The following is a 104611-nucleotide window of genomic DNA, read 5'->3' as shown; positions in this document are numbered from 1 at the left end:
AACGCCGTTGGCGTAGAGATGAGATTGAGTGCATGCGACTCTCCCAATGGGTGGCACGCGAAGCTGCACGACCTCCCCGCGGGAGAGTAAAGAGATCGAAGTGGCAATTTGCCGAGTCATTTGAGTTGAACAAGCTGTTTAGCGCTGGCTTCAAAATGCGTTTGCGATAAAAACGCAGACTCCCAACACGTGCGGGAGGATTTACACGACCAGCCAGCATTCTTTGAAAACACGCACCGGTCGACTAAAGTCTGCACACCAACCTGCTCCGTCCGGGGCCTGTTGCTCTGACGCTCCACTTTCACGACTTTAGGTTGCCCCATGCTTCGTCGTCATTTCACCCTCGCTCTGTGCGCCCTGTCTTTGGCCTGTGCCCTGTCGGCGTCCACCCACGCGGCCGACCCGGAACCCAAACCGCTGAACATCCTGCTGATCACCAGTGGATGCTGCCACGACTACGACTTTCAAACCAAATCGTTGCAATTGGCGTTTGAAAAGGCAGGCGTGCCGGCCAACTGGACGGTGGTCAACGAAGGCGGAACGGGGACCGACGCCGAAATCGATTTCTACGGCGAAACCGACTGGGCCAAAGGGTTTGACGTTTGCATTCACAACGAATGTTTCGCATCCACAACCGACGCGGAATACATCCGCAGTATCACCGGCCCACACTTCAATGGCCTGCCGGCGGTCGTGATCCACTGTGCCATGCACACCTACCGGGACGCAAAGATCGATGACTGGCGAAAACTGTTGGGCGTGACCAGCAAAAGGCATGACCACCAGAGTTCTTACAAAGTCGACGTGGTCGCCACCGACCATCCGATCATGAAGTCCTTTCCGGATGGACATGTGATCGAACTGGACGAACTCTACGTGATCGAAAAACTTTGGCCGAGCGCCACGTCGCTGGCAACCAGCACCAGCGAGAAAACGAACAAGAAGCACCCGGTGATTTGGACCAACCAATTCGGCAAGGCGCGCGTGTTCGGCACGACCTACGGACACTCCAACAAAACCTTCGAAGACCCAGTTTTTCTGAACCTGATCGTCAACGGAACCGTCTGGGCGACCAGCAAGTAGCCGGCATCGATTGCCCTGCGCAACAGGAAAGCCGGACCGCGGTCGATCAACCGCGGTCCGGCTTTTTTTAATTGACCCGACGTCGAACCCGAGGGACTAAATTTCCTGGTCGATCGTCTCGCGAAGTGCTCGGGTGCCCAAGGCGCCCCACAGACCGTAGGGACTGGGGTTGCCGGGAGCACGCACTCCGGTGCCATTCCACCAAATATTACCCGCGGTTTGGTCACCCGACTCAATTGAATCGGTGATGAATCGCACCGCACCATCACCCATCAAAATATGCACGCCGCCTTGATGCCGACTGCTGGGACCGTAAATGCCAGGCTGCCACGTGCTGGCGCCGGTGCTACAAAGCGGCGAGTTGGGAGGTGTGATCGTGGTGATCGTCGAAAACACCGGGAATCCGCAGGCCCATTTCAATCCACGCTGAATCTCCGCTCCACCCGCAAACGCCGATGAAGATGCCAACCAGAACGAGGGTCGCGTCGGATCAATTTCCGCCGCGTTGGTGCAACCCGACGGATCATTGATGATGGTATTGGCAAAGGAAGCGTCATCGATGACCTGGGTCGTCACATTTCGATCCCCCAGGTCGGTATTCATCTCGCCGGCCATGATGGTGTTGGACAGCCCGTCCAAAACGTCACGGAACGCCATCTTCACGCGAGATCGAAACATGCCACGACAAGCACTCGTAGCACGCGGATATTCCGTTGCATTGGGCAGTCCGTTCTCTTGAACTCCACCAGTGTTCTGCTGCCCCAACGCATCGCCAATGCAAACGCCATAGTTGGTTCGCCCTTGCGCTGGAAGTCCCACGCCAGGGTCACTCGGGCAACGCAACATCGGCACGTCTGTCATCCAGGGATCATAACGGGCAGTGGCATGAGCCGCCAAACCCATCTCAGGATTGGGACCCATCGCGCTGTAGAACAGCCCTGTACCCGCCGGGTCAGTCACTGCCAACGGATTGCTGACCTGCTCCCAAAGCCCCTGCTGCTCGACAAACGGCAACATCGGCACCAAGGCACTCAAGTTGTGTCGATTGTTGCCTCCGTAGGGGCCGTTCTGCGGCCGCGGTTGACCGGCCTGAGCAATGCTGCCGTAAACTCGCGATGTTCCCCCACGACTTTTCGGCAATTGCTTGTAGGCCGAATGATAGTTGTGCATTCCTAGCCCCAATTGCTTGAAATTATTGCTGCAACTCATTCGGCGGGCTGCTTCGCGTGCCGCTTGCACGGCGGGGAGTAATAACCCCACCAAAATTCCAATGATGGCAATCACAACGAGTAATTCCACCAATGTGAAACCTCGCTTCGGCGTGTCTAATTTCATTCCTGCTGCTCACTTATGAATTAAAAGAAATCTATAGGAAGATGATTTGATTCAGATTGATGCGTTTGCATCACGCAATGAATCAAAATCATGCTAAACGTCCACATCAGTCCGCCGTGATGGGACTGAATGTTGATCGTGATCAACGTGCCAAGGAGGGAAGCCGACTCACTTCAATGGAGATCGGCGCGAAGGCACTGTCGGCCCGAAGGCATTGGGGGGGGTGGGGGTCAACAACCGTTCGTCAAAACACTTTGCAAATGGCACAACGGCCAGATGGCACCATGAAATCAACACGTGCAGTTGGAACCGAAGGATGGGTTCAATGCCCCGGTTTGTTAACACCACTGACGACAAATGAGTGCCGTTATTGCACGCCTCGATCTGAAACTATCATTTGCAGATCAACCGTCTCCCGCGGCAAATTCACTGGCTTCATCCACAGGGCTACTGTCGGGCCCATCGACCTTGTCCGGATTGGCGTCGATGTACGATTGAATGTCATTGGTATCGGCCGTTGGTTTTGCTGATTCGCTACCACAACCGACCAGTAAACCCGCAACCAAAACAATAGCCGCGCTCGCAACCGGCAGACGCTGACAAAAATGCATTGCACTTATCCCATAAGATTCAAAACGGTTAATTGCCCCTCACAAAGTCGGGGAAGCTTATCGTGAACATTGCTCATGATCAGTACTTAAAAACCTTATGGCATCGGATCCAACATCAGGCAAGCGTTTAGGGTGACGGCCACCGCCTCCGATTTCAGCGACATCGATTGACTCCACTTGCGTCTTGCAGCGCATCCTCTCGGGGGGCATCAGCTGTGGGGCAATGGGTGCCTAATTGCGATTTAATGGTGCTGCCTGGCTTGCGTGATTTCTTGCCTGGCGCGCCAACGTTGGAACTCGCTGAAGTCGCGTGGCGAAAGTTGCTCCCAACTCTGCTCAGCGACCTCGGTGCCGGGAACATAGGTCGCGTAGGGCAACTGCCGCATCGCCACAACCGCTGTGGCGATCAACAGCCCCAACACCAACGTCAGCGGCAAGCCGACTCGGTAGGTCAGTGGTTTGACAAAGGGTTTGAACACCGCAGCAAACACCGATGGGACACCCCAGTGGAACGCCAGCAAGACGAGCCAGCAGAGCGACGTCACGATCACGATCACGGAACTGATTTGCACCCAATCCCGCAGCCATCCCACACGTCCGATGTCGCGGGGGTCACCATAGACTTCGAGCCAGCCGGCAAAGGCAGCCAACATCGGTCCGATCAACAATGGCGCAGCAATCAGCAAGCACAAACAGGCCAGTACAAACCGAGTGATGAAAAGAGGTTCGTGATCACCGGGCTCCTGCTCGCGCTGCAGCGCCACGCGAGCGAGCACAAAGGCCGTCACACACGTGATTAGAAATCCCATCAGGCCCGCCGCCTCGCCCTGAGGCTGATTGGCGATCAACAGCGAAAACATCGAGCCGCACAACAAAATGGCGAGTGACAAATACGAGGGGATTTCAACACGTGAATCATGCAACCAGCGGTTGCGCGCACCGGCCAAGAATTCTTCGCCTGCCTCAAATCCGGACGCGGCAATTCCACTCGCTGTCTCACCCACGCGGTGAATCGTCTCGCGAAATTGGCGGCGTTGTTTTTCAGGAAAGATCCTGACTGCTGCCGACGTTGGTGTGTCTTTCTCGATCGAATCGATATCGTCCATCAACTCGGATGCCGACGCGTACCGCTTTTCCGGTTGTTTCTCCAATGCCCGCAGCACCACTTCGTCCAACCGCACATCGATCAGTAGTTTGGTCAGCCCGTCGGATGTCGGTTGGCCCATTCGCTGACTCGGCGCGTCGAAACGTCCGATCGGCAATTCACCGGTCAACATCTCGTAGAACACCACACCCAACGCATAGATGTCCGCACGATGATCCACCGATTTTGGATTCTCCAGTTGTTCCGGAGCCATGTAGTGCACCGTTCCGACAACGCCTTGGGTGGGATCCGGTATCGGGGACGACTGTTCGTTATCCTGCGGATCGGCGTTGCCATCTGATTTCGGCAGCAACAATTTCGCCAGCCCAAAATCGGTGATTTTTAATCGCCCGCGGCTATCGAACAACAGGTTTTCGGGTTTGATGTCCCGATGCACCACACCTTCTTCGTGCGCATAGGACAGCGCGTCACACAACTGAGGAATGATCTCCAAGGCTTCGGTCGGTGATAACCTGCCTTGCGCCAACACCTCGCGCAAGTTGGCCCCTTCAACCAACTCCATCACTAACATGGCATACGGACCGGCTTGGCCGAAATCATGTACCGAAACGATATTGGGATGGTTTAGTTTCGCCAGTGCCCGCCCCTCTTGAGCAAACCGTTCTCGAAACCCTTTGCGTTCGGCAATTTGAGGTGGCAGAATTTTAATGGCGACCGGTCGGTCGAGTGATTTCTGACGTCCCAAGTAGACCGCGCCCATGCCGCCTTGGCCGATCAGGGCTTCGACATCATAGCCGACAATGTGCGGCGCAAGTTCTTCGATCGATGGCGGTAAAAAACTTTGCCCGGGGCCCAACGTAATCGCCACCGGAATGGGCTTGTCCCAGGGCGGGCGCAACAGACATCGCGGACATTGCAGTTCCAATTCGCTATCCGACGTCTGCGTCGGAATCGGCGTTTTGCAGCGGGGACATAAATTTTCTGACATCACTGAATCGGTGGCAGGAGGGACTCGGCAGATTTGGGCTCTGTCATCTCCTACACATGTTTTCGAGCTCGGTTACATCGTTTCGAAAAAAGTTTTTGAAATGGAGCTTTGCGAGGAGCCCATCCCCCAAGAAATCCACAACCCGAAATGTGAGTATTGAAGCCAGCGTTTTTCATCACAACCCGACGCGTGAGCGAGAGATTTAGGGCGTTAACGGGATCCCTCGCTGACGCGTCGGGTTTCCAAAAACAATGCCCCACGCAAAAGCGCTGGCTTCAAAACTAACGCGTCGAGTTACCAAACACCAATCCCTGATGCGAAAACGTAACTTCAAACACCTGAGCAGCCTTTTAGTATCTTCCAAATCAATACCCGGACAACCGAGTCTCAGATTGGTTCGGGGCCGCACCGGCGCCAATAATGATGGTGGACACAGCCCGATCATGCGGCGATGATGATCGGGAACATGCCCATTGATGGTGGGAATCAGGGAATTGGGAATCTGTGCCATGATCAGCTTGCTGAAATCAATGCTGCAACGATGGAATGATTGGTGCGGCGATCGCGAGATGGAGTTGGAAATCCGTAAGCACTTGTCGGCCAATGGGTACTATGGCAACACCGCACAGCTGAAGAATGTGCGTTTGATCGCGGTCCAACGTCCGGGGTGGTTGCAAGTGTTTCGATTCGAAGTGGTCGCTCGCGTCCAAGCCGCCGAAACCGAGGGTCCCGAACCGGAAGCGGTCTATGAACAATTGTTCGGATTGGTGCGCGAAGACATCCGACACAAAATGACTCGGGTCAGAGTGTTTCGTGACCCGAGGGAACGAAAACAGCTGTTTTCGCGCTGGGGCGACGGCTTGATCCAACTGCGCGGCGCCCACGGATTGGGGTAAACTGGATTGCCGACAGCCTGCCGTTTCTTTCCCACCTTTGAGAGTCCCATGAGACAGTTTGTATTTGCTTGGATGTTCACCGCCGCGACGTTCTGCGTAGCGACTGGCTCGATTGCACAGGAGGCTGCAGACTCCGTGGCGGTTGCGACCGAATTTTCGCCTGAGAAAGAACAGGAGTTCATTACCAATCCGCGGCAAATCACATTCGAAGGCTTGCGTGGCGGCGAAGGTTATTTCAGCAGCGACGCGTCGCAAATGGTGTTTCAAAGCGAACGGGATCCGGTCAATCCGTTCTATCAAATCTATTTGATGGACATGAACACGGGGGACATTGAAAAAGTTTCTCCCGGGTCAGGCAAAACGACCTGTGCATGGATCCACCCCGATGGTAGTCGAGTGTTGTTCTCCAGCACCCATCACGACGATCAATCGGTTGCCAAGCAGAACGAATTGCTGGAACTGCGGCGGACCGGCAAACAGCCTCGCTATGCCTGGGACTATGACCCTGAATTCGAGATCTACCAGCGAATGGAAGGCGGCGACTATCAGCGGTTGACCGACGCTCGTGGCTACGACGCGGAAGCCAGCTACAGCCCCGACGGCAGCCAGATCGTGTTCGCGTCGAACCGCGCCGCCTATTCGCGTGAACTGTCGGAAAAGGAAGCGGAACTGCTAAAGATCGACAAGTCGTACTTCATTGATCTGTACATCATGAACGCAGACGGCTCCAACATTCGCCAGCTGACGGACGTGGCCGGCTATGACGGCGGACCGTTTTTTTCACATGACGGCAAACGAATTTGTTGGCGACGTTTTTCCGAGGACGGCACGACGGCGGAAATCTACACGATGAATGTCGATGGAGACGACGTCAAACGATTGACCGAAATCGGAGCAATGAGCTGGGCGCCGTACTTTCATCCCAGTGGCGACTACCTGGTCTTCACGACCAACAAACACGGATTCAGCAATTTCGAATTGTATTGCGTCCGCGCCGATGGCCAGGGTGAACCGGTTCGAGTGACCTACACCGATGGGTTTGATGGGCTGCCGGTCTTTCTGCCAGACGGCGATCGATTGTCATGGACCAGCAATCGAACTCCACAGAAACGTTCGCAGATTTTTCTGGGCGACTGGAATGACAATGCGATTCGCCAACGGCTGGGATTAACCGGACCGGCGAGCGTTGACCGTGAAGCTGCCTTGCGCGCTGCGGAGGATTCGACACCGGAATTCACTCCTGCAGACATCGCCCGGCACGTCGACTATCTGACCCGCCCCGAACTGGAGGGTCGCTTGACCGGAACCGAAGGCGAACGGCGAGCGACGGCCTATGTGGCCGCGTATCTGGAGAGTCTAGGGTTTGTACCGGCCGGCGAATCGGGAACGTTCTTTGATGAGTTTGAGTTTCCGGCGGGCTGTTCCATCACCGACAACAACCAGTTGACCATCGGCGACAAGATCGGCGAGATCAACAAGGATTGGCGTCCGCTCGCGTTTTCCGCTGACGGGCGAATCGATCCCAGCGAAGTCGTGTTTGCCGGTTACGGACTACAGGTGCCTGGTACGGATGACGTGCAGGAATACGATAGTTACGTTCATTTGAATGTCGCCGATCGCTGGGTACTGGTGTTGCGTGACCTGCCACAGGACATCACCCCCGAACGCCGCCAGCAACTTGCCCGTTTCAGTTCCCCACGCCGCAAAGCCAGCTTTGCACGCGACCTGGGCGCCAAAGGAATCATCTTTGCATCCGGCCCCAACAGCCTGTTTCGCAACGAGTTGATCGGGTTCGATTCAGCCGCCTCGGCCAGTGGCGTCAGCATTGCAGCAATCTCGGTCAGCAATGAAATGGCCGCTGCGTTGTTCGCCGAATCGGACGGCGATCTCAAGGAACAGCAAACGCAATTGGACGACGGATCGTTGGCGATGGGATACATTCTGGAAGGATCCAAAGTCGCTACGACGATTGAAATTGAGCGCAAGACAGGCGTCGGACGAAACGTCGTCGCACGGTTGCCGACCGCCCCAGACAAACAACCGGTTTACCCACTGGTCATCGTCGGCGCGCACATCGATCACCTGGGTCGTGGCGCTGGCAGCAATTCACTGGCCAAAGACGATGAACTGGATCAAATCCACCAAGGCGCCGATGATAACGCTTCGGGCGTCGCTGCGATGTTGGAAATCGCGCAGTACCTAGCCGGCCAACAACGGTCGGGAAACTTGAACGCCAAACGTGACCTGGTCGTTGCCGCATGGAGCGGTGAGGAACTGGGCCTGTTCGGATCCCAGGCCTTTGTCGAATCGTTTGCGACGCTGTTCCCCGATGCGCCACAGGCCACCGTGGATCCTGAAGCCCAGCGGATGGCACTGGCGCATGGAATGGCCACTGACGCCGCACCGTTGACGCCGGCAATCGCCGCCTACCTGAACTTGGACATGGTCGGTCGCTTGCGAGAGAAACTGGTGATTCAGGGCATCGGATCATCGCCGAACTTTGAAACCGTGGTCAATCGCCGCAACGTGCCCATCGGGTTGCCATTGGCGCTCGACAAAACCAGCACTCGATTGCCCACCGACGCGTCGGCGTTCGTCGCCCGTGACGTGCCCATTTTGTCGGCCTTCACCGGCGCGCACGAGGACTACCACACGCCACGTGACACCAAGGAGAAATTGAATTACGAGGGCGCGTCAAAGACCGCGAACCTGCTGGCCTTGATCGCGCGGGGGATACTGACCGACGATGCGGTGCCGGAGTTCAAATTGGACGAAGGCGAGCAGCAACAGAAAGATGCCCCGCGAGCTCAATTGCGTGCATTCCTGGGGACCGTTCCCGATTATGCCGCTGGGAAAATCAAAGGATTGAAACTAAGTGGTGTTGCCGGCGATGGCCCGGCGGCCAAAGCAGGCGTGCAAGGCGGCGATGTCATCATCGAACTGGCCGGTCGCAAGATCGAGGACATCTATGACTACACCTACGCCATCGAAGCACTCAAGATCGGCCAAGAAACCGACATCACGGTGCGTCGCAACGACAAGGAAGTGAAACTGAAGATCACGCCCACGTCGCGAGATTAACGATCGGCTTCCAGAGCCGTCGTGGCTTGATCGATCACATCCAACGCGGATGCAAGGACCTGCTGTCGCCACTGGGGCGACCGCGGGCAAAAGCATTCCAGTAGTTCGCCCTGAATCGCTTGTTTTTGCGAATCGGATTTGTATCCATAGTGATAGCCACGGTTTTCCGCCCGCAGGGCCTTGAGCACTCGAAACGGAGAATACGTGCCGAATTCGGCGACCATGAATCGATAGTCCCGATCGTGGAAATGATGCTGCATCCAACTGCCGAATTGCCCCAGTATTTCAAAGGCCACCCGATCGGCATCTAGATCCGATCCTGCAGCCGGTTCAATCGAATCGGCACCGAATGTGGTTTCATACCAATCCAATGCATCGGCATCGGTGGCGTCACATAGTAGTAACTTGTAGGTCGCAAACGGCCCCAAAGCGGTGTGCAGATCCAGGTGCACGATGGTGTCGGTTTTGCCGATCCATTGGTCGCAGTGTCGCTGCACGATTTGTGCGGACTCGGCGGGGCCACTGCCGCCATAAAACAATCCCTGCGGGTACTCGAATTGGCCGCAGGAAATCGCATGTTGCACGGCGGTCGGCGTCAGTCGCCATCGATACCAAAGGGCTTTAGGAACAAACAGATCGATGCCGCCGGGCGGTGACAGGGGATTAATCAATGAATCCAGTTGCCGATACGCCGAATGCACGCCGCGGTAGGGATCCGGCGGGGTTTTGAAATTGCGATTCAAATCCACATTGTCTTCGGTGAATCGCCGGAGCTGATCGAAACCAAACGGATTGATGCCGTGAACCAAAACGTATCTCAGGCCCTCGATAGGCGGCGACGACGTAAACCGTTCGAGCAAGGCAAGCTGGACCGCCGATCCGAAAAATCCTTCGATGCCATGCACGGCTGACGTGAGAACCAGCGCGGGCGCATCATCAGGACCAAGCGTTGCCACATCAATCGCCAATGACGACGGAGACCGCTGGGAATCGATCGCATAGGAAGTGATTGTGGCATCCAGTGCACCAGCAGCGTTCAAAAACCGCTTCCGTGCATCAGAGTACGTCGGTGAAAAACAGCTCTGGAGCTCGTTCATGTACCTTTCCCGATGCTCCCTTGGAGAATTTCTGTTGTACCGCCGACCCGTTGAATCGCCAGCATGTTAGGCTGTCATTGATCCCTGATAACCCTTCACCGTAATAGTCCCCATGCAACACAACTATTTGCGCGCCATGATTCTAATCGTCTTCGCGATTGGTTCGGCGGTGATGAGCAGCGAGGCTGATTCTGCAGCAAAAACACAGCCCAACGTGCTACTGTTGGTGACCGACGAGCATAACTTTAGGACGCTAGGATGTTATCGCGATCTGTTACCGCAGGAACAGGCCGAAATGTGGGGACCCGGGGCCGTGGTGCCGACGCCACACTTGGATAGCCTGGCCAAACAGGGCGTGATTTGTACACGTGCCTATGCCACTGCACCGGTCTGTTCACCTTGTCGCGCGGCGATGATCACCGGTCGCTATCCACACAACACCGGCGTACCGACCAACAACAAAGTCCTGGACGGCAAGATTCCGACGCTGGCCGATCGCTTGAACGACGCCGGCTATCGGACCGCTTTTATTGGCAAGTGGCATTTGGGCGGTTCCGGCAAACCGGAATGGGCTCCCAAAGTCGACGGTGGGTTTCAATTTACGAAATTCATGTTCAATCGCGGTCACTGGAAAAAGTTCGTGTTGGAAAACGGCACACCGGCAGTCGGATCGACACGTAATGGCGAACCGACTTATGACGTTGGCGATGCCGATGAAAAAACATTTGCAACCGACTGGTTGACGGATCGTGCGATTGACTACATCACCGATCCCGTTCAAACGAAACCCTTTTTCACGGTGGTCAGTTACCCGGACCCGCACGGTCCGAATTCCGTTCGTGCACCCTACGATCATCGCTTTGACGATTTGCGATTCATCGCTCCTCGCACCTACGAAAGCGGTGTTCCGGCACCCAAGTGGTTGGGTGGTGGCAAGAACCATCCCATCTTTCGTGGCCAAGACATGTCACGCTATTTTGGAATGGTGCAGTGCATCGATGACAACATCGGGCGGTTGATTGAACAAATGAAATCGGTTGGATGTTTGGACAACACGCTGATCATCATGACCAGTGACCATGGTGATTTGTGCTACGAACATGATCGCCAAAACAAAGGCAATCCCTATGAAGGTTCCGCGCGGGTGCCGATGATTTGGCGACTGCCCGGCCAGATCGCTGCCGAACAGGTTTATACCGATCCGGTTGGCACCGTCGATGTGACACCCACGGTCATCGGAATGTTGGGGCTGGCGGCCGATCCAGACGACCAAGGAAGAGACCTGTCGAGCGTTTTGTCAGACGTCGCCAGTGCAGCGTCGACACCACAACCGAAACCGCTGACGTTCTTGCGCAATTCGGGAACCACCGCCCAGTGGGTGGCTGCGGTCGATGATCGATACAAGTTGATTTTATCAGTCAACGATGAACCGTGGTTGTTTGACGCCCAGCAAGACCCCGACGAACTATTGAATTTCTACATGCGTCCAGGTTCCCAAGGCGTCGCCGAACGATTGGGACGGGCACTGCGTCAGTACAGCATCGACAATCACGACCCTTATTTTCAAAACCCAAACATCGCGGCGTCACTCGACCAGGTGATCGGTACCGCCGCGGACAAACAATAATCGGAACGGAAGCCTTGCCAAACGAATTGAGAAAACGGTGGAGTCTAGATCCTGAACTTGATTTTCTAAACCATGGGTCATTTGGTGCGACTCCAACCGCTGTGCTGGATGAACAGCGCCGGCTGATCTTGCAACTGGAGGCTGACCCGATTCGTTTTTTGGCGCCCGAACGGGAGCTATTGCCAAAATTGGATCATGTCCGCCAGGTGATTGCGCGATTGGTTGGCGCAGCGGCCCGAGACATTGTTTTTGTTCGCAACACGACCGAAGGTGTCAGCGCGGTGGTGCGATCGTTTCCATTTCGCCGCGGAGACGAAGTCCTAATCACCAATCATGGCTACAACGCCTGCAATAACGCCGTTCGCTATGCGGCCCAGCGCAGCGGTGCCGACGTGGTGGTCGCCGAGGTTCCCTTTCCGATTCAATCAGCCGACCAGGTAATCGAAGCCATCGAGGATCGGTTGACCGATCGGACACGGTTGTTGATGGTCGATCATGTGACCAGCCCGACCGGATTGATCTTTCCAGTGACAGAGATCGTTGCCGCGGCGCGACAGCGCGGTGTGCGTGTGCTGATCGATGGATCACACGCGCCGGGCATGCTGGCGGTTGATTTGAACGAGATTCAACCGGACTATTACGTCGCCAACCATCACAAGTGGTTGTGTGGCCCCAAGACGTCAGCGTTCTTGTTTGCCCGCGGGGAACTTCAACCCGAAGTCCGAGCGACGGCGATCAGTCACGGGCCCAACCGCCCGGATTATGGGGAAACCAAGTTCCAAGCCGACTTCAGTTGGCCCGGAACGTTTGATCCAACGCCCCTTTTGGTGATGCCGTTTACACTGGACTTTTTAGGCAAATTGCATGACGGTGGGATAGATACACTGATGGCCGCCAATCGGCAGCTCGCCCTCGCAGGCCGACGTCGATTGTTGAACCGGTTGGAAATCGACGATCCTGCACCGGAGCAGATGATCGGCAGCTTGGCAACGATTCCGATTTCACAATCGACCGCGATTGGTGCCGACCAAGTTGCCGCGTTGCAACGACAGTTTGCCGAAAAAGATCGTATCGAGGTCCCCTTGTTTGGCTTTGATCAACATTCGGTCTGTGTCCGAATTTCGGCGCAAGCCTACAACCATTTGGACCAATTTGAACGGCTGGGTGACTTACTACAGCGAACGTTCCGATGCGGATCCTGATTCGGATGTTTCAGGAACGGCTGTTGACGTCCAAACGGAACCAGTGGTGTGTTAAATTGATGGCAGATGCTTTCGATGCTGTCGACTGCGCTCAGTGGAACAGCGACAATCGAGGCGAATCCAATCGGGGCATGGAGATCACGACGGTGCTGTCATGAACGATCCGCAAAACAAGACGCATCAAATTCTATCGGGTAGCCATAGTCATGCCGCAGCGTCAGACGAAACGCGCGAGCTGACGCTTGATCAACAGGGTGCATCGGATGCTTTGGAACCCCAGCCGATTCCCGATTCGATTGGGCGTTACCAGATCGAATCGATTCTAGGTCACGGCGGCTATGGCGCAGTGTATCTGGCCAAAGATGACGAATTACAACGCTACGTCACGGTCAAGGTGCCACATCGTCGGCGAATCCAAACACAGTTGGACATCAGCCTGTTTTTGGTCGAAGCACGTACGTTGGCGAAACTGGAGCATCCCAATATTGTTCCGGTGCACGATGTCGGCCATACGCTAGACGGGGTTTGTTACATCGTTTCACGATACATCGACGGTTGCGACCTGCGCGTCAAAGTCAAATCGTCGACGGGTTCGGCGCCCTTTTCGATCGGCGATGCGACGGAATTGATCACCACACTGGCCGAGGCGTTGCACTATGTGCATTCCTGCGGCGTGGTCCACCGCGACATCAAACCGAGCAACATCTTGCTGGACCAGCGAGGCGTGCCCTATCTGGCGGATTTTGGGCTGGCGCTGCTGGAGAATGACGCGGCAAAGTCCCGCATGGTTGTCGGCACGCCGGCCTACATGAGCCCGGAACAGGCGCGGGGTGAAAACCATTTGGTCCGTGGCACCTCAGATATTTTTAGCCTGGGAATCGTATTGTACGAACTGGTCGGCGGCCAGCGAGTTTTCCCCGGCAGTGATCCTCATGCTGTGCTGGAATTGGTGCAACATCAGGAGGTCCGGTCGCTACGTGACATCAATCGCGATGTTCCGGCGGAACTGGATCGTATCTGTATGAAAGCGATTTCCAAACGAGCATCCGATCGGCATCAAACGGCAATCGATTTTGCCGACGACTTAAAACATTTCCTGGCCCAAAACCGTGGACTTCAAGTCACCGCCGGGCCCAACGCCACTGTCCACAGCCCACTCAGTTCTAGTGAATCCGGATCGCTCAGTGCAAACGTGCGCCCGAACGTCATTCCCCGCGGATTGCGTTCATTTGGCGACGAAGACGCTGGATTCTATTTGGAATTGTTGCCAGCGCCTTATGACCGTGATGGGATCCCCGAATCGGTTCTGTTTTGGAAACGCCGTATCGAGCAACTTGATCCGGCCGACAGTTTTCGGGTGGGGCTGATTTACGGGCCCTCGGGTTGCGGAAAAAGCTCGTTTGTTCGAGCCGGTGTGATTCCAATCCTGTCCTCTAACATCATCCCAGTGCTGGTCGAAGCGGCACCCGACGCGACCGAAAACCGCTTGCTCAATCGGTTGCGCCGATGTTGTCCCTATCTCAGCACGGACTTGGGGCTGCGTGAATCGGTCGCCAGTTTCCGCCATGGACAGTTGATGGGCAGTGGCAAGAAAGTGTTGATCGTGATCGATCAGTTTGAACAATGGTTGTATTCGGTCGACCAACCCGAACACAGTGAACTGGCCAATGCCTTGCGGCAATGCGATGGCGAACACGTGCAATGCATCTTACTGGTGCGCGATGATTTTTGGTTGGCTCTCAGCCGGTTCATGGACCATCTGGAGGTCGAGCTGCGACAAGGCCAAAACATGACACTGGTCGATTTGTTTGACACCTCACATGCCAAAGGGGTGTTGACGGCGTTCGGCAGAGCGTTCGGCCAACTACCCGCACGAGCATCGGAAATGTCGCGCGAGCAACGTGGCTTTATTTCGCAGGCAGTCGATGACTTGTCCGAAAACGGCAAAGTCGTACCGGTGCGGTTGGCCCTGTTTGCTGAAATGTTCAAAGGCAAGCCGTGGACGTCGTCGACGTTGAAAAAAATTGGTGGCACCGAAGGCGTTGGCGTCAAATTCCTGAACGAAAACTTTAGCTCGGACAACGCACCGGCTGACTATCGTGTCCACCAAAAGGCTGCTTACGCGATCCTGGTCGCACTGTTGCCACAGCCTGGTGCGGACCTCAAGGGGCACATGAAATCGCGAGATGAATTGTTGGAGGCTTCCGGGTACTCCGATCGACCGAAGATGTTCCAATCGCTGATTCGCACACTTGATTCGGAATTGCACCTGATCACCCGCACCGATCCCGAAGGCCACGGTGACGATGCCACCGCCAGCTACTCGGGCGACCTGCTATCCAAGCATAGTTATTACCAACTGGCACATGACTATTTGGTACCGGCGATTCGGAAGTGGCAGTCCCAGATGCAGCATTCGACGCGTCAGGGGCGCGCGGAAATACGCCTGACCGAACGATCCGAGATTTGGAAGGCGCGGCCCGACACGCGACACCTGCCCAGCGTTTCGGAATGGGCTTCGATTTCAGCCTTGACCCGGCACGCTGACTGGGACGATGGCGAAACGCGGATGATGAAGGCCGCCACCCGGCGCTATTCCAAAAGCTGTCTGATCACGCTGTTTCTAGTCGCCGCATTGGCGTTGACGTCGTATCAGTTTTTGCATTGGAACCGAGCGGTTGCCTATGCGGATCAACTGAGTACGGCAGGCGTCGGCCAGGTCCCTGCGTTGTTGGATCAGATGCAGGGCTATGAGCGATGGACGATTCCACGACTGAACGAAATTCAACAACAACACACACCTGGTAGCCCGCCACACCTGTTCGCTGGTCTGGCGCTGTTGCGAGCCGGACAGGGCCGTGTGCAAGACATCCAGCCCTATCTGTTGACGGCGGATCCAGATCGGCTGTCGCTGTTGTGCGACGAACTGCGCCCCTATCGCAGCCAGATCACGGCAGACCTTTGGCGACGTCTGCGGGATGAATCTCCCGCCGATGACATGGATCCCGATGGACGTCCTTCCAACAGTCGCTTTAATGCCGCATTGGCACTGGCCAGTTTTGAACCACCGGCGGCAGGGGCTGCAGCAGATGACTGGGAAGACCGGGCGGTGACGAATCCATCGCGCTGGTCAGCCCATCAAGACTTCATCGCTGATCGGTTGATCCATTTTGCGATTGTCGATCGACAATTTTATCCCACTCTGGTCAAGCTGATCGCTCCGCTAACCCCAGTCGTGTCGCGTCGGTTGTCAGAGGCGATGGTGGATTTAGACGAAACCGAATCGCGACGCGAGACCGCTCAAACGCTGTTGATGGATCTGTTTCGTGACAACCCGGTCGAATTGACGGATCACTTTTTGATCGCTAGCCCTGCACAACTCGAACCATCATTGAAATTGATCGATAACAATCAAGCGATGATCCGACCGTTGTTGGATCGCGTTGTCTGTCAGCCACTCTCGATTGACGCCCCAAACTGGGAACGCACTGCGGTACGTCAAGCGACAGCAGCCGCGTTATTGTTGCGGCACCACGCATCAAACGAGTCGATTTGGTCGGTGTTTCGGCACCATGGACTGTCCGACGCACGGACTCAATTGATCCAGCGAGTGTCACCGTTGCAGGTCGATGCCGACATGATCGCCCAGCGATTGCAAGGCGAATCCGATGCCCTGGCCCAATGTGGTTTGATCCAGGCGCTCGGTGAATACACACCGGATCAATTATCCGATGATTTGCGGGACCGCACGCTGACCTTGGTCAAAGGCTGGTTCATCCGTGCCCCTCAAGCCAGTTTAAGATCCAATTCGCTGTGGTTATTGCGTCGCTGGGGAATGTCCGATTGGATCCAGCCCCAGCTTTGGGAGGCCGTCGCGCCATCCAACGAACGTGATTGGTATGTCGACGCCCGCGGCAACACGATGGTTCAATTGCCGGCCCGATCCAGTGATGATCACTATCGGATTGAGGCCTGTATTTCAGAAACCACGGTTGCTCAAATGCTGCAATTTGACCCGGATTATCACTGGTCCCCCAAACACTCTCCCAGCCAAGATTGTGCGGTGACCATGCCCACCTTTCATCAGGCGGCCGCCTACTGCAATTCACTGACGCGAGAATTGGGACTGGGCGAATCACAGGTTTGCTATCCCGATCGTACGGACGACGCCGCGCCGGCGGTGCAACTGTATCCTGACTATCGCAGCAGGACGGGGTATCGTTTGCCGACTTCCGACGAATGGTTTTACATTCGCGACATCGGCGTACAGACCAAGTATCCTTTCGGAAACAACAAAGACCTGGTCACAGGATACGCGATCTTCAATGACACCGAGGGATTTGAAGGCGAACGGTGTTGGCCACTTGGCACATCCAAGCCCAACGACAAAGGTTTTTTTGATCTGATCACGGGAACACGTGAATGGGTTTCGGATGTGGATCCCGATAAACCGAACCGCCGCGGATTGTGCGGTAATAGTTTTGTCTACGATCACTTTCGGAACTATGGTGAAGTGAAACCAGAATCGCTGAGTTTCGATGTGCCCAATTTGGCGCACTCGTACATCGGATTTCGTGTCGTCCGCTCGATTCCGATTGAGCTCGCGTCGGCGGATTGATGTCCCTGGCGGTCTTTCGATTTATTCGAGTCGCTTCGTGACACCATGGTGCATCTTCAGCGCACCAAAGGAGCGTGGGTCAAACGGCGTTTGCGCGTACAGTTGACGTCGGCGACGACATTCTGCCATCGCCCGGGCGCGGCTGGGGGAACCAAATCCAGAATCGGTGCGGCGCGTTGCTGCTTGGCGATGAACGCGATATTGCGTGACGACCCGTCGTGAAATGCAGAATCGGACTCCGGCAAAGTAGGCGCGTGTCATCAATTCCGAATCCATCCCATTTCGCGTGCTCGGCCCGTACTGGGCATAGCCACCTAAACTGCGGAACATCGACACGTTAAAGCAGGACGTCGGGTTCATGGCGAAATAGGTTGTTTCCGATCGTCGCGGATAAAATGATTCTCGCTGCTGGCGGTCGCCAAATGCCGCTTGGATCACGTCCTGGTCGCCGAACATCGTCATCGCAGCAGCAAAATAATCGGCTTGTGACAATCGCAACAGATTCACACTGTCGTGCAGTCGATGCGGCATACTGATGTCGTCACCGTCCTGCACCGCAACGGTGTCGGTTTCAAAGTACTCCGAGACGTTGTTGAAGGACGCATACTGGCCGATGTTTTCTTGGTTGCGATACAACCTGATCCGCGGATGCGAGCCCCAATAACGGAATAGTTCATCCGTGGATTGGGGACTTTGGTCATCGATAAGATGGACGACGGTCTCGGCCCCCTGCTGATCGATCACGCTTTCGATCGATGCTTGGGCGTATTCCAATTGCCCATAGATCGGAAGCACGACATCGCAGGCAACTGAATGGAGCGGGAATCCAATCGCGTGATGCGAATACGAACCTTCGCGCGGCTGATACCGGGGCAACGCCCCCAATGCAGGTTTCTCCCAGCGGACATGGCAGTGCACTGACGCTTGGGAGCCGACTACTGTTTGGGCACCGGCACTTGCGGCACGAAAGAGCAACTCTTCGACAACGTCGGTCGAACGATCCGCGAAACCACCCAAATCGACAAAGGTCGATCGGCGAAAGACCAGGGTCGGCCAGGGAAGCGAATGACGATATTTCGATGCGTCTGGTTTCTCGGCCGAGACGCGTTGATTCAACGCGGTCATCGGAGCCCCGGCAAAATCAGCGCCCTCGGACTGCAGCGACTGCACGGCCGAAGCGATGCGACGTGGCCGAGAAATACAATCGGTGGCTTGTAAAGCGATGAATTCTGAAGCCGCCAGAGGTGCAAGTTGCTGAATGGCGCGGGGCAAATCGATCGGTGATTCAAAGCGGTGAATCTGGACGCCAAGTTGATCGGCGAATTCATTGACCAACGATTCCGCCGCTGCCCCCGTGATCACCAGATGCAAGCGGATCTCCGCGTTCTCCTGATTCAACACGCTGCGAATCGCCTGGCGTGTTTGATCCGAATCGTCGCTACAGCAGACGAAAACGTCACAACAGACAATCGCGCTGCGCAGAAAAAATGAATCATCGACGATCGCCCGCTCAGTCGACTCGATCAGTTCTGCGACGCGAACGCGACAGTTGGAATTGTCAACCGACTGGTCGTCGATCTCAATGGCCTGCAACCAGTGGGCGCCAGCCTGGTTCAATAGCGATGGGAAGACATCGTTTTGGAACGTGGTGCCGCTAAACGTCGCCTCCACGCAGGCCTGGCAGGCGTGCCGATCAACGTCACAGTGTTCTGTCGATGTGGTCTGCAGAATTTGCTGGATCAAACCGCAGGTTGCAACCTGCGAACCGGCGACCTGTCGTTCGTTGTAGCGGAAGGGACAGGGGATCGAATGCATCGTATCCGCAGGCATTAAATTCGGGTCAATGGAGGCCTCGGCTGTGAAAAAGAAATGCCGGGCGGGTGCTTTTTGTACACCTGTTTATCGGAGGGTCATGGGACCCTACGCTGGACACAGTGTACGTGAACGAATGCGTACGTAACAACATTCACTTGGCGCAAAGGAAAACAAAGATGTTAGTTGCCCAGCAACCCATCGCGAGGGGCTCACGAGAGCCTGGCAGCAGCGGTTCTCACGCACTCGGTTATACGCTTTGGATGTATGACGGTGAATCGTGGAAATTGAAGAAGGACTGTTCCAGCGAAGGCGCTAGTATCGGCCAACCGCCGGTCAGTCCCGGTAAATTTCGTGGCCAAATTCGCGCGACCTCGTGTGTGGCCGACTGAGTCAGATGTCAGCGGATCCCACAGCGGTGCCGGCCCAGCGGCGAACTGCACAGACGTGTTTGTATCGCGTTGATGTTCGCCCCGATGGGCCCGATGGATCTGACGAAGCAGCGACCTGTGCGTTGCTTCGGCAGATCTCCGGCGTTGTCGATCCTGATTTAGTGACCGTTTGCCGCGCTGCTTGTGATGCATGCTGCGAATCATACGATCCGACCATCGACGATTTGAACCCGATTGTCGCCTCGCAGCTATACAGTTTGACAGAACACGTCATTTCGCTTGGCGGTGTCGACCAGTGTGATGTTGCCAAAGCGCGCCGCTTGCAGAACTGGGCCGAACGTTCGTTGCCCGCGGTGGCACCGGATGAAGACGACGCGATCGATTTGGGTCGCCAGGTTCGGCGTGATTATTCACAGGTAAACATCGATTCGATCGTGGCCCACTTACCACGTCCAAAAGAGGAAGTCGCTCAGCCGGTCAAACAATGGATGGTGGGCATGACCACGGCACCGCGGCGAATGTCGACGTTGCAGCAGAGTCTGGAGAGTGTGATCGGCGGCGGTTGGGAGTCCCCGACATTGTTTGTCGATGGTCCGGTGAATCTTCCCGATTCTGCCGCACCGCTGCAGTCATGTGTTCGCAATCCCGCCGTCGGCGCGTTCCCGAATTACATTCTGTCGCTCAGCGAAATGTTCATGCGTGACCCCAATGCAGATGCCTATCTGTTGGTTCAAGACGATGCGATGCTGTTGTCGAGCCCCGCAACGCGAGCCTATTTAGAAAGCGTGTTGTGGCCGATCGACGGCCCCTGCATTGCATCGCTTTATTGCAGCGCACAATACACCCAAGCAGCGCCTGGTTGGTACCGATTTCAAGGCAACTGGATTTGGGGGGCCGTGGCGTTTGTGTTCTCGCCGGAAGCGTTGAAGCAAGTCCTGAACTCACGCCAGGTCTTGGAACATCGCCAACAGCCAGACGACCAGGGACTGTCTCTGATCGATGTCGTGATCGGACGTATCGCCCAAGAGTGCGAGATCCCGATCTATTACCCCAGTCCCAGCCTGGTGCAGCACATTGGCACCATCAGCACCATTTGGAAAACCGGTCGAGCCGTCAATCAACGCCGCGCCGATCAATTCCTAGGCGACCAGATCGAGTGAATTTTGATCGCGGCTCGTAAAACGTAGCTGGGCCCGCCAGGGCTGGCGATTCCCCACCAATGGTAACCCGACGCGTGAGCGAGGGATTTAGGGTGTTAACGGGATCCCTCGCTCACGCTTCGGGTTACCAAGAAACAATGCCCCACGCGAAAGCGCTGGCTTCTAAACGCGTCAGCGAGGGATTTCACGGGTGATCGAACAAAACTTTTGGGTAATCGCCAGCCCGCCAGGGTTCAGTCGAACTGAAATGCAGGAAATCTGAACCGTGGCCGGTCCAGCTACGTTTCAAACGAAACGGATGTGCCGACGGCCTCGCTGACAGTGCGATACCCGTCTTGGGCCAACAAGGCAGCGAGTTCCCGATTGATCCGCTGCACAACGCGGGGCCCCCGGTAGATCAGCGCCGTGAACAACTGCACCAATGATGCGCCGCTGCGTATTTTCTGATAGGCATCGGCGCCACTACAAACGCCGCCGGCCGCAATGATCCGATACCGAGTCTTGTCCATTTGGCGATACAGATTGGCGATTCGTTGATCCATCCAGTGTCGCGTCGGAACACCTGAAATTGCCCCCGGATAGTCCTGCCACTCTGCCGGCGGTGTCGAAAGTCCATCGCGACGGACTGGGGACAGATTGAACATGAACCCGCCGACGCGATCAAACGAATCGCAAATCGCCAGGATGCGATCGATCGACGCATCATTTGTCTCGGGTGCAATTTTCAAGAACAGCGGCACGGCAATCGGCAGTGCCGAGATCCGTTCGAGCAATCGATTCAGCGAATCGGTGTCACCAAAAAAGTCACGGCCATCGGCGGTGTTGGGACAGCTGAGGTTCAGCATCAGGTAGGCCGCAAATGGGGAGAGCAGTGACGCGGAACGAACATAGTCGTCGATGATTTGATCGGCCGAACTTGGTACGGCGTCAGGTCCAAAATTGGTGTTCACCAAATTGATGCCGACGGGCACGGCAAACGATTGGCCCTGCAATCGCACTGCGATGCGCTGGGCACCCTGATTGGGCAATCCGTAGTGGACACACAGCGCTTCGTCGCGCGGCAAACGCCACAGCCGTGGGCGAGGATTGCCCGCCGATGGTGATGCGGAGATGGAACCGATTTCGATGTGACCGAATCCCAATCCCGACAGGGCGCTGATCGCACGTCCCGATTTGTCATAACCGGCCGCCAGTCCGACGGGGTTTTCAAACTCGATTCCCGCCACGGTGGTCCGCAAACAAGGTTGTTGTGAACGAACTAGTCGTCTGAGAACGGTGGTCGCACCGGGGACACGCCCGAACAGTTCCGCCACCGCGATGGATCGATCGTGCGTCCATTCGGGATCGCAGCGAAACAGCAGTGGTCGGATCAGCCGTTGATACACCGGTGGTTCAACCGAAGGGTTTTCTAGCTTTGGCACGACTGGCGTCGCGATAGCGTCCCGGTGTTTGTTTGACTTCGCGTTTGAACACAACGCTGAAGTACTCGGCGTGTTTGAAACCGGTTAAGCGTGAGATCTGGACCAAACTGAGTTCGGTGTCACGCAATAACTGGCAGGCGCGTTTGATTTGCACACGACGGATTTCGGCTTGTGGCGAACGCCCCAGGTATTGCCGGAACCGGCGTTCCAGCGAACTACGCGCGATCGGGACTTCGGCCAAGATCTCAGTCACGGTCAGTCCTTCACAGGCGCGAAAGCGGATCATTTGAATCGCCGCCGCAACGTCTTCATCGTCGATCGCCATCACGTCGGTCGACAACCGTTCGGCAATTCCCAGCGGCGCAATCTGGACGTGCAACGGGTCGGGTGTTTCGCGATGCATCAATGCATCGAGCATCACCGCGGCTTGATAACCGATCCGTTCCGCAGCCGGGATCACACTGGAGAGCGGCGGGTCACAAAAGTCGCACAGCACATGATCGTTATCAACCCCCAACACCGCGACTTCATCGGGGACCGAAACCTTGGCCGTCTGACACGCCTCCAGTACATGTTGGCCGCGGAAATCGTTGCAGGCAAAAATGCCGATGGGACGTGGCAGTTGTTTGACCCAGGCGACGATCTGGTCCTGTTGCTGTTGCCATCCACTTTGACTGGCCGATGTCCATTCGGATTGATGAACATGCAGATGGTCAGCATCTTCGATCCCCCGATCGCGAAGCCCTGCGACGAAACCATTCAATCGCTGGGAGGACCAGTGATGGTCGCTGAAACCAGCAAATGCAAAATGCTCGATGCCTTTGTCCGCCAAGTGCGTTGCGGCAAGTCGGCCGATCGAGCTGTGATCATTGATCACTGATGGCAACGTCTGGTCGTCGTGGATGTCACCCAGATTGACCGTCGGAATTCCGGTCTCGCGAATGATTTCGATCATTTCCGGGGTCGTGTCGCGGGTGATGATTCCCTCGCCGTCCCAGGATCGAAACCACGCCGGCGGACCAGCCATCAAATCGCGCAGATCCAATTGCACCGACCAGGGCTGTTTCTCAATCCGATAGCGACTGATCCCTTCCAAAACACTGCGTCCGAACGCCATGGTTGTTTCCACCAGCAACAGAACTTTGGGTCTGCGTTGGGGCGCCGCGGAGGAGTGAGTGGTGGGAGTCACAGAAAGATTTAGATCAACGTGGAAGCGGAATCCTGCGCGGCCAACCGACGAATTGGGTTTCGTGTGGGTTGCCGGAAAACTGGAATATCTCTCAATTTAGGATTCATTGCAATCACAGGACCGCTTCTGTTCAACCCGTGGCGCTCGCATTTTGCAGCACCCCATGCGATCGAGAGCGTTTTAACCGTTGGGAACAATTCTTTCGTCGCATGCCGCCGCCGAATCCTGCGGTCGCGTGATGGCTGCGAATTGACGACGGGCGGTTTTTCCAATCCACAGGGTAACCGGATGCTGGCCGCAGTCGCGGTAGCGTTTTTCAAGAACATTGGGGTTCTGTGCAACACCGCGGGTCTTGATCCGAACGGGATACACATCCAACGAACGCAGCGTCTTGCGCAACTTGCGATCGTCACAGGCGCCGTTCCAAATCACCGGTTCACAGATTGCCATGTCGCCGCGGGCCGATTCGGGTCCGGTCAAAAATCCAGCCGGACCGCCAAGTGCGGCGAGCGAGTTTGTCGTGGCAAATTCGGCGGTCAATCCTGCCGCTCTGATGGCAGCATCGGGGTCAACCATCCAAGCCAACGGTTTATCCGCCCACTCGACCGAATCATTTGCTGACCGCCCCCCGAAAGCACCGTTTGCGGAATCGGCGTGGTAGGGATGGTCGCTGGAAAACACCGCGGGCCGACCCTGGTGATCAATCGCGATCGCAGACCGACTGCCCGGTTTGAGTGCCTGGCTGACAACCTCGCCGGCTTGATCGATCGCACGTGCGACCAACAGAGATTGCTCACGAACGCTTCCAGAGAGTGATATCCAAACGCGGTGATGATCCGGATGGTCGTCGATTTCAGCGGCCGGAGCCAATTTGACGAGTCCCGCAAAACAACCTTCCAGGGACTTCTGGACGATCGGCCAGGGCGGCGCATAGTCCTGGGGGCGTGTCTTGCGACCGCAATCATCGCGGCGATCGGGGTCGATTTGAATCGATGACTGCGACGGGATTCCCAGCGACTCAATCGCCGCGCATTTCAGTTCGCAGCGATTGTCAATTGAATGATCACTCTCCAAATTCAGCCGCAAATTCTCGGTGGCCATCGCAACCATCATCGGATCCAGATCGACACCCACGACCGGCGTTGCGGACGAGGCCGTCGCGCGAGCGATCGAAACGGTATCGCCGCCGATACCACAACACAGATCATAGACCGGTGCACCGGCGATCCATTCGGCTTTCAGATCAGCGACCTGGCGGGCGGTGGACTGTTGCAACGATCGCTCGGTGCACCACCAGATGCCCGGCCCGAGTTTTTGCTGGGCTTTGGGGTGCAGTTTCGCGGTCGCCAGCACCAGTGCGGCCGCAGTTTCGCCCACCATCGAACGCAGTTTCGCCGTGATCGCCGTGTCCCAAACGCCATACTCAATGGCCAGACGCAATGCGTCTTCACAACGGGCAAGATCGGCAGAATCGAATCCGGATGACATGGATCGCTTGGCTAGGAAAGCACACGTTGAAGGAATTGTCGCAGCGCCGGCTTGGCGGCTTGGCCGAGACGATTGATGGCCAGCGTGGTCGATTCCTCACCGCCTGAGACCAGAATTTTTGCATCCCCCAACGCATCGACTTCCCCCGGATCAATCGGTTCAGAGGTGACGATTTTGACCGCGTCCAGATCACGCGTGCGAATGGAGAGTTTGACATCGCCATTGGAGTTCACCACATCGACACGATTCGACGCTGACATCCGCAAACAATCCTCGCCGGCAATCTTTTCGATTTGATCGAACAATCGACCAGGCAATTTCAGCGGCCACTGCGGCGCCGCATTTCCCTCGAAACCTTTGGGCATTGAATGCCATTTTCGACCGAGCACCTTCCAGACTTCATCGTTAGCATGCCCATTGGATTTGACCGTCGCCGGCTCGGCTGTCAACGATTCATCGGTTGATTCAGCGACCGATGCCGCTTTGGCTTCGGTTGGCTCCTCCGGTGGCAGTTGCTCGGGCGGTTGGTTCGGAATGAAATCCGCGTCGGTTTCCCGCAACGCATCGGCAACAAACGATGCGGTAACACTGACGATGGGATCCCCCTTTTTTCGTCGCTTGGTTGCGGTCGCTGCCAGTTGTTCCGGGGTGCCTTCGAACACGATCGTGCCTCCATCGACACCAGCCCCCGGTCCCATGTCGATCACCCAGTCGGCGCATTTAACGACGTCCAGATTGTGCTCGATCACGACACAGGTATTCCCCAGATCGACCAACCGCTGAATCACATCCAATAGTTTGGCGATGTCTTCGAAATGCAGACCCGTTGTCGGTTCGTCCAACAGATACAGTGTTTGACCGGTCCCCGGGCGAGCCAGTTCCGATGCCAGTTTCACCCGTTGCGCTTCGCCGCCGGAGAGTGTGGGCGCGGATTGCCCCAACGTGACATAGTCCAGTCCGACGTCACAGAGCGTTTGCAACACGCGCACGATTCGTGGTTCACTGGCAAACAACTCCACCGCTTCGCCGCAGGGCATTGCCAACACATCGGCGATCGATCGGCTGTGGTATTGAATCTCCAACACATCATCGTTGTATCGTTTGCCATGACACTCTTCACACTCGACCCAGACGTCTGGCAAAAAATGCATTTCGATCCGCCGCTGACCGCTGCCTTCACAGGTCTCGCAGCGACCACCGGGCACGTTGAAGCTAAATGTTCGAGCGGTGAACTTGCGTTCGGCGGCTTCGGGGATCAAGGCAAATAACTGGCGAATCAAATCGAACACGCCGGTGTAGGTCGCAGGGTTGCTGCTGGGGGTGTTCCCCAGCGGCGACTGATCGACACGAATCACTTTGTCGATATGACGCAGACCTTCGATCTTTTCGTGCCGTCCAGGTTTCGTACCCAATCGGTGCAGTCGCTTGCCCAAAATGGGATACAGCGTGCCTTCGATCAGTGTGCTCTTGCCGCTGCCGCTCGGCCCGGTCACAACCGTCATCACGCCCAGCGGCAACTTCAAGTCGACGTTTTGAAGATTGTGTTCCGAGGCACCGATCAGTGTGATGAACTCGACCAGCGGCTGGCCGGCGTCGGTGAACACCGGGCGGCGCACGGCCGGCAAGGGGATGTGTTGGGTGCCATTGATGTAGCCGGCGGTCACCGATTGGTCGACCGGCACGACCTGGGTGGGAGGCCCCTGGGCGACGATGCGGCCGCCGTACCGACCGGCTTGAGGCCCAAAATCACACAGGTAGTCGCTGCCGGCGATCACGTCACGATCATGCTCAACGACCAGCAACGTGTTGCCAAGATCACGCAGGCGATGCAGTGCCGATAGCAATCGCAGGTTATCGCGGGGGTGCAGCCCGATCGTCGGTTCGTCCAGAACATACAATACGCCACACAACCCACTGCCCAATTGTGCGGCCAACCGAATCCGCTGGGCTTCACCGCCGGAGAGTGTCGCGGCGCCGCGGTGCAATGTCAGATAATTCAGACCGACATCCAACAAGAAACGAACACGCGATTTGATCTCGCGGATCAGTTCGCCAGCGATTTTCTTTTCCCGACGATCCAAACTCCAATCGGCGATCAATCTGTCCAATCGGTCCAATGGCATGTGGACCAGATCGGCGATCGTGGCGCCACGAAATTGACAGGCCGCAGCTTCCTCGCGCAACCGTGATCCGTCGCAGGCGCTGCAATTGATTTCGTCAACAAACAGTTCCAACTTGCCTCGCAAACCAGGCGTCAACTTCGAAGCCTGCTCCAGTGCCGGATAGAACCCTTTGAACTGGTAGCGAAACAAACGGCCGGTTGATTTCGAGTCCGGTTTGGCATCGTTTTGTCGGACTTCGATCCATCGTTCTCCCAGACCGTGAAACAACATTCGGCGGTGTGCCGCGCTGAGTTCTTCGAACGGTGCTTCGATCGGGATCCCTGTTTGTCGTGCGAGCGCACGCAACATCCACCGCGAGACCTCTTGGTCGACACTGGGCCACAACAACGCCACTCCGTCAGCCAGCGTTTGTCGTGGCGGTCCCAGCAAGGCGGCGGGGTTGGTTCCGGTCTGTTTCCCCAGACCTTCGCATTGTGGACACCAACCGACCGCACTGTTGAATGAAAAATGGTGCGGCGAAAGCGTGGGGAACGAACGGCCACAATCGCCACACACCAAATGCTGGCTGTGGGTGGTCGTTTCCCAGTGTTTTTCGTCGCGGTCCGGATCCGCGATGGCGACTTCAATTACACCAATGCCCAACGACAGCCCCTGTTCGACGCTATCGCTGATCCGCGTCCGATCGGCAGGGTCGATCGCGACTCGGTCGACCACGACCTGGACCGTTTGTCGTTTCCGCGGATCCAGCGCCGGGGCCTCGTCCAAGGACGTGGTGTGACCGTCGATCCGCACCCGTTGATAGCCTTGGCTGCGCAGCGACTGCCATGTGTCTTTGGATGCTTCGCCGGCGACGACTTCGATCGGCGCCAATAGCAATGCACGCGTCCCCTCCGGCAAAGCCAACACTTTCTCTGCAATTTGTTCCGGGGTTTGCGTTCCCACCTCGACGCCACAATCGGGACAGTGCCGGATCCCCAATCGAGCCATCAAGATTCGCAGGTAGTCAAACACTTCGGTGACCGTTCCGACCGTGCTGCGGGGCGAATGGCCCAAGTTCTTTTGCTCCAGCGCGACGGCCGGCGACAGACCTTCGATGCGCTCGACTTTTGGCTTTTGCACCTGGCCGATGAATTGCCGCGCATAGGATGACAGAGATTCGACGTAACGACGTTGTCCTTCGGCGTAGATGGTGTCCATCGCCAGCGAGCTTTTGCCGCTGCCGCTGGGGCCGCAAAACACCGTCATCGCGTCGCGAGGGATTTCAGCCGAGACTGATTTCAGGTTGTGTTCGCTGGCCGCCTCGACGATCAAATGGGTGCGAGATCGTTCGGAGGGGGGTGCCAGTGAAGCCTTGCGGGCATCATCCTTTTTGGCCAGTGCCGATTCATTGCGTTTGACACCCATCGCTTTCGCAAGCGCCACACCGGTGTAGCTATTGAGATTGTTGGCGACGTCAATCGGGCGACCGGCGGCTACGATTTGACCGCCGCCCGCGCCCCCTTCAGGCCCTAGATCGATGGCATAATCGGCGGTCTTGATCACATCCATGTTGTGTTCCACGATCACTACGGTATTGCCTCGGTCGGCCAACCCTTGGATCACGCGCAACAATAATTCGATGTCGGCAAAGTGTAATCCGGTGGTCGGTTCATCCAGCACATACAGCGTGCGGCCGGTTTCTCGCTTGCTCAGTTCCCGCGACAGTTTGATCCGCTGGGCTTCACCGCCGGAGAGTGTCGGTGAGGGTTGTCCTAGTTTCAGATACTCTAAACCGACGTCGACCAGGGTTTGCAGTTTCTCGGCGACTTTGGGAACGTTTTCAAACAGTTTCAACGCCTGTGAAATATCCATTTCCAAAACGTCTGCGATCGAAGCACCTTTGAACTGAACCGACAGCGTTTCGCGGTTGTAGCGTTTGCCGGCACAGACCGGGCAGGTGACCCAGATGTCGGCCAAGAAATCCATTTCCAATTTCGATGCGCCATTGCCATCACAGGCGGCGCAGCGTCCGCCGTCGACATTAAAACTGAACCGACTGGCGGTGTAGCCGCGCGTTTTGGCCTCGGTCAATTTGGCATACAGATTCCGGATCTCGTCAAACACCTTGATGTAGGTCGCCGGGTTGCTGCGTGGCGTACGCCCGATCGGTGATTGATCAATCGCGATGGTCTTGTCCAGAAACTCCAGACCGCTGATCGAATCGTGATCGCCGGGTTCTGTTTCGGCGCCATTGAGATCTCTGCGCAACGCGGGTTCCAAGATCCCACCGATCAATGAACTTTTGCCGCTGCCGGAGACCCCGGTCACACAAATCACGGTGCCCAGTGGTAGGGTCGCATCGACATTTTTCAGGTTGTGAAAACGTGCGCCGTGGATCGTCAATTGGGCTTCGCCGTCGATCGGTCGCAGTTTGTCTGGAATGGCGATTTCGCGTGTACCGGACAGAAACTGACCGGTCACACTTTTCGCGTTGGCGCCCAATTCGCTGGCGTCGCCGATACCGACGATTTTGCCACCACGAACACCCGGCCCGGGACCGAAATCCACGATCCGGTCGGCCGCCCGCATCGTGTCTTCATCGTGTTCAACGACGATCAGTGTGTTGCCGGCATCACGCAGCCGCACCAGTGTTTCGATCAACCGATCGTTATCGCGAGCGTGCAGCCCGATCGACGGTTCGTCCAAGATATACAGAACGCCGACCAATCCGCTGCCGATCTGGCCGGCCAATCGAATCCGTTGTGATTCACCACCGGACAACGTCGGGGCGGTCCGTCCGAGTGTTAAATAGTCCAGTCCCACGCCCAGCAAAAATCCCAAGCGTGTGCGGATCTCTTTGAGCGCTTCGGCGGCGATTTTGGTATCGGTCGGACCGAGTTGCAGGTCGGTGAAAAACTCGCTCAGCCGCTCGATCGACAGTTCGCATAACTGGGGCAGCGACAATGCCGCCGGCGCGGTGGCGGATTCGCCAAATCCCGGTGCGAGTGTGGTCACGGTCGATGCGCTGGCCTGGCGATTGAGCCGCTTGCCGTTGCAATCAACGCAGCCAATCGTGTTCATGAATTTTTCCAGATGCCGCAACTGCATCTTGTTTTTCGTCGTCCGATAACGCTCCAGTAGTTCAGGAATAAAACCACCAAACGAACCGCTGTACTTTCGGCTCGTGCGGCCACCCCGCCATGTCATTTGGTAGGTCGACTCGCTGCCCCACAACCAGATCTCGCGTGCTTGTTCGCTCAGGTCACTCCACTTGGTTTCCAGCATCGTGCCGGGTTCCAGTTCCAGCATCTTGTCCATCGCATCGGCGAACCCTTTGTAGATGTGTCGTCGATAGCGTCCGATGTCGCCCCATTTTCCCAACAGTGTGATCGCGCCTTTGCGGATCGATTTGGAAGTGTCGGGGATGATCAAATCAGGGACGAAGGTGAACAACTGACCCAATCCGTCACAGGCTTGGCACATCCCTTGGGGGCTATTGAATGAAAACAACTGTGGTGTCGGTGGCCGAAAACTTTCCCCACAGGACGCGCAAGAATAGCGAGATGAAAACAGGATGTCCGCTTTGGCGTGGTCGGCGGTTTCGCTGTTGGGGTCTGAGAGTGAAACGATGACAGAGGAATCACCTAGTTTGAGTGCCAGCGCGACGGCTTCGTTGATACGCCCGCGATCTCGATCATCGATGCCGATGCGATCGACCACGACTTCCACATCATGGCGGTGTTGGCGGTCCAGCGGTGGTGGATCCGCCAGGCGAACGGTTTCATTGTCGACGCGGGCTCGTGTGAAGCCCTGTTTGCGCAGATCTTCAAACAGATCTTTGAATTCACCTTTCTGGGCACGCACCAAAGGCGCCAACACCCAGATCGTTTGCTCGGGATCCAGGTCAATGATTCGCGAGGTGATTGCATCGGCGGGTTGGGCCGCGATGGGGAGTTGGCAATTGGGGCAATTTGGCGTACCCACGCGGGCATACAGCACTCGCAGAAAGTCGTAGATCTCGGTGATCGTGCCGACGGTGCTGCGGGGATTATTGCCGGTGGATTTTTGCGCGATCGAAATCGATGGGCTTAGGCCGCTGACCAGATCGACATCTGGTTTGGGCATCTGCCCCATGAACTGGCGGGCATAGTTGGACAGCGATTCGACATACCGCCGTTGGCCTTCGGCGTACAGCGTGTCGAAGGCCAGCGAGGATTTTCCGCTTCCTGAAACGCCCGAGAAACAGACAAGCTCGCCGCGAGGCAGGGTCAAATTGACATCTCGGAGGTTGTGCTCGCGGGCACCCTTGACCTTGATTTCGGTCGTCGACATTCAGACTCAATTTGGGGCAGGAGAGAACAATTGTTGGCCGGCGAGTGCTTTGTCTGCAATTTGGGACGCCGGGCGTCCTAGTTTACCGGTCATGTCCAGTCCACGGAATGAGAGTCGATTCAACAGAGGGGAGCATCAACCGTCGCCGATGATGTAGGATATTGGCAATGTGTCGTGTTGCCTCGCACGTGCAAAATCAGCTCCTTCGCTTCCGCCGAAATCGTGTCGCAACCCGGCACCGGCGGCAACATTTCCCTCACAGGCACCGCATTATGTTGGCGCGACCCGCGCGGTCTAACCGCTCTCTGGCACTTCTGTTTCGATCCACTTCGCCACGCATTGCAATCATTCAAAAATGTTTTTTTAACAGTCTGCTTGTTTGCGGCATGATCTTCAGCGTGGTAGGGCCGGTGGGGACACCGGTCCACGGCCAGGGGGCCGGATTAGGGGGTAGTTTGGGACGCGAACCGACCGGGGTCAGTTACCCCTCGCCGGCCTATTATGCCGCGCTGGAAGTGTATCGCACGGCCGAATTGGATCGCGCGATGGACGCGTTCGAGATAGCGATCAGCCGTACACGCCGTGACGCCAATGGACATTGGATCGACGCGATTCCGGTGTTTGCGATGATGGCCGAGTGCCAATATCGCCAAGGCGACCTGGAAGGCGCGATGCAGAGTCTGGACATGGTGCTGAAAATTGCGATCCGGCGTGCGCGCTGGCTGTCGCGCCCGGTTTGGGCGGAGGTGATGAAGACGCCATTTCAGTACTCGCCCAAACAGTATTTGTGGGACGAAGCCAATGCGGTCAATCGTTTACCGCTCTCGCGCGCCATCAAATTCTACTCTGGCGAACAGATCACCGAAGCTCGATTGGCCCAAGGCGGCACCATGGAAGAGCTAAACATCAAGACGGTCGACGTCGTCGAAATCATGCGTGGACTGGCGATCGCCAGCTACCGGCGGCGGATCATTTTGGGACCGTTGGCCGAAGCCGATCCGTTGGCGGTGCAGGCTCTGGACAGTACCAAATATCCGGCCGGATTGGATTTGCCGTTGGCTCGAAATCTGATCGGCGCCATGCGCGCCGCTGAGCGGTTTGGTGCGATGCAGGATGAGCGTGCGATTGCCGATGCCAATTCAAACACGACATTCAATCAGGGTGTGCACCCGTTGTCACCGATCACGGCGTTGTGTGCCGCATCAGCACTGGCCGGAACCGACAAATCCCCTGCCGCGGTTGGCGTGTGTTTGGCAGCCGCCAATCAAGCCGCTTCGATGGATCAATTCGAATGGATCGGCGAATCATTGCAGTTGGCTGCTGGGTGCGCCGACGCAAAACAGGCTGCCGTTGTCCAACAGGCCGGACGGGTCGCCGCGTCGAAGTTGTTGCGTCAATCCAGGTTGGCTGCGCTGCACTGCTTAATTGCGGCGGCCGATGCGTCGGTCACCGCGGGCGATTTGCAATCTGCCACCACGCTTTTGGCCGAGGCCAAATCGTTGTCGATGCGGCGCGATGTGCTGCAACCACGATTGCAGGCCTATGGCGCTTATGTGGCGGCACGACTGGCAACACGGTCGTCGACCACCAGCAATGACAATCATCCAGCCGCCGCGACGCCTTGGAGCGATGCCATGTCGCAGATGGTTGGATTCGCGACCGACAGCAAAATGCGCAAGCGAAACCTGATCTCGATGCCTCGCCTGTACCAATTGCAGCGAGTGCGATTGGCATTGGGACGCGATTTAGATGGTCAATCCGCCGACGCCCTGTTGTCGCTCTACACAGACGATCCGACGATCGACGTTTGGCGGCGTGATCCCGTGGATGCGATCTCGGGATGTATCGCGGATCGAGATTCGTTGCGACTGGCCCGGTTGCGCACCGCCGCGGCACGAGAAAGCGCACAGGACGTGTTGTTGCGGATCGAAGACATCCAATCCGGTCGGGTGCGACATCAATTGGCGCTGGGCGGGCGGGTGATGCAAACCCGATCGCTGGCGCGGATCCCCGATGAATTGACCGATCCCAAAGTCGTCGGATTTCGCAACGCGGCGGCCAAGCCGATTCGCGACTTGCGCGCCGCCGTGGTCGCTGCGGCGGGGGCTGGTCCGGCCGCCGATCCGAACTTGGAACAAGCCAAAATCAATCGCCTCGAGGCCGACGCCTGGTCGATCGCGCTGGACCGCTACGATTTGCCCTTCGTCATGCCCCACGAACTGGATTCCAAACAACCCACCGCTGAACTCCCAGGCGGAGTCGGATTGTTGGCATTTTTTCAAGATGAAAACCTGATCCACGTCGTTTTGTGCACGAAACAAAAATCAACCTACTGGTCGATCAAGGGTGCCAACCGCGTTGGCGGTGAAATTGCCAAAGTGATGCGTGGAATCGGCGCATCCGCCTCGCGTGGAATGCGATTGCCCGAAGACGACAGTTGGCGCTCCGACGCGGTCGCGCTGCGAGACCGGTTGGTGATGCCCGGGACGGGGCCATTGCTAGAGGGGCGTCTGGCCGAAATCGAACAGTTGGTCGTGATCCCTGATTCGCTGTTGTGGTATTTGCCGTTCGAAATTTTGCCGATCGGTGATCCAGATTCGGCATTGCTGGGCGATTCGATCAAATTGTCCTACGCCGCCACCCCGGCTCTGGCGATGTATCCCACCGCGTTGGCGGCAACCAATCCCGTCACCGCATTGGCCGCGGGCCCATTCTTTGCGCCACGGGAGATGGAGACCAACGCAGCGATGATTCAATCGATCGTCGATTCGATCGCCGGCGGTGCCGTGGTGCGATTACCTGAACAGGCCCTGATCTCCACCAGTCGCAGTGGTGAATTGGCCGGGCATTTGCTGATCGCCCAGCCCACGACTCCCAACCCCAAGTCCACCCTGGATAGCGCATTGGCCAGCTACGAAAGTTCGCTGCCAAACGGCCGATTGCGGTTCTGGGTGGGATTTCCAGGTGTGAAACCGGCCAGTGTGTTCCTGGCCGGATTTCGATCTCATTTGGACACCGGGCAAACGGTTTTGGGCAGCGAGATCATGCTGACCATTGCGGCACTGCAATATGGCGGCGTCCGTGATGTGGTGCTCAGCCGGTGGGCGGTGGGCGGACAGTCGACCGCAATCCTGATGCGTGAATACGTTCAAGAGCTTCCGTTTCTGGGACCCGTCGATGCACTGGCCCGAGCCGAGAGTGTGCTCCGTCGCAGCGAGCTGTCGCCGCTGGGTGAACCCACACTGACCGCGCGAGATCAAGACCGCGAAACGTTGACCGGCGACGAGCCCTTTTTCTGGTCGACGTATCTGCACGCGGCGCCGATCGAAAAGAAGTAGAATACGCGTCCCTCTGATTCAGCCCCACTTCCCTCCATCAAGTCGCATTGCATCGTGATTCATCGTCTGGCATTTCTACTCGGCATCGGACTGATGCCACTGGTTCCATCGATCTGTTCGGCCCAGCAGTCCGACTCGGCTAGTTGGAGTGTGATCGCGGGGACCGGACAAACCGATTCCCAGGTCGCAAACGAACCGTCTGATCCTCAAACGGTCGCACTGCGAAATGTGTACGGCATTGAGGTGACCGACGATGCGATCTATTTCAGCACCGTGGATGATCATTCGATTTGGAAATGTGATCGCCAGCTGACCAAGATGCAGCGATTCGCAGGGACCGGCCAGCAAGGTTACAGCGGTGACGGTGGGCCCGCGATCAAGGCCACGTTCAACGCGCCGCATGAGATTCGCGCCGACGCCGCCGGCAATTTGTTTGTCGCCGATACACGCAATCATTGCATCCGTCGTATCGATCACGCCACGGGCCAGATCGAAACTCTGGGTGGTGACGGGGTAGCCGGATTCCGCGGTGACGGTGGACCGGGCAAACAAGCAAGGTTTGATCAGCCGCACAGTATCGTGCTCGATGGTGATGGCGGAGTGCTGGTCGCGGACACCAAAAATCACCGCCTGCGGCGGATCGATCTGCAATCTGGAATCGTTTCAACGATTGCCGGTGATGGACGTCCTCAATTACCGACCGCAGGCAACACCGCTGACCAGGTTTCGGTTTTCGGCCCCCGGTCGCTGGCGATCGACGACAACGCGGTGTGGTTGGTGTTGCGTGAAGGGAACAGTGTGTGGCGGATCGATCGAGCGACGAACAAAATTCGCCGTGTCGCCGGTACCGGCGGCAAAGGCTACTCCGGCGATGGCGGTGATCCGTTGCTAGCGACCTTCCGCGGCCCCAAAGGCATTGCCGTTGATTCGGCCGGTAATCTGTTGGTGGTGGATACCGAAAACCAAGCCCTGCGGTACGTTGATCTAGAACAGAACCGGATCAGCACCCTGCCGATCGAGTTCGAGTTGAAACGACCGCACGGCGCGGCGGTGATCAAGCGCCACCGCGATGTCGATGTGTATTTGCTGTCTGATTCGGAAAACCATCGCGTATTGGCAAACCGTGTGTTGGCGACACAACAATGACGCTTGCCGGACGTCTGCCGACGACGCGTTGGAGTTTGGTGATTCGTGCCGGCGAGGCGTCGATCCCGGCGGTGGATCGACAATTGGCCCGCCAGTCGCTCGAGGAGCTCTGTCAGATGTATTGGCCGGCGTTATACGGCTATCTGCGCCGCCGTGGAAAGACCTGCCAAGACGCCGAGGATTTAATTCAAGGATTCTTTGCTGATCTATTGGAACGTGAATCGATCGGGGCGGCCGATGCTTCACGAGGCCGATTTCGAGCCTTTCTCTACGCGTCGCTTGATCACTTTGTCGCCAATCAACAGCGTCGTGAGAATGCCTTGGCACGCGGTGGCAACCAGGCGGTGATCTCGTTGGATCGCAGTTTGGTTGCCGGCGGAGAGCAAGCGTTTTCAGCGGAGGAACTTGCCGACGCCCAACAGGATCCGTCGGCAACATTTGATCGCGAGTGGGCGCGTTGCTTGATTCGCCAAACCCTGCGCACGCTTTCGCAAGAATACACCGCCAAAGGCAAAGGTGAATGGTTCAATCAACTCGCACCCATGTTGACTTCGACCGAAATCACCAGCAAACAGCGAGAAAAAATTGCAAAGCAACTGGGGTTATCAGCCACGGCGCTGAAGGTTGCGATCCACCGACTGCGAACAGCCTATCGCCAACGTTTGATCGATGCCGTCGCCCAAACGGTCGATCACCCGACCGACTGTGGGAAAGAGCGCCAATGGTTGTTCGAGGCACTGGGCAAACCGCAGTGATTGGAGCCCCATTTCAGGGGAACGCTTGCCGGGCGAATGGGTCTTGCGATTACAGCAGACTGGCCATGGACGCCTTCAGTCGTATCGGTTCCTACGACATTGCCGCTAGAAGCGTGGGGAGTTCGATCGTGGCGAACGTGGTGGCGTAGTCCGACATGGCATAGGGTATGACCAAGTGGTTTTGGTGCACAATCGCTCCGCAGGTGTAGACGACGTTGGGGACGTAACCTTCGCGTTCGACTTCGTTGGGGGTGATCAATGGTTCATGCAAACGGGCGAGGATGATCGAGGGATCGTTGATGTCCAACAGCATCGCCCCGATACAGTACTTTCGCATTGCGCCAACGCCATGGGTCAGCACCAGCCAACCGGCATCCGTTTCGATGGGCGAACCGCAATTGCCCATTTGCACGTATTCCCACGGGTTAGCGGGTTTCGTCAGCAGTTCGTAGGTGTGCCAGAAATAGATCATGTCGGAATACATGAGATACAAATGCTCGCCGTCTTGTCGCCCCAACATCGCGTAGTGGCCGTTGATCTTTCGCGGGAACAACGCCATCCCTTTGTTGGAAACGGCCGGTCCATTGAGAGTGTGCATTTTGAAACGAAGAAAATCCTTTGTTTCTAGCAACTGTGGCAACACCATCTGACCGTCATAGGCGCTATAGGTGGCATAGTAGCGACTGCTGCCGTCATCGTCGAAAAAGTGAACGAATCGCGCGTCTTCAATACCGTTGGTTTCGGTCGGGCTGAAGGGAAAGATCAGGCGTTCGGAAAGTTCGTGTTCCGGCGTGTATTGGATCTCGTAATTTGATTTCGCCAGCATGATGACTTTGTCCACCAGCGGCGCCAGTTCGTTGTGGTGGGATCGGCGTTCCCGCAGCGACGCCCGCAGACGCGTTTCGAGCCGCTCGAGTGTGAATTCTTCGGGCAGTTCCGCCAGCACTTCATAGGTAAACGGTGTTCCAAGATTCAACTCAATCAGTTTGCGCCGAAACAGATCATTTTCGTAGCAGGCGTCAAGCACGAATCGTGGTGTCGTGACGAAACGACTGGGTTCATCAATGGTGATCTGTAAGTCGCTGTGAATGGTTCCGCTGCGAAAAACGATCGATGAAATGTGTCCCTCACCGACCGACCGCAGACTCATCGCAAATCGCCGTGCCCCCTGCGGTAAATTGCGTTGGTCGGGATGCCACACCAGCGAAGGATTGAACAGAGCAGCGGATTCCAAGGCGTATTCTTGGGTGAAGTAGGCTCCCAGCAGCAGTCGACGGTTTTCGCTCAGTGGATTATCAGTGAACAGGTGGTGCCGAATGTCACGGTATCGCTGCTCGAAGAACGCCTTGGGTTTTTGATGACGCCCATGAAATTCTTCTAACACGTGAGCAAGCTGGTGGTCGACTTCTTGTTCCGAGAGCGTGCAGACGCGGCCGATCACTCGCATCACACGGTCATCTCCCGGCGGCTGAAACGGTCGCAATACGACACGTTGTTTATTGGGCGAAAGAACGATTCCGGTTCGTTGAATTTGCACGTGATGTCTAACTAGGGAGAGAATGAAATGACTCGCATGGCTGCGCTGAATCCGCGCATTTCCACAAGCGAGAGCAAGAAAGCGAGCGTCGACTCGGCACCCTGGTTTTCGTTGACTTGATTCTCCATCAAACCATCAAAACAACCACCTGTGGATGCGTCGTAGATCGGTTGGCCGAGATCATTTCGGCCAAGAAACCAATCGAATGCCAAGTGGGCTTGTTCGTTCCAAAACCGATCTTTGCTGGCGGCGAAGGCTTCGATCGCGGCTGACACCATTGCGTGAGCCTCGATCGCTTGTTGATCAAACTTTGCTGCCACACCGCCTTCGCGGCTGAAACCGTTGGAACCAATCGGACGAAATCGCCCCTGTGGTGAAAGCTGTATCTCACATAGCCATCGCAACGATTTCAAACCGATGTCCACCGCCCGCTGATCATCACACCAGCGGCCATGGGTGATCAGCGAATGGGATAGTTTTGCGTTGTTGTAAGTCGCGATATTCTCGAACCAGGGCCAATCGTCGGTCGCCGTTGCGACGTACATGTCGACCAACCGGTCGGCAAGTTGCTGGCTCATCAACGCGGCATCTCGATCACCACTGTAACGCCGCAAATACTCTTGGATTCCCATGATTCCCAGTGCCCACGTTCTTGGCGAGGTCGTTTTCTCACAGGCTGGCAATGCCCGATGGAATAACTCGCGAGCCCATGCAGCCAGACCTGCGCGTCGTGACCGACCGATACACGTCCCCAATGCCCACAGGGCTCGGCCCTGTGAATCGTCCGAACCATCCGCTTCCAACCACTTTCGATCAAAGCTCATGAAGTTGCGGAAGCGTCCTGTGTCGCGGTCAAATGCAAGGTTCAAGAACGCTGCATAGCGCGACGCGAGCGAGTGTACCTCCGGTGAATCCTTGCCTTGCTCTTCAAGCAAGACGGTCAAGATCAGCGCCCTGGCGTTGTCATCGGTGCAATAACCGTGCGTATGATCCGGAATCGTATAAATCGCATGCTGCACAACGCCTGTCGAATCACTGATGTGTTGCAGATGATCGAGTTGCATCTGGGGCAGCGCCAGCGGTTGTTCATCCAGAGTCCGAACCGCCAACGGTTTCAGCGGCGTGCTACGTTGCTCGCGTGCCCGATTGAACGAATTGACATACAGCTGGGAAACATGGTCCCAAGTCATGCTGCGCCCCAGCGTGTGGGCCTGAGCTCGCATCGCCAGACGCCGGCCGTCGTCAGCCAGCAGTCCGATGACTTCGCGTGCGATTGCAGACGAATCCGCAAAGGGGACCAACACGCCGCGACCGTCGGCAAGCAATTCTTCGGCGTGCCAATAAGGAGTCGAAATCACTGCCTGACCGCATCCGAACGCATAGGCCAGCGTACCGGACACCGCTTGCTGCACGTTTAGATAGGGCGTGATGTATAGATCAGCGGCGCCGATGAATTCCGTAAGTTCTTCCAGTTCCACGAATCGGTTGTAGAAGCTTACATGTTTGGTGATCCCCAGCTCTTTGGCAATGCGTTCCAAACTGATCCGATAACGTTCGCCTTGATCACGAATCAAACTGGGATGCGTCGCGCCGAGCACGAGATAGATAAAGTCCGGGAAACGGGCGACAATCTCTGGGATGGCTTTTAAAACGTGCTCGATTCCTTTGCCCGGCGACAGCAAGCCAAAGGTCAGCGCGACGGCTTTGTTTTCAACATTGAACTGCTCTTTCAAAACCCTCTGATCGATATCTGGAACATTCGGGATGCCATGCGCGATCACATCCACTTGTTCGCTATCGACCGAGTAAGTGTTCAACAGGGTCTCTCGACACCGCTCGGTCATCACGACCAGCCGCGTCGAAAGTCGAACCAACTGCGCCATCACGGCACGCTGGGTTTGATCGGGCTCGGACAACACGGTGTGCAGAGTGGTGACGACCGGCATTCGCAAGTCTTGCAAGAGTGCCAGGACGTGACTGCCACAGGGGCCGCCGAAGATGCCAAACTCGTGTTGCAGTGAAACAACATCGACATTGCTGAAATTCAGGAAGTCTGCCGCGGCGCGATACTCTTCCAGTTCTTGCTCTGCGACCTGAAATTTGACGTCATCGTCGTATGCATATCCATGGTCGATGTCATCCATGGCGACCACGATACACTCCGCGCCGGATGATCCAGCGACGGCGCCTCGCAAATCGTGGGTGAAGGTCGCGATACCACATTTGCGCGGCAAATAGTCACCGACAAAAGCGATTTTCAGTAGATCGGGAAGAGTCATGGTTTGAGGTCGCCTAATCGTTTTGTATCGAGCGAATCCAAGACAGATCGCTTTGAGAACCGTGTCACGGCGGCACAGGTGTCGGCAGCTCCGTAGAACACATGCAAATCATCACCGAAATCCAACATTGCGGTCGGGAAAATGACGTTGGGTACAAAACCGCTTGTCTCATAGTCGATCGTTGGCTGCATGATCGGCTCGCTCGACCGTGCGAGCACGCGACTGGGGTCATCGCGATCGAGCAAAACGGCCCCCGCAACGTAGCGGCCCACCGTGCCAGCAGTGGTCGATGACGCGCTGCCGTGGTAGAGCGTCAGCCAGCCATCGTCGATCAAAATCGGCGGTGTCCCACTTCCCACCCGGTCGCCTTCCCATGCGCACCTGCCACCCAACACCACCTCATGGCCGCCCCAGTGAATCAGGTCAGGCGAGCGAGCGATCCAAATTTGTGGCGAGCTAAATTGCGAATTCGGATTCGGACGATGCAGCGCGACATAGGCACCCGCGATGCGCTGGGGAAACAAGACGACGTCTTTATTTTCGCTCGCGAAAATGATTCCGTGCCGATGAAACGTGACGAAGTCTGTCGACGACATCAATGCGGTCGCCACGCCCGATCGGGAAACTGCGACATAAGTGATCCAGTAGGTGTCGTCGATTTTGGTAATGCGGGGATCTTCAATGCCGTATTCCTCCGCAGAACCTTCCGGTAACAACGCAGCGACGAATTCCCACGCGGCGTCGTCCAATTTCGATTTGCGAAACAGTTGAAAATGGGAAATCGACGTCAAACGGCGATCGCCGCTTTTTTTGAGCGCAACCACACGAGCATCGATTAGGTGTAAATCGTCATTACAAACCCAATCCACCGTTGTTTCTTGATTGGTGGTCCAACGAGGAAGTGGCGTCGATCCGAGACGTTTTTCGAGCGGGCGTTCGGCCACTCTCGCCAGCATGAACAAATCGTTGTTGACAGACGCAGCGGCAGGATTGAACACGCCGATGACTTCCGATTCGGTCTGGGAAGATTGGATCGCGTGAGGTTGCAGTAACAGGTCGCTGGACAATCGAGCAATCATAAACTGGCCCCCGGCACAGGCGGCGACGAGTGCTGCCCTTGGTTTAAAAAGGGGGACCGGTCGGCGGCAGCCAACAATTGGCGAACCTCCTGTGGACTTCGACAAGCCAGAGCTCGCCTTGCCAACTCGCCGACAACCGCTAAATCGATCTTCCCAATCGCCGCGCGCAGTGCGATTGCTCGAGGTGGGCTGATACTCAGCTCGCGAATTCCCAGACCGATCAACAGCTCAGCAAACTCAGTTTCACTCGCTTCTTCCCCACAAACACAGACCGGACGATCCCACCGCTCGGCCGTCACGACAATTTGACGGATGGCTCGCAAGACGGCCGGATGCATTGCTGTGACAGGGTCTTTTTCAGCCGCCAACTCTCGGTCTGCCGCCAGCAGATACTGCGTAAGATCGTTTGTACCAATGGTGACAAAGTCGGCGAGTTCGAGAATCTCGTCCAAACAAAACAGAGCCGCGGGGGTCTCAATCATTGCACCAATCTGCGGCCGCCTGAATCCATCGCACTCCTTGACGGCTTCCTCGACCATCGCGATGGCTTGAGCGAAATCGTGTCCGCCAATCACCATCGGAAACAGAATCCTGACATCGGCCGATTGAGCGACTTGAACGATTGCCATCAATTGCTCGCGAAGCAGGTCGCGCTCGACGAGCGAAAATCGCAAACCGCGTAAATGCAGACTCGAGGGAGTGATGTGCGGGTCAAGCGATAAAAACGGTGGCAGCTTTTCTCCGCCAAGGTCGAACGTGCGGATGGTTAGCGGCCGATCGCCGATCGCATCCGCCATTTGAGAGTAAACGATTCGTTGCGCGGTTGCGTCCGGACGGACATGTGATTGCAAGTAAAGAAACTCGGTTCGAACGAGCCCCACGCCTGAGAGTCCACGGCGCAGCACTTGGTCGATATCGCTCAGCAATCCAACGTTGCCCAGCAGCGAAATCGCGGTGCCATCGGTTGTCTTACAGGGGCCAATGTCGATCACGTTTTTTTCATCCGCCTGGTCGATCAAGCGATTCATTCGGCCGGTGAATTCATCGAACTGGATCTCAGTTGGATCGGCGATGACCGTTCCGGATTCTCCGTCCACCAATAACGTCACACCACTCGCGATCCGCTCGGTGACATTGGAGATCCCGGAAACAGCAGGGATACCGAGTGACCGTGCGATGATTGCGGTGTGCCCGAGCGTGCCTCCGAATTCCGTTACGATCCCAACAGCGCCCGATTCAGCCAACGCGATAGCGTCCGATGGAATCAGTTCGCGTGCGACAACAATGGCCCCCACCGGAACGTCAACATCACTGTTTGGCGACACACCCAATAGATGTCGCATCATGCGTTGTCCGACGTCGCGAACATCCATTTCGTGTTCGCGAAGATACTCGCTGTCAATCTGCTGCAAGCGACTGGCCCATTGACTGATCACCGAAACCAATGCGTTTTCGACGCCGACAAGATCACTCGAAACGCGCTGTTTGACCGAAGCGGCAATCTCGCTAGCCATCGTCATGTGGGCCGAAAGCATCTCCACTGCCGCGGTGAGCGATGGTTTATCGCTAGCGATCGTGGCGAAAGCGTCTAAGTCTCGCTTCGAACGTTCCAACGCGAGATCCATTCGCTCACATTCGGCCTGGACATCGGTTTTCGTGATTAAGTCGGCTTCACCTGCGTTCGACGAAGAAAAAGTTCGCTGTAGCTCGTAGCTCAACTTGACTGCGACGCCACTGACCAACCCCGTCGAAAGCGCCATTCCTTCCATGCGTTCCATTCCATTCTCCTAATGCCAATGTCCGTCGAGCGGTCCGCCGACAAACTCGATCCACCGTTCAGCGTTAGAAGCGACGTGAAACATCGATCGCCTCCTTCGGCGAACGCAAGACCTGCTGCGATTTGTCTGACGAAGAGAGTCTTCGATGAATTCAAACAGCGAATTTCGAAACGTGGGGGTTTCATCGTAAGAAAGTTTCGACGAATCCCAGGCAATTGTTTCGAACAGGCCAACATTGCAAGTTACCACAAGTTCGATTCAACGCAATCACAAAGTCACCGAATCGGCACACACACCATCACTGTTCGGCCTTTCCCTAGGAGATTGGAGCTTTCACCAGATTCACAGTCAATGAAACGCTGTTGCGCCGATGTGGACAGGCCGATGGGTCAAAGAACTGTTCGGCGTCACAGCCGCTCCACTCATTTTGCAGTGGCAAATCGATTCGGCGGCAAAGGCTGTGCATGAATCACAACGGCCGATCGTCGCGGTTTCGATCGCCCCGGGAGACAGCGATCAAAGTGAGTTCACGCATCAATTTCATAAGACGTTCGAAATGACACCGGGTGATTTTCGTCTCCGCCCTAGCCGTCAAGATTGAATCGCCACATCGGCGGTTGATCGCGAGAGATCGGTTCGTCGAACAGTCGTGACTGCAACAACGCGATGGGCATCTGCCCCAGCCGCAGCACCGCATCATGAAACTGTTTTTTGGTCCCCCGTCCTTCTGCCGTCCAACGTTCTGCGAGTTGCCGAAACTGCATGGCGCCAAGCATGTAGGCGGCTTGATAGAGCGGTGGATAGTCGGGGCCAATGCTGCGGCGAACCTCAGCCGTTGCATTGCGACGATCAAACCCGACGTTGTCAATCAGGAACGCAACACACTGATCGGGTGTCAGTTTCCCCAAATGAAATTTCAGCGAGAACAAGATTCTTGCGTAGCGATGTGCCCGCCATACCAAGAATCCAAGTCGCTCTTCTGGCGTCCTGGCGAAACCTCCTTCATACAACACGAATTCCCAATACACCGCCCAACCCTCCAACCAAAACGGGGTTCCGAACGATCTTCGATGGGGCTGAAATCGAGAGCACTGGTAGTTTTGATAATGATGGCCTGGGATCAATTCGTGATGGACCGTGGCGCGCGCGAAAGCCGGATTGTTGCCTCGCAGACTTTGGCGTTTGTCGTCTTGCGTCATCTGACGTGTGGGAAATGAAACGCTGATGACTTCGCCACCGGTAAAGAATGGATTGACCCGTTGTCGCTGGGGGCTCATCATCTTCATCCGCCAAGTGAATTCGGCGAGTCGGTCGATCGAAAGGAGGTCGTGGTCGCGAATCCATTGGATGGATTGTTCGGCCGTCGTGCGGATCAGTTGTGGCTGCTCACCCGGCGCCACTGATTGATTCTTGATCTGTTCGACGGCAGATTGCCAGTCGTCTCCAAACCCCATCTGTTGTGCGGCCGCAATCATTTCTGCGCGACAGATCAGGTACTCCTGTTCCGCCAACTGGATCAGTTCTTGGGGTGTGTGATCGATAAACTCGCCACGCAATAGCGTTGCAAGTCGCTCGGGGCCGACAATCGTCCCGTCCAAATCGTCATCCTCGCGACTGATCGCGATCGCCGGTTCCGATTTGTCATCCAGAATCGACAGCCGCATTGCAATGTCTTGCTGCAATCGATGGAAATCAATTTGGTCATCACGACACCAGTCGGCAAACGGGTTACCAGCGATCTGGATTTCTCGCACAGCTTGCTGCCATGATCGCAAGACGGGTTCTGGGTCCTTGCGAGCAGCTCGGATGTCATCGCGAAACCGCAGCATCACCGCAGGCATCGCGGCTCCGGTCAAAAGCTCCGATACCGGTGGGTAGTCCGAATCCAAGATCACGGGAAACGACGATTCATCATGATCGACCAGCTGCTCGTCGGAACCTTCCGTAGCGGGCAGCTCTTGAGGGACGGTTTGGGCCCAGTTCGTTAAATGGTCGGCCAACTGATTCGACGAATCGCCCAGCCACCAATCGAAACGAGGGTTGTAGTCGGCATAAAATTGCATCCAGCTCTGGTAGGCATTGATCAATTCAACTGCGATCGGATTCAGTTCTGACTTCGGCAGCGGATTGTCAGCATCGGGTTTACAATCCAGTGAATCGGTTTGTTCCTGCAGGGATTGATCGATTTCGTCGATCTGCCGTGCCGCCTGGGCAAAGTCGATCGGCCGGCCTCGTTGATCCACGTCAACCAGTTTGATCAGTGGCTGGGCAAACGAATAAGTGGACAAAAAACCAATGCGTCGGTTCTGGTCGTCGCCCAGTTGTTTTTGATGTTCGTCGATCTGTGATCGCAGTTCGGCGATGGCGGTTTCGTCTTCCTCACCGCTGGGCTGCGCGACCACGAGCGCCGACTGCCAGGCGTCCAAGTAGCGATCCATTTGGATCAATCGCGCGGCTGAAATTCGAATCGGAAACCGTCGCATCAGCCGGTTGCGATCGACGTTGTAAAGGTCCTTGGCCAGCTGCCAACGCACCGTCCTTGGAAGCTGCTCTAACTCGGTCAGATCAAGTGGAGCCGGGGGAATCGCGTCCGGCGTGCTTTGCTTTGCCTCTGACGGTTCTGCAAGGCATGGTGTCTGGATCAGAGGGCAGGTGAGAGCAATCAGTCCGAGCAATCCAGACAAACAGGCTGGGCGATACATCGTGGATTCCGTCATTCAAAAAAGTACTGAAACAGCGAACCGTCGCAGTATGCCTAGGATTGTTCGACAAGCGGCGCCCCCAGAACGAAAATTGACCAAAACTAAAGCCAGCAGTGAGCAATTGGACAAACACGGGGTCAGTGGCGAGTGTTACATTGAATTTCAGTTTGCCGTGTTTTGACCCGTTTTGTACTTGTGAAACACGTCACTGTTGCCCATTTATTTTTGCATTAGGATCGCGTGTACGATGCGTTCGCACTCTCTGTGTCGGCTTGTTTGCCTCGTCGGTTTGATTGCCTCGTGTGGTGTCTTTTCTGGTTGTGATTCGTCATCGGAACCGAAAGGTCCGGAGCGAGGAGCGATTGAACAGTACCTGGAGGATCATCCGGAAGAGCGGTTGGAAAACGAAGACGCGGCGCAAAATGAGAGCGAAGAATTTGACGCGTCGGCGTCTTGATTTTGATGTGAGATAAATTGCAACAGCGAACAAGTGATCGCGGTCGAATCGCAAGCAAACACAATTCTTCAGTTCTTTTCTTATTGCGGAGATTGTGATGAAAACCAATCCGACAAGGAGTGGTTTCACTTTGGTGGAGTTGCTCGTGGTGATTGCGATTATTGGAATTCTGGTTGGCTTGCTACTGCCGGCGGTCCAGGCGGCTCGTGAGGCCGCTCGGCGAATGAGTTGCAGTAATAATTTCAAACAAATCGGACTAGCCGTCCACAACTATCATGCGACCTACAAGGCGTTGCCGACGATCCGCGGTGGTACGGCATTGGTTCACGGCAACAACAACCCACAGTCACGAGAACCCCGGACGATCGGAGGATCTTATGGCGGCAACAATCTGCACAACCTAAGTTCGCTAGTTCAGCTGACGCCATTTATCGAACAGCAGGCGCTCTGGGAATTGATCAGTCGGCCGTTTCGAGTTCGTGAACCGGCATCCGCCGCAGGCATGTATGAATTCAGTGCGATGGGCCCCAACGCTGACATTAGTTTGGCCCAACACGGTCAATTCCAATATGACCCCTGGCTGACTCAGGTCCCGATGTTGCGCTGTCCAAGTGATCCCGGTGAAGGTCTGCCCGCACAGGGGCGAACCAACTATGGCGTCTGTATCGGCGATGCCATTCAATTCCAAAACACCGGTTTTCGTCGCCAAGACGGTTCCGTCAACAACACCGCCGCGCCGCGTGCACGGTCGACTTGTCGAGGCATGTTTTTCCCACGCAATAACATGCGATTCCGTGACACGCTGGATGGTCTGTCCAACACGATCATGGCGGGTGAGATGAGTACGAATCTCGGTGACCGCAATGTGACGACGCAATCGGTCAATGCGGGCAACTTGGGCCAACTGCAGTCAAATCCAATGAAATGTGGCGACGAATCAGATCCTGAAAGACCACAGTTTTGGATCGCCGGCGCCGCGACCACCGGCGGCAACCAAAACCAACGTGGTTTCAAGTGGTCCAGCGGATACGCTGTGCACACCGGTATGACCACGATTCTGCCACCCAACAGTCCGATCTGCAGCAGTGGCGCCGGGACCTGGCGTCCAGGAATCTATGGTGCCAGCAGTCGGCACCAAGGCGGCGCGCACGTGCTGATGGGAGACGGGGCGGTGATCTTTCTGACGGATTCAATCGAAGCCGGCAGCCAATCGTCGGGCATGATCATCTGGAACGGATCTGACGAACGTGCCCCAGGCCGTGAAAGCCCCTTTGGACTATGGGGTGCGTTGGGCACACGGGCCAACGGCGAAGTGATCCAAGAGCAGCTGAATCAATAGCTGACAAACTTCGACTACAGTTCGTCACGAAGTCCTGGTAATTCCACTGTCGGAAATTTGCATAACAAACTTTCCGCTGTGATCGGTTGCAGCGGCTCGAAACCACGGGCCGCTAAGTCTTCGCGGCCCATCGCGCATGACTTTTCCAACAGGTAATAGTCGTTGAAGTCCCGGATGATCTGATTGATCGACGATCGATCAAGATGGTTCAGGTAACGGCACCAGTCCGAATTGAATCGCTGCACGCTTTGGTAGAACTGACGGAGGGACTTGGCAGGCTGCCCGCTCCACCTGTTGTAGCTGGCCCATGCGGGCGGCGGAGAGTCCGAGTCAAAGGTTTGGTGCAGCTGGCGCAGTCGTTTCCAGCTGTCGTCTGCAACCAGATGGGGTGATAGTCTGCGCCAGTCGCCGCCGATCGCGGATTCAAGTTGACGTAGCTGTAGACGCGGACCATACAGCATCTCGACTTGCTGCCGATGACACTCTTCAAAAAAGCAACTGACCGCGGAATCTGTTTTTCGCCGCCGGATCACAAAGGCCGGTTCCTCGCCGTTTTCAGCGAGTAGCCGCAAGAATTCTGCTCTCGAGCCTTCGTGATCTTCGTACAGCATGCTTCGACCTGCGATGCCTGGTTTGACCGAGTCCCTCTACTGCGCCGTTTCCAGTTCTGCAGCAGTCTCTGTCGGTTGATCTGACTCGACCGGGTCCCCTGAACCGGCAGCGTCATCGGCCTCGGCAGGGGGCGTCGACTGGGGTGTGCTGGCAGGCGCATCCTGGTCGTTCGGATCCTGGTCCCGTTTGACCCGCAACACAAATCGATTGTCTTCAATTCGAATGTCTTCGAACTGTCGCATGAATTTGGCATTCTCGGGTTTCGAATAAACATCCTTGGCCAAGTTTTCTTTGCGGAAACTTTCCAGGATGGCTTCAGGAATCGGTTCACCGTTCAGAGTCGCCTGGTCGACGGTCACAATCAAGACACCGCCATCCATCGAGACATCGAAGCTGGCCGCACCATTGAAGAAGCGTCCTTTGCCGCCCGGCAGCTTATCGATCGGGATACTGACGTCACCCTTGACCTGGTCGTCTTCGATCTTGACGAACACTTTGCCTTTCAAGTCCTTGTTCTTGCTGATCATCGCGTTGATGTCGTCCGCGGTCAGCACCAAGTCCTGTTCGGGGGTTTCGCCTTCGTTTAGTTTTTCGCGAAACGATTCGACACGAGAATCAAGTTCAGCCAATTGTTCGGCGCTGTATTCCACCGTCGGTAAATCGATTGGTGTTTCCGAGGTGTACTTGGTGATCTGGCTGGACAGGAACCAATAGCCACCCACGCCGGCACAAATTGCTGCACAAACGATGAATCCGCCGGCGAGCAGACAACCGATCAGGCAACCCTTGCCCGAACCGGATTGTTGTGGGATAGGATCAGTGCCGGGATGCTGAGGCTCGAACGCGTTCGTCATTGGAGTTTTTTTCGGAGTGTAGAATCAGATCGATCGTTACCATTGTTGCCCATAATTGGGTCGGCCGGGGCGCAAAAAGATTTGATTGACCCAGTAGACACCATGTCTTATGTTGGTGTTTGTTCATTGGACCGGTCGCATCGGCACAGCGGTTTGCCGCGCCGGACTGGTCCAGTTCCTGGAAATCATTTCGACGAGTGACCGATGCGAATTCTCTTGTTAATGTTGCTGGCGTTGCTTCCCTGCTGGAGTGCCGCGCAGGAGGCGGAGAAAGAGCAGACCGCACAAGCGATTCGCCTGGCTAAGATCGAAGCGGGGTTGTTGAAGATCCAGTTGGATTCAAAGCCGCTGACGTTAGTGGAAGAACCGGTCTTGCGCTGGTCCAACCCAATTTCCGGCCAGATTTTTGGCGATGTGTATGTTTGGACACTTGATGGACGACCGGAAGCGATCGCATCGATTTACAAATGGTTTTCGCCTCACACGCACCTGGGGACCGAACTGCAATCGCTAAGCGAATCGGGACTGCAGATGACGCGAGAGGGTGTGACGGCCTGGGATACCGGTCCGGGGATGGAGATGAAACCACTGACGGAAGTTTCCGACCCACATGCACAAGCGTTTCAACGGACGCGGCAGATGCGATCGATCGCCGAGCAGTTCAAAGCCAAGGCGGAGGACCGCAAAGATGCAGGATCCAGTTGGTTTCTACGGCCGCTGCCCAAACCCATTTTTCGCTACCAATCCCAGAATCGTGGAATCGTCGACGGTGCCATGTATGCCTACTGCCAAGGCAATACCAATAACCCCGAGGTGTTGCTGTTACTGGAGGCGCAACAACAGCCAGACGGCAAGACCAAGTGGTACTACGGATTGGGACGACAAAACAGTCTGCGTTTCACTGTCTATCGCAATGACCAATTGATCTGGGACGTTCCGAAACTGGCGCCGCCATGGCCGGCAGTGACATTGCCGGGAAACCCCTATCTGGTGATCAAAACCGAGCCCACCGGCTAGTGGTGATCGGCCAACAGGATCGTTTTCTTAGGCGTCTTGGGGCACGCTTGAGGGAGCGGTTGAAATCAGTTGCTGCAGGGCTTGCTGTCCGGTTGGCGGATCGGATTGCCAACTGACCAGGGCCAATCGGCTTGCCAGTTCCGAGGCGACTTCTTCGATAAACGGCAGCTCGCGTTGCCGTCGGCGTTGCAGCACCGGATCGCTGATTTCCAACGGCAGCAGGCTTTGGTTGATCACCCAGCCGAACGGTTCAATTTCGGCCCGCCGCAGGTCCGCTTGCAACGTGGCGGCTTCATGCACCGGCGTTGCCTCGGGCAAGGTGACCACCAAGATTCGGGTGAAGTCGGGGTCACGCAATCGCGGCAACAAATTGACGACCGACGCGGGGATCTCGCTGGTTTGCCGAGTCACCTCGCGATGGTAGGCCAGCGCCGAATCAAGCAATAGGATGGTGTGGCCGGTCGGTGCGGTGTCGAGCACCACAAATCCGTCCTTTCCCTGGTCGACCGCTTTGGCAAAGGCACGGAACACCGCGATTTCTTCGGTGCATGGCGATCGCAAATCCTCTTCCAACAGCGCCTTGCCCTGGGCGTCCAATTCGCTGCCGGCCGATTGCAAGACTTCTGCCTTGTAGTTTTCAGCCTCCTCGGCCGGATCAATACGACCGATACTTAGCCCCGGCAATTCCGCTCTGGTCAAGGTGCCAGCCAGATGCGCCGCCGGATCGGTGGTCGACAAGTGAACCGGAAAGCCACGCTGGGCCAGCGCGACGGCGACCGCAGCTGCAATCGTCGTCTTGCCCACACCGCCTTTGCCCATCGTCAGGATCACACCGTGACCGGTTTTCGCCAGATCATCGATCAGATCACTCAGGTTCTCGGTTTCGATCTCCAGCAAAGTCGAAGGCGAGTCCAGGCCTGATAAAACTGTGTCTTCCGAACTCTGCCGGCCGAGGCCGCGCAGTGAGTCCACGCCCATCAATCCTTCGGTCGCCAAGGGAATGATCGATCGTGGCAATTGAGCGATCGTCGCTGGCATGCCATCCAATGCGTCGCTGCCGCGTTGCTGCATGGCTGCAGCGATTAAATCGTCTGGGGTTTGGTTTTGAAACACGGCATTGACGATCAACTGCTGGTTGTTCACGCCCAGGGCCAGGAGTTCACCGCTGGTCCGCGCCGCTTCGTTCAACGTCGACGGTTCTGGACGTGTGACAAGAATCAGCGTCGTAGATTCACTGTCGGCCAGTGCTTGGACAGTTTGCTTGTAGATCAATTGCTGATCCTTCAATCCGGCCAGCGGTCCCAGACAGGAGGTGCCGGTGGAATTCATGTCGACAAATTGTGACCAAGCCGATGGCAATGTCAGCAGACGCAACGTGTGGCCAGTCGGCGCGGTGTCAAACACCACGTGATCAAACTCGCGCGTGGTCTCGGGATCGCCCAACAATTTTGCAAACTCGTCAAAGGCTGCGATCTCCATGGTGCAGGAACCCGAAAACTGTTCTTCCATGCTGGCGACAGCGGCATCCGGCAAAACGCCGCGGTAAGGGCCGACCATCCGTTCGCGGTACTCAGCTGCAGCGGCACCGGGATCGATGTTCATCGCCATCAAACCGGGCACCGATTCGACCGCCGTAGGCCGATTGGAAAGCTCGGTCCCCAAGACTTCATCCAAGTTAGATGCCGGGTCGGTGGAAACGAGCAGCACGCTGCGCCCGCGATCGGCCAATTGGATCGCTGATGCGCAGGCCATCGATGTTTTGCCCACACCTCCCTTGCCGGTGAAGAACAGGTTTCGCGTCGGCGTGTCTAGGAATTTCATCTCAGGGTGTGTCTCAGTTAATGGAAAGTGAAATAGCGCAGCGTCGGAACATTCACCGGTGCTGTTTGCCGTCGCTGGATCAGCCACGGATTTGGCCGGCTGATCCCTGGCGGGCCCAGTGTCCACCGGCGACGTTTCGCATAGTTCCTTAGCAACAACCGCTGCCGCCACAGCAGTCGCCTGAACTGGTGGTTGGTAACAAGGTCTTTGGCTTGACCCGGGTCTGGGTCCACAGGGCGAGGTTGTCGCGCGACGGGTATTCGCTGCGACTGACGACGCGTCCGTCCACGATCACCAAGGGCAAACATTCAACGCCTTCGTCAGCAAGCATTTGTTTGACGACCTCGTTGCTGGCGAACTCGACCGGGTCTTGGGCCAAATTCATTCGCCGCACCGTGTGCCCTTGCTCAGCCAGCCAATCCAGATCGGCGGCGAATCGGGGCAACACCGGATCGACTTGGGGGCCACAGACACCGGTCGAGCAGCACATCGCTTTGTCGTAAATTTGCACGTCAGACATGGCAGGGTTTCCTAAGCAAGGGAGTGTGATTCGCAACTTCCAGATTCGTTTATCGGCGATAAACGATTGAACGGTTAAAAAAAAAGTGTTACAGACCAGCGACCAGCGATTTGAGTTGTTTCAAGCGGACCGGATTGATGCAGTAACAAACTTTCGGCCCGTCCACTTCGCCTTGGATCAGGCCGGATTCTTTCAGTATTTTCAAGTGCTGCGAGACCGTCGACTGAGCCAGTGGCAATTGCTGGACGATTTCACCACACACACAGGCGTGGCGGCCGATCAAAAACCGCACAATTTGCACCCGTGCCGGATGGGCGATTGCCCACGCCAGTTTGGCGAAATCATCCGCCGTCGGATCCGGGTTTAATTTCACCGGCGACGGATCGCAGCGTTTAAGGGTTGGCGTCTTCTTTGCCATCGGTCTTTCTCATCGGCCATTCAGTTAATCGGCAATCTACGATAAACGATAGAGCCGCACTTGCGAAAAGTCAATGATTATTGGTTGAGTTCTTTGACGCGAACGTTTTTCCACAACACCGTGCCTTTGGCGCCCTTGTGGATCTGCAGCCCAAAGAAGCCTTTGGCGTAGGTCCCGTCGTCGACAAAGTGAGCGGCGGGGACACCATTGACCCACGTCTTAAACACGTTTCCGGTGGCTTGGATCGTCAATCGGTTCCAATCGTCTCGCTTCAGCGCCTCGCGAGCTGCTTGGTGTTCTTTCAGCCACAGTGGGTAGAAGTATCCGCCACAGCTTTGCCCATAAATACCACCGGACCAATACCGGTCGCCGGTGATGCCTTCCATTTCCGCTTGGGGGCCGAACACCAATTCGGATTTCCCTTTCGGTTTGGATTGGGCTCGAAACATCACACCGGAGTTTCCGTCGACTTCCCATTTCATATCACAGGTGAAGATGAAATCTTTGTAATCGTCTTTGTCGGTACACAGATAGGTGCTGTCGGAACCTTTTACACAGGTGCCGACCAGCAGGTCGTCTTTGATTTCGAAGGTGCAAGTGCCGCCTTTGGGAGTCCAACCCGTCAGATCCGAACCGCTGATCAAAGGGCGGAACCCCTCGTTGAGATCTGGTTCCGCATCGGTGTTCAGCAGCATCGCTGCCGGGTCGGGGGCATTTTCTTGCTTGTGATATTTTTCAAACCATTTCAGTTGCGCCGGATCGATCTCGCCGGCAAAGGCTGTGGCGCCGGTCGTTAGCGCGAGCGCAGCCAGGGTCAGCGCCCCGGTAACGCAGATGGAATAGATTGGGTGTCGAAACATTTGTATTCTCCGGTGGATTTGTTCGTTGTCCGTTTTGTCGTGACAGTTTGATCATCGTCGTCAGACGATTTCGGAGAGTGTATCACAACGCGTGCAGGGAATGATTCATGATAGGACGACTCTCTCTATGGCTGGTGATCTGGATGACTGCTTCAATTGTGCCCGTATCGAGTCAGGAATGGGCGATCGCGATCCACGGCGGTGCCGGCGGTCCCCCGGAAAAACTGACGCCGCCGCGGCGGCAGGCGCGGCGTGCCGGATTGGAGACGGCGCTTGGCATCGGACGCGACATCTTGGCCGCCGGCGGGACTTCGATGGACGCCGTCGAAGCGGTGATTCGCAGCATGGAGGATGATGCGAGTTTCAACGCCGGCCGGGGTGCGGTTCTGACCGGCGACGGCAAGGCGGAACTGGATGCGTCAATCATGGACGGCCGCGACCACCAATGCGGCGCGGTTGCCGGCGTCACAACGGTCAAGAATCCGATTTCGCTGGCTCGGATGGTCATGACCGAGACCAAGCATGTATTGTTGGCTGGGCCTGGTGCCGATGCCTTTGCCACATCGATGAAGCTGCCGCTGGTTGACCCCAGCTATTTCCTCAGTTCACGGACAGCCGAATCCACAGGCGACGAAGCGTCGGAACTACATCTGGGCACCGTGGGTTGCGTGGCGCGCGATCAAGCGGGCAATCTGGCGGCGGGCACCAGCACCGGCGGCACCACCCAAAAGTTACCGGGGCGCGTGGGGGATTCACCGATCATCGGCGCGGGCACTTTCGCGGACAATCAGACCTGTGCGGTGTCTGGAACCGGGATCGGTGAAGAGTACATTCGCTACGCCGTGGCCTATGACATTGCCGCTCAAATCCGCTATGCCGACCGTTCGCTGGAATCGGCAGTCACTGAAATCATGACCCAACGCCTCAAGCCCGGCGACGGTGGCGTGATTGCGATTTCCCATGACGGCACGCTGGTTCTGCAACACAACACGCCGGGAATGAATTGTGGGGCAGCCGATGCGAGGGGGCGATTCGAGATCTTTTTGGAACTCGAAAATGGCGGGCGTCGGCCCACGACCGCCCCTGACGCGACTGCGACTGTCCCGACATCCCGCCCTGATCCATCCCGCCCTGATCAGTGAGTCGTGCAGCGTCCCGTGCCACCCATTGGGAGAGAACCCCGGGTGAAAATGAAACCGTTTCCCCCCGCGGGAAAGTGAAAGATCGAAGCGGTAATTTGCCGAGTCATTTGAGTGAAAAAGGCTGTTTCACGCTGGCTTCAAAAGCCGTATCTGGAGGGGCGATTTGCAGTTGACCGGCCGACCAGAATGGCCAATAACGGCGGTGATTGCTTAGGATTTCTCAGTCAATGCCATCGATGTCAAAACCGGATCGACCGGATCTCTGGCGGGTCGGAAACGCAGAAACCGGTCGATTTCTGCGTTTTTTTCGGTCAGAACCGAAGCCGATCGGACGATCCAAGAAACTGGAGTCGAGCCGATTCGACGAGCTTGCGATTGGCCGATACACTAACACTCGCGCCCAAAGGGGTGGCTCAATCGATCGAATTTCGCGAAAATGAACGTCGACCCCACCCAATACTTATCTAACTCAATGCAAGAGTCCCGCTGGTGATATTTCGATCGCAAACACAAAACAACGAAGATTTGTGTTCAAGCATCGATCTGAATCGGGTCGTCGAGATGGGTGCTGGATCAGACACGATCCTCTTCCTGCATGGTTTGTTCGGAACGCCGGAACATTGGCAGGTGGTGATGGAACGTCTGTCGGACCGCTACCGCGTGATTGCGCCTCAATTGCCGATCGATCCCCAGCCGGGACGCCGTCGCGACGGAATGAAAACGATCGCCGATCTGAGCGATGTCGTGGCTCGGTTTATCGAAGACCGAAAGTTGGATTCAGTGGTGCTATGCGGCAACTCGCTGGGAGGTTTGGTTGCAATCGATCTGTGTGTGAAGCAACCCGGATTGGCCAAAGGATTGGTACTAGCTGGCAGTGCGGGATTGTTCGAGCGCAGCCCGATTCGTGGCTTACGTGCCAAACCCAGTCGCGAATTTGTCCGCACCACGGTCGCCGGCATCCTGCATGACCAAAGTCTGATCAGCGAAGATCTCGTTGACAATTGGCACGGTTCGCTGATGGATCGTGATTACGTGCGATTTCTGCTGCGTGTTTCTCGCGCCACGCGGGACCGTAGTGTCGAAAATGAACTGGCACAATTGGATCTGCCGACAATGATCATCTGGGGACGCAACGACGAAATCACTCCGCCCTCAACAGGCGAAGAATTTCAGCGTCGGATCAAGGGATCGCAACTGGAGTTCATTGAGGAATGCGGGCATGCCCCCAACTGGGAACGCCCCGAGAAGTTTGCCGAGTTGCTGACAGGTTTTCTGCCCGGATGCTTTGAGGGATGAATCGGATTCGCGGCCCCATGAATCCAAGATTCAGACTTTCTCCTGTCCAACGGACTCGCTATGCACGCGTCATCCTCGTGGTGATGGTGCTGGCAATCCCCTTGATCATCTGGGGAGCGCTGATGGCACTCCGCAGCACGTCCAACGATCCGCGGCAGTGGCTACCGCGATCGTTTGCCGCGACCGATACCTATGACTGGTTTCAACTGCATTTTGGTAGCGACGAAATAGCGGTGGTCAGCTGGCCCGGATGCACTTTGGATGACCCTCGCGTTGATCAGTTAGCGGCGGCATTGACCGCGACACCATTCTACGATCGTGCGCTCAGCGGCCCCGACGTCGTGCACGAGTTGATGCAACCGCCGCTGGAGTTCAGTCGCAATGCTGCGATCAGCCGATTGCGCGGCACCCTGGTCGACCCGGACACCGAAACCACCTGCCTGGTGCTGTCAACGTCAGCCGAAGGACGATCCGATCGCGTGCAAGCGGTCCAACAGATCAATGACTCGGCTAAACAAGAATGTGGTTTGGATGAAAGCGAACTGCGATTGGCCGGTCCGACGGTCGACGCCGCGGCAATTGATTTAGAAAGCCGGCGATTGCTGTTTCAATTGGCCGGGCTGTCGGCGTTGGTTTCATTCCTGATCGCTTCGATCCGCTTGCGCAGCGTTCGCTTGGCGACGATGGTTTTTGTGGTGGCGGTCTACAGCACTGCTGTGGCGTTGGCGGTGATGCATTTCACCGGCGGCACAATGAATTTGCTAATGACGATGTTGCCACCCCTGTTGTATGTGTTGAGCATTTCATCGGCGGTACACCTGGCCAATTACTACCGTGACGCAGTCGCCGATTCGGCATCGTCCGGATCGATGGGACCGTTGGCAACAACCGTCTCGCACGGCTGGTTGCCCTGTTCTTTGGCCGCGTTCACCACCGCGATCGGTTTAGCATCACTGCTGATGAGCAAGATCGAACCGATTCGAATGTTCGGTCTCTATTCGGCGATCGGAGTCGTCGTCAGCGTCGGGGTGCTGTTCTTGTTTTTGCCGGCCGCATTACACCTGTTTCCCCCCCGGCCCAAACCGGATGCGACCGAATCAGTTACCGGGCAAACCAGGGCGGCCGACCAGAGAGCAGACCAGGCCGCTGGGTTGAGCGGCACAATGATTCGTTGGATCTCGCGCCACCATCTGTTGCTGACCCTGGTCTGCGTGGCGGTCATGGTTTTTTGTGCTTGGGGACTGCCCCACATCAAATCGACCGTCCGCTTGCAGGATCGTTTCCTGCCGTCCAGTGATGCGATTCAAGACTACAAATGGCTGGAAGAAAACCTCGGCCCGATGGTGCCGCTGGAGGTCGTGGTTCACTTCGACCGCCAGGACCCTCGAGACACCATGCAGCGAATGCATGTGGTCGCGGAAGTCCAGAATCAAATTCATTCGATGGACGAAGCGGTGGCGACCATGTCGGCGGTCAATCTATCGCCCGGCCTGACGCGCGGACGCAGCGTCCGTGACGTCGTTCAGCGAACATTGGTCAACAGCGACCGTACGCACCAGCGGTTGGTCGGCGCCCATTTCTTGGCCGATACCGACGACGAACAATTGTGGCGAATCACGGTTCGAGCCAAGGCGATTGGCGACTTGGACTACGGCCAGTTTGCCGAATCATTGCGGCAGACGATTCGTCCCTTGCTGGAACAAAACAAGGTACGTGGGACCTACACCGGTGTGATCCCATTGATCTACAAAGCACAACGCCAGTTGTTACAGGACTTGTTCCGCAGTTTTCTGGCCGCGTTTGGTGTGATTGCGTTGGTCTTGATGGTCGTGCTTCGCAGCATCACGGCGGCATTGTTAGCGATGATCCCCAATCTGTTTCCCGCCATCGTGATTTTTGGTGGGCTGGAATGGATCAATATTCCAATTCAAATCGGGTCCGTGATGACCGCCAGTGCTGCGTTGGGAATCGCGGTCGACGACACCGTTCACTTTCTGACCTGGTTTCGCCGCGGCATCAGTAACGGCCTCTCACGCCGCGAAGCGTTGCAAGATGCCTTCGGTCGCTGCAGCGGAGCGATGGTTCACACGACGCTGATCTGCGCCGGTGGGTTGATCGTGTTCGCCGCCAGCTCGTTTGTTCCGATCCTGCACTTCGCCTGGCTGATGGTGTTTCTATTGCTCGCGGCGCTGGTCGGTGACCTGGTCCTGCTGCCGGCGATCCTGGCTGGACCGCTGGGACGCGGGTTTGTGCGGAAACGCGGAAGGGATTAGGCCGCGGCCCGTCGACTGGGGCTGAGCGCCGCCAAGCATTCGTAACAGGCATTGCGGACGGCGCGCTCACGAGGATCATCAAAGATCCGGAAGCCCATCTTGTTGGTCAGATAGGCAAATCCCATTTGGGCACTCGGATCGCCGATGCCAAGTGACCCGCCGGCGCCGGGGCAACCAAAGGATCCGCTGTCACTGCCGAATTGAAAATCGCGGCTGGGGCGTGAGAAACCGAAACCATAGTTGGTGTCGAGTTTCAGAATGGCGTCATAGGTCTGGCCGTGAGGGGCCACGGCCGGTGCAACGATCTCATGCCAGGTGTTCGCGGTAATGCCCAGTTCAGCGCCGCCACGTGCCAACACGTCATAAATCTTGGCGATCGCAACGGATTGTCCGATCCCGTTTGCCGATGGGATCTCGACTTCGCGGTAGGGTGATTCACCAATCTCTGCAGGGTTATTGACCGGCAGGGCTCGAATCGATTTGGAAACCAATGATCGCGGCCAGATTCCCGCCAGCACCATCATCGGTGGCAATTCGTTCAAATGCCCCAGCATCGCGACTCGGTGGAACCCTTGGATCGTACTGACGCGACTGGGGTCCACCGACGGGGGCAAACCGATATAAAATTCCACCTCCAACGGAGTGGCGATTTCGTCTTGGAAGAACGCCCCCAGGCTGCGGTGCTGGGGATCGACACGGCGGATCAATTCGTTTTGATACCAGCCCAGTGTGACCGTGTGATAGCCGTGTTTGCTGCCGGGGGACCACTGCGGTGTTTGCCGAGCCAGGATAGCGGACAGCCGATCATGATCGGCTAAGATCTCGGCATCCAGCGCCTGGTCGATCGTGATCAGTCCGGCCTGGTGGTCCAGCAATTGCCGAACGGTGATTTGATCTTTCCCGCGACAGCCAAATTCGGGCCAGTAGTCCGCGACGGCGCCATCCAAATGAAAGAGCCCGCGGCTATGGGCAACCGCCATCGCCGCTGCGGCCATGCCTTTGGTCACCGAAAACGACAGCGACAGTGTCTGCTGGTTCCAAGGTGTTCGGGTTTTCAGGCACTGGTAACCGCCCCACAGATCCACGACTTTTTCGCCGCGGTGAAATACGGTGACAGCCGCGCCTGTTTCACCGCGCTGTTGAAAATTTCGTTCGAACTCGCGACGGACATTTTCGAACGCTGGTGCTACCTGACCAGTGATCATCTGTCGGTCTATCAGGTCTGTATGTGCCATTGAATTTCCTACGACCAGCGACGAAGCCAGTGAATCCTGATTGGCCAAGCCGATAAACGTCATTTCCGGGGATTTCTCGTCCGATAAATGCTAGGAGGCCGGCAATGTGAAAGCAAGCTCAATGCAGGGCAGGCTCGGGCTGACGATTCGAAAATGGGTGAAGTTTTCGTGTCTTCGGGGGGGGCTCCGGGTGAAACGATTGAACTGAAATCGACATGGCAACCGTCGTGAAACTTTGCTAATGCCGCAACTCTATTCCCCTCTTTTCGCGATGAATGATGCCCGACCATCGCCCCCACACACATGCTGAGTGAGAAACTATGAACGCCTTGCAACGAACGTCTTTCTCATGGTTTGCGGTGATCGCGGCAATGGCTCCTGCGATGGCGTTGGCCCAACCGACCTCGCCAGCAGCCATGGTTCCGGTTTCATTCAAGCATCAAACCCCGCATCCGATTGATCCGGCACTCGAATTGGCAAAGGAATGCTTAGAGCATTCGCAAACGAACGTGGATGACTACAACGCCCTGTTCGTCAAGCGCTGTCGCGTGGAAGGTGTGATGCCAGAGCTGCAGTTCGCCAAACTAAAAATCCGCAATCGCAAGTTCGAAAGCGATGGCAGTCTTCGCGCGCCGATGTCGGTGTATCTGAACTACTTGAAGCCGTCCTCGTTGACCGGACGCGAAGTGATCTGGGTGGAAAATGCCAATGACGGAAACCTGATCGTACACGAATCCGGGTTCAAGGGTTTGGTCAACGTGACCTTGGATCCGCACGGTTATCTGGCCATGCGGAACCAACGTTATCCGATTACCGAAATCGGCATCGAACGATTGCTTGAGAAACTGATCGCGACGGCGCACCGAGATCGCCAACATGGCGAGTGTGAATTGAAATTTTTCGAGAGCGTCAAAGTCGGAAAGACGGATTGCAGAATGTTCGAAGTCAAGCATCCGGTCAAACGCGATCATTTCGATTTTTATCGCGCCCGAGTGTATTTTGACAAAGAACTGAATTTACCGATTCGTTACGAGTCATCGACCTGGCCGGAGACCCCCGGTGGCGAACCGGTACTGCAGGAGGAGTATGCGTATCTCATGCTGAAAACGAACGTCGGCATGAGCGACAACGATTTTGATATCGCCAACCCCGATTACGATTTTCGCTAGGCCACTTGCGCTAGACTGGTCTGGATCGTGTTAGACTTCAGGGGTGTAATCGATCGTTAGGACGGATTCTGATTTCGTTTTGACAAGCTCTCCCCCAGTGCCAATTGCGATGCAGCGTTTCCTTTTCCGATGGGCCACCGTTCATACGATCGTTTTCGCCGTCGGCTGTTTCATTGTCGGCTGTGACCGCGATCGGACGGTGGAAACTCCAGACGCCGAATTGTCGGTCGTCGGTGACAAGCCTGTCAACGCGCCACTTGACGACCTGGCGCTGGTCAAGCAACTGCAGCAGCAAGCGGATTACAAGTCCGCTACCGAAGTCGTCTACCGGGTCCTGTTGCAGGATCCGGAAAACTTAGAAGCCAAGCTGCTGGCGGCTCAAGTGGAAGCGGCACAAGAACGTCTGGAACCCGCCCTGGAGATTGTTTCCTCGATCCCCGCCGATTCCGCAATGGGATTGGCCGCCGTCGATCTACAGGTCAAAGCCTTGGTTCGGTTGGATCGAAAATCAGAGGCCGCCGATGTGTTGTTGGCCGCGATCAAGTTGCGACGTGATGTTCCGCCCTGGCGTCATGATGCCTGGCGACTGCTGAACCACATCGGCCGCCGCGACGAAGCCTGTGCTCAAGCCGGCATGTTGTGCCGGATGGGGCTGGCAACCGAGCAAGAACTGTTGTCACTGATCAGCCACTCGCTCAGCTACCCGACGCCGGAGATGTTGAAACACGCTGCGGTGGACAGCCCTACGGTGGACAACCCTGCTGCGGACACTCAATCCGAATACGATGCGGAAACCGTGGAAGAATTGTTCGCCGCGGGACTCGGTCGAGCCAGGTGGTACTTCAGTCTAGGCGACCACCAAGGTGGACTGGATGAATTAGCCGATCAAGCCAAGGGCGGCTTTGAAAACCCAGCCACGGACGCCTTCTATGGACGGCTGCTTGCTGAAAGCCAGCGTTGGGACGAACTGCGTCAATGGAACGTTCAATCGAGCGAATCGGCTAAACAGTTCAGCGACTACTGGGCCGCGGTGGGAACGTTCTTTATTGATAGTCGCCGCTATGAGGCCGCTGCGCGAGCGTTGCTAGAAGCGGTTCGCCGCAATCCCACCGACAGGGTCAGCTGCCAACGGCTGTCCAAAGTCTTTTTCTCGTTGGGACGCGCCGACGATGGGGAACAATTTCGCTATCGAGGCGTGGACATTGCCAACACCGAACGCGTCGCGCAAGAGCTGCACGACGCTCCGGGCGATGTGGAGAAAAGGAAACAGCTGGCACGCTATGTGATGGAGCTGGGACGGCCCTTTGAAACGCTTGCCTGGACACTCACGATCCTGCCGCCGGGGGCGCACCAAGCCCGCCAGGCCGTCGCGCATCAACGCGAAGATTTGTTGCGTGACAAGAGTGTCGCCGCGATGGCGACCGAGACGTCGCTGCTTTCGATCGATCCCGATCAGTTTGACTTGCGTCCGGCGTGGAGGGAACTGTTGGCGGGCAAAACAGATCCCGGATCGAAAACACCAAAATCAGCCGACGCGCGACCGATTGCCACCACGCCGCGGTTGGTCAACCGAGCCGACGAAGTTGGACTGCATTTCCAGTGGTACAAAGACGTCGAGATTGATCTGTCGACAATCCCGATCCATGAATCTTTGGGCGGCGGCATCGCGGTCCTGGACTACGACCTGGATGGTTGGCCAGACGTTTATCTCGCACAGGGATCGGGTGATCCGCCGACCGACCGTTGCACGCGATCCAACGAGTTGTTCCGCAATGTCACCGCAAAATTCATATCCGTGACCCAGCCGTCCAACAGTGCGGATCAGAATTATTCATCCGGTTTAACCGTTGGCGATGTCAACCAGGACGGCTTTCCTGATTTGTACCTGGGAGCGCTGGGACACAATCGCCTCCTGATCAACAACGGTGACGGAACGTTTCGAGATTCGACCGCAGGTCTGGGCGACGTTCTCGATCGTTTCAGCACATCACTGGCGGTGGCCGACATCAATGGCGATGCGCTACCGGATCTGTTCGAATCCAATTACATCGAAATGGAAGGCGGGTTCGCGTTGCCCAAAACCGGGCCGGATGGGCGATTGATTTCACCGACACCGTTGTCGCACTATGCCGATTCCGATCGCTGGTTTGAAAACCTGGGTGACGGTCGTTTTCAAGTCCATGAAATCACTCGTCAAATTGCCAAGCCCGGCACCGGTCTGGGAGTGGTGGTCACGGATTTCGAATCGGATGGCAAGAACGAAGTGTTTGTCGGCAATGATGTACGGCCCAATCATCTGTTGGTTCAGTCCGGCAACAACGAGTTCGCCAACGTGGCAGATTCCAAAGGGCTGGCCAATGGATTCAACGGTGTGGCCAACGGATGCATGGGCATTGCGACCGGTGATTTTAATCGCGATGGAAAGCTGGACTTCCAAATCGCCAACTATTCACAAGAACCCGCGAACTTGTTTCTACAGTCTTCGCTGGGCGACTTCACGGACTACTCCGTGCGCTACGGGTTGGCACCACCGACGCACGCCAACGTCGGATTTGGTACCAAGGCAGTCGACATTGATCGCAACGGGTTTCTGGATTTCATTGTCACCAATGGCCATATCTTTGACCTGCGTCATGAGGGCGAGGCGTATCAGATGCCACCTCAATTGTTGATGTCCGATGGTCGTGGCTTGCAACAGGTCAACGTCGAAGACGAATCCGGATATTGGATGCAAACGTATTTGGGCCGCTCGATTGCAACGCTGGATTACGACCGCGATGGTGCCTTGGATTTTTTAGTCGGACACCTTGATCAGCCGCTTGCCCTGTTGCACGACGAAACGAATGCCGCGGGCGGGTGGTTGCAGGTCGAACTGGTCGGCACCGTCAGTGAACGCGATGCAATCGGCGCCAAGTTGGTGCTGACCGTCGGACAATCCCAATACAGCCAATGGGTGACCGCTGGCGATGGCTACTTTTGCAACGACGAGTCCATGATTTCGTTCGCGTTGGATCAACCGCAAGCGACAGGGAATCTTCAAGTCCACTGGCCGTCGGGGGGGCAGCAAGTTTTTCCTGCGGTACCACTGGGACAGCGCTGCCTGGTCGTGGAAGGTGAGTCCGATGTCCAACCCCGCCCATCTCCCTGACCGCCTTTGATTTTGGGTCCCTAGGATTGCCACTGCTCCCGGCGCATTGCAGTCCTGCTATAATTTCCTGTTACATGATCGCGATGTGGCGTTGGGGCAGATCATTGTGCAATGTTCCCTGTTTTCCTTTTTAGATCGATACCGATGAAAAAACTCCTGATTCTGACCGTCCTGTTTGGTTTTTCGGCTGCTGTGTTGCCTGGCTGCGGAAGCGAACCCACCGTGATCGAACCAGCAACTCAAGACGACAGCGGAATGACCGCAGAACAACAAGCGAAATACGAAGCCGACATGCGATCCGGCGCAGGGTCCTCGAGCAAACGACCTGGTAATTAGGTCCAGTTCGCAGTGCGGGGCCGCCGCTGGGTTCGATTCATTCCGCCTGCGTCTACTTTGGTTTGCTGCCCCGATGGATGCCCCGTTTGATGTCGTTTCAATTTTCTCGCGCCGCCATTGCCGCGGCGTTGGTTTGGTTCGGATGTCTAATTGGCGGATGTGGGGCATCCTCCAAACCAAACGTTGCCGCGGATCCGGAATCCGAATCCACAGCTGAACCGGCGGTGGCGTCCGAACCGCTGAACACGCCGTCTGTGTCACGGCAAGAGTCACTAGACCGAGTCGATCAATTGGTCGATGCAGGTCAAATTGGCCCAGCGGCCGAGCTGCTGTATGAGCGGTTGATCGTAGAGCCCGAAGACGTCGAAGTGGTTTTTCGGTTGGCCAATTTGCGCGCCGCCCAGAACGACTTGGACGCAGCGGTCGAGTTGCTCGATACGATTCCAATCGATCACCCAGAAGCGGGACTCCCCGCTTTGGGCCAAGCCGCCGATTGGTGCTTTGAACTCGGTCGTTACGACCAGGCGGAACAAAAATTCTTAAGTGTCTTGGAACGCGTTCCCGATGCGGTGCGGGCCCGCCGCCAATTGGCGTGGCTGTTGAATCGTCAAGGCCGGCGACACGAAGCGGCGGTGCATGTTCGAGAGCTCTGTCGGCTGGGCAACGTTCGCCAAGATGAATTGCATTCGTTGATTGTGCTCAGCGATGCCATGGTCAGTGAACCGGACGCAGCCGATCCTAGTGCGGTCGTGTACGAACCGATCGGTGCCTCTGGCAAGGCACGCCAATTGTTTACCGAGCGACGTTACGCGGAAGCCGCTGCGCTGCTGCGAGAAACAATCGCCAACGGAGATGCGCCACCGGCTGTTGTCGCGTTTTATGGGCGTGCCGTCGCAGAAGCCCAAGACGACGAGAGTTTCCAATGGTGGATGGGCCGGACGGATGAATCGGTCCGCCAGTTTTCCGAATACTGGGCAGCCGTCACAGCCTATTTGGCTAGTCAACAACAGCATCAAGCCGCCGCCCGAACGGCATTGGAAGCTTTGGATCGCGACCCGACCGATTTCATCTCGATCAATCGATTGTCGCACCTGCTAAAGATCATGGATCAATCGCAGCCCTACGAGGTCTGGGAACAGCGTTGGAAAGACACTCACGAAGTACTGTTGGCGAACAATCGTATTTCGGCCGCCGCCAGCCCCGACGTCGATGCCATGCAAGACCTCGCGGCGCACTTGGTTGCTCTCGATCGAAAACTGGAGGCGATTCTTTGGAAATCGCTGGAGACTCACTATCGAAGTCTGCCTGCCGATGCGATGGAGAAGTGGAATTTAGAGCGAAAGAAACTGGTGGCGGCAGGGCAGGGTTTCCCCGGTCGCCCGCAGCGGCTGTGCGGGATGAAATTGGACGCCTACCCGCTTCCCGAACTGAAATTGGCCGAGTCCTTACCCGCCAGCCAGCCGACTAACCCCGTTTGGTCAGCGGCCGCCGCACAGGCTGCATCGCTACGTAACGTTGCCGAGCAAGTTGGGTTGACGCATCGTTTCCAACCGGCGGCGGAGGATCTGGAATTCGGTTTTTCGATGTATCATCAGGCCGGTGGCGGCGTCGCGGTATTGGATTATGACCACGATGGAAATCCCGATCTGTATTTTGCCCAAGGCGCTGCCGGGCCGGATGGTTTCGTAAGTGAACAAGCCAATCCGTTGTATCGTTCGATTGATGGTCGACTCAGCGAAGTCACCGCTGCCGCGACGGCCGAAGAGTTTCGCTACACGATCGGTTGCACCGCCGGCGATTGGAACCAAGACGGTTTGCCCGATTTGATCGCTGCCAATATCGGACAGAGTACCTTATGGATCAACAACGGTGATGGCACGTTCAACTCCGTTGATTTACCCGGCAGTGAGGATCTGCAGCGAATGCCGTCGTCGATAGCGATCGCAGATCTAGACGGCGACCACCTGCCCGATATTTTTGAGCTCAACTACATTCAAGACCCCGACATCGCCAAACTGCCACCACGTGACACCGACGGCAATGTGACCGAGGCGGTTGGCCCTGGTGATTTTGCGTCCGCGATTGATCGCATCGGAATTGGTGACGGTCGTGGCGGTGTGGATTTCCAACCGATCAGTGATCAGACCGATGCAGCCCACAAAGGCTTGGGTGTGGTGATCGCCGACTTGGATGGCAAACCAGGCAACGAAGTTTTTGTTGGCAACGACAAATCAGCCAATCAGTTTTGGGTGCGCGATGCCGAATCGGGGCGTTGGTCAGACGACGCCGTGATTCATGGATTAGCGTATTCATCGGGCGGCGCCGGAACAGCCAGCATGGGAATCGCGTCGAGTGACTTTGATAAAAACGGCAGCTTGGATCTGCACATTGCAAACTTCCAAAACGAAAGCGTCTGCCTGTATCTGAATCAAGGGGCAATCTTTCGCGATCGGGCGATGCAGTTCCAGTTGGGCGTGCCAAGCCGATCCGTGCTGGGATTTGGTTCCCAAGCCCTCGACTATGACAACGACGGGCTACCCGATCTGGTGGTTAGCAATGGGCACATCGATAAATACAACACCATGAGTGGCCCCTTCGAACAGTTGCCACAATTGTTTGCCAATCTGGGTGGCCGATTCGAATCCGTTGCCGTCGATGATCCCTCGGGTTATTGGCAAACTCCGCACCTCGGACGAGGCCTCGCAAGACTCGATTTTGATCGTGATGGCAGCAGTGACATCGTGATCACTCATTTGGGCGAACGGTCGGCCCTGTTGCTGAACCAGACAAAATCAAACCATCATTGGTTGCAACTGGTTCTGGTCGGTGTGCAAACCGAGCGAGATGCAATCGGATGCGCTGTCACAATTCAATGCGGTGACCGTCGATCGACTGAATGGATGGTCGGCGGCGACGGCTACTTGGTTCGTAATGAAGCGGTCATCAGTTTTGGACTCGGCGAGGCAGCAACGATTGACCAAGTGGAAGTCCGTTGGCCCAGTGGGTCCCGGCAGCAATTTGAAAATTTGGACAGTGACCGCAGATATCTGATTGTCGAAAACCAATCGGAACCTTTTCTAGTCGAGATGCCTGGCGGTGCGACAAAGCGTGAACTTAGGGTACGACCGTAAATTCAGGCTTTGACGCACCACCAGTCTTTAGTATGGCCGTTCGGCCAGGAGTGTTGATCGCGATGGACGATTTCGCAAACGGTCAGATTGCGCTTCGGACGCGGCAGGCTGCGTTGTCGTCCACCATTGGGCTGGTCCTTTTGGCAATCGGCATGCTCGGTTGCGGCAGCCAAGGCATCCACGACGAGACGGAAAACGAGTCGACTGCGCTGCCGCCGGCGGTGCCGACGCCGACCGCGAAACCAATCGATCCGCCAGTGAAGTTGGACCGAGAGACGGAAATCACGGCCGCAGAGCAGCTTCAACAAGAGGAGCGATGGACGGCTGCGGCGGCAAAGCTGCAATCATTGTTGCTGATGGACCCAGATGATGTCGAAGTGGTGTTTCGTTTGGCCAACGTGATTGCGGCCAGTGGCGATTTGCCAGATGCGATCGAATTGTTGCGTTCTATTCCAACGGACCATCCCGAAGCCGGGCTGCCGGCGCTGGGACAAACGGCCGACTGGTTGTTGCAGTTGGAACGCTACGACGAAGCCGAGCAATCCTATCGGATGGTGTTGGAGCATTCGCCGCAGGCAGCGGTAGCCCATCGACAGCTCGCATACCTGCTAAATCGGCAGGGCCGCCGGCATGAGGCCGCCGATCACATCCGCCTGCTTTGTCGCCAGGGAAATGTGCGACAGGACGAACTGCACGCATTGATTCATCTAAGCGATGCGATGTTCGACGCACCGCCTGGCCCGGGGCAACCAGGACCGGTCGATGCGGCCGACTCCCATCCCTACTACCCGATCGGTGCATCGGCGCTGGCGCGAAAGTCATTCATGGACCAGAACTACCAGGACGCCGTCGATCAGCTACAGGAATCGATTGCCGGGGGTCGGCAACCACCATCGATCGTTGCACTCTATGGTCGCGCCGCCGCCGAGGCTCAGGACGATAGGCGATTTCATTGGTGGTTGGCCAATACCGATGACCAGGTCCGACAATACGCGGAGTACTGGGCGGCGATTGGGGCATACCTGTTCATGAAACGCCAACCCGAGCAAGCGATCGGTGCTTTGTTGCAAGCGGTTGATCGTGATCCAACCGATTTTCGCTCGATCGTCCGCCTGCGGTCGGCACTGGAGGGACTGGGGCACACCGACCAGGCCGAGCGTTGGTCGGATCGTTGGCAATTGCTGCGCGACATTAGCAATGACAACAATCAGATTGCTGCGGCGAACACGCCAAACGTTGCCGCAATGACACAGATGGCCGAGCGGCTTGAATCGATGGAACGTAGCTTGGAAAGCCTGCTTTGGACGATGTTGGTCGGTTTCTATCAACAGACGTCCTCCGATCAAATGCGCCGTTGGAATGGTCAGCTACAACAACTGGCAAAACAGGGTGCCGGATTCCCGGATGCTGCCACGCGTCTCTGTGAGATGAATGCCAATGATTTCCCAGTGGCCAACATCGAATCACCACCGTCGGATGATTTCACGGGTTTAGCCGTCAAATCATCGGCAGTGCCACGGCCGGTGACGCCACAGTTTTCCAACGTGGCGAACCAAATTGGATTGCTGCACGGATATCAGGTTGCCAGTGAACCGTTGGAATTTGGTTTCTCGGTCTACCAGTCGGTCGGTGGAGCCGTGGGCGTGGTCGACTATGACCTGGATGGTCATCCGGATTTATATTTCGCTCAGGGCGGAGCTGATCCGCCGTCGTTTGTCGGCCAACAGACCAACGTCTTGTATCGCAATGTCGACGACCGGCTACAGGACCAGTCACAGGCTTCTGGGTCTCAGGAGTATCGCTACTCGACCGGCGTGACGGTGGGTGACTGGAATCAAGATGGTTGGGCCGACATTTTGGTTGGCAACATCGGTCAGAACAGATTGTTGTTGAATGCAGGTGACGGAACGTTTCGTCAGGTTTCAATCGATGATCGAGACGACAAAACGGTGATGACGACGTCACTGGCCATGGGCGATCTCTCCGGCGACTCATTGCCGGACATCGTCGAATTGAATTACCTGGATGACCGGCGAATTGACGTTCGCCCCGTTAAGAATGAACAGGGGCAAGTCATACGTTCACTGATGCCGGCGGAATTCAATCCAGGGATGGATCGATTGATAATCAACGATGGCCGGGGGGCTGCACGGGCCACCAACATCAGCCCTGCCGCTGGCGCCGCACGTGCTGGGCTGGGGGTTGTGATGGGCGACTTTGATGACCAACCGGGCAACGAATTGTTTGTCGCCAACGACACCTACCCAAACCAGTTTTGGATTCAGTCGACGGTATCTGGTGAACTGGTCGACGCGGCGCTGCTACGCGGCTGTGCTTTTGCATTCGATGGCGTGCCGACTGCCTCGATGGGCGTGGCTGCGGGTGACATTGACCGCAACGGCACGCTGGATTTGCACGTCACCAATTTTCAACACGAAAGCGCCAACCTGTACCTGAATCACAAGGGCTACTTCGAAGACCGCAATGTTCAATTTGGACTGGCCAGACCAAGTGCGGCGGTGCTGGGATTTGGGACGCAAGCAATCGATTACCAGAACGATGGCCAATTGGACTTGGTCGTTGCCAATGGGCACGTCGAAAACGCACTTGCATTTCGAGCATCATTCGAGCAACCGATGCAGTTGTTCGCCCATCTAGGCGATCGATTCGCCCCCTTGGATGTCATTGATCCATCGAACTATTGGAGCCAAAAGCACCTCGGTCGTGGATTGGCGCGACTGGATTTCAATCGTGACGGAAAAATGGATTTTGTCGTGACGCATCTGGGCGAAACATCGGCGCTGCTGATCAACCAAACGCAGACGGCAAACCATTGGGTGCAATTTCAATTGGTGGGGGCTGTCAGCGAACGTGATGCGATTGGTGCCAAAGTCACCGTGCGCAGCGGTGGGCGAGAATTGTCCGAATGGGTTCTGGCAGGTGACGGGTTCTATGCGCACAACGAAGCCATGGTGGCGTTCGGACTGGGGGAGTCCGATGTCATTGATGCGATCACCGTGCGCTGGCCCAATGGCGGCACTCAAACATTCTCTGGCGTTGACACCGATCGACGTTGGTTGATCAACGAAGGCCAATCCGAACCCTACCGATTGTGGTGATCGGCCACTGCGTTGAATGGCTTTCTTGTTAGCGATCGTATTGGAAGAGTGGAAATGCTTCGCCACTGCCCTGGACGATCAAATACTGGTGATCGGCAGGGAGTGTATCCAATCGTTCCACTGATCCGTCTTGCCAGCGGACTGTGACATCGGTGATCCGGTCTGCCTGACGTAGGCCGGCGAGCAGCGTGTTTTCGTTGCTGCAAAAATAGCCATTCCCGGACAGCGACCAGAGCGTGCGGCGCTGGCCGTTGCATTGAAATCGAATCACTGCGCCGATTGCGCTGCGACTGCTGTTGACGCCCACCAACTGGAACGCGATTCGGTGGTGGTCCGTTTTAGATTCGTTGATCAACAAGCGGATCTGCTCGTTGGCGTGTGTGATCATGACGTCGTTGCGACCATCTCGATTGACATCGGTCGTCCACAGGGCGCGGCCGACATGAGGTGTGCGGAAATAGTCACCCCATTGATCATCGTCCAGCAATTCGAATGATCCTTGGCCGCCGCGGCGAAAGATCTGCAACGGCAATTCATAGGGTGGCGCATCCGGCGAAGAGAATTCGCCGATGTGGCCATTGGTGACAATGATTTCATCAATCCCATCGTTCTCCAGGTCGATCGCTTGGGTGCCAAATCCGATCATTTCCAATGTTGGTTGGACCAACCCCAGCGTTCCCGTTTCGTCTTTCCACAACCCGGGCGAGACCTGTTCGTAGTAAACGTTGTATTCGCGTGCAAAACCCGTGACATAAAAATCCAGATCGCCGTCACCGTCGAAATCACTGCTGGCGATCCCCATCGAAGCTTGTGCCCGTGTCCGCCCGTCGACTGATACCCCGCGCGCCGAAGCGCTCTCGGTTAATCCCATCTGCGGGCCAGACGACCGTGAGTAGTAGGCGTTTCGCGTCATGTCATTGGCGACGAAGATCCCCAGCTGGTCGTTTGCGATTGTTCCGGCAACCACACCTAATCCGCGACCAAGCAAGGGGTCCTCAGCCCAGTCATGGGTGACGTCGGACAGACCGCCTGATCCGTCGCCGACGAAAAACTGGTCGGTATCAGCGGGGAAGGTCAGCGGGTGGCATTGCTCGGACACACCGTTGGCATCTTGGCAAGGTCGGGCCAAGTCAGCGACGGCTTGGCAGTAGTGTGTGACAACCAAATCAGAAATGCCATCTTGGTTGATGTCGACAAATGCCCCCGATGTTGACCATGCGTTTGCCGCAGCACCCTGCATCTGGTCGGTACAGTCGCTGAAGGATCCGTCGCCATTGTTGCGCAGCAAACGGTTATTGCCCAAGTTGGCTAGGAACAGGTCTGGAAATCCGTCTTCATTGAAATCCCCAACCGCAACGCCTTGCCCATAGCCACGGTCTGCGATTCCCGTAGCGGAAACGACTCGAACAAATCGGTCGCCTAGATTTCGCAGGAGTTCGTTGGGCATTGAATCTTGGGCCAGCATCTGGCCGCCGGCATTCATCACGACCAAGTCGGGTCGACCATCAAGGTCAAAATCGATCGCCCCGCCGCCGACACCGGTCGATCGCACCAACAACATTTGGTCCGCTTTGGTTGGAGTGTTGCCCTGTCCAATTGCATGTAATCCCCAAAGCTCGCTCTGTTCGGATAGCCGCAGATGATTGGTCGACGCCAGGGCGGGGACGATGTTCGAGCGTCGTTTAAGATCCCAGTTGGGATTGAGTTTTGGTTCGGGCAGGAATGACAGGTCGACCGCCAAAGCGGGGTTTTGCCAATCGACCCAACCGGGATGACGCTTGAGTCGACCAAGAATTTCACGCCGTAGCCCGGCGAGTTCCGGGCTGGGGTCCTTGGTCAATGTGGTTGCGATTGCCGACCAAGCCTCGGCCTCCCATAGCCGCCCCAGCCCCATTAGCGTCTGAGCCATTTTTGTCGCCTTCATTTGGCTCTGTTGTCCATCGCCGGCAAAGTCATTGAACGCTTCGCGAAAGGCCAACAGCCCATTGACGCGATCAGTGATGTGCGAGAGTTGCGTTTGGTCAACCGAGTCGTGCAGCGATGAATCGCCGGAGCGCAGCTGGTCGACGGCCACTCGCAGTCGATCCCAGGCAATGGTGGAATTGGGATCGCGACGGGTGGCCTCCCAATAGGCGCGCACCGCTTCGGCCGGTTGGTCGTTTTTTGTCGCAGCATCGCCCAGGGTCAACCAATAGTCCGCAAAATCAGAACTGCCCTCCACCGCGGTTGCCGACCAATTCGCCAATTCCGCCCAACGCCCGCTTGCCGCCAATGCTTGGCCATACATCGCGTGTGCCGGGGCAAATTCTGGATGATGCTTCAGAATGTCAGCCAAGATTTCTGCGGCGGATTGGGCATCACGCCGGTACAGATGCAGGAACGCATCGGACAGCAAGACACGGCGGTCGTCTGGATGACGTTCCAACAAGCGCTGGGATGTCTGGTCGGACAATCTGCGCGACGAGGTTTCGGTGGTTGACGTTAACAGCGGCAGATCAAATTTTCGGTGCTGGATCAGCTGCATCAAATGTTCGCTGACACGATCGGTTCGCTGGACTTCGGTTAGAAATCCAACCAAAATCCGCCGCTGGGCGTCATCGTCTGGGTGCGCGGCCAGTGCCTGTTCCAACAGATCGATCGCGGCGTACACCTGGCCGACTTCGATCAGTGCCTGGACCGCAAAATTCACGCGCGAGGCAGGCTGGTAGTCAGCGAGTTTGGCGGCCTCCACGAGCATCATGGCCGCCTCTGATTTGCGGTCACAGAATGCGGCCACGGTGGCGACTCGAGTCACGACGTCAGGGTCATCCGGATTGGCCATCAAAACACGTTTGCTATAGCGGTCGGCACGCTGCCAATCACCCGCAGCGATCGCGGATTCCATCGCTTTGGCAGGGCTGTCCGCATCGTCTTTCGAGGCCACCACAGCATCTGCTGACGGGGGCGAAACAACGGGCTCTAAAGCCTGATCATGGCAGCCGTTGACCGCTGCTAAGACCAGGCAGGCGAAAACGATTGTTCGTGGTGTTTTATTCACTTTTTGGCGCATGCGTACAGTGGCGGCGATGGCTGAAAACACCCCCTTTTTGGTGCCTATCGGCATCAAAACTGGTGTTTTCTACCCCTGCTGGGTCCAATACGGGGAGTTTTTGTGCCTTCCTGGCCGATATCTGTGAAATTCAGGCGTAGTTTCGAGATACGTTTTGATACCGTATTGCGGAGCTTGGAAGCAATTTTGGGGCAACTTTAACGCGACCAATTCCCTATACCTGTTTTCTTCTATTACCAGCGGAGCACATTCATGAATCGACGCAAGTCGTCGGCAAATGGTTTCACACTTGTGGAATTGCTTGTTGTCATCGCCATTATTGGCATCCTTGTCGGGCTATTGTTGCCAGCGGTCCAAGCGGCCCGCGAAGCGGCCCGGCGAATGAGTTGCAGTAACAACTTTAAACAGCTTGGTCTGGCCCTTCAGAACTACCACTCGACCTACAAACAAAACCCGATCAATGCCGGCGGCACTGGTTTGGGAGTTGGCAAAGGCGGTTGGTGGGAAGGTTGCACCACGACCAATCATGAAGAACTGAGTGTGCTCGTTGGGCTGACTCCGTTTATGGAGCAGCAAGGCCTGTGGCAGCAGATCAGCAACGGTGGCGTTGCCACAGTTGCCAGTCCGACCGGTCCCGCTCCGACCCCGTCCGGTGCTTGGTCACCGATGGGCCCCAACCCCCGCGCTGACCGCGGCGACATGTCGGACCAATTCATTCCTTGGTCAACAGAAATCCCAATGCTTCGCTGCCCCAGTGACCCCGGTGTCGGGCGACCTGGACGCGGACGTACCAACTACGCCGCTTGCCTGGGCGATTCGTTCAACCAGATTTGGGACAATGGGCCCAAAGAAGGTAACTTGGCCCCGGCACCCGATGACTGGCGTCCGTCGGTCTTTGCCGGAACCGACCGTGGCTATTTCTCCAAGCGAAAGGTGACGAAGTTCCGTGACATCCTTGATGGATTGTCCAACACCATCGCGATGGCAGAAATCGTCAGCGACCTCGGTGACCGTGACAAACGAAGTGCGATCTCCGTCGAAAACGGCGCGTGGCTGGTAGAGACCAACCCGATGCTATGCGTCGATGGCAATCAGATCGATCCCGAAGAACCTCAGTTCTGGTGCGACGGCGGGGCGAACTGCACCAACCCGCCTCAAATTTCATCCAATGCGAATCACTCGCGTGGGATGAACTGGGCTTGGGCTGCGTTCCCCTGTACCTCGGTCAACACGATTCGCCCGCCGAACTCGGAAACCTGCATGAACGGTTGGTTCGACAACGTCGGCAGTCTGCCGGCCAGCAGTCGTCACCAAGGCGGTGCTCACATTCTGATGGGCGACGGTGCGGTGATCTTCATGACCGATTCGGTTGAAGCCGGTGATCAGCATGCCCACGTGATTGCTCACGACAACCGTCCGGGCAAGAAAAGTCCCTATGGATTGTGGGGATCACTCGGCAGCCGGAATGGTAAAGAAACGATTGAAGCACAGTTGAACCAGTAAGCACTCGTCCAACTGCGATTGACCGTTCCAACCTCGTCCGCGAAAGCGGGCGAGGTTTTTTATTGGCGCCATCACTCATCTCGCACGAGTCGACAGAGATGTATTTAACGGTCTGTTATCTCACATTGCTGTGACCTGGGAACGCATCGAATCCAACCGTGTTTCGACAGTTGATTTTCGCAAACGGCCGTCGTTAACCTCAGGGAAATCTTAGTTTTGCTGTTCAAAACGGAAGTGATTTAGAACGTAATCTGCCGTGCAAAACCATCGCTGTGATCCGAGCAAACAGGTCAAAAACCCCTCTGCAGAGGATCTCTTGGCAATATTTTGACATTTTTTTGGATGTCGTCGAGAGATTGAAGCGACGCATCCCCCCCCGGTTTGATAGTCTAAATCGGACTGCATTGATCTGCGATTGCGGTGTTTTGATCCCCGTTCGCAGCTGTCATTCTTTTTCTGTCTCTTTTTTGGAGTCTTGTCATGAATCGACGTAAGTCGTCGGCAACTGGTTTCACACTTGTGGAATTGCTTGTCGTCATCGCCATTATTGGCATCCTTGTCGGGCTATTGTTGCCAGCGGTCCAAGCGGCCCGCGAAGCGGCCCGGCGAATGAGCTGCAGCAACAACTTTAAACAGCTCGGTCTGGCCCTTCAGAACTACCACTCGACCTACAAACAAAATCCGGTCAACTGCGGCGGCACCGGTTTGGGAGTTGGCAAAGGCGGTTGGTGGGAAGGTTGCACCACGACCAATCATGAAGAACTGAGTGTGCTCGTCGGGCTGACTCCGTTTATGGAACAACAAGGCCTGTGGCAACAAATCAGCAACGGTGGCGTTGCGACTGTTTCAAGTCCGACTGGTCCCGCTCCGACCCCGTCCGGTGCTTGGTCACCGATGGGCCCCAACCCCCGCGCTGACCGCGGCGACATGTCGGACCAATTCATTCCTTGGTCAACAGAAATCCCAATGCTTCGCTGCCCCAGTGACCCCGGTGTCGGGCGACCTGGACGCGGACGCACCAACTACGCCGCCTGCCTGGGCGATTCGTTCAACCAGATTTGGGACCATGGCCCCAAAGAAGGTAACTTGGCCCCGGCACCCGATGACTGGCGTCCGTCGGTCTTTGCCGGAACCGATCGTGGCTATTTCTCCAAGCGAAAGGCGACGAAGTTTCGTGACATCCTTGATGGATTGTCCAACACCATCGCAATGGCAGAAATCGTCAGCGACCTTGGTGACCGTGACAAACGAAGTGCGATCTCCGTCGAGAACGGTGCTTGGTTGGTCGAAGTCAACCCGATGCTATGCGTCGATGCCAATCAGATTGATCCCGAAGAACCTCAGTTCTGGTGTGACGGCGGTGCGAACTGCACCAACCCGCCCCAAATTTCGTCCAACGCAAACCACTCGCGTGGGATGAACTGGGCTTGGGCAGCGTTTCCGAGTACCTGTGTCAACACGATTCGTCCGCCGAACTCAGAAGGCTGCATGAACGGCTGGTACGACAACGTCGGCAGTTTGCCGGCCAGCAGTCGTCACCAAGGCGGTGCTCACATTCTGATGGGCGACGGTGCGGTGATCTTTATGACCGATTCGGTTGAAGCCGGTGATCAACGCGCCCACGTGATTGCTCACGACAACCGTCCGGGCAAGAAAAGTCCCTACGGGTTGTGGGGATCACTCGGTAGCCGAAATGGTAAAGAAACAATCGAAGAACAATTGAATCAGTAGCCAAGACTGAATTCGATTCGATTGAATTGACCTCGCTCGCCCCCGGCGGGCGAGGTTTTTTTTTGAGGGTCTGTGACCGGCGGCATTTCACTTGCCGCGTTCCCATTAGCGGTCATTGGGTGCGGGGAATCGCATGCCGATGTGGTATGCTTTGGACATGCCGTGCCAGCCGTTGCTGGGTTGGCGGATTGTGATCGGTCGTGAATTTTTTTGACGGGGAATCAAGGTTGAAACGTACCTGGTTGAATGCGGTTTTCGTGATCTTGATCGTGACAGGCATTGCGACCGGCGTATGGCTGGATCCGAATCACCAGCGCTCGAGTGAAGCGTGGAACGAATCGCCGGTGCTGGCACAGCCGATTTTCGCCGCAGCGGCCGAGCCGCATTTCGTCGGACGCGAGGTCTGTCGGGAGTGTCACGCCGAAAACCATCAATTGCACAGCCAACATGGTCATGCGACGACGTTCCGCCGAGCTGACGATCCCGAGGTGGTGAGCAAGTTTGTGGGCAAATCATTTGATGCCGGGGAACCCTACGGAACGTACACCTATCACGCCGATGATCAGGGATTGTTTGTTCGTCTGAGCGAAAAGTACGGCGACCAGAGCTTTCGATTGCAGTACGCGCTCGGTCATCACGCGCTCACCTTGATGACTTTGATTCCCGATCCCGCGCAGGGAACCGTTGGATTGGAGCACCGTGTGTCCTGGTTCGGGACGATCGGTGAATTGGACAAGACGCCAGGACAGCGAAACGATCCACCACAAACCATGGGCGAGATGTTTGGCAACAAGCATCAAGGTTTCGTGTTGGAAAAGTGCATCGATTGTCATGTGACCACCGGAGAAATCGTCGATCAGCAGATCGTGGATTTGGTGCCCAACGTCAATTGTGAAAAATGCCATGGTCCGGCTAGTGAGCATGTCAAACAGGCGCGTCAAATGCCTGATCCGCCACCCTTTTCAGTGGGGCGTGTTGACTGGGACGTCGAGTCCGAGATTCAGCTTTGCGGTGATTGTCATCGGTTGCCCAAGGATGTCTCGCGAGAACAATTGCGAGAGTATCCGACTTCCTTGGCTCGGTTTCAGCCGGTGGGAATGCTGCGGAGCGAGTGCTACTTGCAATCCGATGGAGAATTAAAGTGCACCACCTGTCATAATCCCCATCAATCGATCGAAGCCACCACAACGACTGACCACGAGCAAAACTGCGTCAAATGCCACCTTCCCGATTCCGCTTCGCACGTTGCCTGTCCTGTTTCACCACAAACCGGATGCATCGATTGCCACATGCCGGCGCTCAAAATCGAAGGGCTACACACGCCGTTTCATGATCACTGGATTCGTGTGCGTGAACCTCAATGAATGATCCTCTAATTCGCCATGCAATGTCCCAACGATCCGCCATTGGGCATGAGTCCAGCAATCTAATGGAGCACGCGGCAGGATGTGGCATCCGTCAACAACCGTCGTTCGCGGTGCTGATGTTGATAGTGATGGTGACCTGTTCAACCAGCGGTTGCAATCAACCATCTGCAACGCCGCAGACGCCCGTGCCACGCCACCCCATGGCTGCGGAAAAAAGCCCCAGCAAGACACCAACGTCACGCTCAGTTGACACACCGACGGTCAATACGCAAACCGTCGACAGCCCCATCGCGCCGCAACAACAGAGTCAATCAGCGGTGGCGGATCCGGTCCAGCTACACGACGACGCGTTGCAGGCGCTGGAGTCGGGCGATTCGGCAACAGCGTTCCAGCTCGTTCGCGCAGCTCGCGCTCTAACACCCGAGGATCCACAAACGCTGTTCCTGTTGGCGCGTGTGCTGGCGGAACGCAATCGATTTGCCGAAGCGGTGAAGCTGCTCGATGACCTTGCCGAGACGGTCCCCGATGCACGATTGCCGGTGCTAGGACAAACCGCTGAATGGCTGACATTCCAAGGCCAGTGGCAACAGGCCGAAGATCGCTATCGCTCGCTGTTGCAACAGGTCCCGGACGCAAGTCGCGCGCATCAAATGTTGGCGGATCTATTACTCCGCCAAGGTCGCCGACTGCTCGCCGCCGAGCACCTTCGCACTCTGTGTCGATCCGGTGTCATTCAGGAATCGAATCTGCGAACTCTGTTGATGATCGATCGGCCCTTTGCAGGCGATGCGTCGGCCCAGCGGAGCGATCCGATTGGTCCACTGGGCCAGGCGCGCCAACAGATGGGTCTTGGGCAATGGGAGGTTGCTGCTGAGACACTCGATCGGGCGAATTCGCAACAGCCGGATGTTGTTGCGGCGAGCGGCCGTATCGCGGCTGCACTGGACGATTTCGGGAAACTCGAAAGCTGGACGGTTGGTGTCCCACAGTCGGCCAAAGACACGGCGGACTATTGGCTGGCGATGGCGACCCTGCGGTCACAGCAGGATGATCACCGGTCGGCCGCCATGTGTTGCTGTCGAACCGTCTTGCTCGATCCGACCGCAGCCCCCGCGTACCACTTGTTGAGCAAATCACTTGGACAGCTGGCAATGTCGGATCACGCCGAGCGGGCCCAACAGCGGGCCGGGTTACTGGAGCAAACACAAAAAATCGGACGCGCGTTTGCGGAAACTCAGACCCCGGATTCGACGCAGCTCGCAGAGCTGGTCGATTTGCTGGAGCAATTGCAGCGGCCAATCGAAGCACTGGCGTGGCGTGCGGTTGGCGTTTCCTATGCGAAGACTTCGGGAGCACTCACTGATCAAGAGGCATCTCAAGCGATCGCCGAAATCAACCGCCAACGCATCCAACAATTGACTGCCAATCCGGACGGCCCAAGCGAAGCATTTGTCGTTTGCGAAGTTGATCTTGAGACGTTGTCAGAGGGTGAACAAGACTGACTTGAGCGTCGTCAACTGCCATTTGTTTTCAGCGCTTCTTCGCTTAATTCAGGCGGCAACGGACTATCACGCTGTTCCACGTAGGGATCGGTTGGGGCACGTGGGTTGCGCCAGTAGAACGTCGGTGACCAAACCTGGGTGCCATCGAGTTTGACCTCCATCGGTTGAGAACTCATGCGAGCGAGCGAAAATCGCCATTGCGCTGGATCGTCTCCCGATTGATAGGCTTCGATCAAAATGAGCAGCTCGGGATCGTTAGCTTTGACCATCGCAAACACGGCTCCGTCGATCACCCCTTGCTGCTCGGATGAATAGCGATACAGCGGTGTCGTTAACCGTCGCAGGTCAGTCACCGAAATCCGATCTGCCATGCGTTTCATTTGCAACAAACGCATTCGCGGGTTCACCGCCGGTGAGGCCGCATCGGGAAAATTTTGGCGTGCGAAACCATTTCGGCTGGGCGCCCAAACGACTTGTTCCTCGACCCGGCAAGTCATCGGCGTTTCAGAAAACGAAACCAGCTCTCGATGCAGCATTTGATTGTGGCGAATCGAATAGGACCCTAACACCACCGGTGTACTGTCCTGGCACCACATTAATAACGCACCATCGGACTGACCTTCGTACAGTGGGTTGGTGTAACGCAGCAAGGGCTCGGGGTGCAGTGTGACGGGAACCGATTCTTGATTCGGGTCGGTGCCCGTGATCTGCATCCGCTTGGCTTGTTCCTGCATGTGATCGAGTCTTGGGTCGGCCACCGGTTCGTCCGCGAGAATCAGTCCCGATGCGAACCAAACCAGTCCACAAAAACAGCGGGCGAGTGATTGATTCACGATTGGCTCCAATAATCTGGCAAATCGGTTTTCGTTTCACGTAAAATCGACAGGATGTCGGCCCGCGATTGGGGGCTCAGATGGTCGTATTCAGGGGCCTGGTTTTGCCCCATCAAAATGGCGTGCAATTGTTGATAGACCCGTTGCAGCAGGGCTGGTTCCAGCGAAGAAAACGCTGAGCCGTTGATTAGATAGCTACATGGGTAGCGGAACAGTTGGTGGTCGAGATCAAAATCTCGCAGCGATCGTCCTTGAGAGTCTCGTTGACCACGGCGACTGAAATCGATGGCGAACGAATTTGACCCGCGGACCGGTGATTCCAATTTCGCTTCGTCGACGAACAGCAAATAATCCACCACCAGTTTGGCGGCTTGATTGATCGTCGTTTCAAGCGTTGGGGCGGTTTCCGCCGAGTCCGGTTGGGATTCCGCTGACTGTGTCGCGTGGATTGCGCGACGGACCGCGAAATTGGCTTGCGTGAACCGGTTGTGCATCTGGGTTTGATGCTCCAACACCATCAGCGCGACGATATCGCTGTGCGGCGTCAGCCAATTGGCCGTTTCAAAATCGCCGGTCAGGTCGTCGCGATTCGCAGTCCCGTGGGGGACTAATTTGTCGCCCTCTAAAAAGGAGTTGCCCAAGTGCGTCGATTCACCGGACGATCCGCTGACGTACCATCCGCCCCATCGCTCCGACAAGGGACTGGCATGACCGGTGATATAGGAGTCGAGCAACAAGTTAATTTTCCCGCTGGGACGCGTCATCACACTGCGGATCGTGTGGATCGGAACTTGTCCCTCGGGCGTGTACGTTTCATGACATGCCAAGCAGCGGCCGTTTTCACGACGGGTGATCGCGCGTCGAGGTGTCATCTGGACGGTGTAAAACGCAGCCCCCAACAGCGGATCCGCCGTCGAAATTTCGAGCAGCGAACTGCCTCGCACCCAGCCCACATAGACATCGTCGTTGAAATAGATCGCCCGTGGATTGGCGGGAGAAATCCGCGCCGATTGCAAACTGGTTTGGGAAAAGACCAATGACTGCGACGAAATCGGTATCTGTAATTCATCCAGCAACGATCGCAGTTGGCCAAATCCGGGTTCGTACTGCAGCTGCGTCTCACCGGCATCGATTTTGGCAAACAGATCTGTAACCGGGTTGTTTCCCTTGGTTAGCGGATAGCGAATCGGAGCGTCATCCAGACCGGGTTGGGCGGGGCAGATCGCAGGAGACAGCAACAAAACGCCCAACACAGCCGCGATCGAGCCACGGCAGACCGAGGTCACCTTTCGGAGTTCTTTACGACAAATTCTAGACACGAAACTCATCCGCTAGGCACCTGTGCAAGACAACGGTAGTAGCGATCCGACGCAGCCGACGAATCACCGTCTTTATAGGCCTTTTGCCAACCTGCGGCTACTTTTCTTGGCGTTGCTCTGTCGGAATATTTCCGTTCCCTACAGAATTGCCGTCAGACCGGACGAGGATGCGGTCACGTTTTTGAGCAGCCAACCCATCGCTAACATGATCAATACTATCACCCGCTATCTGCGTGACGGCTGGGGCTACCTCGCAGTGACGGACATCCTGTTTAAACTGCTGGCGTTTGTCTTTCTTGCCCCCGCTGTTGGACTTTTGTTCCGCTTGTTCGTCGCGGTTTCAGGCCGTGACGTGCTGGCCGACACTGACATCGTTCGCTTTTTGATCCATCCGCTCGGCTGGCTGACTGTGTTCGTGGTCGGAGCGGCGGTGGTTTGTCTGTTCGCGATCGAACTGGCATTGCTGATGTCCGTTTGCATGGGGGTTCAACAAAGACAAATTCCGCGGCCGCGCAGTGCACTGGCCTTTGTCGTGTCCAAGTCGACACCGCTGTTACGGGTGGCGGGGCACGTGGTGATGCGATGTATCCTGACCGCCCTACCGTTCGTGGGCCTCGCCGCGTTCCTTTTCTGGTGGTTGTTGACCGATCACGACATCAACTTTTATCTGACTGACAAACCGCCGGTATTTTGGCGAGCCGTGGGGGCGATTGGACTGGTCTTGGGAGCGATGGCGGTGACGCTGTGCATTCAATTGATCGGATGGGTCTATGCCACACCCATCGTGTTGTTCGAAGGGTTGACAGCAAACCAGACCTTGACGGCCAGTCGCCAGCGTGTGGGTGGTCATCGTCAAACCGTCTTCACAGCCCTGGTGACTTGGGGTGGACTTAATCTGGCGGTTCGATTCGTGCTGTCCTTGCTGGTGATTTGGGTGACAAAAACATTGATCTGGTATGCGTCATCGACGTTGTCGCTGTTGGTCATCGCGATGGGTCTGATGATTCTGTTGGTGTCGGGAACCAATCTGATCCTTAGTATTCTTGCCAATGTCACCTTGGCGACGACGCTCACCGGGTTGTACGTGTGTGACCGCGGGGCCGATCGGATCAGCGTTCCGCAATGGCCGGTGCTAGCGTCCGGCATCGCCGAGCACTTCACCCGCGGCCGAGTCCTATCAGCAGTGATTGTCCTGCCGATGGTGTCAGCGTTGTTGGGGATCACATTGCTGCGCGGCGTCGATCTAGAAGACCGAGTCGAAATCACAGCGCACCGCGGTGGTGCATTCAAGGCGCCTGAAAACACAATCGCTGCGATCAATCAAGCGATCGAGGACGAAACGGACTGGGTGGAAATCGATGTTCAAGAATCACTTGACGGTGTGGTGATGGTGATCCACGACAGCGATTTGAAAAAGGTCGGTGGCAACCCAACCAAAATCTGGAATGCAACCGCCGATTCACTTCGCCAGGTCGATATCGGCAGCTTCTTTGATCCGAGTTTTCAAGAGCAGCGTCTGCCGACGCTGGACGAGGTATTGAAGATTTGCCGTGGCCGGGCCCGCGTGAACATCGAACTGAAGTATTACGGTCACACTCAAAACCTGGAGCAAAAGGTGGTCGACATTGTCGAAGCCAATCAAATGCAGGACCAGATCGTCGTGATGTCATTGGAGGCTCAGGGGGTTGCCAAGATCCGCAAGTTGCGTCCCCAATGGACGGTGGGTTTATTGACCGCGGTGGTCGCCGGTGATCTGACACGAACCCCGGTGGACTTTTTAGCCGTCAAAGACACGTTGGCAACGCCAGCCTTTGTCGAACTGGCTCATTCACGTGGTAAAACCGTCTCGGCCTGGACGTTGAACGATCCCTACACGATGTCTTTGATGATCAGTCGTGGTGTAGACAATTTAATCACCGACCGCCCCTCACTGGCCCGTCAAGTGCTGCGACAGCGTCGAGCGATGAGTCCGTTGGAACGGTTGATGTTGGAGATCGCCTACTATTTGGGAATCAACCCGCAACTGGAATGGAACGAATGATGGAATGGATGCAATGGGCCGAACCGATGGGCGCGGTGTTGATCGCCGGACTGCTGGCTATTTCTTGTCTACTTGCTTGGTTGACCAATTTGATTGCCTTGCCGGGCAACTGGATCTGTGTCGCATTGGTCGCCCTGTACGTCTGGGCCGGGCCGCAGCAGGGGCGGATCGCGATCGATTACACAGTGCTACTGGCAACGTTTTTGATCGCGCTGGTGGGCGAGATCGTTGAATTCATCGCCAGCGCGTTCGGGGCCAAACGTGCCGGCGCCAGTCGCCGATCGACGTTGTACTCCATCCTCGGTTCGATGGTCGGAGCGATCGCCGGTGCGATGATTGGCATCCCAGTGCCGGTGATCGGTTCGCTGATCGCGGCACTGCTGTTTGGCGGGCTCGGTGCGGCGGCCGGTGCCATGTATGGCGAGTGGACCGACGGCAGGCGGTGGAGAGAAAATTGGACGATCGGACATGCCACATTCTGGGGACGCACGTTCGGAACGATTGGAAAGTTCCTGGCGGGAATGGCACTCGTCTTCGTCGTCCTGGTCGCGCTGTGCATCTAAGGCTGTGCATCTAACCGCGCCTTCGCCCACTTCTGGTATGTCTTTGATCAAGTTGTTCAATCAAGCACCAATTTCGGTCCTGGCCAGGCACCTCACGACCCTATTTGTGCGGATCAATCACACCGGTCCGCTGTTAGCCACCGACAACGAATGAGTTTGTCAAACGCGATGGTCGGGCACCAAATCGGCCTACACTTCTGACCAACCGATCCATTTTTTGGGGCGAAACTTCCGCAACTTGGCATAGCGATTGCTTCCGCTTTGAAACGTGTCGTTCGATTCTGCTGCCATCCACAGGTACCGTGACATCATGCGGCTGCAGGCATCGACCGAAGTCCTCCTCGACCCCAAAAATGGAAACTAAAATGAAGTCGCTCATCATCTCACCTTGCTTGGCTGTCCTTTTGACCGGCGGAATCTCCACGGCTCAAGGCATTCCCGGTAATCCGATCTCCCGCGCTGGCAATGCAGTCAATCGTGCCGCGGGAGCCGTGCAGGGAACCGTTCAAAATGGAGCCAATGCGGTCCGCGATGGAGTCCGCAACACAGCCGCCCAAGTCGATTCGCGTGTGAATTCCCGACTGAACACTCCGGCCGGACAGGTTGACACGACAGTCAATGGCAACGCAGCGGTCAATGGCACCAATGCCGATGTCAACGCCAACGCCAACGCCAACGTGAACGCAAATACCGGAAGAAACGGCCAGAACTACAACGGCCAGAACTACAACGGCCAGAACTACAACGGCCAGAACTACAACGGCCAGAACTACAACGGCCAGAACTACAACGGCCAGAACTACAACGGCCAGAACTACAACGGCCAGAACTACAGTGGGCAGAACTACAACGGTCAGACCTACAGTGGGCAGAACTATGCTGCGGCGCAGCCGATGGCTCAAGGTCGATCATACATGTTGCGGCATGATGCCAGCGGCCGAGAATTCATCTGTGTCAACGGTAGTCGCGTGTACTTCGACAACGCTCAAACATCTAATCAGCGGTACTCAGCCGGCTACGGTAGTTACGATGAATCGGGGATGACAAATGATGCAACCGGCACATCGCAGAACGCCGCCAGCAATCAACAACAGATGTCCAACCAGGCGACGTCCAACCAAGCATCGGGTAGCACCGACACTCAAACGGGTGCCAACGCCTCGGCGGATGTCTCGACAGATGCTGCCGGGATCAACACTCAGTCCGATGCTGACGCAGCCGTCGACTCTTCGGGTGCAAATGTGAGAGCATCGACCGATGTAAACAGTGAAATCCCCAGCAGTTCGTCGGACGCTCGGATTAATGCGGACGGAAGCACTCAGATCAACTCGGATACGTCCAGCGGTCTGAATGCAGACACGAACGTCGACACGAACTTAAACACGGATGCCGGTTCCGCTGGAGCTGATGCAGCCGTTGAGAGTGCGGTCGACGGAGCCGTCGACTTGAATCAGTAATCTGAACCGAGCTCATCTGGTCTAGCGAGCTTTCTGGGAAGCTTGCAACATGACGACCGTGCAAGCAGGCTGCGAAGCCTTGCGGCACGGTCGTTTTTTGCGCTGAATGAGATCCCATGCTGTTGCATTTCTCGCGGCCACGCCATTGCGACTTTCAAACATCACGCTCTTGCCCGCTTAACACCTGTCAATGCATTGACACAGAAGGCCACTGTCGAGGTCTTGTTTAAAAGGCTCTCAGCGTGCTCGACTGGCGGTTGGATTTGCAACCGGTTTTGATCGCACCGCTCGCGCGGCGCCACCGCGGCGCCAATCGGCGACGGCGGTGGCGATGCCGGAATCGAGATCGACTTCGATGGCGTTGACAGCACCCTGACGCCTTCCTGGCGTTTGGATCACGACATGACCGCGCGACTGGAGTGGCCCGATCATGCCGCTGTAGGCCTGCGGATCGAAGCCTTCCAGATAGATCGCGTCGGGAAACCATTGATGATGAAACCGTGGCGCGTCGACTGCGTCGGCGAGTGATCGATCAAACAACAACGTCTGAACGATCGTCTCGCAGACACTATTGATGATCGTCCGCCCGCCGGGACTGCCCACAATCAACCGCACTTTGCCGTCTTGTTTGACGATCGTCGGCGACATCGAACTGAGCATGCGTTTGCCCGGTGCGACCAGGTTGGCTGAGGTACCGATCGCACCCTCGGTGTTGGTGTAACCAGGGCGCCAATTGAAATCCCCCATTTCGTTATTTAAGAGAAATCCACATCCAGCGACCACAGACAGGCTGCCAAACGATTGTTCCAACGTGGTGGTGTTACTGACGGCCATTCCAGTGGCATCGATGACTGAGTAGTGCGTCGTTTGCTCACTCTCGTAGGGACCATCGGTCAGTGCGATGTCGCCGGCCAGTTCGCCGCTGGGTGTGGCATGCCGATGGTCAATTTCAGCGGCAAGTCTGGCGGCGGCTTGATCGCTGAACCCGTCCAGTTGTAGCGTCGAAAAATCGGGGTCGCCCAAGAACGCAGCGCGTTGACGAAAAGCGCGTCGCATGACCTCGGACATTAGATGCAAGTGGTCGACCGTCCAGGGCACGTCAGCCTGAGGTTGCAAACCAAGTGACTCGATCATCTTCAGCTGCAATCCCACGGTCAGTCCGCCGGAGCTTGGTGGCGGTGCGCCGAAGACTTGATACCCCAGGACCGAACGCTCAATCGCTGTGCGTACGACAGGTTGATAGTCATGTAAGTCTTGTCGTGAGATCAGTCCATCGTCGCTGCGCATTTGACGATCGATCGCGTCGGCCACACGGCCGGTGTAGAAGCCATCGGCGCCGTTTTCGGCAATCGTTTCGAGTGTCTTGGCCAGATCCGGTTGCAGCAGTCGGTCACCGGGCCGCCACAGCGAGTGGCTGGGATGTTGGTAGACGCGGCGAAATTCTGCGTACCGATCGTGGTCTCGAATCAATGGGTCACTGAGCACCGAGTTCAGCGAATAGGCCAAATAGCGGTCGACCAAAAAGCCTTCGCGGGCCAATCGGATCGACGGTTCGATCAACCGTTTCCAAGGCATCGAACCGTAGCGGCGGTGTGCCGATTCAAATCCGCGCACGGTTCCCGGTGTGCCGGCCATTCGCGGGTGACGTCTGTCGGTCCAGTTGACGAAACTGTCTTCCGTGGCAGCCGACGGCGCTGTCTCGCGATAGTCGATACAGCGGACGATTCGATCGGCCGATGGTTCTTCGGAACCGGCAGGTGCGACCAGCATGAATCCTCCGCCCCCCAAGTTTCCGGCTTCCGGCCAAGTCACAGCCAGCGCAAAACCCACCGCGATGGCGGCATCGACCGCATTCCCCCCGTCGGCCAAACAGTCACAGCCAATCGCTGACGCCAATGGCGAGGCACTGGCTACGACGCCCGCCGACCCTTGCGCCAGATCAACCGGTTGCCGCGGTGGCAGCCGCAGCGGTGCCGCGAGCGGCTGAATTTCCTGGGCCAAACCGGGGCCATGCAAGTGGATCAGGATCAGTGCGAGTGACAAAATCGTGTGTCTCATGAGAACAGTCCAAAGGCATCGAAACAGCAGGTCTCGCGATTGACGCGAGCGGGGGGACGATCCATTGTAGGATTGTCAGATACAATGGATGTTAAAGCGTTGAAAATCCAACCCTGTTTGGCGGCCCCAGGTGATCCGTCAAAGCAGTTTCCGATACACCACCGTTGGGCAATTTGTTTATGCGAAACGCAATCGCAATGTTGTTGATAGCTGTCAGTTCGGTTCTCTCAGCCGCTGAGCAGCAGCCCGTACAACATCCCGATCAATGGCCAGAATTTCGTGGCCCCCAGGGTGACGGCCATGCCGCCGATGCGGATTTGCCAATCAGTATCGATCAGTCGGTGGTGAAATGGAAAACCGCGATTCACGGCAAGGGCTGGTCATCGCCGGTGGTCTGGGGCGACCAGATTTGGCTGACCACGGCGACCGAAGACGGCAAGGAAATGTCGGTGATCTGTGTGGACCGAGCCAGCGGGGACATTGTCCACGACAAGGTCTTGGTGACAAACGAATCGCCGGCGTTCTGCCATGCGATGAACAGCTACGCAACGCCCACGCCAGTGATCGAATCAGGACACGTGTATGTTCATTTCGGCAGCTATTTGACCGCCTGCTTGGACACCCGCAGTGCCGATGTGATATGGCAGCGTCAGGATTTGGAATGTGATCACCACCGTGGGCCAGCGTCGTCACCGATTTTGTACGATGGCAAATTGATTGTTGCCTATGACGGGTTCGACGTGCAGTACGTGGTGGCGTTCGATAGCGAGACCGGCAAAACGATTTGGAAACAGTCGCGTCAAATTGATTACGGAACGGACAACGGCGACCAAATGAAGGCCTACTGCACCGGGCATGTGGTCGACGTCGACGGCCAACCACAATTGATCTATCCCAGCGCGGTGGCGACCGAAGCATTTGATCCGGCCACCGGTGAACGGTTGTGGATCGTGTATCACGGCGGAATGAACGCGTCGGCGAGACCGTTGATCGACGACGGGCTGGTGTTTCTGACCAACGGCATGGGATCCATGGTCGCCGTGCGGTTGGGCGGTAAAGGAGATTTGACCGGATCGGGCATCGAGTGGTCGGGACGCAAGAGCGTGGCCAAAAAATCGTCCCCGCTGATGGTTGACGGATTGATGTACATGAACAGTGACGACGGCGTGATTTCCGCGCGAGATCCGAAAACCGGTGACGTGGTTTGGCAAAAACGCGCCGGCGGATCCTTTGCTGCATCACCGATCTACGCCGCCGGACGGATTTACATGTTCAGCATCGAAGGCGAGATTTTGACGCTCCGGCCTGGCGACAGCTACGATGAATTGGCCAAGACACAGCTCGGCGATGGGTTCATGGCGTCGCCGGCGGTGGTCGATGACCAAATGATTCTCCGCAGCAAATCTGATCTGTACTTGATTTCCAAATGAACGTGACGATCCACGTTGCCGCGATGTGTTGGCAAGAATGATTCCGAATCCCAGGCGGATCGGGCGTGTGTTTGACCATTAACAACAAATTGACTGGGATTGTCTCTGTTGCGAACCGACAACGCGGATGACGACCGGCCCAGAGCATCCCGGGCGGGATGTCTCCCATCGAAACTCGTTGCGACAGGCCCACACAATGAAGACACCATTGCTTTGTTTACTGCTGTTGGTTTTCACGATCCATCCGGCAGCTGCAGATTCGACGGTCGATTTTGGACAGTATCAAGATTTGATCCCGCGCAATCTGTTGCGTTTGGTCCATGACCCGCTGGTTCACCAAGAGCTGGACTTGACCGAATCGCAGGTCACTGATTTGGAGGGCGTTTTCGCGGAGATCGACAGCCGTTGGTTTTCGTCTCGGATTCTACCGATGGACCAGCAAACACCGGTCCTGAACGAACTTGAAAGTCGGATTTGGCAGTGGTTTGCCGCCAACACCAAACCGGCACAGCAACAACGGCTTCAACAACTGGAATACTATTCTCAAGCGGGCCGAATCTTGTTGCGTCCCGATGTTGCGAAAAAAATTGGGCTCCAGCCGGATCAGCAAGCATCGCTGGCAAAACTTGCACGCGACGTGCAAGCCGTTGAGAAAAAAATGAGCCGTACCGAGTATGGCGATCCAGCGATCGCGGATCTAAAGGACCAGGCCAAGCAGGTGATCGCAGCCGAACGGGAGGGTTTGACAAAGTTTGTCCAGCCGGCACAGCGCCAGAAACTCAGTGCGCTGTTGGGCGAACGGTTCGACACGACCAAACTGAAACGAATCTATCCGATGGCTCCGGAGTTTGTGGATGTCGAGCACTGGATCAATTCATCGCCGCTGCAAATGAAACAACTGCGCGGCAAAGTGGTCTTGGTGCACTTCTATGCCTTTCAATGTCACAATTGTCATGCAAACTTTGAAATCTACCGACGTTGGCACCGGGAGTTAACTGACAAGGGCGTGGTGGTGATCGGCATTCAAACACCGGAGACCCCGCGTGAGCGCGATATTGACGCTGTCAAATCGGCCGCCCAAGAGCGAGAATTCGAATTTCCAATCGTGGTTGATCTGCAATCCGAGAATTGGAAGGCTTGGGGAAACACGATGTGGCCGACGGTGTATGTGGTCGACAAGAACGGCTACATCCGCCACTGGTGGCAAGGCGAAATGAATTGGAAAGGTGCCACCGAAGACAAAGTCATCGAGGGCGTCGTGAATGAGCTATTGGCCGAAGACGCATGAGATCAGCATCCTGCGGGTGAGATGCTAACGCGACATTTCGAACACGCCGCGATCTTTGCGGCCTTGAAAGGTGGCGTGAAAATGATGTTCACTGACCGTTGCGGTCATCCGGTATTCGCCCATCAGCGGCAAACGTGTCGATGACTGATAGGTGTTGCAGGTCCCGGGAACCCGCTGCAATTTAGCGGGATAGACGAACGGGATGACTTTGGCAAAGCGTCCGGCAAACAGCGCGCGATAGGTATTCGAATCGACCTGGCGGATGCGAGCTCGCAGAGCACCTTGATGGCCCGTCGATTGACTGCTCCAACTGCCACCCCAGCGGCCAACGGGACTTGCGCCCGGTGCGAATTGACAGCACAGGCAAACGGTGACAACACAGGCTGCGAGGGCGCGATACAACACGATCAAATTCCAAGGTGAGTGAATTGTAGAAGCGACGTCGGTGTTCAGTCGCAACGTTAGTTTTGGGTGCTGACAACGGGCCAAACTGGATTGCCAGGCTCGGAGGTGGGGATCTGCCAAAGCGTGCCACCGGCGGTGACGTACAACGTCCGCAGATCGTCGCCGCCAAAGGCACAGTTAGTGGTTTCGTCACGTCCAATGGCAACAAAATCCAACAGCTGACCGTCGACATCAAAAACATAGATCCCAGCTGTGGGTTTGTCGGCTGTTTCGTTCGGCGGATTGGGATGATTCAATCCGGCTGCGACGTACAAGCGGCCAGACGCATCGAGTTTCATCCCATCGGGACCCCGGGTGGTTTTCCAGTCATGCATCAATCGTTGGCTTTCGAAATCGACCGTACCGTCGTCCAACAAACGGAAACGCCACAGTTTTCGAGCTCCGCCGGCAGAGTTATTGTTGTCAGCGACGAACAAATATTGGTCGTCGGCGGTGACCACCAATCCGTTGGGCCGATCCACCTGATGCGTAATGATTCGGCTAACCGTTCCATCCGGATCAATCCGATAGACCCCTTCGATCGGCTGACCGTCGGCATCGATCAATTCCATCCCGCTGCGATCACCATAGCAGGGGTCCGTAAAGTAAATCCGGTTGTGTGAATCGAGGGTCAGATCGTTGGGTTGGTTGAATTTTTTGCCATCGAATTGGTCGACCAGGACAGCGACTGATCCATCGACTTCGATCCGCGTGATCCGTCGTCGAACGTTTTCGCAAACCACCAGTCGACCGCTACGATCAAACATCAACCCGTTTGAACCGGCACCGGCGCGAAAGACAGACGTCTCACCCGATTTGCTGCGGCGATTGATATTGCCATCGCCACTGGTCAATAAACCCAACCGCGGATGCCAGGCAGGTCCTTCGCCGGCCCCTTGTTCTTGCAACAGTTCCGGTGGGCCGCGAAACACCGCCACCGAGTCCGATGCGGTGGCATCGGACTTCACACGCAGGGTGGCAGTGATCGGCAGATGGTCAGACAACATCAACGTCGTTTGATCTTTTAGGATTTCCGCCGACACCACCTCGTCAACCAAATTGGGACTGGCGAACAGGTAATCCAGTCGTCGGTCGGTTCCATGGTTTTGGTCACTGACCAGTGGGGTCGGAAAGGTGCCGACAAACGGTTGCTCCGGCGTTCGAAAGCGGTCGACTAAATCGACATAACCTTGATCTGCGATCGCCTGCAACCCGCCATAGTCCAACTGCCCGGCGTTCAGGTTCTTGGCACCAGCGTCACGCTGGTCAAGCATTTCAAAAAACGGGACCAGTTGCTCGTCGGACTGGTAATGCTGGCGATCCAACGGAGAAAAACCATTGAAGTCGCCGGCCAATAGGATCTTCGGATCGGATTCTGGCAGCGTGGCCACATCGGCCTGCAACAGGCCGGCTTCGTCGATCCGCCGGGCGTAGTTGGAGGGATGAAAATGAATGACGTAGAACCAGATGCCACGGATGCGACAACGCAACAAACCATGGTGCATTCCGTCTTGAATGCGGCGCACGTCGGTGATCGGATAACGGGATGTGATTCCTGTCGAGAAACCCGATTCCTTCAATAGTTCAACATGTTGATGCCCCCAAACCGCCGCGTCACTGGCAAGTGATTCCGGGGTGTAGCCATTAAGTTCTTGCAGCGACACCACATCGGGTTGTTGAGTGTTCATCCACTCAAGCCAATTGCTGTGTCGCGGCTGCGATTTTTTGGTGAATCCGTACCAGACGTTGTGGGAGATGACTTTTAACGTTTCGTCGGCAGTCGCCACTCCGCCCCACAACAGCAACACAATCACCACGCACAGAGACTTTGACGCATTCATTGGAAAACCATGTGAGAATCGAAATGTGACCGCTGTGTAGTTTATCACGACGGCATCCTTTAAATTGTCGTGCAACGATTCTCCCCTTTCTCCCTGCACTCGCCCCAACCACCGCTATGATTTGCAACCTGTTCTGTCGATTGATCCAAATCGCGTGCGCAGTCGGCCTGCTCTCGCTTGGCACCGCCATGAAACCGCTCTGCGCCGCCGATCCGCTAGCGCAAAACACCGCGACCGAAACCCATTCTGCCAACGGGAATGGCGATTTCACAGTCGGACCGGACTACCCGATCGATCCTGATTTGACCGACCAAGGGAATCCGAAGGGGAAACTGTTTGAGTTCACGATGCCACTGGCCGAGAGCAAGATCTTTCGCGGTGATGATTCCACACTCAGCCCGCGTAAAAAGGTTCGCACGCAGCGCAAGATCTCGGTGTATATCCCGGCGGCCTACCAAGACGGCACAGCGGCACCGATTTTGGTCACGCACGACGGGCCGAGCCGGTTAGACCTGGTTCGCAACGCAGTCGACAACCTAAGCATTTCCAAGGACCCCGAACGTCGTCTGCCGGCATTCATCACGATCGCGGTTCAAAACGGTGGCGATGACGGCAAAGGCAGTGAGCGGGGATTGGAGTATGACACGATGTCGGATCGACTGGCCCGATTTATCAATGACGAAGTATTACCGGCGGTATTGAATCGTCCCGAAATCAAAGCGGCCTATCCCAACATCGCCTTCACCGATAACCCCTGGGGACGCGCCGCGATGGGGTGCAGTTCCGGTGGCGCAGCGGCGCTGACAATGGGTTGGTTCCGCCCTGATTTATTCCGTCGGCTGATCACTTATTCGGGAACCTTTGTCGATCAACAAGACGATGATGCGCCCGAAGAAGCCGACTATCCCTTGGGCGCCTGGGAATACCATTCGGGGATGAAGCTGATCGAGAATAGCGACAAGAAGCCGCTGCGAATTTTCACCCATGTTTCTGAAAACGACAATCGAGCCAACGACCCCGAAAGCACCTATCACAACTGGGTGATGGCCAACCGACGCACCGCCGCTGCGCTTCAGGCCAAAGGCTACGACTATCGTTTTGTTTTCAGTCGTGACACCCGTCACTGCGATGGCAAAGTGTTCCAGCACACGCTTGCCGACACCCTGGTTTGGATGTGGCAGGGCTATCCCGAGAGCAACTGAACCCTAATTCAGACGTGGCAGATACAGGTCGATTTGGTCATTGCGGAAAACACGGTACTTCACGCCGTGAGCCCACAATTGAAAGTAACCTCGCAGCGGGTCTGCCAATCCAGTGCTGACGGCGTAGAGCGGCCACATCAAATAGTCGCGTAGCATCGTGTCACAGGCGACGAAGTAATACGCCGGCCGAAGCAGTGCGGCATGGGGATCGACATTCGAAATCTCGGCGGTCAATTCGGCGCCGCGATTTTGAATTAGTTTCAAAAGCGGACTCTGTTCTTCGGGCTGTTTCGGATGTTTCGGGGGAATGCCTTCGAGAACTCGGATTTTCGGCGGTTGATCCAGTCCATCCACCATTTCCTGGTCGCCGACCGCCAGGGCGATTTGCCGCAGGCCGTCGATCCAGGACAGCGCGTGATGCTCGGCCTGTTCGACCGGCAGCGGGGCGGGTTGGCGAACGATGAAGAATGCGTCCCGTCCACCCTGGGGGCGCCGGTCATCGCCGGCGACATCAAACACCAATTGCATGCGGTCCGCCAATTGATCACCCGCCGGCAGCGTTTCCAAAAGATCGCCCAAATGGTCACCGCGGGGGCGAAACAATTGGAAAAAACCAATCAGCGACTCTGATTCCGAACTTTCCGGAGCGGGTTCCCCTTGATCGACCGGCGGCGGCGAAAGCTGAGCCGCCAGTTCCTGGCAGCGTTTCAGAAAGATCGAGGTGGGCATGTTCGGCAGCGCGGGGGGAAAGAAGATTCGCAATCAATAAACCGCAAATAACGCGAGCAGCCAGCGAACCTTGATTGGCCCACTGCTGCCGGCTTCGATTATCACAGTAGGGACCGTTGCGACCTATCCCCCAAGCAGACGGAGCCAGAATCCGTCGCAGTTTGCTCCAGAGGCAAAAGAAACCCGGCCGATGGAAAACTTGGAACTTGTGACCACACCCCGGTTTCGCTACGCTTTGCGACCTTGCGGAACACATTTCGTTTTCTGCTCTTTCACCCCCTTTTTTGTCCACGCTTACGGGATGAAGGGACCCGCTGACGGCGGGGGCGGTGCTTCGGCAACGTTGCTTTTGGCAACACAGAGCCGGCCGCTTGACCCTGGGAACGGAGATTTTGCCGTTTCGTGATGCCCACGTTGACAATGACTCAGGAGATTCTGTCTCGATGTCTAATCCAATCGTCCAAGAAATGATTGAAGCCGGTGTCCACTTTGGCCACCGCACGAGTTTGTGGAACCCGAAGATGGAGCCTTACATCTTCGGCAAGAAAAACCAGATCCACATTCTGGATATCCGTGAAACACTGCGTGGCATGTTGCGTGCCCGCAAATACCTCGGTCAAGTCGCTTCCGGCGGCTCGCTGATCTTGTTCGTCGGCACCAAGCGTCAGGCTGGTGAAGCGATCGAGGAACAAGCGTTGCGTTGTGGCATGCCATTTGTCAGCGAGCGTTGGTTGGGTGGTACGTTGACCAACTTCCGTACCATTCGCAGTCGCCTGACCCGTCTGGAAGAACTGGAATCGATTCGTGGTGGCGACGCCATCAACGCCTACAGCAAGAAAATGCAGTCGGCTTTGAATCGTGAGTATCGCAAGATGTACCGCAACCTGAACGGTTTGCGATCGATGAACCGCTTGCCCGAGTGCTTGTTCATCGTCGACCCCGGCAAAGAGCGCAATGCCGTTCGCGAAGCCAAGCGATTGGGCATCACCACGGTTGGTTTGATCGACACCGACAGCGATCCCTCCCTGATCGATCTGCCGATCCCCGGCAACGATGACGGCATCCGCAGCATCGAATTGATCCTCAAGCAACTCGCCGACGCGGTGATCAGCGGCAAGGGTCAAAACGAGGTTGCAGCACCGGAAGCAGCGCCGGCCAAAGCAGCGGCCCCGGCCGAGGAAGCCGCAGCTGAACCTGCGGCGCAGGAAGCGGCTCCTGATGCCTAGTGCATCAACCAGACAAACGTACCCTTCCCCACACGCAAGATATTCAACGACTGCGACTGAATCAGTCGATTTTAGACTAGCTGGAGTAAATGATGGCGATCTCAGCCAAAGACGTAAGTGAGCTACGCAAGTCCACCGGCGCCGGCATGATGGACTGTAAAAAAGCGCTCGAAGAATCGGGCGGTGACATTGAAGGCGCCTTGGATTACCTGCGCAAGAAAGGCCAAAAAGTTGCGGCCAAGCGTGCCGATCGTGAAGCCAACGAAGGTGTCGTAGCGGCACAAATCGATGGCGGCCGCGGCGTGCTGTTGGCCCTCAGCTGCGAAACAGACTTCGTTGCCAAAAACGAAGACTTCCTGGCACTGGCTGACGATTTGGCAAAACTGGCACTTGAGCAGGGCGCCAAGACCAAAGAAGAAGTTGCCGCATTGGCCTATGACGGCACGACCGTTGGCGAAAAATTGGTCGAACGAACCGGTACGATCGGTGAAAAGATCGAAGTCGCCGACTTTCAAACCGTCGAAGGCGCCAATCTGGCATCGTACATTCACGCCGGAAGCAAAATCGGCGTGCTGGTGTCCTACGTGCACGGTGGCAAAGACGCCGACGCGCCGCAGTTTTTCCGCGGTTTGGCCATGCACATCGCCGCCATGCGACCGTCGATTTTGACGCCCGATGAATTTGATGCCGAATTGGTGATCAAAGAAACCGAGTCGCTGCAAAGCCAGATCAAGATCGAAAACGAAGACCGTGTTCGATTGGGCAAACCAGAAAAGACCGTGCCACAATTCGCCAGCCGTTCACAGTTGACGCCGGAAGTCATGGCCAAGGCCGAGGCCGAGATCAAAGCGGAACTGGAAGCCGAAGGCAAACCGGAAAAGATCTGGGACCGAATCTTGCCGGGCAAGATCGAGCGATTCATCGCCGACAACACATTGCTAGATCAAGAACGCTGCTTGCTCAGCCAGTTCTACGCTCTGGACGACACACAAACCGTGGAAGCCGCGATTAAGCAGTTCAGCCCGGATGCCGAAGTCGTTGCGTTCAAACGTGTCGCCGTCGGCGCCGCATCGTCGTGATTGCTTAGCGACACCACCGACAATCTCAGAAACCTCGTTGTCCCCTCTCGGGAGCAACGAGGTTTTTTCGTATCATTAAAACAACCACCGCGCAACCAACTAGGACCGATCCACTATGCCAGACGCCACACCGAATCCAGATCTCCGTTTTAAACGGGTCGTCCTTAAACTGAGCGGCGAAAGCTTGGCCGATTCCGGTGGTCGCGGCATCAGCAGCAAGGAAATGTCGGACATCGCGCGACAGATCCACCAAGCACACAGCAGCGGCTGCGAGATTGCAATCGTCGTCGGTGGCGGAAACATCTTGCGAGGAGCGCAGTTTTCCGGCAGCAACGCATTGGTCCAAGAAGCCACCGCGCACTACATGGGCATGTTGGCAACGGTGATCAATTCATTGGCCATGCAAGACGCCTTGGAAACGTTTGGCTTGCGCACGCGGGTGATGTCGGCGGTGCCGATGGACAAGATCGCCGAGAACTTTATTCGCCGCCGCGCGCTACACCATTTGAGCAAGGGGCGTGTCATTATCTTGGCCGCCGGAATCGGCAACCCGTTCGTCACCACCGACACCGCCGCGGCACAGCGGGCACTGGAAATCGATGCCGATGTGGTTCTCAAAGCGACACGGGTCGATGGCGTTTATAGTGACGACCCAGAAAAAAACCCTCACGCGGTGCTGTACGACCGCTTGACCTATCGCGATGTCACCGAAAAACAATTGCGGGTGATGGATGCCACCGCAATCGCGCTGTGCCAAGAACACAACACGCCGATCCTGGTGTTTAATTTCAAAAAGGAAGGCAGCATCGTCCAGGCGGTCAACGGGCAAAGCGTCGGGACCTGGATTGGTGCCGAAAAATAGCAAGCGATCCAATTTTTCGCCCCCTGCTCCCGCCTGCGGAACGGAAGCGATCGGATGGACTTGATTTGGCTGGCGCGTGCAACCGCGCCGGTACGACCGTGCCCGTGCAACCGCGACAGCGCAACACACGCGCAAGCCTTCAAAACTAGCTACACTCACATAGTCATCGTTACTCCCCTAACCCAAGGATGCTCAGCATGTCCGTAGAAGAAACCTTGATGGACGCCGAAGAACGCATGGAAAAAGCGATCAGCGTATTGGGTACGCAACTTTCTGGAATTCGCACCGGACGCGCAACCCCGGGCTTGGTCGATTCACTGAAAGTCGAAGCCTATGGTTCGACATCACCTTTGAAGCAATTGGCGTCGATCGGCACGCCCGAACCCCAGCAAATCTTGATTCGGCCTTACGATGCCGCAACGATCAAAGACATCGAGAAAGCGATCGTGGGTAGCGATTTGGGATTGAATCCACAGAATGACGGACGTGTGATCCGGTTGAACGTTCCGGCGCTGTCGACCGATGTCCGCAAGAAGATGGTTTCGCGGATTAAAGAACTGGCCGAAGATTCCAAGATCTCGATCCGCAACATTCGTCGCGACGCCAACAAGACCGCCGATCAACTTGAGAAAGACAAAGCGGTCAGCGAAGATGATCGTGACAAGCTGAAGAACGAAGTCCAAGAGTTGACGAAAAAGTTCGAGGAACAAGTCAACGAACTGGCAAAGAACCGCGAATCCGAAGTGATGGATAGCTAAGGATTGCCCGAACGACGCCCTACAGCGCCGCAGTCTTCTTCGGTGCCAGGTCCTTGATCAATCGCCGGATCAAATCGTCGACCGTGATCCCGTCGGCTTCGGCGGTGAAGGTCGGCACGATACGGTGACGCAAAACCGGAAAAGCAAGTGTTTGCACGTCATCAATCGTGACGTGCGGACGCCCATGCATTAGCGCTCGTGCTTTAGACGCCAGCACCAGTTGCTGGCTGGCCCGAGGCCCCGGTCCCCACTCGATCAATTCTTTTGCCCACGAAGCGCTTTGTGGGTCGCGCGGCCGGACCGAGCGAACGGCATCGAGCACCCATTCTTTGACGTGCGGCGGCAGCGGGACTCGACGCACCGTTTTCTGAAACGCAATGATCTGTTCGCCGCTGACCACTGCCTCGACTGTGGCATCAAATGTCGATGTGGTTCGATCGACAATTTCAGATTCCTCTTCGCGACTGGGGTAGTCGACGACCACATGGAACAAGAATCGATCCCGCTGGGCTTCGGGCAACGGATAAGTGCCCTCTTGCTCGATGGGGTTTTGCGTCGCCAAAACAAAAAACGGCTCTTTCAACTTGTATGTTTTCCCGCCGGCGGTGACTTCGTGCTCCTGCATCGCCTCCAACAACGCCGCTTGGGTCTTGGGCGGCGTGCGGTTGATTTCATCGGCCAGCAACATCTGCGTGAACACCGGGCCACGCTCGAATAGAAACTGGCGGCGGCCGGTTTCCGGATCCTCTTGGATGATGTCGGTCCCCGTGATGTCGCCCGGCATCAAATCGGGCGTGAACTGAATGCGATGGAAATCCAAATGCATCGAATCCGCCAGCGTGCGAATCATCAGTGTCTTGGCCAGTCCCGGCACGCCTTCGAGCAAACAGTGGCCGCGAGATAGGATCGCGATCAGCAACTGTTCAATGACTTCGTCCTGGCCCACCACGATCCGCCCGACCTGGCGACGGATCGCTTGACAGGCTTTGACCAACTGTGCCGTTTGCACGGCATCATCGTCGCTGGAATCGCTAACGCTTGGCTCGATCGGAGGAGGCTGGACCATGAAGAAAATGCTCGAGAATCGGGTGGGAACTGTCAGGTCACCATTTGGAACGCCAGCGATGCAACAGAAGTCACCACAAAATCAATTGCAAATCGGACGCGGTCGGGGCTTCTATTCTACTGCGAAAATGACGGCCCGGGAAAAGCCGACTCGGCCGGTCGAGGCCTCATTTCAGGAACCGGGTTTAATCCGGTTGTGAACCAGCGTATCCTTTGTGGCATGGCATCACTCTACGTTGTGCGAGGACGGGACCAAGGCAAGCACTTTGTGCTCAGCGGGGCAGTCGTGCGCATCGGCCGAGACACGCTGAACGACCTGCAGTTGCTCGACAGCGAGGCATCCCGGAATCATGCGGAAATCCGGATCACCGGCGGCGACTGTGTGTTGGTTGATTTGAAAAGCAGCAACGGCACACAGGTCAATGGCGAGCGGGTTTCCCGGCAACCGCTGGCCAGTGGGGATCGCATTGAAATCGGCACCTCGCTGTTGATCTTCACCGGCACCGGACAACCCACAGCGATCGAAGCGGCGCATGGCGTGGACATTGTTCGCCAAACTAGCGGCGCGGATGCCAGCCGGATCATTTCATCCTTTGTGCGCCCGACCTCGCGCGCCGGTGACATCCGTTTGGACTCCGTGTCCTCCTATGGGAATCCCGCGGATCACGATCAACCGGAACCATCCTCGCCGTTGGAGACATCGCTTTCGCAGCCCAGCGATGCCTCGGTGTCGGTCTCGGATTCCAGCGAATCGGTGATGCACACGATCACCGATAGCGACCGATCGCTGGAGGTGATGTACCTGACCGCGCTGGCGGTGGGCCGCACCGATGATCTGGACGAATTACTCGATCGAATCCTGCGATTGGTGTTTGATTGGGTCGATGCCGATCGCGGTTGCATCATGCTGCGCGATAATGAAACCAACCAATTGCGTCCCGCGGCGCGGTGTGATCGCCAAACCGAATCAGGACAGCGTGAATCGGGATCGCCGATCAGCATCAGCAGTACGATCCTGGACTATGTGCTGGAGCGAGCCGAGGGAGTGCGCACCAGCGATGCCACTGACGATGCCCGGTTTGATGCCGCGGCATCCATCGTACAAGGCGGCGTACGCGAGGCGTTGTGTGTTCCGCTACAAGGTCGATACGACATTGTCGGGGCGCTGTATATCGACACCTACACGTCACCCGGTCAAATTGTCAAAACCGGGATGACGCACCGATTCAGCGACGAACATTTGCGGTTGATCACCGCCATCGGCCACCAAGCGGCTTTGGCAATCGAAGACACGTTCTATTACAGCGCGGTTCTGCAAAGCGAACGACTGGCTGCGATGGGGCAAACCATCGCCACGCTTTCGCATCACGTCAAAAATATCTTGCAGGGAATTCGCGGTGGCAGTTACTTGATCGAAGCCGGCTTGAAACGGGATGACACCGATGCGGTGCGCCGTGGCTGGGGGATGGTCGACCGCAACCAAGAACGCATCTCCAACTTGGTGATGGACATGCTGACGTTCTCCAAAGAACGCGAGCCGCAACGCGTGCAAGGCGATCTGAACGAAACCACCGCCGACGTTGTCGAGCTGATGGTGTCGCGGGCGGCGGAGTCGGAGGTGCAGTTGGAGTTCCATCCCGCAGACGACTTGCCAGCCGCACAGTTTGATCCGGATGCGTTGCACCAAGCCATCTTGAATTTGGTGACCAATGCGATCGATGCCGTCCATGGAGAGCGAGCAGCTTCGACCGACGATGACAATGACGCGGCAGCTGTGGGGAAAGTCGAAATCCAGACTGGCTATCAACCCGAACTCGGCTGGTTTATCGACGTAATCGACAACGGCCCCGGGGTGTCACCCGAAGACCGCCAAAAGATTTTTTCGCTGTTTGAGTCCAAGAAAGGCGCTCGCGGGACCGGGTTGGGACTGCCCGTGAGTGCCAAGATTCTGAAAGAGCACGGCGGCGAAATCCAGATCCTAGATCCACCCACCGGCAGTGGATGCCGATTCCGATTGCTGTTGCCACCCCAGCCGTGAGAATCGCAGCCGGCGCGGAATCCCGCCGGGGGAAAACGTTTTCATGTTCACCCAGAATCAACCATCAAACCGCATGCTGCGGTTTTGTTTCTTTTGGCTCTTCTGTGTTTTGGCTTCTTTGTGGCGGCGTTTGCTGCCCAGCGTCGGGCGGGTTTTCTTGCGCTGTTTCGCCGGCTCGCGGCAATCCAACAGCAGTTCGACCAAGCGTTGCCTGGCATCAGCCAAATTGCGTGGCTGATCGCGATAGCGTTCGCTGTGCAACACCAGTTCGCCCTCTCGATTGATGCGATTGGCGTTGCGTGAGAGAAACCGGGCTCGCCAGGCCGGATCGATCAGAGTGCACTTTCGCGGAGACCATCGCAGCGTGATCTTGGAGTTGACTTTGTTAACGTTTTGGCCACCCGGCCCACTGCTGCGTGCCGCCGTGATCCCGAGTTCTGAACTGGGAATGGTCAACCGTGCGTTGATATACAAATCACTCATCGGACGTTCGTCGGGGGCTCCGTTGGAAACCAAAAACGGCTCGTTTCGCAGGCGGGAGCGAAACGAGCCGTCGTGGATTTAGGGTTTGTCGTCTTCGAGACGAATCACTGGAAACTTTCGTCGATCACTTCTTTGGAGGCGCGTGTTCCAAGTGCTCCCCACAGCCCATAGGGACTCTTACGACCGGGTTTGAAAGCACCGACGCCATCGAATGCAACCGGTCCGCTGTTGGAATCGCCGGCTTCGATCGAATCGGTCATGAACACGACGGCTCCGTCGCCCAGCAACACATGGGCTCCGCCCTGGTGACGACTGCTAGGGGGAACGGTTGCGGCGTTGAAGGGGTTTTCAACTCCGCACGTTTCGCGGTTCGGGGGCAGGATCATGTTCACGCAGGTGTGCATGTACAACATGCTCGCCCAAGCACCCCCACGGGAATATTCATCTTCGTAAATGACCGGTGGGGGAGTTCCGCCATCGGTGCCGTCGGACCAGAACGTCGGGTCGGTGGGCGAGATGAACTGTTTACAGAAATTGGCTTGACCGCTCGCGGTGCCGGTCGGAGGATAGATCATTCCGTCGGTTTCTCCGTTGCCACCAGCCAGTGATGTGCGGAAATCTTGGTCACCCAAGTCGGTCACGATTTCACCCGCAGCGATCGTGTTTGAAAGACCATCGTAGATGTCTTTGAACTTGCCTTCCTTTCGTGGGAAAAAGAAACCGCGATCGCTCGCTTTAACCGCTTTCGGGCTGGGTGTACTTGCGTTTGAAATGGGGATCAGGGTCGTCGTGACGTAACCGTTACGACCTGCGGCAACAGCGCTGTCACCCATCGCGGCGGCGTAATTTGTGCGGCCCAGTTGTGGAGGGCCCGTGGTGCCATCGCTGGGGCAGCGGAAACCTGGGATCTCGGTCAGCCACGGTTTGTACTGGTCGGTCAATGGAGTCGGGCCCATCGCCGGCCAAGGGGCGGCTGGTGTGCCACCTGGCGCAATGGCTTGGCCGTCATTGCGACCGACCTGTTCGTTCTTGATCGAGTCGTACAGACCCTGCTGTTCGATGAACGGCAACAACCCAACAAAAATGCTCAGTTGTCCCTGATTGTGAAGCGGTGTGGGAGTTGCCCAGACGGTTGAGTGATTTCCGTAGGTGCCAGAACCCTGGATCGGCAACTGCTGAAAAGCCGAGTGGTAGTTGTGAATCGCCAAGCCAATCTGCTTGAAGTTGTTACTGCAGCTCATTCGACGAGCCGCCTCGCGTGCAGCCTGGACGGCGGGCAACAGAAGTCCCACCAAAATCCCGATGATGGCAATCACCACCAGCAATTCGACCAGGGTAAAACCGGAACGATTCCGGGGAGGTGAGCCAACGTGATTCATGAGAGGCCTTTCAATTTTAGAGAAGATGACAATTTTGCGTGCGCAAGTGACCTCACTTGCCGGCAGGCAATGAAGCAGGGCTAGGGCAAACTGTACACTCTACCCCTTGTGTGATACCGGTCACCTTAATGTTACGCCATCAGGAGCGTGAAACCAAGCGTTGTTTTGCTAGTTTACCCGCTGAACAAGCGTTGCATGACGGTTGGACGCGTCTTTTGACGGTGCGCGGTTGCGTCAGCCAGCGCTGTTTCACAGCGTGACGTGTCAGTTTTGAAGATGCGCTTTCGCGTCAGGCACAGTTTTTTGGTAACCCGCAGCATCAGCGAGGGATCCCGCTAACACCCAAAATCCCTCGCTGACGCGTTTTGAAGCCAGCGCTAAACTGCCGTTTCAACTCAAATGGATCGGCAAATTGCGATTCGATCTCTCCACTCTCCCGCGGGGCTCAATCCCATCTCTACGCC

Annotated in this window: 70 protein-coding genes; 39 read left to right on the top strand and 31 right to left on the bottom strand. The window is 56.4% G+C overall.

The features are described from left to right. The first annotated feature begins 321 nt into the window (after positions 1 to 321). Entirely contained in the window at positions 322 to 1083 is a 762-nt protein-coding gene (locus NHH03_RS11340) for a ThuA domain-containing protein (protein ID WP_253156134.1), read from the top strand. 96 nt (positions 1084 to 1179) lie between these two features. On the opposite strand, the gene NHH03_RS11335 is transcribed toward NHH03_RS11340, so the two are convergent. From NHH03_RS11335 to NHH03_RS11325, 3 genes are all read right to left on the bottom strand, one after another. After that, positions 1180 to 2418 carry a DUF1559 domain-containing protein gene (locus tag NHH03_RS11335; protein ID WP_253156133.1) on the bottom strand — a complete coding sequence of 413 codons (1239 nt, stop codon included), beginning with the start codon at positions 2416 to 2418 and terminating at the stop codon, positions 1180 to 1182. Between the two features lie 404 nt (positions 2419 to 2822). Continuing rightward, positions 2823 to 3029: a hypothetical protein gene (locus NHH03_RS11330; RefSeq protein WP_253156131.1), complete on the bottom strand. Its 207-nt coding sequence runs from the start codon at positions 3027 to 3029 to the stop codon at positions 2823 to 2825. Between the two features lie 242 nt (positions 3030 to 3271). After that, the gene (locus NHH03_RS11325; RefSeq protein ID WP_253156129.1) at positions 3272 to 5122 is read right to left on the bottom strand and encodes a serine/threonine-protein kinase; all 1851 of its coding nucleotides are present in this window, start codon (positions 5120 to 5122) and stop codon (positions 3272 to 3274) included. A 509-nt stretch (positions 5123 to 5631) separates the two neighbouring features. Here NHH03_RS11325 and NHH03_RS11320 point away from each other — a divergent pair. Continuing rightward, on the top strand, positions 5632 to 6018 hold the full coding sequence (locus NHH03_RS11320; protein WP_253156127.1) for a hypothetical protein: 387 nt from the start codon (positions 5632 to 5634) through the stop codon (positions 6016 to 6018). A 48-nt stretch (positions 6019 to 6066) separates the two neighbouring features. Next, complete coding sequence (locus NHH03_RS11315) at positions 6067 to 9099, top strand: M28 family peptidase (RefSeq protein WP_253156125.1); 3033 nt, start codon at positions 6067 to 6069, stop codon at positions 9097 to 9099. Here NHH03_RS11315 and NHH03_RS11310 read toward each other — a convergent pair. Further along, a complete protein-coding gene (locus NHH03_RS11310; RefSeq protein ID WP_253156123.1) occupies positions 9096 to 10196 on the bottom strand; it encodes a M14 family metallopeptidase in 1101 nt (366 codons plus the stop codon). The genes NHH03_RS11315 and NHH03_RS11310 overlap by 4 nt on opposite strands. A gap of 112 nt (positions 10197 to 10308) precedes the next feature. Here NHH03_RS11310 and NHH03_RS11305 point away from each other — a divergent pair, with 112 nt between their 5' ends. The 3 genes from NHH03_RS11305 to NHH03_RS11295 all read left to right on the top strand — a co-directional run bounded on the left by NHH03_RS11305 (position 10309) and on the right by NHH03_RS11295 (position 17643). Then, positions 10309 to 11823 (top strand): sulfatase family protein, encoded by a 1515-nt coding sequence (locus NHH03_RS11305; protein WP_253156110.1) that lies wholly within the window; start codon positions 10309 to 10311, stop codon positions 11821 to 11823. A gap of 14 nt (positions 11824 to 11837) precedes the next feature. Next, positions 11838 to 13025 carry an aminotransferase class V-fold PLP-dependent enzyme gene (locus NHH03_RS11300; protein ID WP_253156108.1) on the top strand — a complete coding sequence of 396 codons (1188 nt, stop codon included), beginning with the start codon at positions 11838 to 11840 and terminating at the stop codon, positions 13023 to 13025. Positions 13026 to 13179: 154 nt separating this feature from the next. Further along, entirely contained in the window at positions 13180 to 17643 is a 4464-nt protein-coding gene (locus NHH03_RS11295) for a bifunctional serine/threonine-protein kinase/formylglycine-generating enzyme family protein (RefSeq protein ID WP_253156106.1), read from the top strand. 21 nt (positions 17644 to 17664) lie between these two features. Here NHH03_RS11295 and NHH03_RS11290 read toward each other — a convergent pair whose 3' ends face one another. Next, entirely contained in the window at positions 17665 to 19473 is a 1809-nt protein-coding gene (locus tag NHH03_RS11290; protein ID WP_253156104.1) for a glycosyltransferase family 2 protein, read from the bottom strand. Positions 19474 to 19634: 161 nt separating this feature from the next. Here NHH03_RS11290 and NHH03_RS11285 point away from each other — a divergent pair, with 161 nt between their 5' ends. After that, complete coding sequence (locus NHH03_RS11285; RefSeq protein WP_253156102.1) at positions 19635 to 19847, top strand: hypothetical protein; 213 nt, start codon at positions 19635 to 19637, stop codon at positions 19845 to 19847. Positions 19848 to 19852: 5 nt separating this feature from the next. Next, positions 19853 to 21007, top strand: coding sequence for a hypothetical protein (locus NHH03_RS11280; protein ID WP_253156100.1), 1155 nt, complete (start codon positions 19853 to 19855; stop codon positions 21005 to 21007). A gap of 278 nt (positions 21008 to 21285) precedes the next feature. On the opposite strand, the gene NHH03_RS11275 is transcribed toward NHH03_RS11280, so the two are convergent. The 4 genes from NHH03_RS11275 to uvrA form a co-directional block, all read right to left on the bottom strand. Beyond that, positions 21286 to 22428 carry a quinone-dependent dihydroorotate dehydrogenase gene (locus tag NHH03_RS11275; protein ID WP_253156098.1) on the bottom strand — a complete coding sequence of 381 codons (1143 nt, stop codon included), beginning with the start codon at positions 22426 to 22428 and terminating at the stop codon, positions 21286 to 21288. Next, the gene (locus tag NHH03_RS11270; protein WP_253156096.1) at positions 22400 to 23545 is read right to left on the bottom strand and encodes a XylR family transcriptional regulator; all 1146 of its coding nucleotides are present in this window, start codon (positions 23543 to 23545) and stop codon (positions 22400 to 22402) included. The genes NHH03_RS11275 and NHH03_RS11270 overlap by 29 nt, the downstream gene beginning before the upstream one ends. 252 nt (positions 23546 to 23797) lie before the next feature. Next, complete coding sequence (locus tag NHH03_RS11265) at positions 23798 to 25105, bottom strand: hypothetical protein (RefSeq protein WP_253156094.1); 1308 nt, start codon at positions 25103 to 25105, stop codon at positions 23798 to 23800. 11 nt (positions 25106 to 25116) lie between these two features. Further along, entirely contained in the window at positions 25117 to 31539 is a 6423-nt protein-coding gene (gene uvrA / locus NHH03_RS11260; protein ID WP_253156092.1) for an excinuclease ABC subunit UvrA, read from the bottom strand. 386 nt (positions 31540 to 31925) lie between these two features. Between uvrA and NHH03_RS11255 the strand changes: the two genes are divergently transcribed. The 3 genes from NHH03_RS11255 to NHH03_RS11245 are packed head-to-tail and all read left to right on the top strand — an operon-like array spanning position 31926 to position 36778. Next, positions 31926 to 34877: a CHAT domain-containing protein gene (locus NHH03_RS11255; protein ID WP_253156090.1), complete on the top strand. Its 2952-nt coding sequence runs from the start codon at positions 31926 to 31928 to the stop codon at positions 34875 to 34877. 54 nt (positions 34878 to 34931) lie between these two features. Further along, complete coding sequence (locus NHH03_RS11250; protein ID WP_253156088.1) at positions 34932 to 36023, top strand: hypothetical protein; 1092 nt, start codon at positions 34932 to 34934, stop codon at positions 36021 to 36023. Beyond that, positions 36020 to 36778 carry an RNA polymerase sigma factor gene (locus tag NHH03_RS11245; protein ID WP_253156086.1) on the top strand — a complete coding sequence of 253 codons (759 nt, stop codon included), beginning with the start codon at positions 36020 to 36022 and terminating at the stop codon, positions 36776 to 36778. The genes NHH03_RS11250 and NHH03_RS11245 overlap by 4 nt, the downstream gene beginning before the upstream one ends. Positions 36779 to 36869: 91 nt before the next feature. Here the strand turns inward: NHH03_RS11245 and NHH03_RS11240 are convergent, their stop codons facing one another. The 4 genes from NHH03_RS11240 to ptsP are packed head-to-tail and all read right to left on the bottom strand — an operon-like array spanning position 36870 to position 43451. After that, entirely contained in the window at positions 36870 to 38315 is a 1446-nt protein-coding gene (locus NHH03_RS11240; RefSeq protein ID WP_253156085.1) for a glycoside hydrolase family 130 protein, read from the bottom strand. Positions 38316 to 38326: 11 nt separating this feature from the next. Then, positions 38327 to 40594 carry a glycosyltransferase family 4 protein gene (locus NHH03_RS11235; RefSeq protein WP_253156083.1) on the bottom strand — a complete coding sequence of 756 codons (2268 nt, stop codon included), beginning with the start codon at positions 40592 to 40594 and terminating at the stop codon, positions 38327 to 38329. After that, the gene (locus tag NHH03_RS11230) at positions 40591 to 41673 is read right to left on the bottom strand and encodes a glycoside hydrolase family 130 protein (RefSeq protein ID WP_253156081.1); all 1083 of its coding nucleotides are present in this window, start codon (positions 41671 to 41673) and stop codon (positions 40591 to 40593) included. Before NHH03_RS11230 ends, NHH03_RS11235 begins: the two co-directional genes overlap by 4 nt. After that, positions 41670 to 43451 (bottom strand): phosphoenolpyruvate--protein phosphotransferase, encoded by a 1782-nt coding sequence (gene ptsP, locus NHH03_RS11225; protein WP_253156079.1) that lies wholly within the window; start codon positions 43449 to 43451, stop codon positions 41670 to 41672. Before ptsP ends, NHH03_RS11230 begins: the two co-directional genes overlap by 4 nt. A 370-nt stretch (positions 43452 to 43821) precedes the next feature. Between ptsP and NHH03_RS11220 the strand changes: the two genes are divergently transcribed. After that, entirely contained in the window at positions 43822 to 44052 is a 231-nt protein-coding gene (locus NHH03_RS11220; protein ID WP_253156077.1) for a helix-turn-helix domain-containing protein, read from the top strand. Here NHH03_RS11220 and NHH03_RS28160 read toward each other — a convergent pair. Further along, entirely contained in the window at positions 44036 to 45985 is a 1950-nt protein-coding gene (locus NHH03_RS28160; protein ID WP_253156075.1) for a DUF885 family protein, read from the bottom strand. The two genes, NHH03_RS11220 and NHH03_RS28160, sit on opposite strands and share 17 nt — an antisense overlap. A gap of 217 nt (positions 45986 to 46202) precedes the next feature. Between NHH03_RS28160 and NHH03_RS27910 the strand changes: the two genes are divergently transcribed. The 3 genes from NHH03_RS27910 (at position 46203) to NHH03_RS11205 (ending at position 47949) form a co-directional block, all read left to right on the top strand. After that, positions 46203 to 46334, top strand: coding sequence for a hypothetical protein (locus NHH03_RS27910; protein WP_261364212.1), 132 nt, complete (start codon positions 46203 to 46205; stop codon positions 46332 to 46334). A 66-nt stretch (positions 46335 to 46400) separates the two neighbouring features. Further along, positions 46401 to 46610 carry a hypothetical protein gene (locus NHH03_RS11210; protein ID WP_253156073.1) on the top strand — a complete coding sequence of 70 codons (210 nt, stop codon included), beginning with the start codon at positions 46401 to 46403 and terminating at the stop codon, positions 46608 to 46610. 97 nt (positions 46611 to 46707) lie between these two features. Beyond that, positions 46708 to 47949 carry a DUF1559 domain-containing protein gene (locus NHH03_RS11205; protein WP_253156071.1) on the top strand — a complete coding sequence of 414 codons (1242 nt, stop codon included), beginning with the start codon at positions 46708 to 46710 and terminating at the stop codon, positions 47947 to 47949. 14 nt (positions 47950 to 47963) lie between these two features. Here NHH03_RS11205 and NHH03_RS11200 read toward each other — a convergent pair whose 3' ends face one another. Beyond that, complete coding sequence (locus tag NHH03_RS11200) at positions 47964 to 48560, bottom strand: hypothetical protein (protein ID WP_253156069.1); 597 nt, start codon at positions 48558 to 48560, stop codon at positions 47964 to 47966. A 36-nt stretch (positions 48561 to 48596) separates the two neighbouring features. Beyond that, the gene (locus tag NHH03_RS11195) at positions 48597 to 49415 is read right to left on the bottom strand and encodes a hypothetical protein (RefSeq protein WP_253156067.1); all 819 of its coding nucleotides are present in this window, start codon (positions 49413 to 49415) and stop codon (positions 48597 to 48599) included. A 204-nt stretch (positions 49416 to 49619) separates the two neighbouring features. Between NHH03_RS11195 and NHH03_RS11190 the strand changes: the two genes are divergently transcribed. Then, entirely contained in the window at positions 49620 to 50432 is an 813-nt protein-coding gene (locus tag NHH03_RS11190; RefSeq protein ID WP_253156065.1) for a hypothetical protein, read from the top strand. 27 nt (positions 50433 to 50459) lie between these two features. Here NHH03_RS11190 and arsA read toward each other — a convergent pair whose 3' ends face one another. The 4 genes from arsA to NHH03_RS11170 all read right to left on the bottom strand — a co-directional run bounded on the left by arsA (position 50460) and on the right by NHH03_RS11170 (position 54051). Next, positions 50460 to 52253, bottom strand: coding sequence for an arsenical pump-driving ATPase (gene arsA, locus NHH03_RS11185; protein ID WP_253156063.1), 1794 nt, complete (start codon positions 52251 to 52253; stop codon positions 50460 to 50462). A 148-nt stretch (positions 52254 to 52401) separates the two neighbouring features. Next, a complete protein-coding gene (gene arsD / locus NHH03_RS11180; RefSeq protein ID WP_253156061.1) occupies positions 52402 to 52773 on the bottom strand; it encodes an arsenite efflux transporter metallochaperone ArsD in 372 nt (123 codons plus the stop codon). An 88-nt stretch (positions 52774 to 52861) separates the two neighbouring features. Then, positions 52862 to 53191: an ArsR/SmtB family transcription factor gene (locus tag NHH03_RS11175; RefSeq protein ID WP_253156059.1), complete on the bottom strand. Its 330-nt coding sequence runs from the start codon at positions 53189 to 53191 to the stop codon at positions 52862 to 52864. Between the two features lie 77 nt (positions 53192 to 53268). Further along, complete coding sequence (locus NHH03_RS11170) at positions 53269 to 54051, bottom strand: 3-keto-disaccharide hydrolase (RefSeq protein ID WP_253156057.1); 783 nt, start codon at positions 54049 to 54051, stop codon at positions 53269 to 53271. A 143-nt stretch (positions 54052 to 54194) separates the two neighbouring features. On the opposite strand from NHH03_RS11170, the gene NHH03_RS11165 reads away from it, so the two are divergent. From NHH03_RS11165 to NHH03_RS11155, 3 genes are all read left to right on the top strand, one after another. Further along, positions 54195 to 55193, top strand: a complete 999-nt coding sequence (locus tag NHH03_RS11165; RefSeq protein ID WP_253156055.1) for an isoaspartyl peptidase/L-asparaginase family protein — start codon at positions 54195 to 54197, stop codon at positions 55191 to 55193. 561 nt (positions 55194 to 55754) lie between these two features. Continuing rightward, complete coding sequence (locus NHH03_RS11160; protein WP_253156053.1) at positions 55755 to 56489, top strand: alpha/beta fold hydrolase; 735 nt, start codon at positions 55755 to 55757, stop codon at positions 56487 to 56489. 17 nt (positions 56490 to 56506) lie between these two features. Then, complete coding sequence (locus NHH03_RS11155; protein ID WP_253156051.1) at positions 56507 to 58762, top strand: efflux RND transporter permease subunit; 2256 nt, start codon at positions 56507 to 56509, stop codon at positions 58760 to 58762. Here NHH03_RS11155 and NHH03_RS11150 read toward each other — a convergent pair. Then, the gene (locus NHH03_RS11150) at positions 58759 to 59997 is read right to left on the bottom strand and encodes a serine hydrolase domain-containing protein (protein WP_253156050.1); all 1239 of its coding nucleotides are present in this window, start codon (positions 59995 to 59997) and stop codon (positions 58759 to 58761) included. The genes NHH03_RS11155 and NHH03_RS11150 overlap by 4 nt on opposite strands. A 320-nt stretch (positions 59998 to 60317) precedes the next feature. On the opposite strand from NHH03_RS11150, the gene NHH03_RS11145 reads away from it, so the two are divergent. The 5 genes from NHH03_RS11145 to NHH03_RS11125 all read left to right on the top strand — a co-directional run bounded on the left by NHH03_RS11145 (position 60318) and on the right by NHH03_RS11125 (position 70900). Beyond that, the gene (locus NHH03_RS11145; protein ID WP_253156049.1) at positions 60318 to 61166 is read left to right on the top strand and encodes a DUF1571 domain-containing protein; all 849 of its coding nucleotides are present in this window, start codon (positions 60318 to 60320) and stop codon (positions 61164 to 61166) included. A 109-nt stretch (positions 61167 to 61275) separates the two neighbouring features. After that, the gene (locus NHH03_RS11140) at positions 61276 to 64314 is read left to right on the top strand and encodes an FG-GAP-like repeat-containing protein (RefSeq protein ID WP_253156048.1); all 3039 of its coding nucleotides are present in this window, start codon (positions 61276 to 61278) and stop codon (positions 64312 to 64314) included. 144 nt (positions 64315 to 64458) lie between these two features. Then, on the top strand, positions 64459 to 64650 hold the full coding sequence (locus tag NHH03_RS11135) for a hypothetical protein (RefSeq protein ID WP_253156047.1): 192 nt from the start codon (positions 64459 to 64461) through the stop codon (positions 64648 to 64650). A gap of 89 nt (positions 64651 to 64739) precedes the next feature. Beyond that, positions 64740 to 67781: an FG-GAP-like repeat-containing protein gene (locus NHH03_RS11130; protein ID WP_253156046.1), complete on the top strand. Its 3042-nt coding sequence runs from the start codon at positions 64740 to 64742 to the stop codon at positions 67779 to 67781. Positions 67782 to 67813: 32 nt separating this feature from the next. Further along, a complete protein-coding gene (locus NHH03_RS11125; RefSeq protein ID WP_253156045.1) occupies positions 67814 to 70900 on the top strand; it encodes an FG-GAP-like repeat-containing protein in 3087 nt (1028 codons plus the stop codon). A gap of 28 nt (positions 70901 to 70928) precedes the next feature. Here the strand turns inward: NHH03_RS11125 and NHH03_RS28155 are convergent, their stop codons facing one another. Then, a complete protein-coding gene (locus NHH03_RS28155; protein WP_253156039.1) occupies positions 70929 to 73823 on the bottom strand; it encodes an FG-GAP-like repeat-containing protein in 2895 nt (964 codons plus the stop codon). 378 nt (positions 73824 to 74201) lie between these two features. Between NHH03_RS28155 and NHH03_RS11115 the strand changes: the two genes are divergently transcribed. From NHH03_RS11115 to NHH03_RS11100, 4 genes are all read left to right on the top strand, one after another. After that, positions 74202 to 75452 (top strand): DUF1559 domain-containing protein, encoded by a 1251-nt coding sequence (locus NHH03_RS11115; RefSeq protein WP_253156037.1) that lies wholly within the window; start codon positions 74202 to 74204, stop codon positions 75450 to 75452. 480 nt (positions 75453 to 75932) lie between these two features. Continuing rightward, on the top strand, positions 75933 to 77183 hold the full coding sequence (locus tag NHH03_RS11110) for a DUF1559 domain-containing protein (RefSeq protein WP_253156035.1): 1251 nt from the start codon (positions 75933 to 75935) through the stop codon (positions 77181 to 77183). Positions 77184 to 77410: 227 nt separating this feature from the next. Then, a complete protein-coding gene (locus NHH03_RS11105) occupies positions 77411 to 78547 on the top strand; it encodes a multiheme c-type cytochrome (protein ID WP_253156034.1) in 1137 nt (378 codons plus the stop codon). Positions 78548 to 78570: 23 nt separating this feature from the next. Then, a complete protein-coding gene (locus tag NHH03_RS11100; protein WP_253156033.1) occupies positions 78571 to 80052 on the top strand; it encodes a tetratricopeptide repeat protein in 1482 nt (493 codons plus the stop codon). 11 nt (positions 80053 to 80063) lie between these two features. On the opposite strand, the gene NHH03_RS11095 is transcribed toward NHH03_RS11100, so the two are convergent. Both NHH03_RS11095 and NHH03_RS11090 read right to left on the bottom strand, forming a co-directional pair. After that, a complete protein-coding gene (locus NHH03_RS11095; protein WP_253156032.1) occupies positions 80064 to 80885 on the bottom strand; it encodes a hypothetical protein in 822 nt (273 codons plus the stop codon). Beyond that, a complete protein-coding gene (locus NHH03_RS11090) occupies positions 80882 to 82204 on the bottom strand; it encodes a hypothetical protein (RefSeq protein WP_253156031.1) in 1323 nt (440 codons plus the stop codon). Before NHH03_RS11090 ends, NHH03_RS11095 begins: the two co-directional genes overlap by 4 nt. Before the next feature lie 205 nt (positions 82205 to 82409). Here NHH03_RS11090 and NHH03_RS11085 point away from each other — a divergent pair, with 205 nt between their 5' ends. From NHH03_RS11085 to NHH03_RS11075, 3 genes are all read left to right on the top strand, one after another. Continuing rightward, positions 82410 to 84245, top strand: coding sequence for a glycerophosphodiester phosphodiesterase family protein (locus NHH03_RS11085; protein ID WP_253156030.1), 1836 nt, complete (start codon positions 82410 to 82412; stop codon positions 84243 to 84245). Then, positions 84242 to 84808, top strand: a complete 567-nt coding sequence (locus NHH03_RS11080) for a DUF456 domain-containing protein (RefSeq protein ID WP_253156029.1) — start codon at positions 84242 to 84244, stop codon at positions 84806 to 84808. The genes NHH03_RS11085 and NHH03_RS11080 overlap by 4 nt, the downstream gene beginning before the upstream one ends. Before the next feature lie 365 nt (positions 84809 to 85173). Then, positions 85174 to 86265 (top strand): hypothetical protein, encoded by a 1092-nt coding sequence (locus NHH03_RS11075; protein ID WP_253156028.1) that lies wholly within the window; start codon positions 85174 to 85176, stop codon positions 86263 to 86265. A gap of 237 nt (positions 86266 to 86502) precedes the next feature. On the opposite strand, the gene ggt is transcribed toward NHH03_RS11075, so the two are convergent. Next, positions 86503 to 88323, bottom strand: a complete 1821-nt coding sequence (gene ggt / locus NHH03_RS11070; RefSeq protein ID WP_253156027.1) for a gamma-glutamyltransferase — start codon at positions 88321 to 88323, stop codon at positions 86503 to 86505. A gap of 179 nt (positions 88324 to 88502) precedes the next feature. Here ggt and NHH03_RS11065 point away from each other — a divergent pair, with 179 nt between their 5' ends. Together NHH03_RS11065 and NHH03_RS11060 are read left to right on the top strand one after the other, a co-directional pair. Further along, a complete protein-coding gene (locus tag NHH03_RS11065) occupies positions 88503 to 89753 on the top strand; it encodes an outer membrane protein assembly factor BamB family protein (protein WP_253156026.1) in 1251 nt (416 codons plus the stop codon). Positions 89754 to 89949: 196 nt separating this feature from the next. Beyond that, positions 89950 to 91041 (top strand): redoxin domain-containing protein, encoded by a 1092-nt coding sequence (locus NHH03_RS11060; RefSeq protein ID WP_253156025.1) that lies wholly within the window; start codon positions 89950 to 89952, stop codon positions 91039 to 91041. A 24-nt stretch (positions 91042 to 91065) separates the two neighbouring features. Here the strand turns inward: NHH03_RS11060 and NHH03_RS11055 are convergent, their stop codons facing one another. Continuing rightward, complete coding sequence (locus NHH03_RS11055; RefSeq protein WP_253156024.1) at positions 91066 to 91500, bottom strand: hypothetical protein; 435 nt, start codon at positions 91498 to 91500, stop codon at positions 91066 to 91068. A gap of 2 nt (positions 91501 to 91502) precedes the next feature. After that, positions 91503 to 93374 carry an SMP-30/gluconolactonase/LRE family protein gene (locus NHH03_RS27900; protein WP_315861447.1) on the bottom strand — a complete coding sequence of 624 codons (1872 nt, stop codon included), beginning with the start codon at positions 93372 to 93374 and terminating at the stop codon, positions 91503 to 91505. 140 nt (positions 93375 to 93514) lie between these two features. Between NHH03_RS27900 and NHH03_RS11040 the strand changes: the two genes are divergently transcribed. Then, a complete protein-coding gene (locus tag NHH03_RS11040; RefSeq protein ID WP_253156023.1) occupies positions 93515 to 94528 on the top strand; it encodes an alpha/beta hydrolase in 1014 nt (337 codons plus the stop codon). Between the two features lie 3 nt (positions 94529 to 94531). Here the strand turns inward: NHH03_RS11040 and NHH03_RS11035 are convergent, their stop codons facing one another. Then, entirely contained in the window at positions 94532 to 95257 is a 726-nt protein-coding gene (locus NHH03_RS11035; protein WP_253156022.1) for an apolipoprotein acyltransferase, read from the bottom strand. A 443-nt stretch (positions 95258 to 95700) separates the two neighbouring features. Here NHH03_RS11035 and rpsB point away from each other — a divergent pair, with 443 nt between their 5' ends. The 4 genes from rpsB (at position 95701) to frr (ending at position 99182) form a co-directional block, all read left to right on the top strand. Next, positions 95701 to 96483, top strand: coding sequence for a 30S ribosomal protein S2 (gene rpsB, locus NHH03_RS11030; protein ID WP_253156021.1), 783 nt, complete (start codon positions 95701 to 95703; stop codon positions 96481 to 96483). An 89-nt stretch (positions 96484 to 96572) separates the two neighbouring features. Next, positions 96573 to 97562 carry a translation elongation factor Ts gene (gene tsf / locus NHH03_RS11025; RefSeq protein WP_253156020.1) on the top strand — a complete coding sequence of 330 codons (990 nt, stop codon included), beginning with the start codon at positions 96573 to 96575 and terminating at the stop codon, positions 97560 to 97562. A gap of 115 nt (positions 97563 to 97677) precedes the next feature. Continuing rightward, positions 97678 to 98424 (top strand): UMP kinase, encoded by a 747-nt coding sequence (pyrH, locus tag NHH03_RS11020; RefSeq protein WP_253156019.1) that lies wholly within the window; start codon positions 97678 to 97680, stop codon positions 98422 to 98424. A gap of 197 nt (positions 98425 to 98621) precedes the next feature. Then, positions 98622 to 99182 carry a ribosome recycling factor gene (gene frr / locus NHH03_RS11015; protein WP_253156018.1) on the top strand — a complete coding sequence of 187 codons (561 nt, stop codon included), beginning with the start codon at positions 98622 to 98624 and terminating at the stop codon, positions 99180 to 99182. A 19-nt stretch (positions 99183 to 99201) separates the two neighbouring features. Here frr and NHH03_RS11010 read toward each other — a convergent pair whose 3' ends face one another. Beyond that, positions 99202 to 100248, bottom strand: coding sequence for an AAA family ATPase (locus tag NHH03_RS11010; protein ID WP_253156017.1), 1047 nt, complete (start codon positions 100246 to 100248; stop codon positions 99202 to 99204). A 195-nt stretch (positions 100249 to 100443) separates the two neighbouring features. Between NHH03_RS11010 and NHH03_RS11005 the strand changes: the two genes are divergently transcribed. Continuing rightward, positions 100444 to 102285 carry an ATP-binding protein gene (locus tag NHH03_RS11005; protein WP_253156016.1) on the top strand — a complete coding sequence of 614 codons (1842 nt, stop codon included), beginning with the start codon at positions 100444 to 100446 and terminating at the stop codon, positions 102283 to 102285. A 57-nt stretch (positions 102286 to 102342) separates the two neighbouring features. Here the strand turns inward: NHH03_RS11005 and arfB are convergent, their stop codons facing one another. Beyond that, the gene (gene arfB / locus NHH03_RS11000; RefSeq protein WP_253156015.1) at positions 102343 to 102768 is read right to left on the bottom strand and encodes an alternative ribosome rescue aminoacyl-tRNA hydrolase ArfB; all 426 of its coding nucleotides are present in this window, start codon (positions 102766 to 102768) and stop codon (positions 102343 to 102345) included. A 104-nt stretch (positions 102769 to 102872) separates the two neighbouring features. Beyond that, on the bottom strand, positions 102873 to 104147 hold the full coding sequence (locus tag NHH03_RS10995; protein WP_253156014.1) for a DUF1559 domain-containing protein: 1275 nt from the start codon (positions 104145 to 104147) through the stop codon (positions 102873 to 102875). Between the last annotated feature and the right edge of the window lie 464 nt (positions 104148 to 104611).

This window comes from Stieleria tagensis (genome assembly GCF_024129865.1).
Classification (GTDB): domain Bacteria; phylum Planctomycetota; class Planctomycetia; order Pirellulales; family Pirellulaceae; genus Stieleria; species Stieleria tagensis.
Note: the sequence above shows the minus strand (reverse complement) of the source record. Positions and strands in the feature narration are given on the sequence as shown.

Bases quoted from the DNA above. Each gene is read 5' to 3' on its own strand.
- NHH03_RS11040 (WP_253156023.1), top strand. From the start codon at position 93,515: ATGAAACCGCTCTGCGCCGCCGATCCGCTAGCGCAAAACACCGCGACC.
- NHH03_RS11320 (WP_253156127.1), top strand. From the start codon at position 5,632: ATGATCAGCTTGCTGAAATCAATGCTGCAACGATGGAATGATTGGTGC.
- NHH03_RS11060 (WP_253156025.1), top strand. From the start codon at position 89,950: ATGAAGACACCATTGCTTTGTTTACTGCTGTTGGTTTTCACGATCCAT.
- NHH03_RS11100 (WP_253156033.1), top strand. From the start codon at position 78,571: ATGTCCCAACGATCCGCCATTGGGCATGAGTCCAGCAATCTAATGGAG.
- NHH03_RS11085 (WP_253156030.1), top strand. From the start codon at position 82,410: ATGATCAATACTATCACCCGCTATCTGCGTGACGGCTGGGGCTACCTC.
- NHH03_RS11205 (WP_253156071.1), top strand. From the start codon at position 46,708: ATGAAAACCAATCCGACAAGGAGTGGTTTCACTTTGGTGGAGTTGCTC.
- NHH03_RS11110 (WP_253156035.1), top strand. From the start codon at position 75,933: ATGAATCGACGTAAGTCGTCGGCAACTGGTTTCACACTTGTGGAATTG.
- NHH03_RS11335 (WP_253156133.1), bottom strand. From the start codon at position 2,418: ATGAAATTAGACACGCCGAAGCGAGGTTTCACATTGGTGGAATTACTC.
- NHH03_RS11165 (WP_253156055.1), top strand. From the start codon at position 54,195: ATGACTGCTTCAATTGTGCCCGTATCGAGTCAGGAATGGGCGATCGCG.
- NHH03_RS11035 (WP_253156022.1), bottom strand. From the start codon at position 95,257: ATGCCCACCTCGATCTTTCTGAAACGCTGCCAGGAACTGGCGGCTCAG.
- arsD (WP_253156061.1), bottom strand. From the start codon at position 52,773: ATGTCTGACGTGCAAATTTACGACAAAGCGATGTGCTGCTCGACCGGT.
- NHH03_RS11130 (WP_253156046.1), top strand. From the start codon at position 64,740: ATGTCGTTTCAATTTTCTCGCGCCGCCATTGCCGCGGCGTTGGTTTGG.
- NHH03_RS11340 (WP_253156134.1), top strand. From the start codon at position 322: ATGCTTCGTCGTCATTTCACCCTCGCTCTGTGCGCCCTGTCTTTGGCC.
- NHH03_RS11315 (WP_253156125.1), top strand. From the start codon at position 6,067: ATGAGACAGTTTGTATTTGCTTGGATGTTCACCGCCGCGACGTTCTGC.
- NHH03_RS11325 (WP_253156129.1), bottom strand. From the start codon at position 5,122: ATGTCAGAAAATTTATGTCCCCGCTGCAAAACGCCGATTCCGACGCAG.
- uvrA (WP_253156092.1), bottom strand. From the start codon at position 31,539: ATGTCGACGACCGAAATCAAGGTCAAGGGTGCCCGCGAGCACAACCTC.
- NHH03_RS11170 (WP_253156057.1), bottom strand. From the start codon at position 54,051: ATGTTTCGACACCCAATCTATTCCATCTGCGTTACCGGGGCGCTGACC.
- NHH03_RS11190 (WP_253156065.1), top strand. From the start codon at position 49,620: ATGCGAATTCTCTTGTTAATGTTGCTGGCGTTGCTTCCCTGCTGGAGT.
- NHH03_RS11210 (WP_253156073.1), top strand. From the start codon at position 46,401: ATGCGTTCGCACTCTCTGTGTCGGCTTGTTTGCCTCGTCGGTTTGATT.
- NHH03_RS11245 (WP_253156086.1), top strand. From the start codon at position 36,020: ATGACGCTTGCCGGACGTCTGCCGACGACGCGTTGGAGTTTGGTGATT.
- NHH03_RS11270 (WP_253156096.1), bottom strand. From the start codon at position 23,545: ATGGCGTTCGGACGCAGTGTTTTGGAAGGGATCAGTCGCTATCGGATT.
- NHH03_RS11220 (WP_253156077.1), top strand. From the start codon at position 43,822: ATGTGGACAGGCCGATGGGTCAAAGAACTGTTCGGCGTCACAGCCGCT.
- NHH03_RS11135 (WP_253156047.1), top strand. From the start codon at position 64,459: ATGAAAAAACTCCTGATTCTGACCGTCCTGTTTGGTTTTTCGGCTGCT.
- pyrH (WP_253156019.1), top strand. From the start codon at position 97,678: ATGCCAGACGCCACACCGAATCCAGATCTCCGTTTTAAACGGGTCGTC.
- NHH03_RS11140 (WP_253156048.1), top strand. From the start codon at position 61,276: ATGCAGCGTTTCCTTTTCCGATGGGCCACCGTTCATACGATCGTTTTC.
- NHH03_RS11295 (WP_253156106.1), top strand. From the start codon at position 13,180: ATGAACGATCCGCAAAACAAGACGCATCAAATTCTATCGGGTAGCCAT.
- NHH03_RS11235 (WP_253156083.1), bottom strand. From the start codon at position 40,594: ATGACTCTTCCCGATCTACTGAAAATCGCTTTTGTCGGTGACTATTTG.
- NHH03_RS11200 (WP_253156069.1), bottom strand. From the start codon at position 48,560: ATGCTGTACGAAGATCACGAAGGCTCGAGAGCAGAATTCTTGCGGCTA.
- NHH03_RS11195 (WP_253156067.1), bottom strand. From the start codon at position 49,415: ATGACGAACGCGTTCGAGCCTCAGCATCCCGGCACTGATCCTATCCCA.
- NHH03_RS11175 (WP_253156059.1), bottom strand. From the start codon at position 53,191: ATGGCAAAGAAGACGCCAACCCTTAAACGCTGCGATCCGTCGCCGGTG.
- frr (WP_253156018.1), top strand. From the start codon at position 98,622: ATGTCCGTAGAAGAAACCTTGATGGACGCCGAAGAACGCATGGAAAAA.
- NHH03_RS11310 (WP_253156123.1), bottom strand. From the start codon at position 10,196: ATGAACGAGCTCCAGAGCTGTTTTTCACCGACGTACTCTGATGCACGG.
- arsA (WP_253156063.1), bottom strand. From the start codon at position 52,253: ATGAAATTCCTAGACACGCCGACGCGAAACCTGTTCTTCACCGGCAAG.
- NHH03_RS11255 (WP_253156090.1), top strand. From the start codon at position 31,926: ATGATCTTCAGCGTGGTAGGGCCGGTGGGGACACCGGTCCACGGCCAG.
- NHH03_RS11065 (WP_253156026.1), top strand. From the start codon at position 88,503: ATGCGAAACGCAATCGCAATGTTGTTGATAGCTGTCAGTTCGGTTCTC.
- NHH03_RS11080 (WP_253156029.1), top strand. From the start codon at position 84,242: ATGATGGAATGGATGCAATGGGCCGAACCGATGGGCGCGGTGTTGATC.
- NHH03_RS11305 (WP_253156110.1), top strand. From the start codon at position 10,309: ATGCAACACAACTATTTGCGCGCCATGATTCTAATCGTCTTCGCGATT.
- NHH03_RS11230 (WP_253156081.1), bottom strand. From the start codon at position 41,673: ATGATTGCTCGATTGTCCAGCGACCTGTTACTGCAACCTCACGCGATC.
- ggt (WP_253156027.1), bottom strand. From the start codon at position 88,323: ATGAGACACACGATTTTGTCACTCGCACTGATCCTGATCCACTTGCAT.
- NHH03_RS11115 (WP_253156037.1), top strand. From the start codon at position 74,202: ATGAATCGACGCAAGTCGTCGGCAAATGGTTTCACACTTGTGGAATTG.
- rpsB (WP_253156021.1), top strand. From the start codon at position 95,701: ATGTCTAATCCAATCGTCCAAGAAATGATTGAAGCCGGTGTCCACTTT.
- NHH03_RS27910 (WP_261364212.1), top strand. From the start codon at position 46,203: ATGCCTAGGATTGTTCGACAAGCGGCGCCCCCAGAACGAAAATTGACC.
- NHH03_RS11125 (WP_253156045.1), top strand. From the start codon at position 67,814: ATGGCCGTTCGGCCAGGAGTGTTGATCGCGATGGACGATTTCGCAAAC.
- NHH03_RS11010 (WP_253156017.1), bottom strand. From the start codon at position 100,248: ATGGTCCAGCCTCCTCCGATCGAGCCAAGCGTTAGCGATTCCAGCGAC.
- tsf (WP_253156020.1), top strand. From the start codon at position 96,573: ATGATGGCGATCTCAGCCAAAGACGTAAGTGAGCTACGCAAGTCCACC.
- NHH03_RS11150 (WP_253156050.1), bottom strand. From the start codon at position 59,997: ATGGCACATACAGACCTGATAGACCGACAGATGATCACTGGTCAGGTA.
- NHH03_RS11265 (WP_253156094.1), bottom strand. From the start codon at position 25,105: ATGTCATCCGGATTCGATTCTGCCGATCTTGCCCGTTGTGAAGACGCA.
- NHH03_RS11160 (WP_253156053.1), top strand. From the start codon at position 55,755: ATGGGTGCTGGATCAGACACGATCCTCTTCCTGCATGGTTTGTTCGGA.
- NHH03_RS11330 (WP_253156131.1), bottom strand. From the start codon at position 3,029: ATGCATTTTTGTCAGCGTCTGCCGGTTGCGAGCGCGGCTATTGTTTTG.
- NHH03_RS11280 (WP_253156100.1), top strand. From the start codon at position 19,853: ATGTCAGCGGATCCCACAGCGGTGCCGGCCCAGCGGCGAACTGCACAG.
- arfB (WP_253156015.1), bottom strand. From the start codon at position 102,768: ATGAGTGATTTGTATATCAACGCACGGTTGACCATTCCCAGTTCAGAA.
- NHH03_RS11145 (WP_253156049.1), top strand. From the start codon at position 60,318: ATGAACGCCTTGCAACGAACGTCTTTCTCATGGTTTGCGGTGATCGCG.
- NHH03_RS11075 (WP_253156028.1), top strand. From the start codon at position 85,174: ATGAAGTCGCTCATCATCTCACCTTGCTTGGCTGTCCTTTTGACCGGC.
- NHH03_RS10995 (WP_253156014.1), bottom strand. From the start codon at position 104,147: ATGAATCACGTTGGCTCACCTCCCCGGAATCGTTCCGGTTTTACCCTG.
- NHH03_RS11285 (WP_253156102.1), top strand. From the start codon at position 19,635: ATGTTAGTTGCCCAGCAACCCATCGCGAGGGGCTCACGAGAGCCTGGC.
- ptsP (WP_253156079.1), bottom strand. From the start codon at position 43,451: ATGGAACGCATGGAAGGAATGGCGCTTTCGACGGGGTTGGTCAGTGGC.
- NHH03_RS11155 (WP_253156051.1), top strand. From the start codon at position 56,507: ATGAATCCAAGATTCAGACTTTCTCCTGTCCAACGGACTCGCTATGCA.
- NHH03_RS11290 (WP_253156104.1), bottom strand. From the start codon at position 19,473: ATGCCTGCGGATACGATGCATTCGATCCCCTGTCCCTTCCGCTACAAC.